Genomic DNA, 112,304 nt, shown 5'->3' with positions numbered 1-112,304 from the left:
GCGCTGATCGCCTGACGAAGGACCTGCTGCCCGCAACCGCTGGCAGCTATGATGCGAGGCTTGTCCGGTTCCGGGCCGCAAACCGGACCCGGTCATCCCTTCTTCGCCCCGACTTCCGATGGTCCTGAATTTCGTCTGGCTCGGTTTCTTCCTGACTGCCTTCCTGGCAGCATGCATTCGGCTTGCCAACGGCGACCTTGCCGTGTTCCCGGCCATGCTGGCCAGCCTGTTCGACAGCGCCCGTACGGCGTTCGAGATTTCGCTGGGACTGGCCGGAGTGATGAGCCTCTGGCTGGGTATCATGCGCATCGGCGAGCGCGCCGGCGTCGTGGATGCCTTTGCCAGGCTGGTCAACCCGCTCCTGCGCCATTTCTTCCCCGGTGTGCCGCAGGGCCACCCCGCCCAAGGCGCGATGATGATGAACGTCTCGGCCAACCTGCTGGGACTGGACAACGCAGCGACGCCGCTGGGGCTCAACGCGATGCGCGAGCTGCAGACGCTGAATCCGCGCCCCGAGGTCGCCACCGACGCCCAGATCATGTTCATCGTGCTGAACACCGCGGGCCTGACCCTGATCCCGACCTCGGTCATCGCCATGCGGCAGGCTGTCGCGATCAAGCAAGGACTGGTCGGGTTCAACGCGGCGGATATCTTCCTGCCGACGCTGCTGGCGACCGGTGGTTCCTTCCTGGCGGGCCTGCTGGCGGTCGCCTGGGTGCAGCGGCTGAACCTGTTCCGACCGGCGGTACTAGTGGCTTTTGCCTTCGCCGCACTGGGCGTGGGCGGGCTCCTGGCCTGGCTGCGTCATGCGCCGCCGGATCAGGTCAGTCAGCTCACGGCCCTGGCGGGCAGCGGCTTCATCCTTTCGCTGATCACTGTTTTCCTGGTGTGCGGGGCAGTACGCCGCGTCAATGTCTATGAGGCCTTCATCGACGGCGCCAAGGAAGGCTTTGGCGTGGCGGTACAGATCATTCCGTACCTTGTGGCGATCCTGGTTGCGATCGGCCTGTTCCGTGCCACCGGCTGCATGGACGTCCTGATGCACGGCCTGACCGCCGGCTTCGCCTGGCTTGGCCTCAATACGGAGTTCGTACCCGCGCTTCCGGTCGGCCTGATGAAGATCCTGTCTGGCGCCGGCGCCCGCGGGCTGATGGTGGATGTGATGACCACCTACGGCGTGAACTCCTTCCAGGGTCGGCTTGCAGCCATTATCCAGGGGTCGACCGAAACCACGTTCTATGTCATGGCCGTCTATTTCGGCAGTGTCAATGTGCGCAATACACGTCATGCATTGGGTTGTGCACTGTTTGCCGACGTCGCCGGACTCTTCTGCGCTGTCGGTGCCGCCTATCTCTTTCGATAGATTTGATAGCAAAAAGTGTCTCATGCGAAACAAATAGATCAAGTCGGACCTCGTTCGTTGTAGATTCACAACAACATTGTGTCAAAAACCAAACATTGCCAAGCGGCGACTTGGTGCGACGCAACAAGACGTGTATAGTGAAGTCTGTCTCCTCCACCACCTCGGTGGATTCCAACCCGCGCAAAACATTGCGCGGGTTTTTTTTGCCCGGATTTCGGCATAAGGCCCTGTCGTCATTGGACTTCTGCCGCAGCAAACGGGGCGCGCACCGGACTGGCTATGATTGCCCCGCGATAGTGCAACAGTGCTCCAGATCGTTGCCAGCACGGCATCGATTCTCGATTTTGTTGCAACGCAGCAAATGCTGTCATAGAGTGACCGAAGCCCTACGCCTCGCCTATGCCCGCCGTCCCATTCCTGCTATTCCTGCTCCGTTACTGGCCCGATGCTGCGCGGATCCGACGTGGCGTGATCTATGCGGGGTCGTTTCTCGCTCTTGCCGGCATGGGATGGCTGACCGGACAGGAGACTTACCTATGGGCCGCGACCGCCTCCATCTGGACCTGCCTCGCTGACCGTGAAGGCACGGCAGCCGAACGCCTTGCCATGCTTGGCGCGGTCGGCATCGGCGGTTGCCTGGCCAGTGCACTGGGCGCCGCCGTGGCCTCCAGTCCTCTTGCGGCGGTGTCCGTGGTGCTGGTCGCGGGCATGGCCGCCGGCCTGGCGGAAACGCGCGGGCCGGCTGCGGCGCTCGCGGCCAAGATGCTGTACGTGGTGCTGATCGCCGCTTGCCTGCAGCCTGCGAACGGCCAGGACATGCTGGCCCATCTGGTGGATTCCGGCCTTGGCTACCTGAAAGGCGGTGTATTTGCATGTGCAATCTGCCTGGCGTTGATCCCCTCGCGCCGCGATACTCGCCCGCGCCCGGAGACCGAGGCCGTCTATGCCGCGCTGCAGCGCTTCGCCACGGTACTCGCTGACGGCAGTGCTGCGGCCGACCTGACCGCCTGCAAGCAGGACATTCGCAACCGCATCGAGGCAGCCCGACGCGCCATCCATGCCCGCCGCAACCTGCGGGAAGCCCATACCCTGTTGCACTACACCTATGTCATCGGCATCGCTGATGCCCTGTTCGGCCTGCTGATTGTGGCGGCGGAGCTGTGCGAGCGCGCAGGCCCCGCGCATCAGCTGCCGCTGCGGCACATCGCCCGCTGCATGGTCGATGCGCACCAGCAGGTCAGCCAGGCCATGGCCCGGCATGCCGCAGACCTGCCATCCCTGAGTGCGGCGCTCCGGCACGAACTCCGGCGGCTGATTTCGCCAATGCCCAACGCCAGCGCGCCGCCGCCATACCAGTCCGCGCTGGCGGCCCTGGCCCGGCACCCGGACTTTGAACGCTGGCGTGCCGGATTCTCCTGGCCGCGGCGCGGTCTGTGGCATGCCGTGGACCGCGTGCGCAGCGCGCTCGGCGAGCACACGGCCCGCGATGCGCAGGCCGGCCGCCACGCCATTCGCCTGGCGCTCGGCGGCTGCCTGAGCCTGCTGCCGGCGCAATGGTGGCACGTGGACCACGGCTACTGGGTGGCGGTCACGGTCATCATGGTGCTGAGCCCGCAACTTCAGACGACGCGCCAGATCTCGCTCAAGCGCTTTTCCGGATCGCTTGCCGGGGCGCTGCTGGCATGCGCGATTGGCCTGTCGCACCCGGCGCCTACGGTGGCGCTGGGCATCAGCGCCGTGTTCCTGGCTGGGGCGTACGCCAACCGGCTTGCGGCCCAGCCTGCCGGCTTTGCGTTCTGCCTGACGCCAGCGGTCATCCTGTTCTCGTGGGTCGGCGCACCGGCCGTCGACAGCAGCCACTTTGCCGCCTTGCGTGGCATCGATACGGCACTGGGCTGCCTGATTGCGCTGGCAAGCTATCACGTGCTGGCGCCGCGCATGGAGCGCTCGCGCATGTTCCGCCACGCCTTCGACGCGCTGGCCGTCAATGCGGTCTACCTGCGCGCCGCCTTTGCGGCCGCTCGCACCGTGGCGCCGGCCATGGCGCGGCTCGAGGCACTGCGGATTTCCGCAGGCCGGGCCTCGACCCGCGCGGAACGTACGCTGGCCGAGCAGGGTCAGGGGCTCACGCCAGCGGCGGCACAGGCCTATGCGCGCCTGCATGCCATCGCGCGCCGCATGGCGGCACTGGCCGGCGTGGTGCGGGCGGGTGCAGAGTCGGGTTCGTTCGACGCATTGCCACGCGCACCGATGCAATCGGCCCTGGCGGCGCTCGAAATCCGGCTTGCCGAGGTCGCGGTACGGCCTGGGCATGGGGCCGCCAGCCGTCCAGGGCAGGAGGCGCCTACGGTCGAGCTTGGGCTGCCACTACCCTTCGAGCGCTTTCTGGCCGAACAGGCGAACTACGCTGATGCCCATATCGCCGCGGCCCACGCGGCCGCGACAGCGTTGCGCGAGCCGGCCCTGGCCGCCGCACCGCCCGGCTTCGCGCATGGCCCATGAGGGCGGCATGCGAAACGTATGTCGACCAAACGTATGCCGACCTTTACCGCGCCAACCGATGTCCTAGAATGTTGTCATTCGTTCGTCGACCGCACGAGGGGTACGCCATGTCCGCTGTCTCGTTTCCTCGCGCCAACCCGACCTATTGCGCGGCCAGCCTGAGGCTGTCCTGCCCTGCAACGGTCAACGGCAGCCCTACCCAGTATTCCGTCACCGCTGAAGCGCTGGAAGCGCACTTCGGCGCGCGCTCCCCGCGCGAAGAAGACCTGCTGGCGGCCTTCACCAGTAACCGCCAGCGCATCGAGCAACTGGCGGAAAGCCTGTTCGAGCTGACCGAGGCCCGCGAGATCGTTCTGCGCAGCGGGCATTTCCGCTTCGCCGGCTGACCCGCATCGCTCAGTCCGCGGCGCCTTCCCCGCGCACCAGCAGCACCGGCGTGGTGGATTGCCGGATCACCGCCTCGGCCACGCTGCCCAGCACCAGCCGGCGCACGCCACGCCGGCCGTGCGTGCCGATCACCAGCAGGTCGGCACCCCACTGGCGGGCAGCCTCATTGATGGACGCGCCGATGTCGCCCGGCACCGCGGCTTCGCTCACCAGTCGGGTCTCGTGTTTCACATTGGCGGCCGCCAGGCGGCTGGCGGCATCCTCGAGCGCCCGCTGGCCGCTCTCGACAAACGCCTTCTGCACCTGGCTCGGATCGTAGAAGCCGGCATCGAAGAGGGGCGTCGCGCTGTCGACAACATAAAGCGCGAGCACCGCCGCACCGCCCGGGCCTGCAACCCGGATCGCTTCATCCAGGGCCAGGCACGACGTACTGCTGCCGTCCACCGCCACCACGATCTTCTTGTACGCCGCACCAGTCATCTTCGTTACCTCCGTAGACAGGAAAAGGGGATGGCGACCGCAGGCCGCCGCCGATCCCCATACTACACGTGCTGCCGGCGGCACGCGGCGCGACCAGCCTCTGCAGGCGCGCAAGCGCGTCGCGCGTGAGGCCGGCCGGCTCGGAAAGGCCCGCCTCGGGCTTCTCGGCAGGTCGGATGCACCGCTATCGCGACGTCAACTGCATCCGCGCCAGCAGCGGCAGGTGATCAGATGCCAGCCGCGCGAGCGGGCTGCGGTGGCTCGCAACCGCGACCAGATGCGCGCGCGGCGAAGTCCAGATGCGATCGAGCGCCAGCAGCGGGCAACGCGACGGAAATGTCGACACATGCGGCGTGCGCTCGAAATACGCGTGCAGCCAGCGCAACGGGCGCCCCCACAGGAACCATTCGTTGACATCGCCCAGCAGGATCGTCGGCTGGGCCGGGACTTCGGCCAGCGCGGTCAGCAGGCGGCGCACCTGCGCGCGGCGCTCGCTGGGGCGCAAGCCCAGGTGCGTTGCGATGACGCGCAGCGCGAATGTGCCGGACTCGATCGCATTGCATTCGAGCTGCGCATCGATGGCGCCGCGCGGCTCACGCCCTTTCACGCTGAGGTCGATGTGCCGCACCGCTATCGGCGGATAACGTGTCAGCAAGGCATTGCCATAGTCCCCGCCGTCGCGCACCAGCGTCGGTCCCGGTATCGCGTGCAGCCCCGTATGTTCGGACAGGAAGCGCAGCATATCGAAGCCGGTGGCGCGGGTTTCGACCTCCTGCAGCGCGACCAGATCGGTGCGCAGTTCGCGCAGCACCTCGCAGATCCGGTTCGGTACGAAATGCCCGTCCGTGCCGACGCCGCCGTGGATGTTGTAGCTTGCCACCACGATGTCGGCATGCCTGGCAACCACGGCCGCGGCCGTCTGGGCCGACGCGTTCACCGCGCCCTCTCGCTCGATGCGGCGCTTGCGCGGCACGAATGCCTGGCGCCTGCGTCGCGAGGCGTGTGCGCGTGCAGTACGCGTCCGCGGCGCTGTCGTCTTCGCCGCAGCAGCAACCACAGGCCCGCAGGCAGCAGCAGAACAAGCGCCAGCCACGCGAATGTCGCTACGCCGGGATTGCGCGCCACGGCGGCAATGCGGTCGACCAATGACGCCGACACGATGATGCCGGGCGACATGCCGATGGCCGTCCCCAGCAGGCAATCGCGCAAGCGGATGCGCGAGGCGCCGACCACGAGATTCACCAGCGTGAACGGCGCCACGGGCACCAGTCTCAGCACCACCATCGCCAGCACGCCGTGCTGCCCGACCCGCTGGCTGAGCCGGTTCAGCCTCCGGCCGCCAAAGCGCTGCACGGCATTGCGTCCGAGCAGGCGCCCCGCCGTGTAGCCGGCTGCCGTACCCAGCACGGTGCCGGCCATTGCCATCGCGCCACCGTACAACGGCCCGAACACCACCACCGTCACCACGATCAGCACGGTCACCGGGAACATCGTCAGCCCGCCGACGACATACGCGCACATCAGTACGAGCGGCGCCAGCGGCATGTCGTCGACGCGCTCCATCAGCGCCAGCAGATGCCGGAAATCGGCCCATTCGCGCAGCGGCGTGTATCGCCATGCAAACGCCACGCCGCCCAGCACCAGCGCGAACGCCACCAGCATCGCCACGCGGCTGGCCGCGCGCGGCCGCGCTTCCTGGCCGATAAACTCGGCCATCACCTGTCCGGTGTCGATCGGCTCCATCGGGTCGAGCAGCGAGGCGTCGGGCAGCGCGGCGTCAACGTCTTCAGGAACGGTTGGCATGAATGGCTCCAGCGTGCGGCCTTCCCGCCGATGCAACGCGCGGAGCGCATCGTTCATCCTGGGATGCGTTGCCATGGCCCGGTCCAGGACCTCGGGCGTGACCGCAAGGTGCTCGCACAGCAAGCGGCCGCGCATCGCACGGACCGCTGCCGCGATGCGAGGGTCGCCGTTCGACTCGATGACAAGGTTGCATTCGGTATCGAGCCCGAAAGACCGGTTGCTGAGGTTCGCGGAACCGATCGTGAGCAAGCGGTCGTCCACGACCATCACCTTGCTGTGGACATTGACGCAGGCATCTCGCAGGCCGGGCACGACCGGACAGTAAAGCTGGAAGCGGCCGTGCGAATCGGCTGCGCCAAGACCTCGGCAGAGCCGTGCGCGCAGCACGCCCATGCTGGCCTCTTCCAGCCAGCCGCTTTCGGTCCGGCGCGAGACCAGTGCGATGTCGGGCCCGTCGGGCTCGCGCAAGCGTGACGCGAACGTGTCGGCAATCAGTCCCGAACTGAAGTACTGGTTTTCGAGATACAGGCTGTGGCGCGCGGCGGCGATGGCATCGGTATAGAGTTCGCGGATCTCGCTGACGGCGGCCGCGTCATCGCGTGCCGGGTATGTACGGCTGATGGCGACCTGCACATCGGCGACGTCCGGTGGTACCTGCCGGGGCCACGGGTCTGCCGTGGGCGTCGCGGGCACGCGCGGATGACGTCCCGTCGCGTGCAGCCATCGCTCGGCCGCCAGGTCGCCCAGCGCCCGCGCGGCCGCGCCGTCCACCATGCACTGCACATCGTGGAACGGCGCGTAGGGCCTGCCGTCCGGATCGGTCCGGCGTGGGTCGTCAGCGCGGTGATCGGGGGTATCCCAGCGGCGGATCGTCAGGTCCAGTCCGCCGACGAACGCGAGGCAGTGATCGATGACCACCACCTTCTGGTGATGCGACGCCCCCGCCGGATGGGTTCCATCAAGACAGAACGACAGGCGCCGATGCGCCTGCCAGTGCTGCCGCGCCGCAGGCAGGAACTCCCGCTCGAACGCGAACACCATCGCGAAATCCCAGCTCAGCACGTAGACGCGCAGGCCACGCCGGCGCTCGCACAGCGCGTTGAGGAAATCGCGAAGCCCGGCCGGCAAGCCATCGTCCGGAGCCCCGGGCATCAGCCGCATGCGGCTGTCGGTGTCCCACCCCAGGATGAAGATGGTTTGCTCGGCACGTGCCAAGGCTTCCCGCAATGCGGTGAAATAGGCATCCGCATCGACCAGCATCGCAAAGCGCGCGCATGGCTCCACGCGCCAGCAATTGTGCCCGGGACGCAGCAGCGAGGCTTGGGCATCGTTAGTCATGGCGAAAGGTATGCTGCGCAAGTTTCGTACCGGTCGTGCAGGCGCGGAAACCGGCGGCTGCGCCAGCCCGTGTCGCGCCGGCCTTACTTGCCTTTGTAAAAGTTGCCGTCACGCGGCTTCCGGCTCGTGCACCGCCAGCACAACCGCGCCATGTGGCCAACGAGGCAGGTCAGGCTGCGCCCCGTTTAATTGACCGACCGGTCGGCTTATATATAATGAGGCCGAACCACAGGTGCAAAGCCGGCCGCCAGAGCCGGGACAGCAGCCGCCAAAGGAGGCTCCTATGTACACGCAGAGTCTGGACGTGCCCGGCAACCCTGCCGTGCTCACGCCGTACGAGCCAGGCCTGGACGACGCCAGCCGCCAGGCGGCGTTCGATGCGCGCATGGCCGCCGACAGCAAGATCGAGCCGCAAGACTGGATGCCGCAGGCCTATCGCAAGACTCTGGTCCGGCAAATCTCCCAGCACGCGCACTCTGAAATCGTCGGCATGCTGCCCGAAGGCAACTGGATCAGCCGCGCGCCGTCGCTCAAGCGCAAGGCCATCCTGCTGGCCAAGGTGCAGGACGAAGGCGGCCATGGCCTTTACCTCTATTCCGCCGCGGAAACGCTGAACACCTCGCGCGATGAAATGATCGACGCGCTGCACACGGGCCGGGCCAAGTATTCGTCGATCTTCAACTACCCGACGCTTACCTGGGCCGATGTGGGCGTGATCGGCTGGCTGGTCGACGGCGCGGCGATCATGAACCAGATCCCACTGTGCCGCTGCTCCTACGGCCCCTATGCGCGCGCCATGATCCGCATCTGCAAGGAAGAGTCCTTCCACCAGCGCCAGGGCTTCGACGCGCTGCTGGCGATGATGCGGGGCACCGATGCCCAGCGCGAGATGGTGCAGGACGCGGTCAACCGCTGGTGGTTCCCGGTGCTGATGATGTTTGGCCCGCCCGACGCCGCGTCCACCAACAGCGCCCAGACCATGGCCTGGGGCATCAAGCGCATCTCGAACGACGACCTGCGCCAGAAATTCGTCGACGCGACTGTCGAACAGGCCAAGGTGCTGGGCGTCACGCTGCCTGACCCGGGCCTGCAATGGAATGCCGAGCGCGGCCACTACGACTACAGCCCGCTGGATTGGGACGAGTTCTGGCGCGTGATCAACGGCGATGGCCCATGCAACCGCGAGCGCCTGGCCACGCGCGTGAAAGCCCACGAGGACGGCGCCTGGGTGCGCGAAGCCGCGCTGGCCCACGCCGCCAAGCTGGCCGCGCGCGTGGCGCAGCGCGAAGCCGCCTGAGGCAAAGGACAAGGAGACCAGCATGACGCAGAAGGAATGGCCGCTATGGGAGGTGTTCGTGCGCAGCAAGCAGGGCCTGGAGCATAAGCATTGCGGCAGCCTGCATGCGGCGGACGCCCAGCAGGCGCTGCACATGGCGCGCGACGTCTATACGCGCCGCCAGGAGGGTGTGTCGATCTGGGTAGTGCCGTCCACCGCCATCACGGCCAGCGCGCCCGACGAAAAGGCCGAACTGTTCGACCCGATGGCCGACAAGATCTACCGGCACCCGACCTTTTACCAGCTGCCCGACGAAGTCAACCACATGTAAGGGCCAGGCACCATGACGACCCCGACGTCCGACATCGCGCTGTCGCACCTGCCGCCCGAGCGCACCGCGGCGCTCCGCTATGTGCTGCGGCTCGCCGACAACGCGCTGATACTGGGCCAGCGCAATGCCGAGTGGTGCGGCCATGGCCCGGTGCTCGAAGAAGACATTGCGCTGGCCAACATCAGCCTGGACCTGATCGGCCAGTCCCGGCTGCTCTATGCGCACGCCGGCGAGCTCGAAGGCGCGCTGACCGGCCGGCCTCGCCATGAGGACGACTACGCGTACTGGCGCGGCGAACGCGAGTTCGGCAACTGGACGCTGGCCGAGCTGCCGCACAGCGGCCCGCTGGCCGGCACCGCGAGCAGCGACCGCGACTACGCCGTCACCATCACGCGCAATTTCCTGTACAGCGCGCTGATGGTCGAGCTGTGGAATGTGCTGCAGGCAAGCACCGATGCGGAGCTGGCTGCCATCGCGGCCAAGTCGGTCAAGGAAGCCCGCTATCACCTGCACCACGCCGCCGGCTGGATGGTGCGCCTTGGCGACGGCACCGAGGCCTCGCACCGGCGCATGCAGCACGCGCTCGACCACCTGATGCCATACATGAACGAGTGCTTCGCCAGCGACGAAGTGGAACAGCTCGCGGCGGCCCAGGGCGTGGCCGTGCCAACCTCCGACCTGCGCGACGCGTGGGAGGCAACGGTCGACGAGACCCTCGAGGCCGCCACGCTCGACAAGCCCGTGCCGAGCGCCTTCCTGTCCACCGGCAAGCACGGCCTGCATTCGGAGCATATGAGCTACCTGCTTGCCGAGATGCAGAGCCTGGCGCGCGCCCACCCCGGCGCACAGTGGTAGCACTGGCCGGCGACAGCCAACGGGGACGGACATGACCACCATGGCCAATTCCAACGCAGAACGCACCGCGCGCGCGTGGGACGCGCTGGAGGCCGTGCCCGACCCGGAAATCCCGGTGGTATCGATCCGCGGTCTCGGCATCCTGCGCGATATCACGGTGGCTGACGGCGCCACGCTGGAAGTCACGATCACACCGACCTATTCGGGCTGCCCGGCCATGTCGCAGATCGCCGAGGACATCGGCCAGGCGCTCGATGCGGCGGGGCTTGGACCATGGCGGATCCGCACGGCCTTGTCGCCGGCGTGGACGACCGACTGGATCAGCGACGCCGCGCGCGAACGCCTGCGCGAGTTCGGCATCGCCCCGCCGCAGCCATGCGGCACAGCGCCCGCCACGCAACCGCTGCACTTCGTGCCGCGCGCGGCACGTGCCGGCGTGCCCGACACGGTGACTTGCCCGCGCTGCGGCGGTCGCCACACACAGGAAATCTCGCGCTTCGCGTCCACGGCCTGCAAGGCGCTCTACCGCTGCCTGGACTGCCGCGAGCCGTTCGACTACTTCAAGCCCTACTAACCCTACTGACCCCGCCGTCCCGAGCGAGCTGCCATGACCCCACAGTTCCATCCGCTGCGCGTGGCGCAGGTGCGCCCCGAGACAGCTGACACGATCTCCATCGCGTTCGAGGTGCCCGAGACCCTGCGCGACGCCTACCGCTTCACGCAGGGCCAGTTCCTGACCCTGCGGGCCCCGGTCGACGGGCAGGACCTGCGCCGCTCGTATTCCATCTGCTGCGGCGTGCAGGACTACATCGAGCGCGGCGAGCTGCGCGTGGCAGTCAAGCTGGTGGAGGACGGCATGTTTTCCGCGCACCTGCACGACACGCTGGCGCCCGGGCAGGTCATCGACGTGATGACGCCGGACGGCCGCTTCTACGTGCCGCTCGACGCTGGCGCGGCACGCCACTATGTCGCCTTTGCCGCGGGCAGCGGCATCACCCCGGTGCTGTCGCTCATCCGCACCACGCTGGCGGCCGAACCGCAAAGCCGCTTCACGCTGGTCTACGGCAACCGCAACGTCGACAGCATCATCTTTTCCGAGGCGCTCGAAGACCTGAAGAACCAGTACCTGGCGCGCTTCACCCTGTACCACGTGCTGTCGCGCCAGCCGCAGGAGGTCGACCTGCTGCACGGGCGGCTCGACCATGCCCGCGTCACGGCCTTCCTGCAGACGCTGATCCCGGTGGAATCCATCGATGCCGCCTTCGTGTGCGGCCCTGCCTCAATGATCGACGACGTAGAAGCGGCGCTGCGCGATGCCGGGCTGGATCCGCACCGCATCCATGCCGAACGTTTCGGCGTGCCGGTGGACCGCCAGAAGCGCGCCCCGGCGCACGCCCATGCCGACCACGCCGGCACGGCCGAGCTGGTGGTGGTGCTGGACGGCAAGCAGCACACCATGCGGCTGCCGATGGAATACGGCAAAGTGCTAGACACCGCGCTCGCGGCCGGGCTGGACCTGCCCTATGCATGCAAGGGCGGCGTTTGTTGCACCTGCCGTGCCAAGGTACTCGAGGGCCAGGTCGAGATGGAGAAGAACTACACGCTGGAGCCGTGGGAGATGGAAAAAGGCTTCGTGCTCACCTGCCAGGCCCGGGCGCTGACGCCCAGGGTGGTGGTCAGCTACGACGAACGGTGAACGATCGCTGAACGTGCGCCGCGCCGCGCGCCGTGGCGGGCGCGCCAGGCTGGCGAAGTCACGCCGTGATTACAATGGGAAGGGAGCGCGTTGCCGGCTCCGGCAGGTGACTGACAACCGTCCTACCCATATACAATCACGGCCATGCAATATATCCACGTCGTCAACGGCGATGTCGCCGGAAATACCCTGCGCCAGGCGCTGGCCCAGGCAGCCCGGCCCGACCCCGTAGTCGTGCTGCGCGACGACCTGGCCGTGGGTCCGCTCGTCGACGTGGACAGCACCGGCCAGCTCCGTTCCGGCTTCTGGCAGCGCGTGGCTCCCCATACCGATATCGACTTCACCGCCGAGATGCGCCAGGCGCTGGACCAGTTGCAGACGTTGCGCCAGAGCGAGATGGAAGTCGCCATCTGGCACGGCCAGAGCGCGGCCGACCAGCTGATGCTGCGCCGCGTGGTGTTCCACCTCTATCAGGCGCCCCAGCGCATCAATGAGGTGGCCATGGACCTGCGCGAGCTGGAACTGCCGCCGCAGGCCGGGCTGGCGGCCATCGGCATGTACTCGCCGGCGCGGCTGGCGCGGCGCTTCTCGACCATTGCGCCGGTCTCGGTGCTGCGCCTGGGCCGGCTGGGCTACGAATGGCAGCAGAACGTACGCGAGAACGCCGACGTGCGGCTGTGGAAGGGCAATACGCTGGTGCCGGCGGCCTACCACAGCATCGACGACATCATCATGGAACGCGCTCCGTCCGAATGGACGCCAGCAGCCGAGGTGGTGGGCAGCGTGATGGGCGCCATCGAAGGCCTGCTGGCCAGCGACTGGTTCGTGTTCTGGCGCTGCCGGGAGCTGATCTCCATGGGACGCATGGTCCTGCGCGGCAACGCGGACTCCCTGGAAACCTGCGAGCTGCGCCGGCACCAGACGTCCGGCGCGGAATAGCCCGCCCCTTCTTCCTCCCCCTCCCCCGGACACTCCCTGCCGGACTGACATGGCGCGAACCAAGGCACCCGATTTCGAAGCACAGCGCGAGCAGATCCTGGAACTGGCGGCCGCTGCCTTTGCCAACAGCAGCTACCCGAGCACCTCGATGGCCGACCTGGCTGCCGCCTGCGGCACCTCCAAGGCGCGCCTGTACCACTACTACGAGAGCAAGGAAGCGATCCTGTTCGACCTGCTGGACCGCTACACGCGCCGGCTGATGCTGATCGTCACCGAGGTCGAGGCCGATTCCGAGCGCCAGGGCCGCACCGACCGCGAAAGCTTCGCCAGCCTGATCCGCGCCTTCCTGGCCGAGTACGAGAACTCGCAGACGCGCCACATCGCGCTGATCAACGACGTCAAGTTCCTGGCCGACGAACAGCGCGACATCATCCTCGGCCGCGAGCGCGACGTGGTCGCGGCGTTCTCGCGCATGCTGCGGCGCGCCTACCCGGAGCGTGTCACGCGCGAGAACCAGACCGCGCTGACCATGACAGTATTCGGCATGATCAACTGGACCTTCACCTGGCTCAAGCCGGGCGGCAAGCTGTCCTACGCAGCGTTCGCCGACATGGTGGTGGACATGCTCGAAGGCGGGCTGCCGGGCAAGGCCGGCACACCTGGGGAAGCACTGGCCCGCCGCTGAAGGCGGACCGGCCCGGCCGTCACGACCATTCGGCCTCTTCCCGCTGGCGCCGCTGCTCGCGATCCTGGCGGAACATCTCTTCCAGCTCGTCGCGCGCCTGGCGCGCCAGCGACACCAGCTTCTTCTGGTCGGTGTAGTGCGGGTAGAAGCGGTCGATGGCCTGGATGTTGTGCCGGCGGAACCGCAGCGCCACGTTGCGGGCCTCGGCCGGATCAAACCCCAGCCCTTCCAGCACCCGCCGGCCCAGCATCAGCGAACCCTCGAACATCTCGCGCTCGAACAGGTGCACGCCGCGGTCCTTGAGCTGGTAAATGTGCGAGACATGGCGCGCCCGGGCGTAGATCTGCAGCGCCGGATAGCGCTCGCGCACGCGGTCGATCAGCTGCAGGCTGTCGTCCATGCCGTCGATGGCCACGACCAGGATGCGCGCCTTGGCAATGCCTGCGGCCTCCAGCAGGTCCAGCCGCGTGGCATCGCCGTAGAAGATCTTGAAGCCGTACTGGCGCAGGAATTCGATCTGGTCGGGATCATGGTCCAGCACGGTCACGCCGATGCCCTGCGCGTACAGCAAACGGCCGATGATCTGGCCGAAACGCCCGAAGCCGGCAATCAGTACGGGATTGTCCTGCGGCGTAATGGCGTCGTCCGCGCGCTGCTTCATCGCCCCGGCGCGGGGCGCCACCAGCCGGTCATAGGCGAGCAGCAACAGGGGCGTAGCCACCATGGACAAGGCCACGATCAGCACCAGCAGCGCCTCGGTCTCGCGCGGCAGCAGGCCCGACGTGCCGGCCACGCCGAACACGACGAAGGCGAATTCGCCGCCCTGCGAGATCAGCAGTGCGAACAGCAACCGCTGGCCGCGCGCGATGGCGAAATACCGTGCCAGCAGCACCAGCACGGCAGTCTTGGCGACCACGAAGGCCACCACCAGCCCGAGCACGGTCCCCGGCGCGCGCGCCAGCACCGCGAAGTCGATCGACATCCCGACTGCCATGAAGAACATGCCGAGCAGCAGGCCCTTGAACGGCTCCAGGTCGGCCTCGAGCGCGTGGCGGTATTCGGAATCGGCCAGCAGCACGCCGGCCACGAAGGTGCCCAGCGCCATCGACAGGCCTACCGCATCCATCATCAGGGCAATGCCCACCACCAGCAGCAGCGCGAACGCGGTGAACATCTCGCGCATGTCGGTCCGGGCGATGAAGCGCAAGGCCGGACGCACCAGGTAGCGGCCGCCAAACACCACGGCGGCAATCACCGCCACGGCCTTGGCCGCCGCCTGCCAGCCGCCCGCGCCGCCGGCGTCGGCCGCGCTTTCTGCAGCCAGCAATGGCAGCAGCGCGATCATCGGGATAGCCGCGATGTCCTGGAACAGCAGGATGCCGAAGCTGGCCCCACCCGCCGGCGTGCCAAACAGGTTGCGCTCGGCCAGCGTGGCAAGCGCGATGGCCGTGGATGACAGCGCCAGTCCCAGCCCCGCAACCAGCGCCACCGGCCAGGGTGCGCCGACGAGCGCCGCAAGGATGCCGATCACCAGCGCGCACGCCGCAAGCTGGAACCCGCCGTAGCCGAAGATGCTCCGCCGCAGCGCCCAGAGCTTGCGCGGCTCCAGTTCCAGGCCGATCACGAACATCATCAGCACCACGCCGAATTCCGAGAAGTGCAGGATCGATTCGACATTGGTCACCATCCGCAGCGCGAACGGCCCGATGGCCGCGCCGGCCAGCAGGTAGCCCAGCACGGCGCCCAGCCCGGTGCGGCGCGCCAGCGGCACCGCCACCACCGCCGCCACCAGGAAGACCACCAGCGCGATCAGGAAGTCATGCTGGTTCATGCGCGCACCTCCGCGCCTGCTGCCTCATGGGCGCCAATGCGCCGGCAGACATGGGCAATATGCCCGGCCAGCGCCGCGGGGTCGGTGTTGTCGGCATCATGCAGCACCACCGGCGGCAGCCAGTCCATGCCGCACAGCCGCGCGGTCTGTTCCAGCGGCAACAGGAATGCTTCGATCGGGTGGCCATGGTTGCCTTCGGGTCCATAGGAATCGAAGGTGCCGCCGGTACTGGCCACCGCCAGCACGGCCTTGCCGCGCAGCGCCGTGCCGCCGGGGCCGTAGGCCCAGCCATATTCGAGCACCTCGTCCAGCCAGAGCTTGAGCAGTGGGGGCACGCTATACCAGTGCACCGGGTACTGCAGGACGACCGTGTCCGCGGCTGCCAGCGCGCGCTGCTCGGCGACGACGTCGATGTCGTAGTCGACATAGCGGCGATAAAGGTCATGGACGGCGACGTTCGGCAGCGACGCAAGCGCCTCGGCCAGCGGGTGGTTGACGCGCGAACGGCTGGGCGCGGGGTGCGCATAGATCACAACAATCGGGGATTCGGTCATCGGCACGGCGGATCAGTCCGGAAGCTCAGGCGTACCCGCTTCGGCGGGCATCGTGTTGCGCAAGGAGATGCGGCGTTGCAGCAAATACACACGCAGGATGCTGCAACACTTCATCACATTTTCTCAAGTTTTTGATTTTGCTCACGATTTTTTCATAAATCTGGTTCGAGCGACGCTGCTGCGTCGCAGGAAGCTTACGCGTAACTGACAGTTCCGCTACAATACTTTTCGTGTCGCATCAAGATAGTGTTTGCCCGAATCTGGCATGTTGTTAGGCAAAAGTGCCTGGCCAAACACCACAGCGATGCTATTTTTATCGCTGATTGAACCGGATTGCACCGGGAAGGAAACATCGTGAATCCGCTCGAACTGAGCAAGGCCGTCGGCGCCGTAACCGACGAAGATCTGCGCAAGGCAGCCGAAGCCGCACAGGCCGCCCAGCGCGCCACCGTTCTGGTGCGCGAGCTGGCCGCCCATCACCGCTCGCGCCTGCTGAAGCATTTCCTCGCCCTGGGCGAGGAGGATCGCCTGCTCCGTTTCGGCCAGTCGGTGGGCGATCACGTGATCGAAGCGTACGTCGACAGCATCGACTTCGACCACGACTCCGTGTTTGGCGTGTACGACGAAAAGCTCGAACTGGTCGGCGTCGGCCACTTCGCCAACCTGCGCGACAACGCACAGGGCCGCGTGGCGGAATTCGGCGTGTCGGTTTCCAAGAGCGCGCGCGGACGCGGCATCGGCAGTGCGCTGTTCGAGCGTGCCGCCATCCACGGCCGCAACACCAGCGTGCGCACGCTGTACATGCACTGCCTGTCGCGCAATGCAGCGATGATGCACATCGCCAAGAAGGCCGGCATGAAGGTGCAGTACGCGTACGGCGAGGCCGACGCCTACCTGGAACTGCCGCCGGCGGACACCATGAGCCGCCTGACCGAGGCGCTGGACGAACAGGTTGCCGACCTCGACTATCTGGTGCGCCGCAACCTGCGCGACGCGCGCCGCTTCGGACTGCGCTTCTGGCGCTCGATGGTGCCGCAGAAGGGTACCGCCTGATACCTTTGCCGCAGTCCGGCCAGACCCGGACCTCTCGCCAGACGGCGCATCGTGACGATGCGCCGTTTTTGTTTTTACGCGCGGCTCAGCCTCCGGCCACGGGCAGCGCCGTGGTGTCCTTGATGCTCTCCAGGGCAAAACTGGACCGGACGTCGATGACGGACGGGTGAGCCAGCAACTGCTCCTGCATGAAGCGCGCGAAGTGCTCCATGTCTTCGACGTAGACCTTGAGCAGCAGGTCCATCTCGCCGGTCATGGCATGGCAGGCCGCAACTTCCGGCCACGTGGCAATGGAAGCGCGGAACAGGTCCAGCGGCGCCTTGCCCTTGGGCGCACCGCCATGCTTTTCCAGCCGGACGTTGATATAGGCCAGCAGGCCAAGGCCGATCTTGCCGGGCTCCAGCAGCGCCGCGTACTGGCGGATCACGCCAATCTCCTCCAGCCGGCGGATGCGCCGCAGGCACGGGCTCGGCGACAGGTTCACGCGCTCGGCCACCTCCAGGTTGGTCAACCGCCCGTTGGTCTGCAGCACCTCAAGGATCTTCCGGTCGATCTTGTCCAACTCCACCTTGCTCACGATTTCGTTGCTCCGCAATATGTTTATTGGCAATTTTTTTGCGCAAATTTAGCAAGTTGTGCACAAGTACGCAATTTTTTGTTGAATCTCGTCCTGTTTGCAGCCGTATCCATCACTCTTGCGGCGAATCATCGACGGGCCGGGATTCCTGTTTGCCGCAGCGGGCTGGCGCATGGCGGGCCTGCGGCAGCAAACCGACCGGTGGAAAGGCAAGGATGGTGCCAAGCCGGTTGCACGGGCAGCGGGCATTCTACGGTCGTTCGGCCGTTTTCCGGCACGATTGCCGGCATTTGGTACATCGCGCGCCCCGAAAAGCAAAAAACGCGCGACCCGTGAAGGTCGCGCGTCCGTATCAGCCTGCGCCCCCGGAACGGGGACTCAGCCGGCTCAGCCGCCGCTGCTGGAAGGCGCCGACGGCGCGGCAGGTCCGCGCGGCATGCGCTGCATGCGCTCCCGATGCATCTTCTGCATGCCGGCCTTGATTTCATCGAGGGTCAGCTTGCCGTCATGGTTGGCGTCGAGCTGGTCGAAACGCTGCGCCAGGCGCGGCATGCCTGCCTTGGCCTCGTCCTTGGTCAGCGCGCCGTCCCCGTTCTTGTCAGCGGCCTTAAATTTCGCCTCGAATTCCTTCTGCATCTCCGCGCGGCGTTGCTCCATCGAGGCCTTGCGGTAGGCCGCCAGCTCGTTCTTGTCGAGCTTGCCGTCATGGTTGGTGTCGATGCGGTTGAAGAGCGCATCGGCTTCGGCCTTGGAAATCGAGCCGTCGCCGTCGGTATCGACCGACTTCATCCACGTGCCACTGCCGTGACCCATGTGGTGGTGCATGGCACCGCGCTGGGCCGGTGCGGGTGCAGGCGCGGTTGAGGCGGCTTGGGCAAAGGCGCCGCCGGCAACGAGGAACGCGGCGGAAGCGGCCAGGAATTGCTTGAGGATCTGCGGCTTGGAATTACCTTGCATGTCGTGCTCCTTTTCATCACGTGGGCATGTACGGATTAGAACGCGGACGATGCAGGGAAGTTGGTGCTTTTAATACGATGTTACGCGCCTCACAGAAAAGGCCGCTGGCCGTAAGCGATCGCAAGCAATCGGGAATATTGGCTGCCCCGGCAGCCAGCGAGCCCAGACTCAGTTCTTGGGCACGAGCGGCTCGGCCATTGGCGCGTGCGGCGCCACGGCTTGCTGGAGCTGGCGCGGGTCGATGTCCTGTGCCTGGGGCTGCGCCGGCGGTTGCGGCTGCATGTTGGCCGGGGGGGCTGGCGGCACGCGCTGGGGAGCCTGCGCAGGCTGGGACGGAGCCTGGCTCACTGCTGGCGCGGTCGGCGTCATCGGCGTGGCAAGCGGAGCGGCCGCTCCTGAAGGCGGCGTCGCGGGCAGCGGCACCGGGCCGGAACGGGGCGTGGCGGCCTGCACCGGCAGCGCAATCTCCTGGCGCACGCCATTGCGCTCGATCACCACCGAACGGCCATGGATCTCGACCAGGCGAATCTGCTGCGATAGCGCGGTGCCGGCCCGGACGGCCTTGGGCGGGCCGCCGTCGAGCGACACGATGGCAGCGCCTGCGCCGCCGGCCACATCCGCCACGACCCCGACAAGCTGCACGTCACGCACGCCGCCCTGGGCGGAGCCGCCGAACAGCGTGGCCACGGCGCCGGTCTCAACCGCTTCGGTCTGCGCCACACGGGCTGCCTGCGGTACCGGGATGGTCCGCATCGCACTGAAGGTCAGCACCCAGCGTGTCGCCAGCGCGCACAACGCGACGAAGAGAACCAGGCTGGCGGCGCGCGGCAGCCACGCCGCGGCATCGGGACGGAAAACGGGCCGGATGGAGAGTTGCACGGAATGGGAGGTACGCTCGACAGGAACGCGTCAAGCGTACCAGAGGCCCATGACCGTGTCTGTGACAGCTTACAGCAGGTCGTCCAGCAGGTCGGGGCCGAACACTTCGCGGTGGATATGCCCGACCGGGACGCCGGCGCTGATCAGCGCATGCCGCTGCGCCTGCATGAAGCCGAGCGGGCCGCACAGGTGGAAGTCGCCATCGATGAACAGGCTGTTCTCGGCTGAGCCGAGCAGCGCGGCGATCGGCATCGTGCCCGCATGGTCGTAGTCGCGGCCGGCCACGTCGGCGGCTTGCGGCTGTTCATAGCTGACATGGGTACGCAGTTGCGGCAGGCGCTCCCGGGCCCAGGCCACGTCGGCGCGGTGCGCGTGGTGGCGGCCATCGCGCGCGGCGTGGGCGAACAGGATTTCGCGCCTGGAGCCCTGCAGGGCCAGCGTGCGCAGCACCGACAGCATCGGCGTGATGCCGATGCCGGCGGACAGCAGCACCAGCGGGCGATGGCCGTCCAGGCGCGGCGCGAAGTCGCCGAACGGCGCGCTCACGGCCAGTTCGGTGCCGGGCTGGGCGTTAGCGTGCAGCCAGTTGGAAACGGCGCCGGCCGGCGTGGCGTGGTCGCCGTCCTCGCGCTTGACCGAGATTCGCCACGTCGGCAGGCCGCGCTCGGCGGACAGCGAATACTGGCGTTGCTGGCGGTTGCCGTCAGCGAGCGCGACTTCGACACTGATGTACTGGCCCGGGCGGAAATCGCGCAGCGGCTGGCCGTCGACGGCCGACAGCGTCAGCGCGACCACGTTGTCGCTCTGCACTTCGCGGCGCTCCACGCGCACCGCGATGCGCTCGCCCGCGGCCAGGCCCGTGCTCTGGTACAGGCGCGCCTCGGCGGCGATCAGTTCGCCGGCCAGCAGCCAGTAGGCTTCGTCCCAGGCAGCGAGCAGGTCAGGCGTGGCGGCTTCGCCCAGCACGGCGGAGATGGCGCCCAGCAGGTGCTTCCCGACGATCGGATAGTGCGCGGGCTTCAGGCCCACGGCTGCATGCTTGTGCACGATGCGCTCGACCACCGGAGCGAGCGCGCCGGCGTTGTCGATGTTGGCGGCGTACGCGAACACAGCAGAAGCGAGCGACTGCTGCTGCGAACCGTTGGCCTGGTTGCCCATGTTGAAGAGCTGGGTCAGTTCGGGCCGGGCCGAGAACATCTCGCGGTAGAAGTGGGTGGTGATGGCGAGACCATGTTCACGCAACACCGGTACGCTGGCATCAATGTAGGGGCGGGAAGCAGCAGACAACATCAGGTAAGGCTCCGTTTTAATTCATGCAAACAAAATGCATGTTTTTACTCACAACAAAGCCGGCGCACGGGCGCCTGAACGGACTGCACAGGAAGTGCCGTTCAGGCCGTACGCCGGCTCATGAAATCGCGATGCAGCCGGATGATCGACTCGGCGGTCTGGCTGCCGGTCACATCCGCCAGGGTGACGGTGTCGAGCGTGCGATAGAACGCCTGCTCCGCCTCGTCCAGCGCCCGGCGCAGCCGGCAGCTGCCGTTCAGCGCACACGGCGGGTTGTCACAGTCAATGACCGGCTTGTGCCCTTCGAGCTCGCGCAGGATCGTGCCGATGGTCAGCTGATGGGCCTGCGGCCCCAGTTCCAACCCGCCGTGGCGACCGCGTGTGGCCGTGATCCAGCCCAGCTTCGACAGGCGCGCCGCCACCTTCACCAGGTGGTGATGCGAAATGTCGAACTGCTGCCCCACCTCGGCAATGGTGATGGGCCGGCTGCCGTCGGCGCGCGCGACGTACATCAGCAGCCGCAGTGCGTAGTCGGAGAAGCGGGTCAGTTGCATCGTGGCAACATCTTAGATAACCAGCATTTCGAATGCAAGTTTTTGTTGCGGTGCCAAATGTCGTGACATGGATCAGACTCCCGGCGTGCGAGAATCCCACGCCACAAAAAAACAGTCATGGGGTGGCGGTTATACTGGCTGCCGAACGCCGGGCGCGCGGCCAGCGGTCCGCCCCGCCATCCAGCAAGAGGCTCAGACACGATGCGCAGATTCACACCCCTTTTTGCCAGTACCCGTTCCATGAGTTCGCACCGCCCTCCCGCCAATCGCGGCAGCCGCGGCTTCACCCTGATCGAGATCATGGTGGTGATCGTCATCCTCGGGGTGCTGGCGGCATTGGTGGTGCCCAAGATCATGAGCCGCCCTGACGAAGCCCGCATCGTGGCGGCGCGCCAGGACATCTCGTCGATCATGCAGGCGCTCAAGCTCTACCGGCTCGACAACAGCCGCTACCCAACCACCGAGCAAGGCCTGGGCGCGCTGGTGGCCAAGCCGACCACCGAGCCCGTGCCCAACAACTGGAAGGGCGGCGGCTACCTGGAAAAGCTGCCCAAGGATCCGTGGGGCCATCCGTACCAGTACCTGAACCCTGGTGTGCGCGGCGAGATCGACGTCTTCAGCTTCGGCGCCGACGGCCAGGCCGGCGGCAGCGGCAATGACGCCGATATCGGCAATTGGGAATAACGCCGCACCAGAAACATGAAACCCGCCCCGCGCCGCCGCGCCGCCTGCCGGCTCCGGGGCTTCACCCTGCTCGAACTGCTGGTGGTCATGGTGATCGCCGGCATTGTCATCTCGCTGGTGGCGGTCAATGCGTCGCCCAACGAACGTGGACGCCTGCTTGACGACGGCCAGCGCATCGCGCGCCTGTTCGAGCTGGCGCAGGAAGAGGCCCAGCTCGGCGCCCGCCCGATCGCCTGGGAAGGCAGCACCGGCGGCTGGCGCTTTCTCGAATCCACACCGAATGGCTGGATCCCCATGAGAACCGACGTCTTCGCGCCGGGCCAGTGGCGCCTGCCACCGGATCAGGTGATCGTTGCCGAAGGCGGCCGCAATTCAGGCACCGGCGGGCAGCCCCGCCTTATCTTCGGGCGTGAACTGATCGACAGCCCGCAACGGGTCATCCTCGTACGCGGGGAGATTCGCGTGGATGTCGCCGGCGACGGCGGCGGCCGCTATTTCGCCAGCACGCCATGACCGCACGCGCACGTCCCCGCCGCCCGGCATGCGGCTTCACGCTGATCGAAGTGCTGGTCGCACTGACCATCCTGGCCGTGGCGCTGACTGCGGCCATGCGCGCCATGGGGAGCATGGTCGACGCCAGCCTGTCGCTGCAGTCGCGCATGCTGGCCGAATTCAGCGCCGAGAACCACCTTGCCACGCTGCGCCTGTCCAAGACCTGGCCCGAGCCAGGCGTCAGCGGCTATGCCTGCCCGCAGGGCGGTATCCCCTTCTATTGCGAGCAGAGCGTCTCCGGCACGCCCAACCCCGCGTTCCGGCGTGTGGAAATCGCGGTCTATCCGTCCGCCGGCGACCGGTCCGTGCGCCTGGCCTGGCTCGTCACCATCATCCCCAATGAAACGCGCAACCTGCTCTGAGCGCCGCCACGCGGCCGCGCGCGGCTTCACGCTGCTCGAGATGCTGGTGGCGATCACGCTGCTGGCGGTCATGGCCGTGATCGGCTGGCGCGCGCTGGACAGCCTGACGCGCAGCCGCGAACGGCTGACCGACCACGACGCCAGGCTCGACGCGCTGAAGGTGCTCTACGGACAGTTCCAGTCCGACTGCGAACATCTGGCCAACGCGGACCAGTTGCAGGCCAGCCCGGTAGAAGTCGGATCCGGCCAGGTGCTGATGGTGCGCGACCGCCGCGAAGAGAACCAGCCGCCGATGTGGCAGGCGCTCAGCTACCGGCTGGAAGGCAACGCGCTGGTGCGCCTCGCGGCCCCGCCCGTCGACAACCGCGCCGCCGTGCAGTCCGCGCTGCTGGGATTGCGCCAGGCCGGCCGGCAGGCCAATGTGCAGGCGCGGCAGGTCCTTTCCGACGTGGACGGGCTTGGCGCGCGGGCGTGGGTCGATCCGCAGGGCTGGCTGTCCGACAACGGCCGCATCCGCAGCGCGCTGTTCAATCCCGCCAGTACTAGTGCCAGTGCCGTGGCAGCGCCGGCACCGACCAGCGCAGTCGTCCGTGCCGTGGAGCTGTCCGTCCAGGCCCGCATGGGCGACGGCGACGCGCCGCGCGACTTCCTCAAGATCTGCATGACGGGCCTGTGACCATGCGCCGACGCCTCCCGTCCTTGCCCCGCCGACGCGCTCGCGGCGCCGCCGTGGTCACGGCGCTGCTGATGGTGACGCTCGCCGTGGTGGTGGTGTCCGGCATGCTATGGCGCCAGCAGGTGCAGATCCGCTCGATCGAGAACCAGCGCCTGCTCGCGCAGGCCACGTGGATCGAGCGCGCGGCTGTGGACTGGGCCCGGCTGATCCTGCGCGACGACCAGCGCCGCACCAGCGTGGACGAGCTCGGCGAGCCGTGGGCCGTGCCGATCGCCGAGACCCGGCTGTCGGACTTCCTCGGCGCGGCGCTGCGCACGGACCAGGCGGGCGAGACCTCTTTCCTGTCCGGCCGCATCCTGGACGCCCAGGCGCGTTTCAACCTGACCAACCTGGTGCTGTGGACGGCCACGCCGACACAGGGCCGGGCCGCCTCGGTCGACCCGGCCGCGCAGGAGGCCTACAGCCGTCTGCTACAAACCGTGGGCCTGAACCCGTCGCTGGCCGAGACCACGGGCCGCTTCATGCTGCGCGCCGCGCAGGGCGGCACCGATGGCCAGCCTGCGCCGCGCCCGCCCGACAGCGCCCAGGGCCTGCTGGCGATTCCCGGCTACACGCCCGAGATGGTCGCCGCCCTGGAGCCGTTCATCACGGTGCTGCCCGAGCGCACGCTGGTCAATGCCAATACGGCCGAGCCGGAAGTACTATCGGCCATCATCAGCAACCTGGCGCTGGACCGTGCGCGCGAGCTCGTACGCGAGCGCGACCGCGCGTACTTCAACAATGTCGGCGACTTGCGAACCAAGCTGAGCGGCATAGCGCCGCAGGCCGATACCAGCAACCTTTCCGCCATGCTCGATGTGCGCTCGCACTATTTCCTGATCTACGGCCTGGTGCGCCATGAGCGGGCCAGCCGGCTGCAGGTGTCGCTGGTATACCGTGGCGAGGTGCTGGGAAACGCCAACACCACGCGCGTGCTGTGGATCCACGACACCGACCGCTTGCCCGACATGCGATGAGCCATCCCCAGGATTTACGCGTGCCTGGGCACGCTGCTCCCGATATTGCCGGCCGGCGTACCGGGCAGAATGCTATTGACGCGGTTTAGTCACACAGGCAAGGTATGCTGCGGCGCTACCGCGACCGTGGCGCCATGCCGAGCGGCGTCCCTGTCCGTCCGCATCCGCCAGCCGGCATCTCCGCGCCCGGGCATTCCCGCTGCCCCGGCAATCCGCATCCAGGCACGGTCTCACTGACGTCAACGCTAGGAAACCTTGAGTACCACCCTGTACGTTCGCCTGCCGCATCGGCCGCACGACCAACCGCAACCGTGGCATTTCGGCGCGCTGCCGTTCGCCCTGGTACGCGAACCGGCCAGGCCGGCCACCCGGCGCACGGACACCGTGCAGGCGCCGGAAGTGTTGCGCGAAGGCCACGCCCAGATTGCGGCCCTGCCTGCCGCCGAGCGCCTGGTGCTCATCCTGGCCGCCAGTGACGTACTACTCACGACGGCTACCGTGCCACCGCTGCCTCCGGCACGCCTGAAGCAGGCGTTGCCCAATCTGGTGGAAGACGCCTTGGCCACCGACCCGCAGCCGTGCCACATCGGCGTGGGCCCGGCGCTGGACGGCGACGCCCCACGGCCCGCGCGCGGCCCGCGGCGGCGCCTGCTGATGGTGGCCGACCGGGCCTGGCTGCGCGCGGTACTCGATGCCTTTGCCGAGCACCGCCATCGCCGCCGCCACATCCTGCCAGCGCAGATGTGCCTGCCGCTGGCAGCGCCCGCCGAAGCCGATGACGGCGATAGCGCCACGGCGCAGCCGGCCACGCTCGTCGTGGAAGCGGCGGCCGCTTCCCTGGCACAGGCCGAAGGCATGGTCGAACCCACTCTGGCGCCGGCGACCGCGCCCGACAGCGGCCAATGGCAACTCACCGTGCGCACGGGCCGCCATGAGGGCTATGGCCTGCTGCTCGGCAATGATGCGCTCGCCGCGTGGCAGGCCCTTGCACCCGAAGGCATCTGGCATGGCGACGCCAGCGCCGTGGCCAGCGCGCCGGTGCCCGCGCTGCGCCAGGCCCGCGCTGCCGACTGGCGCATGTGGATTGCCGGCGCGCAGGGCTGCCTGCAGGAAGCGGGTCTGGACCTCGCGCAGTTCGAGTTTGCCCAGGGGCGCGCGGACCGCTGGAACCTGCTGGCCTGGCGCCTGCCGCTGGCACTGGTCGCCGGCATCGTGCTGGTCCAGCTGCTCGGCATGAACGTGCACTGGCTGATGCTGCGCCACGAGCAGCAGCGGCTCGAAGCCGCGCAGCTGCAGACGCTGCATAACGCCTTCCCGCAGATCCAGACCGTACTGGATGCCCCGCTGCAGATGCGCCGCCAGGTGGAACAGCTGCGGCTGGCCAGCGGACGCAGCACGCCGGACGATTTCCTGCCGCTGGCCGACCGTTTTGCCCAGGCGGCCCGCCAGCTCCCGCCAGATGGCCTGCAGGCACTGGAATACCGCGGCCGCGCGCTGGTCGCCACGCTCAAGCCCGGCACCGATACCGCCGCGCTGCGCGGCGCCGTGCGCCAGGCCGGCCTGCAGATGGAAGAAGACAAGACGGCAGAGGCCACGCGCCCCGCCGGACCGGCTGGCTCGCGCTGGCTCATCAAGCCAGGCCTGTGAACCGAACCATGAGCCCGAGCAAAGACACCCCCCGCCCCCAGACGTCGCAGGCCCCCGCGACGCCGGGGCGCACGCCGGCCCGTGCATGGGTCGCGCGCATGAAACCGCGCCTGCCACAGGCCTGGCGTGACCAGTTCGACGCGTTCTGGTCCGCGCGCAACCCGCGCGAGCAGGCCATCCTCGCGGCCGGTGCCGCGGTACTGGGATTGGTACTGGTCTACACCGTGCTGTGGGAGCCCGCCGCTGATGGCCGTGCGCGACTGTCGCGCAGCCTGCCGGCGATGCGCGCCAACCTCGCGGAAATGGAAAGCCTGGCGCAGGAGGCCCGCGGCCTGAACGCGAGCCCCGCGCCCGCGTTGCGCGGCGATGCCCTCACGCAAGCCTTGCAGGACAGCCTCGGCAAATACGGCCTCAAGGCGACACGGCTGGCGGCCGGCGCCGACAACAGCGTTCAGGTGCAGCTCGACAAGGCGCCGTTTGGCGCAGTGGCCGGCTGGCTGCAGGACGTACACCAGCAGCAGCGCCTGAAGGTCACGGATGCGCGCGTCGTCTACGTCGGCGCCACTGCGCTGGTCAATGTCAGCGCGACCCTGCAGGGTCCGGGCGGCCGCAGCTGATGGTACGCCTGGAGTCGCTGCGGCTGCCCCGGCGCAAGCTGCGCCGCCCGGCTGGCTGGCGCCGCGCCGGCTGGCTGATGCTTGGCCTGGCCACCACCGGCATCACCGTGCTGGCCATGCTGCCGGCCGCCTGGATTGCCGATACCGTAGCGGCCCGCACCCAGCGCCGCGTGCTGCTGGCCGACGCCTCGGGCTCGCTGTGGCACGGCAGCGCCACGCTGGCGCTGTCGGCAGGCGCGGGCAGCCAGACCGCGACGGTGCTGCCGGGCCGGCTGCAATGGTCGCTGGCCTTCTGGCCACTGCTGACCGGCACCGCGCGCATGGTGCTGACGCATACCGAGGCAATGCCGGCGCCGGTCGGACTGACCGTCAACCCGCGCGGCTGGACCGCGCAGGCCGGCGCCATTCGACTGCCGGCTGCGCTGCTGGAAGGCGTGGGCGCGCCGTTCAACACGCTGCGCCCGGATGGCCTGATGCGCGTGGACTGGTCCGCGCTGCAGGGCAAGTTCGCGGGCGGGCTGCTGTACGGGCACATCACGCTGCGCATCGAACAGGTGTCGTCGGCGGTGAGCCGACTGCGTCCGCTGGGCAGCTACCGCGCCGAGATCGACTGGAACGGCGCCGATGGCAAGCTCGCGCTGAGCACCATCGCCGGGCCGCTGCACCTTGATGGCAGCGGCACACTGGGCCGGCAAGCACGCTTCGAAGGCACGGCCCATGCCGAGCCCGATGCCGCCACGCAGCTGGTCAGCCTGCTGAGCCTGCTGGGACGACGAGAGAACAATGTGACAAGGCTGCGCTTCTGATGCCAGGCAGCGCCAGGAGCCGACCGGAACCAAATATGAAAACCGAAGCCACCCGACCCTTCTTCCATACCGCCAGCGCCCGTGCCGTGGTCCTGCTGTGCGGCCTTTCGCTGCTCGCGCCGGCGCCGCTGTGGGCGCAGCAGCCTGCCGGCCCCGGCACGCCGCCGGACATCACGCCGCGCAACCGGGACCAGGTGGTGCTGAACTTCGTCAACGCCGACCTCGATTCCGTCGTCAAGGCCGTGGGTCAGGCCACGGGCAAGAACTTCGTGATCGATCCGCGCGTCAAGGGCACCGTGAACCTTGTCACCGAGCAGCCGGTTTCGCGTGCACAGGCGCTCGAAACGCTCGGTTCGGTGCTGCGCATGCAGGGCTACGCGATGGTGGAAAGCAATGGCTTCACCAAAGTCGTGCCCGAAGCGGACGCCAAGCTCCAAGGGTCGCCGATCGTGGTCGGCGGCGGGGCCGGCCGCGGCGATCAGGTGGTGACGCAGGTGTTCCGGCTGAACTACGAGTCGGCCAACAACCTGGTGCCGGTGCTGCGGCCGATGATCGCGCCCAACAACACGATCACCGCCTATCCGGCCAACAACACGCTGGTGATCACGGACTATGCCGAGAACCTGCGCCGTCTCGGCCGCATCATCGCTGCCATCGATGCGCCGGCCTCGGGCGAAGTCGAATTGGTGCCGCTGAAGAACGCCATCGCCAGCGACACGGCGCAGGTGCTGCAGAAGCTGCTCGACCCCGCATCGGCCACATCCGGCGCGGGCGGCGGCGCGGCCGTCGACAGTACGCTGCGCACGACGGTGGTGGCCGAGCCGCGCAGCAACTCGCTGATGATTCGCGCGTCGAGCCGCGCACGCCTGCAGCAGGCGCGCCAGCTCATCGAAAAGCTCGACCAGCCTTACGCGCGCCCCGGAAATATCTGGGTCGTGCCGCTCAAGAACGCCGACGCGGTCAAGCTGGCCGCGACCCTGCGCGCGATCGTCGCGGCGGACAGCAGCTTTGCCACGAGCACGCAGCCCGGCGCAGCCGGCTCGGCAGCGGCCGGTGGCCTGACCAATATTTCGGCGCCGACCAGCGGCCAGTACACAGGGGGCACCACCAGCCAGGCCGGCATGCGCTCCACCGGCACCAGCGGGTCGGGCTCGGGCGGTGGCGCCTATGGCAATTCCGCATTCGCGGCGTCGTTCAACCCGAACACGCAACCGACCACGGGCGGCATCATTCAGGCCGATCCGTCCACCAACGCGCTGATCATCACGGCCAGCGAACCGGTGTATCGCAACCTGCGCGGCGTGATCGACGATCTCGACGCGCGCCGCGCGCAGGTCTACATCGAGTCGATGATCGTGGAAGTGACCTCCACGCAGGCCAGCCAGCTCGGCATCCAGTGGCAGGGACTGATCAGTTCGAGCAGCGGTAACAACAACGTCTTCGCGGGCACCAACTTCGGCACGGGCGGGCAGAACATCCTGAACCTGTCGCTGGCGGGCGCGCTCTTCGACAGCAACCGCAACGCCGGAATCGTCGCCGCGCAGCAGCTGGTGCCGGACGTGGGCGGCCTGAACCTGGGCGTGGTGAACAAGGCGCTGGGCCTCGGCGCGCTGCTGCGCGCGCTGGGCACCAACGGCAGCGTCAACCTGCTGTCCACGCCGAACCTGATTACGCTGGAAAACGAGGAAGCCAAGATCCTGATCGGCCAGAACATCCCGATCACGACCGGCTCCTATGCCCAGACCGGCGGCGCCGCGTCGGTCACCCCGTTCCAGACCTTCGACCGCAAGGACGTCGGCATCACGCTGCGGGTCAGGCCGCAGATCACCGACGGTGGCCTGGTCAAGATGCAGATCTTCCAGGAATCGTCGTCGGTGGTACAGGCCACGGCCAACCTGATCCAGGGCCCGACCACTAATGTGCGCTCGATCGAAACCAATGTACTGGTCGACGACGGCCAGATCATCGTGCTGGGGGGGCTCATCGAGGATTCCTATGGCGACGGGGTGCAGAAGGTGCCGCTGCTGGGCGACATCCCGCTGATCGGCGGCCTGTTCCGCTACGAGAACAAGAACCGCTCCAAGACCAACCTGCTGGTGTTCCTGCGACCGTATGTGATGCGCACGGCCGGCGCCACCGACCGCCTGACGCAGGACCGCTACGACTACATGCGCGCCCAGCAGACCGGCTTCGTCTCGCCTAACATCATGGTGCGCGACACCAACACGCCGGTGCTGCCGCCCGCCGATGCGCCAACCACGCCGTTTGTCGACCCGCGCAGTACCGGCCCGGTGCAGGGCCCGCTGCCCCTGCCGCAGTCCGTGCCGCAGACGGCACCGGCCCCGCAGCCCGTGCCACAACCGCTGACGCAGCGGGGCGAAGCCGGCACGCTTTCGGGCACGGCATCGCCGGACACCGGCAGCCGCAACTGAGCCACGCCATGGCAAGCGAAGTCCAAGCCGCCTCCGACACCCAGGAGCCGCCGTCGCCGATGGCGGCGCGACTGGTCCCGTACAGCTTTGCGCGCGAAGCGCCGCTGCTGATCGCGCACCAGCGCGCGGATGGCCTCGAGGTCTGGGTCAGCCGCGCCACGTCGCCCGCGGCGCTCGCTGAAGTGGCGCGTGTGCACGGCGCCCTGCGCCTGCGTGTGCTGGAGCCCGATGCGCTGGAACGCGCCATGTCCGATGCCTACAACCGCCAGGACGGCAGCGCCGCGCAGGTGGTGGGCGAAGTGGAAGGCGAAGTCGACCTGTCGCGCCTGATGCAGGACATTCCTGCGGTGGAAGACCTGCTCGAATCGGAAGACGACGCGCCGATCATCCGCATGATCAACGCACTGCTCACGCAGGCTGCGCGCGAAGGCGCTTCGGATATCCACATCGAACCGTTCGAGTCGGCATCGGTGGTGCGCTTTCGCGTGGACGGCACGCTGCGCGACGTGGTGCGGCCGAAGAAGGCGCTGCACGGCGCGCTGATCTCGCGCATCAAGATCATGGCGCAGCTCGACATTGCCGAGAAGCGCCTGCCGCAGGACGGCCGCATCACGCTGCGCGTGGGCGGGCGGCCGGTGGACGTGCGCGTTTCCACGCTGCCCACCGGTCACGGCGAGCGCGCGGTGCTGCGCCTGCTCGACAAGGAAGCGGGCCGCCTCGACCTGGCCAGGCTCGGCATGTCGCCGCGGACGCTGGCCGGCTTCGACGACCTGATCCGCCAGCCGCACGGCATCGTGCTGGTCACCGGCCCGACCGGCTCGGGCAAGACCACCACGCTGTACGCAGCGCTGTCGCGGCTGGACGCGCGCACCACCAACATCATGACGGTGGAAGACCCGATCGAGTACGACCTGGACGGCATCGGCCAGACCCAGGTCAACGCGCGCATCGACATGACGTTTGCCAAGGCCCTGCGCGCGATCCTGCGCCAGGATCCGGACGTGGTGATGATCGGCGAGATCCGCGACCTGGAGACCGCGCAGATCGCGGTGCAGGCGTCGCTCACTGGCCACTTGGTGCTGGCCACGCTGCACACCAATGATTCTGCCTCGGCGATCACGCGGCTGGTGGACATGGGCATCGAACCGTTCCTGCTGTCGTCATCGCTGCTGGGTGTGCTCGCGCAGCGGCTGGTACGCCGGCTGTGCCCGCATTGCAAGCGCGAGGAAGTCATCGAAGTCACTGCCGGCGAGACGGAAACCCTGCATGCGCAAGGCAAGCCGCTGCAGCACGTCTGGCATGCGGCGGGCTGCGACAAGTGCGGGAACTCGGGCTACCAGGGCCGCATGGGCGTGTACGAACTGCTGACCGTGGATGACGAGATCCGCACCATGATCCACCGCCAGCAGCCCGAATCCGAGATCAAGCAAGTTGCGCTGGCGCACGGCATGCAGACCATGCGCGGCGATGCGCAGCGCTGGATCGACGGCGGCGCCACGTCGCTCGAAGAAGTGCTGCGCGTCACGCGCGACTGACGGAACGCCGCCATGCCCGCCTTCCGTTACGAAGCCGCCGACGCCCTGGGCAAGACCGACCGCGGCGTCATCGAGGCCGACAGCCCGCGGCAGGCACGCACGCAACTGCGCGCACGCGGGCTGACACCGCTGACGGTCGACCCGCTCGCCGGAGCCGGGCAGGCGCCGCGCAGCGGCACGCAGCTGTTCACGCGCCGGCTGTCCACGCAGGAACAGGCGCTGTTCACACGCCAGCTCGCCAGCCTGATTGTGTCGGGTCTGCCACTGGACGAAGCGCTGGGCGCACTGGCCGACCAGGCCGAGCGCCCCTATGTGCACGAACTGCTGGCCGGCATCCGCGCCGAGGTGATGGGCGGCAGCGCGCTCTCGGTGGCACTGGCGCAGCATCCGCGCGATTTCCCCGATATCTACCGTGCGCTGGTTTCCGCCGGCGAGCATTCCGGCCACCTTGGGCTGGTGCTGGAACGGCTGGCCGGTTATATCGAGTCGCGCAACGCGCTCTCCTCGAAGATCCGCCTGGCCTTCACCTACCCGGCAATCGTCACGGTGGTGGCGTTCGCGATCGTCATCTTCCTGCTGTCGTACGTCGTGCCGCAGGTGGTCAGCGTATTCGCCAACACCAAGCAGAAGCTGCCGATGCTGACGATCATCATGCTGGCGCTGTCGGATTTCGTGCGGAACTGGTGGTGGGCGGCGCTTGCGGTGATCGCTGTGATCGCCATGATCGTGCGCAGCCTGCTGAAGCAGCCCGCTGTACGGCTGGAGTGGCACCGCTGGCTGCTGACGGCACCGCTGATCGGCAAGCTGACCCGTGGCTACAACACCGCGCGCTTTGCCGGCACACTGGCGATTCTTGTGTCGGCCGGCGTGCCGATCCTGCGCAGCCTGCAGGCGGCGGGTGAGACGCTGACCAATGAGGCGCTGCGGGCCAATGTGGAGGATGCGACCACGCGCGTGCGCGAGGGTGCCTCGCTGGCGCGGGCTCTGGCCGCGCAGAACCAGTTTCCGCCGGTGCTCGTGCATCTGATTCGCTCTGGCGAGGCGACCGGCAATCTTCCGGTGATGCTCGACCGCGCCGCACAGGGTGAAGCGCAGGAACTGGAACGGCGGACGCTGTTCCTCACCAGCCTGCTCGAGCCGTTGCTGATCCTGACGATGGGCGTCGTGGTGCTGCTGATCGTGCTGGCAGTGCTGATGCCGATCATCGAGATCAACCAGCTGGTGAGATAGGGTGAACCGGGCGCCTGCCAGGCACGGCAGCCGCCCGGTTCCCGAAGACCCTTAGCTCTTGGCCTTGCGCCGCGGCTTCCTGGCCGGCTTTTCCGCTTCCACGGCAGCATCCGGCACCGGCGCATCAGCAAACCCTTCAAACGCCTCCTGCACCTGCGCTGTCAGCACCGTATCGCCGGGCGCAGCGAACACAGATTGATCGATCGGCCAGGGCGTTTCGCTAAGCGCGACTTCAGGCCGACGCGGCGCGCGCTTGCGAGCCGGCTTCTTTGGCGCCGGAGCAGGCGCAGGCGGCTCTTCCGCGATGACATCGGCCGCCACCACTTCCGGGGCTTCAACTTCCGGTACAGGCGCAGGTTCAGGTACGGGTTCCGAAGCAACAGGAACCTCGACAGGCTCGCGGGTCGGCACCGGTTCCGGCGCGGGAACCGGCACGGCCACGACTTCAGGCGGCGCCACCGCTCGGCGGCTTTCCGGCTGCGGCACCGGTTGCGCTTGCGGTTTCTCAGGCTGACGCTGCCCGCCAGCATGGCGGCCATCCCCCTCCTGTCCACCCTTGCCCCGCTTCTTCAACCGCACCCAGATGGTCTTGTTGTTGCCGCCGTTGCGCGTCTCGACCTCGAACAGGCCCGTGGCAACCACCAGTTCCGAAAGCTTGCCATAGCCATAGTTGCGCGAATCGAACTCCGGCGCCTGCTTGGCGATGTGGTTGCCCATGCCGCCGAGCGTCGACCAGCCGTCTTCATCTGACACGGCCTGCGACGCGCTCTGCAGCAGCCGTACCAGGCGCGAATCCTGGCGCAGTTCGCCGCTGCTGCGGCGGCGCGGCGGTGTGGCGGCCTCGTCCACCTCGGCCTCGGCGCGCAGCACGTCGGAATAGATGAACTTGTCGCAGGCGGTGACGAAGGGCTTGGGCGTCTTGCGTTCGCCGAAGCCATAGACGATCAACCCCTGTTCGCGGATGCGGGACGCCAGTCGGGTGAAGTCGCTGTCGCTCGACACCAGGCAGAAGCCGTCGAAGCGCTCGGTGTACAGCAGGTCCATCGCGTCGATGATCATCGCGCTGTCGGTGGCGTTCTTGCCGACCGTGTAGCGGAACTGCTGGATCGGCTGGATCGAGTGCGACAGCAGGCACTCCTTCCAGCCCGACAGGTTGGGCTTGGTCCAGTCGCCGTAGATGCGCTTGACGGCGGCGACGCCATACTTGGCGACTTCGGCCAGCAGGCCTTCGATGATGGCGGGCGCCGCGTTGTCGGCGTCGATCAGCACGGCCAGGGTTGCGGTGCCCTGGCGGGGGGAATTGGTCATGTTCGGTCCTGCTCGGAGGAGAGATTCCCGGCCATGTTGCCGGGTGAAGGTTGCACCGGACCGGCGCGCGCCGGTCCGTGGCAGGGGCGCCTTGGGCCACATCGTAGTGCATGCGGGCGGCGCGTTGGATGCATCGCAGTGTACACGCGAAGCCCTGTCCATACGGGAAACTCCGGTCCGGCCGGGTGCGGATTTTGCTGCGCTGCAAGGTGCCGCGGCATTTTCAGCGGTGCTACCATGCCGCGCAGAGACACGACCGCCCAATGCCTTCACAAGAGGCTCAGGACGGTCGCCCCATGAAAGTAGGAGTCGGTGATCCCGACAACACACCCCAAAGAGGAGCACCTATGAATGCCCCCCTGACCACTCCGGTCAGCGACGCCATCCGCCGCGCGCTCGCTAACGTTTCCCTCGACGACAAGTACACGCTGGAGCGTGGGCGCATCTATATCAGCGGCACGCAGGCGCTGGTACGCCTGCCGATGCTGCAGCAGGAGCGTGACCGCGCCGCCGGCCTGAGCACGGCCGGGTTCATTTCCGGCTATCGCGGGTCGCCGCTGGGTGCGCTGGACCTGTCGCTGTGGAAAGCCAAGAAGCATCTCGCCGCGCACAACATCGTGTTCCAGGCCGGCCTGAACGAAGACCTTGCCGCTACGTCGGTATGGGGCTCGCAGCAGGTCAATATGTACCCGGATGCGAAGTTCGATGGCGTGTTCGGCATGTGGTACGGCAAGGGGCCGGGTGTGGACCGCACGGGCGACGTCTTCAAGCACGCCAACTCGGCCGGCTCGTCGCCCCACGGCGGCGTGCTGGTGCTGGCGGGTGACGACCACTCCGCCAAGTCGTCGACGCTTGCGCACCAGTCGGAGCACATCTTCAAGGCCTGCGGGCTGCCGGTGCTGTATCCGTCGAACGTTCAGGAATACCTGGACTACGGCCTGCACGGCTGGGCCATGAGCCGCTACTCCGGGCTATGGGTGGCAATGAAGTGCGTCACCGATGTGGTGGAGTCGTCCGCCTCGGTGGAACTCGATCCGCACCGCGTGCAGATCGTGATTCCCGACGACTTCGCGCTGCCGCCGGGCGGCCTCAATATCCGCTGGCCCGACCCGCCGCTGGAGCAGGAGGCACGGCTGCTGGACTACAAGTGGTACGCGGGCCTGGCCTATGTGCGCGCCAACAAGATCGACCGCATCGAGATTGATTCACCCCATGCGCGCTTCGGCATCATGACCGGCGGCAAGGCCTACCTCGATACGCGCCAGGCGCTGTCCGACCTCGGACTGGACAATGCTATGTGCGCGCAGATCGGCATCCGCCTGTACAAGGTGGGTTGCGTGTGGCCGCTCGAAGCGCATGGCGCGCGGGCATTCGCCGAAGGCCTGCAGGAAATCCTGGTGGTCGAAGAGAAGCGCCAGATCATGGAGTACGCGCTCAAGGAAGAGTTGTACAACTGGCGCGACGACGTGCGCCCCAAGGTCTACGGCAAGTTCGACGAGAAGGACAACGCCGGCGGCGAATGGTCGATCCCGCAGAACAACTGGCTGCTGCCGGCGCACTACGAGCTGTCGCCGGCGATCATCGCCAAGGCCATCGCCACGCGGCTCGATAAGTTCGACCTGCCCGTGGATGTGCGCGCACGCATCGCCGCGCGGCTGGCGATCATCGAGGCCAAGGAAAAGGCGCTGGCCACGCCGCGCGTGACGGCCGAGCGCAAGCCGTGGTTCTGCTCGGGCTGCCCGCACAATACCTCGACCAACGTGCCGGATGGCTCGCGCGCGCTGGCCGGCATCGGCTGCCACTACATGACGGTGTGGATGGACCGCAATACCAGCACCTTCAGCCAGATGGGCGGTGAAGGGGTGGCGTGGATCGGCCAGGCACCGTTCGCGGGCGACAAGCACGTGTTCGCCAACCTCGGTGACGGCACCTACTTCCACTCCGGGCTGCTGGCGATCCGCGCGTCGATCTCCGCGGGCGTCAACATCACCTACAAGATCCTCTACAACGACGCGGTGGCCATGACCGGCGGCCAGCCGGTGGACGGCCAGCTGTCGGTGCAGGACATCGCGTGGCAGGTCCATGCCGAAGGTGCGAAGAAGATCGTCATCGTCACGGATCAGCCGGAGAAGTACAACGCGGCGATCAAGCTGCCGGAAGGCATCACCGTCCACCATCGCGACCAGCTCGACACCATCCAGCGGGAGCTGCGCGAGGTGCCTGGCTGCACGATCCTGATCTATGACCAGACCTGCGCCACCGAGAAGCGCCGCCGCCGCAAGCGCGGCACGATGGAGGACCCGCAACGCCGCGCCTTTATCAACGACGCGGTGTGCGAAGGCTGCGGCGATTGCTCGGTCAAGTCCAACTGCCTGTCGGTGGAACCGCTGGAAACCGAGTTCGGCACCAAGCGCCAGATCAACCAGTCGTCGTGCAACAAGGACTTCTCGTGCGTGAACGGCTTCTGCCCGAGCTTTGTCACGGCTGAAGGCGCGCAGGTGCGCAAGCCCGAGCAGCATGGCGTGGCGATGGACAGCCTGCCCGCGCTGCCTGAGCCTGCGCTGCCCGAGATCCGCCGCGCCTACGGCATTCTGGTGACCGGCGTGGGCGGCACGGGCGTGGTGACCATCGGCGGCCTGCTCGGCATGGCCGCACACCTGGAGAACAAGGGCGTCACCGTGCTCGACATGGCGGGCCTGGCGCAGAAAGGCGGCGCGGTGCTGTCGCACGTGCAGCTCGCGACGCGGCCGGAGGACCTGCACGCGACGCGCATCGCCATGGGCGAGGCGGACCTGATCATCGGCTGCGATGCGATCGTATCGGCCAATGACGAAGTCATCTCGAAGACGCAGTCTGGCCGCACACGCGCGGTCGTCAACACGTCCCAGACGCCGACCGCCGAGTTCATCAAGAACCCGAAATGGCAGTTCCCGGGGCTGTCGGCAGAGCAGGACATCCGCAACGCCGTAGGCCAGCAGTGCGACTTCATCAACGCGAGCGGCCTGGCCGTGGCGCTGCTTGGCGATGCCATCTACACCAACCCGCTGGTGCTCGGCTACGCGTGGCAGAAGGGCTGGATTCCGCTGACGCTGCAGGCGCTGGAACGCGCGATCGAACTGAACGGCGTGGCGGTGGAAAAGAACAAGGCCGCGTTCGACTGGGGCCGCCACATGGCGCATGACCCGGAGCACGTGCTGTCGCTGACGGGCGGCAAGCTGAAGACATCGGCCGAAGGCGCGGAAGTGGTGAAGCTGCCGACGTCCTCGGGCGCGCTGCTGGAGAAGCTGATCGCCCGCCGCGTCGAGCACCTGACTGCCTACCAGGATGCGGCCTACGCGCGTACCTACCGCGAAGCCGTCGACCGCGTACGCGCGGTCGAAAGCGCGCTGGCCGGCAGCGGCAATCCGCTGCCGCTCACCGAAGCCGCCGCACGCAACCTGGCGAAGCTGATGGCGTACAAGGATGAGTACGAAGTGGCACGCCTGTACACCGACCCGGCGTTCCTCGACAAGCTGCGCGCGCAGTTCGAAGGCGAGCCCGGCAAGGACTACCAGCTCAACTTCTGGCTGGCGCCGCCGATGACCGCCAAGCGCGACGACAAGGGCCACCTCGTCAAGCGCAAGTTCGGCCCGTCGACGATGACGCTGTTCCGCGTGCTGGCGAAGATGAAGGGACTGCGTGGCGGCATGTTCGATGTTTTCGGCCGCACCGAGGAGCGCCGCACGGAACGCGCGCTGATCGGGGAATACCGCAAGCTGCTTGACGAACTGACAGCGGGGCTGAATGCGGCCAATCATGACACTGCCGTGGCGCTGGCCAACCTGCCGGATGACATCCGCGGTTTTGGCCACGTGAAGGAAAACAACCTGAAGGCAGTGCGTGCGCGCTGGGCGAAGCTGCTGGAGCAATTCCGCCATCCGGAGACAGCGCAGCGCGCAGCCTGACGCGCGTTGTTTCTCCCCTCTCCCGCGCGCGGGAGAGGGGCCCGGGGGAGAGGGCCAGCGTATCTTGATGCGTGGTGCCTTGCCAGACCACCCCTCTCCCTACCCTCTCCCGCTGAGGGGAGAGGGAACACAATCGGTCGTCTTGCGGCCTCGCCTTACGCCTTCGCCAGCTCTTTCTCGCCGGGCTTCACATACATCGAGTTGCGCGGCTGTGCCAGCACGCGCCGCACCATCGGCTCGAAGAACGACAGTGGCAACGTGTCGTAGTCCGTCATGAACGCGGCCGCATCATATTTCTGGCAAAACTCCGCGGTACGTTCGAACAGTTCCGGCTGGTCGCGGAATTGCTCGCGCAGGTTGCGGTCCAGCCCCAGGTGGTGGAAGAAGTAATAGCCCTGGAAGACACCGTGCTTCTCGACCATCCACAGGTTTTCCGCGCTGACGAACGGCTTGAGGATGGCGGCGGCGATATCGGGATGGTTGTAGCTGCCCAGCGTGTCGCCGATGTCATGTAGCAGCGCGCACACCACGTATTCCTCGTCGCGGCCATCGCGGTGCGCGAGCGTGGCGGTCTGCAGCGAGTGCACGAGGCGATCCACGGGAAAGCCGCCGCAATCGCCTTCGAGCAGGCGCAGGTGTGCGAGCACCCGGTCCGGCAAGGCCTTAGCGAACGGCATGAATTCTGCGGAGATGGCTGCCCAGTCTTCACGGGTGCCTTGCTCCATGTGGCTGAAGGTGGCGCGCACGTGCGCGTGGGTGTCACTCATGCTGGTCTCCTTGGCGGCGGGGTCGCCTGTCGTTGTGGATGATGTGCGGGCATTGTGGCACCGGCCGCGCGGCTACACTGTCAAAAACTGAACAATGCGCCGATTGATGCGGCGCACCATCGCTGCATGCGGAACCGACAACAAGGAGACGACATGTCATTTACCGGAAGCTGTCATTGCGGTGCCATCGCCTTCGAAGTAGAGGCCGACAACATTCCCAGCGTGATCCGCTGCAACTGCTCGATCTGCCGTCGGCGCGGGCACCTGCTGTGGTTCGTGCCGCGCGCGCAGTTCAAGCTGGCGACACCGGAAGAGAACGCGTCGACATACCGCTTCAACACCATGAAGATCGCGCACCGCTTCTGCCCGGTATGCGGTTGCGGGCCGTATGCGGATGGCCAGGACAAGGACGGACGGCCCATGGCGGCGGTCAATGTGCGCTGCCTCGACAACGTCGACCTGGACGCGCTGAAGATCATCGACTACGACGGCCTGCACCACTGAGCACCGGACCGGGAGCCTGACATGTTCCGCATCCTTGGCATTGACCACCTTGTGCTGCGCACCGCCGACGTGGACCGGCTGCGGCGCTTCTACGTGGATGTCCTCGGCTGCAGCGTGGAGCGCGAGCAGCCCGCGTTCGGCCTGACGCAACTGCGCGCGGGCAGCGGACTGATCGACCTGGTCTCGCTCGACGGGCCGCTTGGCCGCGCCGGCGGCGCGGGCCCTGGCGCGGAGGGCCGCAATCTCGACCACTTCTGCCTGCGCATCGATCCGTTCGATGCCGACGCCGTGCGTGCCGGCCTGGCGCGCCACGGTGTGGAGGCCAGCGTGGTCGAGCAACGCTTTGGCGCCGAAGGCAAGGGGCCGTCGCTGTACGTGAAGGATCCCGATGGCAACGTGGTCGAGCTCAAGGGACCGGCCGAAAGTGCCTGAACGTCACCACGACCACCTCATGCTCGCTACAATTTCCGCTTAGCCCGCTGCGCTGCCCCCTTGCGCCGGGCGCGCCATGACCCGAACCGACGCCACGCCCGACGCGGAATCCGCCACGCCCTCCGTTCCTGCAGACACCGGCAACCCGGCCCCGCCGCCACGCCGGCTGGTCTGGATCCTTGGCCTGACCGAGACCATCTCATGGGGGACGCTGTTCTTCGCCTTCACGGTCTTCATCGAGCCAATGAGCCGCGCGCTGGGCTATTCCAAGCCCTTCCTGGCCGGCGGCTATTCGCTCGGACTGCTGGTGTGGGCGCTGTGCTCGTTCGCCGTGGGCCGGTTGCTGGACCGCGTGCCGGCGCGCCGCGTGATGGGCGCCGGTTCGCTGCTGGGCGGAGCCGGGCTGTTGCTATGGGCGTGGTCGCCCTCCCCGGCCGTGTTCCTGCTGATGTGGGTGCCGCTGGGCCTGGCCATGGCCACCACGCTCTATGAACCCGCCTTCGTGGTGCTGCGCCAGGTCTATGGAGACGGCTACCAGAAGCCGATCGTCACGGTCACGCTGATGGCCGGCTTTGCGAGCACGATCTTCGTGCCGCTGGCGCAATGGCTGGTGCTGCATATCGGCTGGCAGCCGGCGCTGCTGTGCTTTGCCGCCCTGAACCTGCTGGTCTGCGCGCCGCTGCATGCACGCATGCGCTATACGCTGCACGCGAGCTACGCGGCCGTGCAGCCGGCCTCGCCGCTGCCTTCGGGCGATGCCGCCAACCAGGGCATCGCCCGCGCCACGCTGCGCCAGCCGGTGTTCTGGGCCGTCGTGCTGGCCTTCACCGCGACGGCCGTGGTTGCTTCGCTGCTCGGCGCGCACCTGATCCCGATGCTGACCGAAAAGGGCCTGCCGCTGGGCCAGCAACTCGTGGTCGCCGCGCTGATCGGCCCGGCGCAGGTGGCAGGCCGCATGCTGATGATGCGCGCCGCGGTACGGCACCCGGTGCGGCTGTCCGTGCCGGTCTACGCGCTGATGAGCACGGGCCTGCTGTGCATGGCGCTCGGGCACGGCGCGTGGCTGATGGTCGCGGCGCTGCTCTACGGCTGCGCCAATGGCGTCAATACCATGCTGCGCGCCATGGCGATGCCCGAACTGATCTCGCGCCACCACTACGCCACGCTCAACGGCCTGATGATGACGCCGGTGCTGCTCATGCAGGCCGCCGCGCCATGGCTGGGCGCCCTGCTGTGGCGTGCCGCCGGCGGCTACTGGCTGATGCTCTGGACCATGACCGCGCTCGCGCTGGCGGCCTTGCTGTCGTTCGCGTTCGCGCTGCACCAGCGCGGCCTGCTGCGCGCCACGGGCTGACGCCGGTCCCCGTCCCGCTTCATACGGCCATCACGGCAATGCGGGACAATGCCACCTTTGCCACAAGCCGCGCCTCCCCGCTCGCGGCATGCAGTTCCCATCATGTCCGAGTCGAGTCCCGGCGTATCGTCGCCGCCCACCGTTTCCAATGCATCTCCCGGCCGCGTGGCCCGAGCCACCCGGGGCACCATGGCGCTGTTCTTCGTCAATGGCGCCACGTTCGCGACGTGGGGCGTGCATATTCCGACCATCAAGGCGCGCTTCGGCCTGTCCGACGCGATGCTGTCCTTCGCCATGCTGGCCGTGGCCGGCGGCGCCATCGCCGCGATGGGTCCCGTCGGGCGCTGGGTCGCGCGCGTGGGCAGCGCGCGGGCGTCGATGGCCAGCGGCCTTGCCTACGCGCTGGCAACGGTGACGATCCTGGCCATGCCCGACTTCCGCCTGCTGCTGCCGGCCCTGCTGGCCTTCGGCATGGCCAACGCCGCGTTCGACGTAGGCATGAATGCACAGGCCGCAACCGTGGAAGCCAGCCGTACCCGGCCCGTGATGTCCGCACTGCATGGCATGTTCAGCCTCGGCGGCATGACCGGCGCGGCGTTCGGCGGGCTGATGCTGTCGCTGGGCGTGCCGCCGCTGGTCCATGCGGCGATGATGGCAGGCCTGACCGCGGCAGTTGCCCTGGGCACGGCCCCGGGGCTATTGGCCGACCACCCGGTGCTGCCTTCGGCCGGCCACCATCGCGACCATGCAGTGCGCGCGCTGTGGCTGCTCGGGCTGCTGGCATTCCTGGGACTCATCGGCGAGGGCGCGATGTACGACTGGTCCAGCGTCTATATGCGCGATGTCGCCGTGGCGCCGGCAGGCTGGATCAGCTTCGGCTACGCGGCATTCTCGGGCGGGATGGCCTGCGGGCGCTTCGGCGGCGACCGCCTGCGCGCGCGCTGGGGCGAGGCGGGCACACTGACCGCGAGCGCGTGGCTGGGCTTTGCCGGCATCGTGTTGGCGCTGGCCATGCCGGTGCCCGTGGCCGCGCTGGTCGGATTCAGCATGATGGGGCTCGGCGCCGCCAACATGGTGCCGATCTTCTTCGTGGTGGCCTCCCGCCTGCCAGGCGTGGCCCCGGCCGAAGCCATTGCGCGCGTGGCGCGCTTTGCGTACTTGGGGCTGCTATTGGGACCGGTGCTGATCGGCGGCGTGGCGCACCTGGCCAGCCTGCGTGCAGGGCTGGCCGTGGTGGCGCTGACCATGGGCTGGATCGCGCTGGCAGGTGCCCGCTCGGCGCGGCGCTATCTGCCCGCGCGCAAGGGATAGACGTCAGGCCGCGGCGCGCACGGGCGGCCGCGCGCCGGCACCGAGGCCGTTGAACACGAAGGTGTCCATGGCCAGCACGCCGTAGGTGACTTCGTCGGCAATGCGCGCCACATCGGCCGGTACCTGCCCGCCCTCGGCCTCGCGCGGACCAAGCGCCGCACCCAGCGCCACATAGAACGGCAGCAGGTGCTCGTCGGTCGGATGCGCGCGGCGCGCGTGCGGCGCCTGGGCACGGTAGTCGGCGATGCGGCTGGTATCGCCCGTCGCCAGCGCCTCGTCGAGCGCGTCGAGCATCCAGTTGCGGAAGGCATCGACATACGGCTCGGTGGCCGCGCCGTGCTGTGCGCGCCGGCCTCCGCCGAATACTTCCTGCAAGTTGTGCGTGAAGCTGCCCGATGCGAGCACCAGCACGCCTTCCGCGCGCAGCGGCGCCAGCGCGCGGCCGATGTCGATCTGCGTGGCGGGCGACAGGTAGGGATTCAGCGCGAGCTGCACCACGGGGATATCAGCGTCCGGGAAGAAGTGCCGCATCGGCATCCAGGCACCGTGGTCCAGCGGGCGCTCTTCGTCGAGCCCGACAAATCCCGCGCCCGGAATGTGCACGGCCTCGACCAGCGTCTTGACGCGCGCGGCCAGCTCGGGCGAGCCCGGCGCATCGTAGCGCAGCGCGTAGAGTTCACGCGGAAAGCCGCCGAAGTCGTGCCAGGCTTCCTGCCGTTCGCGCGTGCCGACCGCCAGCGTGCTGTAGATCCAGTGCGCCGACACCACCAGCACCGCACGCGGCCGCTGCGCGCGCAGGCTGGCGCCGAGCGCGTCAAAAATGGCCCCGGTCGGGCCCGGGTCGATGGCCAGCATCGGCGAACCGTGCGAGATGTAGATCGAGGGAAGCATGGCAACTCACCTTCAAAGCTTTTCGTGTCCTGAAGGAAGTTTGGCAAAGAAGCGGCTCCGTTGCCGACCGGTTTTACGGACAGTTCGTGCAAAAAACTTGAACGGCCGGTCGGCGGCCATCGTGGGGTGGCCCACACAGCGCCTGGGCCGCCTGCGTACGCGCACCACAGGAATGGCATACGATGCCTACGGGGAGCCTGTTCCGGCTCGCCGCGGTGCCGCGACGAGCACCACGCGCCACCCAAAAAGCATGCCTCGCCAGCAAGCGCACGGCGGGAGGGAGAGTTTCGTGGTACAGCGCATCCCGCGCCGCCACAGGCGGCCAACACCGATCCCCGGACACTGGTGGCAACCCGGCGCGTACGCCAGCGCGCCGGCCGTCGCGCTGTGGATCATCGCGCGGTTGCCGGCCGCTGTGCTGGCCGGCATCTTCGGTACGCCGGGCGCCTCTTACTGGCTCAACCATGCCGGGGATACGGTCTTCGTGGCCGGCTGGCTGGCCAGCGCCGCGCTGTTGTGGCTCTCGCGCAGGCGCGCCGCACGGCCACCGCAGGCCGAGCCGGACACGGCACCGAACCCGCCTCGCCACCATCACGCGGGATAGCTGCGCCATCCTCGTGTGCAAGTCTTGCGACGGGTGATCTGAAAAGATTCGTGCGTGCGCCCGAAGCCCCTCCGGGCTGCGGCATCCGTCGCTAGAATGCTCCTCGGGTGCGGCGCGCGCAGCATGGCGCCGGCTTCGGAACCCTACCCGGCAACTCGAATGTCCGCATTCCAGCTACTTCGCAGGGCAGCGGCTGCCCTGCCGGCCTGCCTGGCCATCTCGGGTCCGCTCTGGCTGCTGCCGGGGCAGGCACGGGCACAGGCACAAGGCTCGCCGGGGTTCCAGGTCATCGGCACCAATGTGCAGAAGCACGCCAACGGCGTACTCACACTGATGTCGTACTCGGTCGTGCCGGACCTCGCTTCCAGTTCGTTGTCCATCAACAATGCCGCCACCGACAACCCCGGCGTCTTCATGTGGCAATTGGGTGGCGGTTTCACCTGGAGCAAGTCGTTCCCGCTCTACCTGGAAGGGGCGATCGCCTACAGCCGCTACGACCCGACCTTCGTTGCCACCAATGGCGCCGAGTCCCGCAGCCTGCCCGTCAGGTGGAACACGTTTTCCGGCACCATCGGCGTCGGCTGGGACTTCCCGCTGACCGAGAACAAGGAACTCGTGTTCCGGCCCATCTTCAACGCCTCGCTCGGCAATGTCTCCAGCGACCTGAGGGTAGGCGAACTCGTGATCGAGCAGAGGACTGACCGCAGCATCGACTTCCTTGAGCACGGATCGCTGAATGCCTACGGCCTGGGCGGCTCGGTCATGCTCGACTGGGAGCACTATCGCGACAAGTACGAGATCGACCTGGAACTGCGCTACACCAATATCCACTTGCAGAGCTTTGGCGGCTCGTCCGACGGGGTCACGGGCACGGCTACCGCGCAGACCGCCAACCTGTATGCCCGCTGGCGCGCGCCAACGGGCATGCACGCGCTGGACCGTCCCGTGCGCTATGTGCTGGAACTGTCCCATTCGCACTACCTGGGCAGCCAGGCCGGCGTGCTCGGCTTCAACTACCTGACCACACTCGGCACCGGGCTGGAGCTGGACACAAGTGCCCATGAGGTCTTCGTCACGCGGATCCGCGCGGTGGTGCGGTACGTGTTCGGCAATAACGTGTCCGGGGTTTCGCTGGGACTCGCGGCAAGTTTCTGAACCATGCCCGCAAGCCAGTGGGGCATCCGCATGTCCGATTCCGGCCTTCCCCAACAGGCTTGTCCGGTGCATGATCACCGGCGGGCGCCGGTGCCGCGCAAGCGCGCCGCCGGCCATGACAAACTCCGGGCCATGGAAAGGCACGCATGACAAGCAAACAGGAAGCCGCCGCGGAACGCGTGCGCTGCGGCTGGTGCGGCACGCTGGAAGACTATTGCCATTACCACGACAACGAATGGGGCTATCCCGTCGGCGACGACCGGCGACTGTTTGAAAAGCTCTGCCTTGAAGGCTTCCAGGCCGGCCTGAGCTGGCTGACCATCCTGCGCAAGCGCGAGGCCTTCCGCAAGGCGTTTGCCAATTTCAATATCGAGAAGGTGGCCCGCTTCGGCGAGCGCGACATCCAGCGCCTGCTGGGCGATGCCGGCATCGTGCGCCACCGGGGCAAGATTGAAGCCGCCATCAACAATGCGCAGCGTGCAGCGGAGCTGCTGGAAACGGAATCGTCGCTGGCGGCCTACTTCTGGCGCTACGAGCCCGACCCGGCCAGCCGGCCCAAGGTTCTGACACCCGAAGTGCTGCGCACCATGGCGACTTCGCCGGAATCGGCAGCGCTGTCGAAGGACCTGAAGCGGCGCGGCTGGCGCTTCGTCGGGCCGACCACGATGTACGCGCTGATGCAGGCGATGGGGCTGGTCAACGACCATCAGGACGGGTGCTGGGCCAGGGCCGAAGCGCTGCGCGCGCGCAAGGCGTTCAAGGTGCCGCGTTAAGGCAGGTTAAGGCAGCGAGCCGGAGGTATACGGGCACGGAGGTGCAGGCTCGCGCCGGTATACGTTCCCGAGAAATGATCCAACCACTTTCTTTAATACTGTTTACGTATACATAAATAGTAGTAGTAGGTAAACGGCCTTGGCAGCCGTGGATAACCGGCTTTTTCCCTTTGTGATCAGCGGGTTGCAGGAAAGACAACCCTATGGGCTGGTGTCGGTTGTACCCGGATATCCCGGCGCGACGGTATACGTGCCCGGCCGACGCCGAAAAGTTGTGCGTATACGGCCCACAGCACGCCCCCAGACCAACCACAGCTTTCCCCTCCGGTTATCCCCAGAAGGGGTTGCGGATATCCACAGGCGGCTCAACGACTGGCTGCCGCTGCAGAGACTTCCTTGGAGACGTATACGGGGTCGACGTGCGTCATCACGCTCAGCACGTTGTGGCTGGCCATGGTGCGGCGGTGCGCTTCGGCAGCGATGGCGTGGCCCTCGGCCACGGTCAGGTTCGCATCGATTTCGAGATGCACGTCTACCAGCACCTGGTCGCCCATCTTGCGTGTGCGCAGGTCATGCACGCCCTGCACGCCGGGCGTGTCGAGCATCGTATGCCGGATGGCCTCAACGGTTTCGGCATCGGCGGCACGGTCCATCAGGTCGTGGAGCGCATCCCACCCGAACTTCCAGCCCATGCGCGCCACCATCAAGCCCACCACGAGCGCCGCCACCGGGTCCAGCACGTGGTAGCCAAGCAGGTTGCCGCCGATGCCCAGCGCCACCACCAGCGACGACGCGGCGTCCGAGCGCGCGTGCCAGGCATTGGCCACCAGCATGCCCGATCGCACCCGCTTGGCCACGGCCAGCATGTAGCGGAACAGCAGTTCCTTGGACAGCAGCGCCACCACGGCCACCCATAGTGCGATCGGCTTGACCGCCTGGGCACCCTGTGGATGCTGTATCTTGCCGACCGCCGACCACAGCATGCCCAGCCCGACCGCAAGCAGCAGGCAGCCCAGCACCAGCGAGGCGGCGGTTTCGTAGCGGTAGTGGCCGTACGGGTGGTCGGTGTCCGGGTCCTTGCGGCCATGGTGTCCGGCCAGCAGGACGACGAAGTCGGACACCAGGTCGGACAGCGAGTGCAGCGCGTCGGCGAGCAGCGCCTGCGAGCCCGCCCACAGGCCGGCCGCTGCCTGGGCCAGGCTCAGGCCGATATTGACGGCAACGCTGACCAGCGTGCTGCGCCGGCCGGCGAGGTAGTCAGCGTGTGCGTCCGCGGACGGGCCGGCGGGAGGATTCTGGATGGGCATGGCAGTTCAGCGCTCCACCGCGTCCGCCAGGTTGGCACGCATGCGCTGCAGCAGGGCAATCAGCTGGTCGTGCTCCTGCGGCGTAAAGCCACGCAGGGCTTCCGCGGCGATCTCGTCGCCCACCCGACGCGCCTGGTCGAGCGCCTTGCGGGCCTTGGCGGTCATCTGCACCAGGCGCTCGCGGCGATCGTCCGGGTTGGGCCGGCGCAAGATCCAGCCGCCCTCTTCCATGCGGTCCAGCAGGCGGCCCGCCGAGATCGGCGCCACGTCCAGGATGTCGGCCAGGCTGGCCTGGTTGATCTCGCCATGATGGGCCAGGTAGGCGAGCGCGCGGCACTGCGCGCGCGTGAGGTCCAGCGTGGACTTCGCCAGGTCATCGAAGCGCTTGCCGCACAAGCGGCCCACGTCGGTCACCAGGAAGCCAAGGCGTTTTTCGGATTCCGATTCCATCGCGCGACTATAGCCCAAGAACCATGGCAGTGAACGGGCCGACACATGAGCCAGGGAGCCCACCGCGTACTGGCCAGCCATATAATAAGCACGCTTATCAATCAAACAGCCCCCCCCACGCTTCCATGTCCTCCCTTGCCCGGCAGGCCGGCTCAGACAGGCCGCTGAACCGGCCGATGATCACGGTCTCGATCATGCTGGCAACGCTGATCCAGACCCTCGACAGCACGATTGCCAACGTTGCGCTGCCGCATATGCAGGGCACGCTGTCGGCCTCGCAGGACGAGATCACGTGGGTGCTGACCTCGTACATCGTGGCGGCGGCCATCGCCACGCCGCTGACCGGGTGGTTGTCCGACCGCCTTGGCGTGAAAAAGCTGCTGCTGATCGCCATCGGCGGCTTCACCGTGGCCTCGGCCTTCTGCGGCCTGGCCGAGACGCTGCCGCAGATGGTTGCCGCACGCCTGCTGCAAGGCATCTTCGGCGCCTCGCTGGTGCCGCTGTCGCAGTCCATCCTGCTCGACATCAACCCGCCATCGCGCCAGGGGCAGGCCATGGCTGTGTGGGGCATGGGCGTGATGGTCGGCCCGATCCTCGGCCCCACGCTGGGCGGCTGGCTGACCGACAGCTACAACTGGCGCTGGGTGTTTTTCATCAACGTGCCGATCGGCGCCTTCGCGATGTTCGGGGTCATGTCCTTCCTGCCCGGCAAGGCGCCGCGCCGCGAGGTCAGGTTCGACGCGTTCGGCTTTGCCACGCTGAGCCTGGCCATCGGCGCGCTGCAGGCCATGCTGGACCGCGGCGAGCAGCTCGACTGGTTCAGCTCGCTGGAAATCCGCATCGAGGCGTTGCTGGCAGTGGTCAGCTTTGCCTACTTCGTTGTGCACACGGCCACGGCGGGTTCGAAATCGTTCTTCCGCTTTGAACTGCTGAAAGACCGCAACTTCGCCACCGGCACTTGCTTCATCTTTGTCATCGGCGCGGTCATGTACGCCACGCGGGCGCTGCTGCCGCCGATGCTGCAGGGCCTGATGCAGTATCCCGTGGCCACCACCGGCCTTGTCACCGCGCCCAGCGGCGCCGGCACCATGGTGGCGATGCTGCTGGCGGGCCGCCTGCTGCGCCGCATCGACGCACGGCTGCTGCTCTTGTCGGGATTCCTGATTTCCGCGTTCGCGTTGTGGCAGATGATGCACTACACGATCGTCCTGTCGATGTCCGACATCGTCTGGCCCGGCGTGATCCAGGGCTTCGGGCTGGGGCTGGTGTTCGTGCCGCTCAGCGCGCTGACCTTTTCCACGCTGCGGCCGGACCTGCGTGCCGACGGCACCGCGACCTACAGCCTCGTGCGCAATATCGGCAGCAGCATCGGCATCTCGGTCATCCAGGCGCTGATGACGCGCAACACGCAGGTCGCGCACGCCGACCTGGCCGCGCATGTCAGCGTCTACAACCCGAACCTGCAGTCGATGGTGGCAAACGGCTCGCGCGTCGACCTGGCGGCATTAAACCATGCCATCACCCAGCAGGCGTCGATGATTGCCTACCTCAACGATTTCAAGGCGATGTTCATCGCCACGCTGCTGGTCGTGCCATTGATCCTGCTGGTGCGCCCCGCCCGGGAGGCCCCGGCCGACGTGGCCCATGCCGCGATGGACTGACCAGTCCGCGGCCGTAGCATGCGCGAGACGACGCAGGTGTATGGAGACGTAACAGCACTGGCGATCCCCTTGTGACGTACTACCGTACAAACTGGGTGCTATCGGTAGCGCCCGAGGAGTTCGCATGGCTATCCGGTCGCTTGCCTCGCACAGCACTTCCCAGTTGCGCCGCCTGATCGGCCAGATGCAGGCGGAAGTCGATGCGCTCGAAAACCTGTCCGCGCCCGATCCCGATGCACAGAGCCGCCTCGGCTATGCCACGGCTCGGCTGCGCGACGGCATTGAGGCAGTGGAAGACGCGCTGCAGTCATTGCGGGCGCTGCAACAGGTACGGCCTTCGGCGATGAAGGCGCGGCGTGGGCCGCGGGTGGCATGACGCCCTCACCAGACTTGCCGGACAGCCTGCGCCGATCGCAACGAACCGCTGTAATATGTCACGACGTGATATATAACGCCGCCACCATGGATGGCGCCACCATGGGTAGGCAATGTGGCACCCCGCCGCCTAGACCGAGCAAGCCCCTTCTTGTAAAAGGATCCAGTCAATGCTGACCCAGAAGACAAAGGACATCGTAAAGGCCACCGCACCGGTCCTGGCTGAACATGGCTACGACATCATCAAGTGTTTTTATAAGCGCATGTTCGAAGCCCATCCTGAACTGAAGAACGTGTTCAACATGGCGCATCAGGAACAGGGGCAGCAGCAACAGGCGCTGGCACGTGCGGTCTACGCGTATGCAGAGAACATCGAGGACCCAGGCAGCCTGATGGCCGTGCTGAAGAACATTGCCAACAAGCATGCGAGTCTCGGTGTCAAACCCGAGCAATACCCCATCGTCGGGGAAAACCTGCTGGCTGCCATCAAGGAAGTCCTGGGCAGCGCGGCAACGGACGAGATCATTTCCGCATGGGCGCAAGCCTACGGGAATCTGGCCGACGTGCTGATGGGCATGGAAAGCGAATTGTACGAGCGGTCTGCCGCACAGCTGGGCGGCTGGACCGGCTGGCGCAGCTTTATCGTGCGCGAGAAACGGCCTGAGAGCAATGTGATCACATCATTCATCCTCGAGCCTGCGGACGGCGGGCCGGTGATGAACTTCGAACCCGGCCAGTACATCAGCGTCGCCGTTGATGTGCCGACACTGGGCTTGCAGCAGATTCGCCAGTACAGCCTGTCGGATATGCCCAACGGACGCAGCTATCGCATTTCAGTGAAGCGCGAGGGCGGCGGAACGCAGCCACCGGGCTATGTCTCCAACCTGCTGCACGATCACGTCAATGTCGGGGATGAGGTGAAGCTTGCCGCGCCGTATGGCAGCTTCCATATCGATGTCAACGCCAAGACGCCTATTGTCCTGATCAGCGGTGGCGTGGGACTGACCCCGATGGTCAGCATGCTGAAGCGAGCCATCCAGGACCCGCAGCGGCACGTGGTGTTCGTACACGGCGCACGCAACAGCGGAGTCCACGCCATGCGTGACCGGCTGCGCGAGGCCGCCAAGACCTACTCCAATTTCGATTTGGTCGTGTTCTATGACGACCCGCTGTCACAGGATGTCGTTGGCCGCGACTACGACTTCGCGGGGCTTGTGGATGTCAAGAAGATCAAGGATTCGGTCCTGCTGCCCGATGCCGACTACTACATCTGTGGACCGATCCCGTTCATGCGGATGCAGCATGACGCGCTGAAGGACCTGGGCATCCATGAGGCACGGATCCACTACGAAGTATTCGGGCCGGATCTGTTTGCCGAATAAATAGGAAAGACGCCTGCGGTGCCGGGCGCGGCCTGTGGGCGGCAGCATGCGCTTCCACCTGTCTGGTGTGGGACGTGCTTTAAGGGCAGCTACTCGCTTCCCGCGAGTGGGTGCGCGCGCAGCGCCACGGTAGGGTTCACCAATGCCGCTTACCCGAATCCCCCGGCGAATGCGCGCCATTCGCCAGTCAATGCAGTACGGGGCTGAACCGAAGCACAGGCAGTCGTTGAACTCTACGTTAGGCCAACTCAGGATCCGTCATCATGGCGGAGCGCAGCAACCGCTTCACGCTCGATTTGCTGCTATGCCTCGTCGTCCGCGCAGGCGTCGATCCCCGGATCGGGCTGGCCAATCCCCGCGCGGTGGTACCGGTATGCGCGCGGGCCAAAGCGTAAGCCCGGTGGTGCCGCTATTCCATCGGCATTCGCGATGAGTTGTCATGGCAGCTTGGCGCGCAGGCGGTCTAGCCAAGTGGGCGGCAGGCTTACCGAGCCTTTCCCATCAGTGGCAGCAGTGTCGTAAATGACTTCGTCTCGCGTCCAGATCAGGCGCGGTTCCGGATCCTCATACATGCGTTCAACCAGGAGCGCGCCGGTCGTTCTTGAGTACAGGCGCAGGAGCACCGATCCCCGGGCCGGGAGGAGGCACATCTCCGCCATGTACGGCCCGGACTCTTGAGGAGATGCCTCACGCTGGCAGTTGCCCGCACGGAGCCGCTGACGCACGTCGAGGCCATAGCTGACGATAACGACAACCCCAATAGCCACGGCGATGCGCTTGGCCCAGATCCGCAGCATTTCCCTTGCACGCCCTCGCCTGCCGTCCGGCAGCGATAACACATATCGAACGGTGCGATACATGGCATAGGCTGCGATGGGGAACAGAATCAGGCCGGCGAGCACGCCCAGTTGCGCAACTGCTAGTACGGTTAGACTTCCATCGTTCATAGCGCAAACGTGACTGAAATTGGGTTGTTGAGCCGAACAAACTTGATATCAGAGTAAAGCAGCAAATCACCGCCTCGTTTGTGCTTCATCTGCCAATCCCTGAAATCCTTGTTCCGGACCGGGTAATAGACGCTGTTTGTGGTAATGGGGCCAGGCTCCGTCACCGGATACATTACCCAGTCCCCAGTTGTAGCTTGGCTGAGTGGTACCGCAGCGGGTACCACAATTATGCCGGCGCGGTTCCAATGTCCCAGGTACTGCGAACCGGAGCCGGGCCGGTCGAGAAACGTGAACATGTCGCGCATGTAGATGGCCACTTGCGTTACCGTTGCCTGCGCCACCGTTCCGAACAAGCGCATGAACTCGGCCCGGTCAATAGCAGCATAAAAGGAGAATGTACCCAGCGAGCCGTACAAGTCATCGGGAAAGGTTCGTGGAGAAAGAAGGGAGCGCCCCCCGAGAATCGCCCTGTCGAGGAGCGTGCTATCCACAGAGTTGCGCTGAAACTGATAGTCGCGATGAATAACTTGCACATCTCTGCCGCTCTTTTCCCACGCGTCCAGCGTATAAGTGACGCCCGGCAGTACCCCGGAAGGGACGTAGTTGCGCAGGGACGGGCGGGAGAGGATTGCAGCCAGCGCCTTGCGCGCATTCGGTGTATAGAGCGATTTCTGCCGCAGCTCCTCATATCTCGCGTTGGCTCTGGGAAATCCGAGAATCCACGACATGGGGAACATGGTCGTATCAACCATGCTGGCTGGAAATGGCTCACCTTTCTGGTTAATGGCTCGAGTCTCCCCTTCCGGCGTTGCATAGTTCAACTCGCCAGCAAACCATCTGCGCATTAGCTTGGCAGAGCGTTTCCAGCCCATTGTTTCCATGGCCCGGGGAATGTCTTGTATGTCAAAGGGCGCTACCTTGGGACGCGTCAATTGCTCACGCTTTGGCGGCTTGGGCTTCGGGGGTTCGTTCATCCAGGCGCGGAGATCCGCCAGCCCTTCAATGAGCGATTTCGGAGGGGGCGGTGGCGTCTTTGGGGCGGTCGGCTTCAGTGGCGGGCCTTGCAGGCCCGGCGCCGGCTTGTTGCTGCACAGCCGGTATTCGTCAGCGTCAACTATCGTGTAGCCCTTGGCACCTTGTCTGATGTTCCAGTCGATGTTCAGGAAATCAGGTTTGCAGTACAGTAATCGCTCATCGCTATCCGACACGGGCATTCCTCTTGGTGCGAAAAATGTCCATTTGTGCGGCAAACGCTACGGAATTCAATGGAACGGTTCCGAATCTGATTGAACTCTTTTGCTATCTGTACTGCATGTTTCCTAACTCCCTCGGCATTTGATCCAGGGCAAATCAGGCTCGGTGCTGCTTTCTTCTGAATCTTTCGCTCCCCTTGCTGGGGAGGCACATCAACAACAATCCAAAGGAGAAAACATGTGCAAGATCCTCGCTGTCGTCGCCATCGGCCTACTCGTTGCAAGCCAGGCGGTCGGCGCCCGTAACACCCCATGCTCGGGTAAGAAGGGGGGCGTCGCCCATTGCAGCGGTGTCAAGTTCGTATGTAAGGACGGCTCTATCAGCCAGTCAAAGCAATCCTGCTCGTGACACCTGCCGCAGCGCAGCCTACCCATGGGAAAGCGTCGCGCTCCAATCGGCGGATTACCTTGTCTCCGTGGCCAGTTGTCCAGCCTGGGGATTGCTTTGCATACCACTCGCGGGCTACTGCCTCAAAGCTGTTGGCTGAGCGCTCCACGGTAGTGGCCCGGCGAACCTTGCACTCCATGCTCGGATCTACCCCGGCCGCCAGAAGCTTGCGAGCGTCGTCCCGCCTTTCTCGTGCCGCCTTCTGGCCGACCTCCGGATACACCCCCAGCGACAGGCGCTTTTCCTTTCCGGCGAAACGGTACTTCAGCCGCCACCACTTGCCCCACTGAGGGCAACTTCGAGGTAAAGGCCAGCCGCGTCAGCGAGCTAGTATGGCTTGTCAGTTGCCCGCCCATCCGGCGTCATACCAGGCTTGGCGTTGTGGATTGCAATCTCAGAAAGGCCCATGGGGGCAACTCCTACGGCAGTTGGGGCAGTTGCCCCCAAAGTTGCCCCCGGTTGGGGGCAGTAATACCCGGTAGAAGATTGTAGACGATGGCAACAAAAAACCCCGGAAGCCTTGTGGCGCCGGGGTTAGCGGTGAATCTTGGTGGTACTTTGAAAGGTGTCTGGTGGACCGAAGGAGGATCGAACTCCCGACCTCTGCATTGCGAACGCAGCGCTCTCCCAGCTGAGCTATCGGCCCATAGCGAAAGATTGTAGCCTACTTCCGCCGAGCGCTTCAATCCATACCCGCACGGTGATGATCCCGCGCAACATCAGGCCGCCATGCCCGGGTTGCGCTCCATGCCGACCACGCGGGGCAGGTTCAGCGGGCGCGCGCTGACTTCCTTGTTCGCGCGCAGCCACTGGGCCATGACATCCCAGATCGGCGCGCCGCCGGCCTGGCGCGCTTCTTCGGCCACCGGCGCCCAGCCGGCCACCTTGTAGGTCTTGCCGGCTTCCAGCGGCTGGCCGTTCAGGCGCATGTCGCGGATGCGCTTGCCCATGCCGGCGTTCGGATCGATGGTGTACTGCAGGCCGCCCACGCGCACCATGTCGCCGCCCTGCTGGTAGTACGGGTCCGGGTTGAAGAGGTTGTCGGCCACGTCTTCCAGGATGGTCTTGATGGTCTCGCCGCTCATGTCCGTCACCGTGGTGTACGGGTAGGTGATAGCGGTCTGGTCCATCAGGTGCTCCATGGTGATGGCCTGGCCCGGCAGCAGCGTGGTGCCCCAGCGGAAGCCGGGCGAGAACGCGATCTGTGCGCCCTGCACTGCCATCAGGCCGTCGAGGATGAGCTGGTCGAAGGTGCCGTTGAAGTTGCCGCGCCGATACAGCAGGCCGCGGTTGACGGCCAGCACTTCGCCGAGCTTCTGTTCGTATGGCGCGCGGACCCTGGTGATCAGCGCGTCCATGGCCGGATCCGCCGGCAGGTAGTTGGCGAACACCGGCAGCAGGCGGTAGCGGAAATCCGTCACCTTGCCGTTCTTCACGTCGAAGTCCAGCACGCCGAGGAACTTGCCGTTGGAGCCCGCGTTGGTGACCAGCGTGGTGCCGCCCGCGTTCTTCACCGGCACCGGCGCCGGCATGCCGTCATGGGTATGGCCGCCCAGGATCGCGTCCAGCCCGCGCACGCGCGAGGCCAGCTTTAAGTCGACATCCATGCCGTTGTGCGACAGCAGCACGACCACCTGGGCGCCCTTGCCGCGCGCATCGTCAATGACCTGCTGCAGGTTCTCTTCCTGGATGCCGAAGGTCCAGTCCGGCACGAAGTAGCGCGGGTTGGCGATCGGCGTGTATGGGAAAGCCTGGCCGATAATGGCCACTGCCACGCCATTGATGTCGCGGATCACGTACGGGTCGAAGACCGGGTCGCCGAAGTCGTTGGTCTTGATGTTCTGCGCCAGGAACGAGACCTTATCCTTGAAATCCTTCTCGACGATCTCCTTGACGCGGTCCGCGCCGAGCGTCATTTCCCAGTGCGGCGTCATGACGTTGACGCCCAGCGCCAGCGCCGCGTCGACCATGTCCTGGCCCTTTGTCCACAGCGCGGTGGCGGAGCCCTGCCAGGTGTCGCCGCCGTCGAGCAGCAGCGCGCCGGGCCGGCTGGCCTTCATCCTGCTGACCAGCGTGGCCAGGTGGGCAAACCCGCCGACCTTGCCGTAGCGCTGCGCGGCCTCGGTGAAGTCCAGATAGGTGAACGCATGCGCCTGCGGCGTGCCGGGGCGGATGCCGTAGTGGTGCAGCAGCGCGTCGCCCACCAGGTGAGGCGGCTTGCCTGCATACGCACCGATGCCTAGGTTGACGTTGGGCTCGCGGAAATACACGGGCCGAAGCTGCGCGTGGCAGTCCGTGAAGTGCAGCAGGTGGACATTGCCGAAGCGCGGCAGGTCGTACATGGCCTCGGCGGACTTCGCCGCCTGGGCCGCGCTGGCGGGGAAGCTCATGCCGCTGGCGCCGGCAATGGCCAGCACCTGCAGGAACTCGCGTCGGTTCATGTCGTCGTCTCTTCCTGTGGAATCGGCGTGCCGGTTGGCACCATGCAAGACTTGCAAGGCGCTTCCGGCATCGGTTTCATGTTGGCCGTGCGCGGATGGGCGCGCGGCAGGGCAATGGTTCAGGGCCGCGCGTAACGATCGAGCGCAGCGACCTCATCTTCGAGCATCTCGCCCACTTCCTTCTGCACCACGCGTCCGCGCGCGTCGATCACATACAGCTCGGGCAGGCCTTTGCGCGGGCTGAATGTGCTGCGCAGCGCCGGGGAATCCATGGTGGCCGGGAAGGTGTAGCCGCGCTTGCGCAGGTACTCGGTGGCCTCGCGCGGGTCCTTGTCGATGCTGATGGTCAGCACCTGCAGCGGCGTGCCGCGCGTGCGTTCGTACAGTTTCTGCAGGCGCGGGTTCTGCATGGCGCAGAACGGGCACCAGGAGGCCCACACCTCGACGATCAGCGGCTTGCCGGACAGCGACGCGGCTGTCACGGTGCGGCCATCCAGCGTCTGCACGTCGGGCAGGCGCACGGTGTCGCCGACCTCCAGCGCGCCGGCGCTGCCGGCTCCGGCCATCAGGCCGAAGGCCAGCAGCCACGCGATGAAGGCCGTCCGCGCGCGCAGCATGCCCTTGCCCTTACTGGTTGACCGGCGAGGCCGGGTCCAGCAGCAGTGCCATCACATCGCGGATCTGCGTTTCGGTCAGGATGCCCTTGTGGCCGAAGCGCGGCATGTTGGAGCAGGCCGCATAGGCGCTGGAATCCCAGATCTTGCCCCAGGTGTACTTGACCACGTCCTCGGAGTTGCCGCGCAGCTTGCCGTACTGGTACAGCGACGGGCCGATATTGCCGAACGAGATCTCCGTCTTGGTCATCTGGTGGCACGCGTAGCAGTTGCCGCCGTTGGTGCCGCCCACCTTGTCGGAGAACTGCATGCCGCGGCCGTTCTGCGCGACCTTTTCGCCTTCCTTCCAGTCGCCCAGCCACTGGCCGTCGGCGGGGTACTTCACCTGCTTGAGCTCGCCCGCTTCGATCTTCTTTGCCGTGGCCGCCGGCACCTTGGAGCGGTCGGGGTACTGGCTGCAGGCCTGCTGCATGGCGTCCTGGTTGAGTACGCCTTCAACGGTAGCCGGGCCCTTCGACGAGAACGAGCCTTCGATCAGGTGCTTCATGTCGGCGGCGCTGACGGCAGCGGCCTTGGCCTTTGCTGCCGGCTTTGCCTTGGCATTGTCCTGCGCGATGGCGCCGGTGCTGGCAACCAGCGCCAGGGCGGCAGCCGTCCACACGGCGTATTGCTTGGTGAATCCTTGCATGTCTGTCTCCCGTGCTCGTCAGCGCTTCATGGCGGGGCCATCGTAGGTGCCGCCGTTCGCGTTCCTGGCCAGGAACATGGTGAGGGCGGTAATCACGTCCGAACCGTAGGCCGGCTCGGGAAAGCGCTGCTGGCGCAGGCAGTCGTACAGGCGGTGCTGCATGGTGCGTACCTCGCCCTGCGAGACGCGGTAGGCGGGCCACGTCGTATAGGCTGCCTGCGCGCCCTTCTCGCTCAGCAGATTGGGCAGGTCCTGCAGGCGGATGCGCTGGCCGTCCACCGCGTGGCAGGTGGCGCAGGCAAAGTCATAGGCGCCGCCGCGGTAGAAGAACATCTTCTGGCCGAGCGCGTAAGTGCGCTGTTCTTCCGGGTGGCTGAGCTGCACGTTCATCTTCACGCCGCGCGATTCCGCGGTCAGGTACGAGACCAGGCGCTCGATGTCGGACGGCTTGCCCGACGACGAGAACGGGTTGGCCATCGCCTCTTCCTTCGTCAGGCCTTGCAGCGTCATGCGGCAGTAGGCCAGGCGCTGCTCCAGGTCCATGACCTTGCCGGTATCCTTGAAGTAGCGCGGCAGTTCGGCGTAGGCGCCCTTGGTCACGCCCGGGCCCTTGCCCAGGTCGCACTGTTCGAGCGAGACGTTCTTCGGGCCGGCGGGCTTTTTCCACAGCTCTTCGCCGGCGGCTTCCCACAGCTCGGCCGGGTTGCCTTCGGCCAGCATCTGGCGGTACTTGGCGATTTCGTCGGCGGTGCTGCCCTGCGCGTGCACGGCGGCCGCCAGGGTCAGCGCGGTGGCGCCGGCTGCGGCCAGCGCTGCGCCCGTGGCAAGGCGTCGGATCTTGGTCATTGGGGGCTTCTCCTCCCGGCCGCTCGCGCGCCGGGTCATTCTTCTGTATCCGGGCCTTCCCTTGCCCGGGCCGTCCTCAAGGCTTGATATAGGCGTAGCCTTCGTCAAACTGCAGGCGGGCGATCTCCACCACGCCGGCCGGTACGATCTTCGCTTCCATCAGCAGGCTCGATTCGGAGATCTTGCGTGCCGTCAGCGTATTGCGGCACACGCGGAACTCCACACCGGCCGAAGCCAGCGCGCCCACGGCGCCATCAAAGGTGTTGCCGCGCGCATCCTTGGCGCCTTCCACCAGGAAATCCACGCCGTAGCCGAACGCGACCACGACGATCTTCGTGCCCGGCGCGCCGTTCAGGTGGTTGCGCAGGTTGCCCATCGCGCGCACCGCCTGGTCGATGCCTTCCGACAGCTGGTACACCACCTTGACGCGCCCGCCCTTGCTTGCCGACGCGGCCGGTGCAGCCTGCGCCGCCGCCTTTGCCGACAGTCCGATGGCGGCCAGTGCCGCCGATGCCCGAATGAATGCTCGCCGCATGATTGTTCCCGAGGTCAGTTTCCGACCAGAACCATAGCAGACGACGGCCAGGCGCGCCGCGCGGGTATCAGCCGATGGTCGCTTCGTCGGTGCGCTTGTCGCCGCGGTTGTCGACCCAGGTCACGCTGACCTTGTCGCCTTTGGCACCGCCCTTGAACTTGAAGTTCAGGAACGGATCCTTGGATACCGCCGGGCCGAACTGGGCGCGGAACACTTCCTTGCCCTTGCACTGGGCGCTCACGGTCTGGATATGCCACGCCGGAATGATCTTGCCGGAACCGTCCTTGCGCTGACCGGTTTCCATGTCGTGCTTCATCAGAATCTTGACGTCTGTCACGCCGCCGTTCTCGGTGGCGCGTACGCGCATCGGGTCTGCCATTGCTCTCTCCTGTTGCAGATGATCGTGGATTGGCGGGGCGCGGGGCTCAGCCGCCGCAGCCGCCCAAGGTGACCTTGATTTCCTTGGATGCCACGTACCACTTGCCGCCGGCCTTGACCGCGGCGTGCACCACGGAGGTCTGGCCCATCTTCACGCGGGTGGAGACGAACGGTTCGGTGCCCGCCGGGATCACGAAATCCGCGGCCAGCGTGTTGGGGTTCTTTTCGACCAGGATGGCGATCTGCTCGGTATCCGGGATGTTGCTGGTCACGGCCACCGGCACCACGGCGCCGTTCTCGGCGATGTCCGGGGCGTTGAAGGTGATGGCGGTGCTCTTTTCGGTGCCGCTGCCGCCCAGGGCCTTGATCACGTCGGCCACGCTCTTGCCGTCAAAAGCGGTCTTGTTCCACTCGGCTGCCTGCGCTTCGCTGATCAGGCCCGTTGCGGCCATCAGCGACAGGACAGCGGTGACCCGCAGTACTTCTCGTCGTTTGGAATTCATGGTGCTTTGCTCTCCGGCTACTCCGTTCCCGGTCGTGGTTGACCGCCTGGGGCGGTGCTTCCTGCATGCGGCCGGTGCTTGGCCGGCCGCTGTGCTCTGTATCCAGGCCCGCGCGGCGGATGCCGGCTAGCCTGCTGCATCGGTGCGTTTGCCCTTGCGGGCAGCGCTTACTTGGCCGGCGCGCCGGCCAGGACCCACTCCACCACCGTCTTGAGGTCGGCGTCACTCAGGCCGGCGTTGGCGGGCATCGGCACAGGACCCCAAACGCCCGAACCACCGCCCTTGACCTTCTTGGTCAGGGTCGCCAGGGCGTTCTTGTCGCCCTTGTACTTGGCGGCCACGTCCTTGTAGGCCGGGCCGACCAGCTTTTTGTCGACCTGGTGGCAACCCATGCAGGCGTTCTTGTTGGCAATCTCCTGTGCCTTGGCGGCATCGACCGCGTGGGCCGATGCGGCGGCGCCCAGCATCAGCGCTGCGATGACAAACTGCTTCATTGATATAGCTCCAAGCTTTGTAAAGCCGTGGGGACGGCAAAGGCCTCGCCACAACCGGACTGCGCTGCGGCGCGACACACTCTGGCCGCCGCCTGGGGGCACTCCAGCGGCCAGCCCGCTATTTTGCCTCAAGAATCCACCCCACCATGGCATGGATGTCCGAATCGGGGATCTGCGGCTGGGGCGGCATCGGCACGCTGCCCCAGGCGCCCTGCCCGCCCGCCTTGACCTTGCGCTCCAGCGCGGCGTGCGCGTCACCCTGGCCGCGGTACTTGCTGGCGATATCCGAAAATGACGGCCCCACTACTTTCCGGTCGAGTGCGTGGCACGTCATGCATTGGTACTGGCCGGTCAGTTTTGCGCCGGGCGCCACCGGCGCCGAAGCGACCGTTGCGACCTGCGCGGAAGCCAGCGCCGCCACGCCGCGCGTGGGCCCGAAACCGCGCTGCTGCTGCGACAGGTCGCCATGCGAATCGCGCGCGTATTCCGGCATGGCCGAGACCACCTTCACGGTTGCCTCGCAGTCCTTCATGCACGCCGTGTTGTGCGTATCGGGCCGGCCCCGGCCCGGCCACATCCCGTGTTCCGTGGTCATGCCGTTGCGGTTCGGCATCTTGCGCTGCACCTCGGCGATATTGGCGTCCGACAGCGTGAAGTCGGCCGGGACGATCTCGCCCAGATTCAGCAGGTAGGCCGTGACGGCATAGACGTCGTCGGCGCTCAGGCTGCGCGGCGCATTCCACGGCATGGCGCGGTGGATGTAGTCCCACAGCGTGCTGACCGTGCTGACCTTCATCAGCGTGGTGCGGTACGGCTGGTTGCCGGTCATCGCCGCAACGCGGCCTGTCCGGACGTCGTCGGCCGTGGTGCCGCCCACGATGGGCGAGAAGACTTCGTTCGATTCGCCGAAGTCGCCGTGGCAGGACGCGCACTTGCCATCCCAGATCTTCTGGCCCTGCGCCACCGTGCCGCGGCCCTTGGGCAGGCCCTGGAAATCCGGGCGTACGTCGATGTCCCAGGCGGCCACCTCGGCCGCGGTCGCGGCGCGGCCAAGGGCCGCACGCGCCGTGGCGGTGTCGCCCGTGCCGGCCCAGGCCGCCGAGGCCACGCAGCCGGCTGCCAGCGCCAGGGCGCGCGCCGCGTTAGCCCACGTGGACATTGGACACCTCCCCGCCCTGGGCCACCTGCCAGCTCTGGATGGCGTTGTTGTGGTAGATCGAGCGCGTGCCGCGCACCGCGCGCAGTTGCGCCATCTTCGGCTGCACGTAGCCGGTCTCGTCGATCGCGCGGCTTTGCAGGATGGCCGGGCCGCCGTCCCAGACCCAGTCGAGGTTGAAGCGCGTCAGGCATTTGGACAACACCGGCGTTTCCAGCCGTGCCGTGCGCCAGTTGCGCCCGCCGTCGGTCGAGACGTCCACGCGGCGGATGCGCCCGCGGCCCGACCAGGCCAGCCCGCTGATATTGTAGAAGCCCTTGCCGACCATCTGCTGGCCGCCCGACGGCGAGGTGATGACGGACTTGCACTCCTGGATCGAGGTGTACTGGCGCAGCTTGCCGTCCGGCATCATGTCCACGTAGTGGATGGTCTCGTCCTTGGCGTTCCAGGGCTGGTCACCGAGTTCCAGCCGGCGCAGCCACTTGACCCACGACACGCCCTGCACGCCGGGCACCACCAGCCGCAGCGGGTAGCCGTTCTCCGGGCGCAGCATCTCGCCGTTCATGCCCCAGGCGACGATGATCTCGTCGGCCAGCTCCATCGGGATGGTGCGCGTCATGCCGGAGCCGTCGCCGCCCTCGGCCAGCAGGTACTTGCCGCGGCGCAGGTCCGCGCCGGCGTCGTCCAGCAGCACCTTGAGCGGCACGCCGGTGAATTCGCAGCAAGACAGCATGCCGTGGGTGTACTGCACCGTCGGCACTGCCACGTTGCCCCACTCCATGCCGGTGTTGGCGCCGCATTCGATGAAATGCATGCGCGACACCGACGGCAGGCGCATCAGGTCATCCATCGTATAGACGCGCGGCGCCTTGACGAGCCCGTTGATCATCAGGCGGTGGCGGGCGGGGTCTATGTCCTGCCAGCCCTGGTGGTGCCGCTCGAAATGCAGGCCGCTGGGCGTGATGATGCCGAACAGGCCCTGCAGCGGCGCGAACGCGACCGAAGCCGCCGATACCCGCGTCAGACCGGGCGACTCGCGTCGCACCAGGTTTTTCTCATGGACCGAAGGCTGTCCGTAGGGCCGCGCCGCCACCGGCTGGCCCAGCGACGTGGCCCACGGCTGCGGCTCCAGGATGGCGGGATCGCCGTCGACGGCCAGCGCGCGGCGGCCCAGTCCGGCCGCGACGATGCCGGCGGCCGCGCCTAGGAAGCTCTTGCGCAGGAAGTCACGGCGCGGGCTGTCCAGGCCATGCCGGGCGATGTCCTGCTGCAGCGCTGAGCTGACGAAGTGCTCGGGCGCGGGCACGATGCGCCCGCGCGGATTCCGTTCCTGCAATGCCGTCTCCTCCGGCACGCTCGCCAAGGCGGCGCGCCTGTTCTGATGCGGTCTGCAGGAAGAGCCAGCTACTGCGCGGCCTTGCGCCGCCGGGCGGGTGGCGGTGCGGGCTGGACCATGAAGCGGTCGACCGCGCCGGAGGGCAAGGCATTGTCCTCCAGCCGGCTCGCCACCTGCACGCAGACCGTGCGGCACAGCTCCACCACGCTTTCGTCCGCAATGGCGTAGAACACGAGGTTCGCCTCCTTGCGGCGCGACAGCACGCCCGAGCGGTACATCGCGTTGAGATGCCGCGACACATTGGTCTGGGACGAACCCACCGTCTCCACCACCGTGTTCACTGGCTTCTCGCCATCGCACAGGGCGTGCAGGATCTTCAGCCGCGTAGGCTCCGCCAGCAGGCTGAAATACCCCGACACCTTCTCGAACACGCGATCCAGCTCTTCCATGCCGTCCAATATATTCGTATATGCGTGATTGCGCATATAGTGTTTACCCATTGATGCAGAACAGCATGATTGTGCCGCCAGTCGCCCGGCGGCACCAGAATGGTCGTGCGAATCAGCGTCGCGCGAAGCGCCGGCCCAGCCACAGGCGGCCGCCGAAGACATTGAGCAGCAGGCCCGCCATGACCACGGCGGCGCCGAGCCACTGGGCCGGAGACAGGTCCTCTCCCAGGAGCACGTGTGCGGCCACCAGGCCGACCACCGGCACCAGCAGCGTAAGCGGCGCCACCTGACTGGCCGGGTAGCGGGTCAGTAGCCGGCCCCACATGGTGTAGCCGAACACGGTCGCGGCGAAAGCCAGGTACAGCACCGCGAACACCGCCATGCCCGAGACGTTCGTGAGGCTCGCCGCGATGCGCGCCGGCCCTTCGAACCACAGCGACAGCAGCGCGAACGGCACGATCGGGATCAGCGCCGCCCAGACCACCAGGCCCAGCAGGTCGACGGGACCGATCTTCTTGCTGACGATATTGCCGCTCGCCCAGCAGGCCGCTCCGCACAGCGTCAGGAGGAAGCCGGCGACGCTCATGCCGCCGGGAGCCGTACCCGTTGCAGCGCCCGTGCCGATGAGCGCCAGCCCGCAGGCGGCCACCAGCATGCCGGCCAGGTTATGCCAGCGCAACGGCTCGCCGAGCCACAGCGCGGCGATGCCCACCGTGAAGAAGACCTGCGACTGCAGCACGAGCGACGCCAGCCCGGCCGGCATGCCTACGGCCATTGCATAGAACAGGAAGGCGAACTGCCCGAGGCTGATGGTCGCGCCGTAGGCCAGCAGCATGCGCAGCGGCACGCGCGGGCGCGGGACGAAGAAGATGGCCGGGAACACCACCAGGCAGAAGCGCAGCGCGCCAAGCAGCATCGGCGGAACGCCCGCCAGGCCGACCTTGATGACGACGAAGTTGACGCCCCAGACGCAGACGATGGCTAGGGCTAGAAGGCGGTCTTTGGGTTGCATGGGGGACGGCGCGCGGCAGGGGCAGATTCGGAAAGCCCCAGCGTAGCAGCGCCCCGCGCCGGGGCATTGCACGTTCTTGCGGTTTTTGCGGAGCCGGCTAGCCCAGCATGTCGGCCCAGATGCCCTTGGCCCAGGCCAGGGCGAAATCGCCCTCGGGCACGTTCGGCGCCGTCGACAGCCCGCCCGATCCCGGCACGGTCACCATGGTCTTCTGCGCGGCATCATAGCGATGCACACTTGCCACATGCACCGCCTCGCGATCGGACGTAAAGCTGTAGCACGTGTTGTTGTAGAGCGGCTCGGAGTCGGGCGCGCCGCCCGAGAGCAGCGCAACGATGGCCGCCGCCGCGACCTTGCCATGCTGGTTGGCCATATGCCCGGACTTGGGCATCAGCGGCGCGATCTGGATGGCGTCGCCGAGCACATGGATGTTCGGCACGGCCAGCGATTCGAACGTCAGGAAATCCACCTCGCACCACCGGCCATTGGCAGTGGCCAGCCCGGCCGACACGGCAATCGCACCAGCCCGCTGCGGCGGCAGCACATTGAGCACATCGGCCCGCTCGTCATCCTGCACGTCGAACTTGAGCGTCCGCGTGGCGGGATCGACATCGACCGCGCCGTACTGCGGCCGGTACTCCACCATCCCCTTGTACTGCGTGGCCCAGACCTGCCGGAACAGCGCTGCCTTCGAGGTGATGTCCGGGTTGGCATCGAGGATCAGCACCTTGCTGCGCGGCTTGTGCCGGCTGAAATAGTGCGCCGCCTGGCAGGCCCGCTCGTACGGGCCCGGCGGGCAGCGGTAGGGCGCGAGCGGGATGCTGATCGCAAAGGTGCCGCCGTCCGGCATGGCTTCGAGCTGGCGGCGCAGCGCCAGCGTTTGCGGGCCGGCCTTCCAGGCATGCAGGATCTGGTCGCCGCCGGGCTGCTGCAGCCCGGGCAGCGCGTCGTTCATCATGCCGACACCGGGCGACAGCACCAGGCGATCGTAAGGCAGCGTCGCGCCGCCGGCCAGGCGCACCGTGCGCTTGCCTGCATCGATGGCCACGGCCCTGTCGCGCACGAGCTTCACGCCATGGCGGCGCACCAGCGCGTCGTACGACACGGTGATGTCCTCCATGCGCCGGCTGCCGCCGATCACCAGGTTGGACAGCGGGCATGAAACAAAGGCGGCATTGGGTTCCACCAGCGTGACGTCGATGGCGTGGCTGCTCCATTCACGCAGATAGCGCGCTGCCGTGGCGCCACCATAGCCGCCGCCAACTACCACCACCTTTGCCGGGGCGGCCGCGCGGGCGCCCAGCGTACCCAGTGCAGCGGCGCCGGCCGCCGCCCTCAGAAAGCTGCGTCGTTGCATGGCCCTCTCCTACCTGACGGCGGCGAACCACGCCGCAATCGCCGTGATTTGGTCGTCGCTGTAACCCTTGGCAATCTGGTGCATGACGGTGGCCTGGCGCGTGCCGGCCTTGAATGCCTGCATCTGGGAAACGAGTTCGGACTGGGGACGACCGGCCAGTGCGGGAATGGGGCTGCCGGCAGGGGGGCGGCCTTCGGGGCCATGGCAGTTGGTGCAGGCCGCGGCATGGTTGCGCGCACGCAGTGCCGCAGGGTCTGGGCCCGCCGCGGAAGCGGCGCCGCACGCTATCGGCAAGGCCAGCGCGGCCAGGGCCGCGGGTATGAGGATCCTTGTCATGGTCTCGCTCCGTGGTCCGCCCGGCGGGCGGCGCGTGGCTACCGTATCACATCACGCGCGGGCGGGTGGAACGAAATCCGCATGACGTCAGGCAGCGGTTGCTGCCCGACGGAGGAGCCGGGGTTCGGCTCAGGGCAGGTTGCGGCCCGGCGGCAGTGCCACCGGGGAGGATACCGGCGAAGTCACCGGGGTCGCGACAGCGCCATTGGCAGCGGACGAGTCGGCTGGCGCATTGACCGGACCACCCACGCCCGGCACCGACTGCACGGGTGCCGGCGTACCAACGGTGCCATCCGGCTGCGGGTTCTGCGAGGTGGACGCCTGGTCCAGGCGCGCGCGCTCGGCCTCGCTCACGTAGTCGAAGGCCTTGACGACCTTGGTGACCCCGCCGGTGTTGCGGGCCACCTCCGTGGCGCGGTCGCCTTCGGGAGTGGTGACAATGCCCAGCAGGTAGACCACGCCCTTGTCCGTGGTGACCTTGATGGAATTGGACGGCACGCCCTCGGCGGTCATCAGCTGGGTTTTGACCTTGCTGGTCAGGTAGGTGTCCTCGCTCTGCGTCATGAATGACGGCGACGACGCGATCTCGAGTTCGTTGATCACCACGCGCGCGTTGGGCAGGCCACGCACGTACTGGTCGACCTGCTGCTTCACGTTATCGTTCGCGGCCTCGCCGGTCAGGAGAACCTTGCGGTTGAATACGGTCACGCTCACGCGCGCCTGGCCGTTGTAGCGCGAGCTCAGGGTGCTGTCGGCCTCCATCTGCAGGCCGCGGTCCACGGTCTGCGTGGCGGTCGGGCGACGGTCGGTGGCAACCGCCACGCCGCTGGCCACGGCGCCGGCCATGACCGGGAAGCAGCCGGCGAGCTGGGTGGTGCCGACGGCGAGCACGGCTGCGGTGAGCGCGATGCGGGTCAGGCGGGAGGCTTGGAAAGGCAGATTCGTCATGCTGTCCTTGCTGTAGCTTGGGGTAAGTGGATCAGGCTTCGCCGAGCAATGCCTCGTCGATGCCATCGCACAGGCAATGCAGGGTGAGCAGGTGGACTTCCTGGACGCGCGCCGTACGCTCGCTCGGCACGCACAGGTGGATATCGAACTCGTCGAGCATGGCGCCGATCTTGCCGCCGCCCTTGCCGGTCAGCGCGACCACGCTCATGTCGCGCTGGCGCGCGGCCTGGATCGCGGCAATCACGTTGCCGGAATTGCCCGACGTGGACAGCGCCAGCAGGATGTCGCCGGGCTGGCCCAGCGCCTCGACCTGCTTGGAGAACACCATGCTGAAGTCATAGTCATTGCCGATGGCGGTCAGGATCGAGCTGTCCGTGGTCAGCGCGATCGCCGCCAGCCCGGGCCGCTCGCGCTCGAAGCGCCCGACCAGTTCGGCGGCGAAATGCTGGGCGTCGGCGGCGGATCCGCCGTTGCCGCAGACCAGGATCTTGTTGCCGCTGGTCAGCGCGCCGACCATGCGTTCCACCGCGGCGTCGATATACGGCGCCATCACGGTCGCGGCCTGGCGCTTGGTTTCGGCGCTGTCCAGGAATTGCTGCTGAATACTTTCGATGCTCATCGCTCGATAGGGGCCTTGTTGTTGCTGTGGCGGCACGGGCCGCGCAATATCGCGCATTATGAACCAGCGCGGCCGGTCAGCCAGGGTCGCCGGCGGTATCCAGGTCGAAGGCATGCTGCAGCCATTCGAGCCGGCCCGGCGCCATGGCCACCACGTCGAACCGGCACGGCGGCTGCTGCGGCAGCGTAGCCAGGTAGTGCAGCGCCGCCAGCACCACACGCCGCTGCTTGGCCGGCGTCACACTGGCCGCCGCGCCGCCAAACGCGGCCGCACTGCGCTGGCGCACCTCGACAAACACCAGGGTGTCGTCCGGCGCGCGCATGACCAGGTCGATCTCGCCGCCTTTGCAGCGATAATTGCGCACCACGGGCTGCAGGCCGTGCCGCAGCAGGTGGGCGAGCGCCCGGTCTTCGGCCAGCGCACCGCGCGCCTGCGTCGTGCTTTTGAATGATCGAATCAACGGAAGTTCTCATGAGTGACTGGATTTCGCTGGCGGCCGGCCAGTCGTACCCGGCCGGCACGCTGTACGTCGTGGCGACCCCGATCGGCAATGTGGCGGACCTGTCGCTGCGCGCGCTGCATGTGCTGGGCCTGGCCGATGCCATTGCCTGCGAAGACACGCGCAATACGGGCCAGTTGCTGTCGCGCGTGGGCTTGCAGCGCCCGCTGGTGGCCGTGCACGAGCACAACGAACGCGAGGCTGCGGGTCGCATCGTGCAGCGCCTGGCCGCGGGCGAGCGCATTGCCTACGTGTCGGACGCCGGCACGCCGGGCATATCCGATCCCGGCGCGCGGCTGGTCGAGGCGGTGCGCGCCGCGGGCCTGCCGGTGGTGCCGCTGCCCGGCCCCAGCGCCGCCGTGGCTGCGCTGTCGGTCGCCGGCGAGATGCTCGACACCGGCGCGGGCCGGTTCACCTTTGTCGGCTTCCTGCCGAGCAAAGCCAAGGCGCGCGCCGAGGCCATCGCCGCGCTGGCCGCGCTGGACCACGCCTGGGTCCTGTACGAGGCGCCGCACCGCATCGCCGAGACGCTGGCAGCGCTGGCCGCCGGCCTGCCGCCCGCGCGCCGGCTGCTGGTCGGGCGCGAACTGACCAAGCTGTTCGAGGAGACCCCGGTGATGACCGTGGCCGAGACACCGGCATGGCTGGCGGCGGAGGCCACGCGCGCCAAGGGCGAATTCGTGCTCGTGGTGGAAGGTGCCGCAGCCGGTGCGGCCGATGACGGCTCGCCCGACGCCGAAGCGCAGCGCGTGCTGTCGTTGCTGCTGGCGGAGCTGCCGGCCAAGCGCGCGGCCAAGCTGGCCGCCGCGATCACCGGCGCGGGCACTGATGCGCTTTACAAGCTGGCGCTGGCGCAGCGCGCAGAAGGCTGAAGGAAAGCGGGGAAAGTCAGACGGGAGGACCGAGGCGCGCGGCGGCATGCGTCGGCAAGCTCCGCATCAGCGGCGCTTGCGCTTGGCCGTGGATTTGGCCTTGGCGGACGCCTTGCCGGATTTGCCGGGCGCCAGCGAGTTGGCCAGTTCGGGCACGGCGACATCGTCATCGCCAGCGCCGTCACCGGCTTCATTGCCACCGGCATCGAACTGCGGACCCAGCGCGGCCACTTCGGTGCGCGACAGGCGGCGGATTTCCACCTGGGTGGCGCCGTGGTCGACAAAACCCAGCCGGCGCGCGGCGCCATAGGACACGTCGAGCACGCGGTTGCCGTGGTACGGGCCGCGGTCATTGATGCGCAGCACGGCCACCTTGTTGTTGCGCAGGTTGCGCACCAGCACCCAGCTGTCGAGTGGCAGCGACGGATGGGCCGCGGTCATCGCGCGCATGTCGAAACGCTCGCCGTTGGCCGTCTTGCGGCCATGGAAGCCCTTGCCATACCAGGACGCCATGCCGCGCTGCTCGAACGTACCCATATCGGCGCGCAGGCCGTCCAGCGAACGGCCGCTCAGGTTGCTGTCGTCCTGGTCGAGACCAAACAGGTTCCAGCTGCCGGTGTCGGGCTTCTCGGCCCTGGCAGTTTTCGGCGTGCGAGCAGACTTGGTCGGCACCGCGCCGGAGGTTCCGGCATCCGCAGAGCCGCCGCCTTCGGGCGGCGTGGCACAGGCGGCCAGCACCAGGGCGCATGCGGTGCATGTGCCCAGTCTTGCCAGCCGCTGCCAGCCGGAGAAGATCGGCAGAATCCAGTTCATCGCGCGAGTCTAACACTGTACTGTTGCGGCTATAGCATTGATTTTGTTACGAATTATGTGCGATCTCGCACGATTGCCCCGTCAAGTCCCCGGAATCCACCGCCTGGTGCGGGTTTCCGGCCGATGGGTCATGCCCTGATGCAGGCGCCTTAAGATGCACTCGAAATGCCTTCGCCGGGCCTCGGAGCCTGCCGGCGCTACAATGCCGGCACACCCTGCCGCATGCGACCGAGCCTGTCGCGGCCCATGACAAGACACCCATGAAAGTCCTTCTGATCCCCGTCACGCCCTTCCAGCAAAACTGTTCGCTGCTGATCGACGAACACACCGGCAAGGCCGCCGTCTGCGATCCCGGCGGCGACTTGGACCGCATCCTGGACGCGGTCAAGGAACAGGGCGTGGAGCTGGAAAAAATCTTCCTGACGCATGGCCACGTGGACCACTGCGCAGGCGCCGCGGCGCTGTCACGCCAGCTCGGCATCCCGATCGAAGGCCCGCACGAGGACGAACGCTTCTGGATCGAGCAGTTGCCGGAACAGACCCGCCGCTTCGGCTTCGGCCAGGCCGAGGTGTTCGAGCCCGATCGCTGGCTGCAGGATGGCGATACCGTGCAGTTCGGCGGCGAAACGCTCGAGGTCTATCACTGCCCCGGCCACACGCCCGGCCACGTGGTGTTCTTTTCGCGCGCCAACCGGCTTGCGGTTGTGGGCGACGTACTGTTCGCCGGCTCGATCGGCCGCACGGATTTCCCACGCGGCAACCATGCGGACCTGGTGCGCTCGATCCGCACGCGGTTGTGGCCACTCGGCGAGGACGTGACCTTCATTCCCGGCCACGGCCCGGTGTCAACGTTTGGCGAGGAACGCCGCAACAACCCGTTCGTCGCCGATCACCTTATCGACGCGGCCTGATCCACAGGCCATCCCCGCAAGCCATGGCCAAGCGACAAGCCCCCGATACCCGTCCGGAAATCTACGTCAGCACAGACATCGAGGCCGACGGGCCGATTCCCGGGCCGCATTCGATGCTGTCGTTCGCCTCGGCCGCCATGCTGGCCGACAAGACCGTGGTGGGCACGTTCTCTGCCAACCTGGAAACCCTGCCTGGCGCCGTGGGCCACCCGGTCCAGATGCAATGGTGGGAAACCCAGCCCGAAGCCTGGACCGCCTGCCGCCGCGACCTGCAGCGTCCCGAGGAAGCGATGCTGCGCTATGTCGAATGGGTCGAGAACCTGCCCGGCAAACCTGTCTTCGTGGCATTTCCGGCCGGCTTCGATTTCACGTGGATGTTCTGGTACATGATGCGTTTCGTCGGCCGCTCGCCATTCGGCTGGGCCGCACTGGACGTCAAGACGCTGGGCTTTGCGCTGACCGGGCTGCCATACCGCAAGACGGTCAAGCCGGTCTTCCCGGAGGCGTGGAAAGACCCGTTGCCCCACACCCACGTGGCCCTGGACGACGCGCTGGAACAAGGCGCCTTGTTCTGCAATATGCTCGCTGAAATGCGCGCACGAGAAGCAAGACTGGCTTCCGGAGGAGATTCTGCCGTAAGCGAGCCCTCACCTCAGGCTCCTGCGACGTGAGCCGCGTGCGGCAGCGTATGCGCGCGGGCTCGCATCTGTGGCCAGCCCGGCTATAGTAAAGATGCAGGTGGCGGCACCGGGTGAAACCTGACGACTTGCGATTCGCGGACCATGCGCAATCACGCCATCTGCTTGTGCCATCACGTTGCCCGGCTTGCGCGGCTCCCGCCGAGGAGGTGTTGATCATGCGTATTCCTACCGACCTGCACTTCAGGGAACTGGCCGGCCGGATCCATTGGCCGCATCCCGCGCGCAATGACACGCAAATCACTCACCGCCACACCTCGGACGAGGATGCCGAAGTCGCCAAGGCAACCCTGTACGTGAGCACGGTCACGCTGGTCGTGCTGCTCGTGGTGCTGGCGGCCATCGCTTTCGGTCAGGAGGCCATGCACTGGCTGGGTGTTCATTAGACGACTCGCCTGAAGCTATCCAGCTTGACTGACCGGGCCGGCCCCCACTTTGCTGGGGGCCGGTTTTATCTGGGGACAGCGGATCAGGCCAGCAACGGGGCGACCTTCTCCGGCGGCCGGCCGATGATCGCGCGGCGGTTACGTACGACCACCGGGCGCTGCAGCAGGATGGGGTTGTCGGCCACGGCAGCCAGCAGTTCGGCATCGGTCAGGCCGGGATCGGCCAGGTCCAGCTCCTGGTACGGCGCCTCGTTGTCGCGCATCATCTCCCGCGCGGACACGCCGAGCATGGTCTGCAGCTGGCGCAGCGTGGCCAGCGACGGCGGCGACTTCAGGTATTCCACGATCTCCACCGGTTCGCCGAGGCGTTCGGCGGCGGCCTCGACCAGGGCCAGCGTTTCGCGCGATTTCGAGCAGCGAGGGTTGTGGTAGATGGTGATCATGGCAGGTGTCCTTCCTATCGAATAATCACGCACTATATACGTGCACCAGCGCAGTGCAAGCCTGTTGGCCAGCTGTGGGCATGCATTGTGCTGAATCCCTCGCTCACATCGACTGCCGCCGATGGCGGCATAGCCCTCCCCATGACGATCTCCCCGAACCTGGCCAGTGCCAGTCCGCAGCGAAGGCCCTTCACCATCCGCAAAGCCGGACCCGCCGACGTGCCGGCGATCCAGGCCATCTACGCCCATCATGTCCTGCACGGCCGCGCCTCATTCGAGGAAACGCCGCCGAACGTGGATGACATGCAACTGCGCATGGCCGAAGTCCTGCGCAAGGGCCTGCCCTACCTGGTCGCGGAGCGCGGCGGCGAGGTGCTCGGCTACGCCTACGCGTCGTCCTACCGCGCGCGCAGCGCCTACCGCTTCGCGATCGAAGACTCGATCTACATCGACCATCGCTATGTCGGCGAAGGCCTGGGGCAGGCGCTGCTGGAAGCGCTGATCGCGCGCTGCGAGACCGGGCCGTGGCGGCAGATGGTTGCGGTCATCGCCTGCACGGCCAGCGGCGAAGGCGCGGGATCGCTGGCTGTGCACGAGCGGCTGGGTTTCCGGACGGTTGGACGGCTGGAAGCCGTCGGCTTGAAGCACGGACAGTGGATCGATACTGTGCTGATGCAACGGCCTCTTGGTGCAGGAAACGAAAGCCTGCCTGACCAGGCCGCAGCGTCACGCTGACACGGCCACAAGGATCGGCACATTCCGTTCAGTTCAGGTCAAGTCGGTATTGAAGCGCAGCGCGGACGCCAGCAGCCCATTGCGGTAGTAGAAGCGATGCCCCAGCACATTGGTGAGCGGCGTATCGAGCACCAGCTTGGTGCAGCCGAGCGCCCGTGCCTCATCTTTGAGCCGGTCCATCAGCCGGGCGCCGTACCCACCGCTGCGCGCCGACTCGTCGGTGACGAGGTCATCCACATAGAAATGGACGCCGTGGACCAGGTTGTCCTGCAAGCGGAAGCCGGCCAGGGCGACCGGACGGCCGCCTTCCCACAACGCCATCAGCCGGTATCCGGCTGCCTGTTGGCGGCGCCAGCGTGCGATGAACTCCGCTGTGTCTGCCAGGCGCGGACGAAGCTGGCGCATCAGGCTGAAGCACGCCGCCACTTCGGTATCATCATCGACATAACGAATATCTATGGTGATTTCATCGATCAATGTATTCATCACGCGACTCCAGCGTCCGCTGGCGGCGGCGTGAAGCGGTAGCCCACGGCGATCCGGTTCCAGAAGTTGATGCTGGCGACCGACGTGCTCAGGAATGCCAGTTCCTGCTCCGAAAAGTGCTCGCGAACCTGCGCATAGACAACATCGCCGGCGCCATGGCCTGACAGGTTCGTCAGCGCCTCGGCCCAGCCCAGCGCGGCCTGCTCGCGGTCGCTGAACACGCCGGCTTCGCGCCATGCGGCCAGCAGGTCGAGCTTGCGCGGATCCACATCGAGCTTGCGGATGATGTTCAGGTGGAACTGCAGGCAGAACGCACAGCCGTTGATCTGTGAGACCCGCAGCTTGACCAGCTCCACCAGAGACTTGTCCAAACCGGAGTCGGTCACCGCCTTGCTGAGCGCAGCCAGCGCGGCATAAACGGCGGGAGCGGTCTGGGTGAACTGCTGGTATTCCATGCGTGCCGGGGTATTCGCCATTGGGTCCTCCGTTGGACAGTGATAATATCAGAGCACGAACATAATATAAGAGCACTGACATCATGCGCAAGACCAGGGTCAAGACCGTGCCGGCCGCGGGGGCTTCGGGCCTTTCTGGCCACACAAATGACGGCGCACAAGGCGTACCCATTCCAGCGCCCGGCGAAGGCAAGCGCGGGGAAAGCGGCCATCTGGGCTACCTGCTGCGCCAGGCCGGCGCCGCCAACCGGCTGCGCATGGAGCGCGCGCTCGCGGACCTTGGCGTGACGCCGCCGCAGTTCGTGGTGATGACGATGATCGGGGCGTACCCGGGCGCGTCGAATGCCGACCTCGCGCGGCTGGCGGTGCTGACACCGCAGACGGTCAGCGTGATCGTCGGCAACCTCGACAAGGCCGGCGTCATCGAGCGCCAGCCGCATCCGGTGCATGGGCGCATCCAGAACATCGTGCTGACGGAGGTCGGCAAGACGCTGCTGGCGCAATGCCGCGAGCGCGTGCAGGAGAACGAAGCGCGCCTGCGCGCGGGACTGACCGAGGCTGACGAGCAGGTGATCCGGCAGTGGCTGGTGGCCTTGGCTGTCGAGGGCGAGTGACCTCTCCAAAAGAAAGGGCCCGCAACGCTGCGAGCCCCCGACTTCGCGGTGAGACGCCGAAGCCTTACTTCATCAGGTCCGACAGCGCCAGCGCCACCACCTTGGTCGCGCGGTTCAGGTCATTGAGACGCAGGTTCTCGTCCGAGTTGTGGCCGCGCGCTTCCATCAACGTGCGCGGGCCGGCGCCGTACAGCACGGTCGGGATGCCGCGCTTGGTGTAGTGGCGCGCGTCGGTGTACAGCGGCACGCCTTGCACCGGGATATCCACACCAAACACGGACTCCGCACGGCTCTTCAGCGCGCCGATCAGCTTTTCCACGCCCGGCAGTTCCGACAGCGGCTCGGCCAGGATGATGCGCTCGACTTTCACTTCGATGCCCGGACGGTCCTTGGCGGCCTTTTCCACCACTGCGCGGATCTCGCCTTCGGCGTCGAAGCCGATTTCCTCGGGGATCATGCGGCGGTCGACACGGAAGGTCACAAGATCCGGCACCACGTTGGTGTTGATGCCGCCCTTGATCAGGCCGACGTTCAGCGTGGCGGTGTCGATGCCAGGCACCTTCGACTTGCGGGTGGCCAGTTCGGCGCGCAGGCCGTAGATAGCCTGCAGGATGTGCGTGGCGGCCTCGATCGCGTCGACGCCGGTGTGCGGCATGGCGGCATGGCCCTGCTTGCCCTTCACTGTTACTTCGACGTGCAGGCAGCCGTTGTGCGACGACGTGATGCCGTACGAGAAGCCCGCCGAGATGGCGTAGTCGGCCTTGCTCAGGTTGTTGTCGAGCAGGAACTTGGGACCGATGTCGCCGCCGGTTTCCTCGTCATAGGTGAACTGCAGCTCGACCGCGCCGTTGATCTTCGCGCCCTGCTTCTCGGCCTCCATCAGCGCCAGCACGGCGTAGGTGTAGGTGGCGAAGTCCGACTTGGACACGGCGACGCCGCGGCCGTACATGACCGGGCCGTGCTCGCTGTCCGCGATCTCGCCGCCGTACGGGTCCTTGGTCCAGCCCAGGCCCGGCGGCACCACGTCGCCGTGGGCGTTCATGGCGATGACCGGGCCGCCCGTGCCGAACTGCTTGCGCACGATCAGGTTGGTGGCGCTGATCATCCCGGCGGCCTTCACCTGCTCGTCAGGCACCTTGTGCGCTTCCACGGTGAAACCCAGGCCTTCGAGCAGTTCCTTGGCGCGCTTGCCATGGGCGTCGCAGTCGCCCGGCGGGTTGTCGGAGGGCACCTTGACCAGCTCGGCCAGGAAGGCTTCCTGCTGCGGGCGGTGCCGGTCGATGAACGTCGTCAGCGTGGTCTCGATGGGGTTCATATTGTCTCGTGCGGTCATGTCTTGTTCTCAGGGATTGGGCTGTCGTTTCAGGAAGCGTTCCAGGCGGGTTATCGCGCTTACTGCTGCCGCTGGAAGTGCTCGACGAAATCGGTGAATACGCGTGCGGACAATTCGGCGTCCGCGGCGGTCATGATCTCGGTGGGGTGGTGGCTGATGCCGCCGTTGCCACAGCGCACGAACAGCATCGCGACATCGGCAATCGCGGCAATGGCCATGGAGTCATGGCCGGCGCCGGAGGGAAGGTGGCGTACCGGCACGCCCTGGCGGGCGATGGCGGCGGCCCATTGCTCCTGCAGCCACGGGGCGCAGGGAACACTTTTGGCTTCGTGCGTCTTGCGCACCTGCGCACGCACGTTGCGGCGTGTGCACACGCGTTCGATCTCGGCCAGCACGTCATTGACGGCGGCCTCGCGCTCGGCGTCGTCGCCGCAGCGGATGTCGATGGAGAACACCGCGCGGCCCGGAACCACGTTGGTGGCGCCGTTGGGTACGTTGAACTGGCCGACGGTGCCAACCAGGCCCGGCTTGCCGCCGCAGCGCTTCTCGATGTACAGGCCGATCTCGGCACCCGCCATGGCCGCGTCGCGGCGCATGTCCATCGGCACCGTGCCGGCGTGGCCGGCCAGGCCTTCAAGTTCGATGATGAAGCGGCTCGCACCCGAAATGGCGGTCACCACGCCGACCGGCAGGCCTTCGTTGAGCAGCACCGGACCCTGTTCGATATGCACTTCGATGAAGGCCAGCACCTTCTTGGGGTCATGCGCAGCAGCAGGCAGGCCGGCCGGGTCGAAGCCGGCTGCGGCCATCACTTCACGCATGGTCTTGCCGCTGTCGTCGACGTTGCCCAGTACGTTGTTGTCGAAGGTGCCGGCAATCGCGCGGCTGCCCAGCAGCGTGGCCTTGAAGCGCACACCCTCTTCTTCCGCGAACCCGACCACCTCGATGGCGAACGGAAAGCGCCTGCCCTGGCGGTTCCATTCGGCTACACAGGCGATCGGCAGGATCACGCCGAGGTTGCCGTCAAAGCGGCCTCCGTCGCGCACGGTGTCGAAATGCGAACCCGTCAGCAGCGCCGGGGCGCCGGGCTCCGTCCCTTCGTAGCGGCCGATCACGTTGCCGGCGGCATCTCGGCGCACCGTCATGCCCGCGGCCTGCATCCACTCGGTCAGCTGTGCGGCGGCGCCGTGGTGGGCCTCGGTCAGGTAGGTGCGGGTGAGCATGCCAGGCTGCTCGGTGTGAACGGCCAAGGCGTGGGCCCAGGCCATGATGCGCGTGCCGATGTCTGCGGCCGGCGACAGGTTTGCTGCCATGCGTTGTCTCCTGCTGGAAGGACTTGAAGCGGCGGCACGCGGGCTGGCGGGGGCGCCAGTCGGGGCGCTGCGTGATGAAAGGCGCCCAGGGCCGAAGCTCTATTCTGTGCGATTCATGGTAGCACAGTGAATTCAAAAATTGCATACAAAAATGATATGCACTATATTCGGTTCCACGTTCAGACAATCCGCTGCGGACAATCCGGTCCGGACAACGGATTGCGTGGATTCCGCCTCAACAGGGGGGCATTCCGCGAAGGTGACGCGTCCGCGACGGCGCGCCCCTGAATGGCAGGCCGGCAGCCCAGGTGGTGAATGCAGTACCGGGCGGCAGGCATTCCTGGAATCAGATGACGGGCGGGCCGGCGAACAGCGCCAGGCAACGACCCGGTACGGAGACAACCATGCAGCACGCAGTCCAGTCGCGCCCCGCCCCTGGTGGCCGCCTCCACACCCGCTTTACCCGCTCGCTGTTCGGCCAGGTGCTGATCGCCCTTGTGATCGGCACGGTGCTCGGCATGCTGTTCCCCGAGTTCGCCGCCAAGCTCAAGCCGCTTGGCGATGCCTTCATCAAGCTGGTCAAGATGCTGATCGGGCCCATCGTGTTCTGCGTGGTCGTGGCCGGCATCTGCGGCGCGGGGGAGCTCAAGAAGGTCGGCCGCGTGGGCATCAAGGCAGTGCTCTATTTCGAGATCGTCACCACCATTGCGCTGGCGCTTGGCATCCTGCTGGCCTATGTTTTCCATCCAGGCACCGGCATGAATGTGGATCCGCGCTCACTCGATGCTTCGGCCATTGCCGGTTACATCGAGAACGCCACCAAGGTGAAGAGCGAAGGCACGGCCGACTTCCTGCTCAAGCTGATCCCGAACACGATCATGGGCGCCTTCTCCAGCGGCGACGTGCTGCAGGTGCTGCTGGTTTCGGTGCTGTTCGGCTGTGCGCTGTCGCTGGTCGGAGAAAAGGCCAAGCCGCTGGTTAGCCTGATCGACACCTTTTCGCACACGCTGTTCAAGATGATGGGCTTCATCATCAAGCTCGCGCCGCTGGGCGTGCTGGGCGCGGTGGCGTTCACGGTGGGCAAGTACGGCGTGGGTTCGCTCAAGCAGTTGGGCTTCCTGGTAGTGCTGTTCTATGGCGCCGTCACCGTCTTCGTGCTGGTGGTGCTGGGCACGATCATGCGCCTGTGCGGCTTCTCCGTGATCAAGCTGATCCGCTACCTGCGCGCCGAGCTGCTGGTGGTGCTGGGCACTGCTTCGTCCGACAGCGTGCTGCCGCAAGTGATGAAGAAGCTCGAATTCATGGGCATCAAGAAGTCCGTGGTGGGCCTGGTGATCCCGACCGGCTACTCGTTCAACCTGGATGCATTCTCGATCTACCTGACGCTGGCGGCCGTGTTCATTGCGCAGGCCACCAACACGCCGCTGGCCATGGGCGACCTGCTCGGCATCCTGGCGGTGGCGCTGATCACCTCCAAGGGCGCGCACGGTATCCCGGGTTCGGCCATCGTGATCCTGGCGGCGACGCTGTCGGCGCACCCGGCGATCCCGGCCATCGGCCTGGTGCTGGTGCTCTCCGTGGACTGGTTCATCGGCATTGCCCGTGCGCTGGGCAACCTGATCGGCAATTGTGTCGCCACGGTGGTGGTTGCCGCCTGGGAGAAGGACATCGACCGCGGCCGCGCGCAGGACGTGCTCAACGGCGTAATGCCGGCCACCGAGCTGGACGAAGGCCTGCCGATGGCCGATGCCGCCGATGCAACCGGCGCCACAACCGCGCCTGTGCCGTCACCCGCGGCGGGGCGCTAGAATCTCGGCATTTCCTCCAACGCGCAGGCCCTGCGCCCATGCAAGCCATGCCCGAGCATATCGATCCCGACATGACCGCCGAAGCGATCGCCGAAGACATCGTCGCGGCGATCGTCTCGCACCGGCTGCCCCCGGGCACCAAGCTGCGGGAGGAAGCCCTGGCAAGCGTCTACCGCGTGAGCCGCACCAAGGTGCGCGCGGCGCTGCTGATGCTGTCCAAGGACAAGGTCATCCAGATCGTGCCGGACAAGGGCGCCTTCGTCGCCAAGCCGAGCGCCGAAGAGGCGCGTGAGGTCTTCGCGGTGCGCCGCATCCTGGAGGCGGCGCTCGCGCGCGAGTTTGTCGCCAAGGCGCGCCCGGCCGACTACAAGCGCATCGACAAGCACCTGGCAGCCGAGCGCAAGTCGATCGAAGGCATCGACGCGCAGACGCGCACCCGGCTGCTCGGCGATTTCCACATCGTGCTGGCCGAAGTAGTCGGCAACGGCGTGCTGACCGAGATGATGCACGAGCTGTCGGCGCGCAGCGCGGTGATCACCATGCTTTACCAGTCGCGGCGCGATGCGGCGTGTTCGTCCGACGAGCACCGCGAGTTCATCGAGGCCGCCCGCGCGGGCGATGTCGAGCGCGCGGTGGCGCTGATGGTTGACCACCTCAACCACGTCGAGGCCGCGCTGCACTTCGAGGAAAGCGCACCTGCGGCGCGCGGCAAGGACCTGGTTGCGGCGCTGCTTGCCTGACTGGTTGACGCCGATCAAAGCGCTTCCGCATACGGCGATGCAATATTGACCCCGCTCGTGAAGACGCGGGGGCGCACTTCACGGGCACTGCGCCTTCCTGATCCATCCGGCAGGCCGCCCGCATACCGCAACGGTGTGCGGGCTTTTTCTTTTTGGAAGCCTGTCTTCGCTGGTTGCCGCACCGCCGTGCGGCACCACATAATTTCCGCTGCTGCGGCGCGGCATTGCGCATGGCGTGCATGAATGGAATCCGTCTTCGGGTTAGCATGTCGCAGGCCCGAGCCAGCCATAACTAAAGACAGGAGACACCCATGCACGTTTGCGCCTACGCCGACCCCTGCCGCAACACCTGGCCGACAACGCGCGCGTCGCGCTGAACCTGGCCCTGCTTCCCCTGCTCCCTTTACGTGAACCGCCGGTACGCTGCGCGCACCGGTGCCTTGCTTCGCTCACCCATTCAACAGAGGGAATCCCATGTCCAGTGCATTCCGTCCTGACGCGCTCGCCGGCAAGACCGTCTTCGTGGCCGGCGGCTCGTCCGGCATCAACCTTGGTATTGCACAGAGCTTTGCCCGCGCCGGCGCCAGGCTCGCGCTGATCAGCCGCGATCCCGAGCGCATCGCGGCAGCCGCCGCCACCATCACCGATGCCGGCGGCACCGCCATCGGCATCGCTGCCGACGTGCGCGACTACGCCGCCGTGGAGGCGGCGCTGAAGCAGGCGCGCGACACGCTCGGCCCGATCGACGTCGTCATCTCCGGCGCGGCCGGCAACTTCCTGGCGCCGGTGGTCGGCATGTCGGCCAACGGCTTCAAGACCGTGGTGGACATCGACCTGATCGGCACCTTCAACGTGTTCCGCGCATCATTCGACTACCTGAACAAGCCCGGCGCCTCGCTGATCGCCATCACCGCGCCGCAGGGCGTGAACGCGATGATGTTCCAGGCCCACGCCTGCGCGGCCAAAGCCGGCATCAACATGCTGGTGAAATGCCTGGCGATGGAATGGGGCCCGGCCGGCGTGCGCGTGAACGGCATCTCTCCCGGCCCGATCGCGGACACCGAAGGCATGGCCCGCCTCGCGCCCACGCCCGAGATGGAGGCCCGCTACAAGGGCCGCCTGCCGCTGCGCGACTACGGCAGCAAGCAGGACATCGCCGATGCCGCGCTGTACCTGAGCTGCGACAACGCGCGCTACGTGACCGGCACCATCCTCGACTGCGACGGCGGCAGCAAGCTGGGCGACGCCTCCGCCGATGCCCTGAAGACCAAGTGACCACCAACGAATTCCTGAAGGAAACCTGACGATGATGTCTCTCGTGCTCTATCACGCCAGCGAAGGCGTGGCCACCATCACCCTGAACCGCCCCGAAGTCCTGAATGCGCTCAACGCCGACCTGATGCGCGAACTGGGCGCGGCCGTGGACCGCGCTGCTGCCGATGCGTCGGTGCGCGCCGTCGTGCTGACCGGCGCGGGCCGCGGCTTTTCGTCGGGCGCAGACCTGTCCGCCCGTCAGAATGCCGGTGGCGAGATGACCGATTCCGGCGCGCTGCTGCGCGAACGCTATCACCCGATCATCACAGCGCTGCGCGAGATGCCCAAGCCCGTGATCAGCGCCGTGAACGGCGTTGCGGCTGGCGCCGGCATGAGCATCGCACTGGCCGCCGACGTGGTGCTGGCGGCGAAGTCGGCCTCGTTCCTGCAGGCGTTCTCGAAGATCGGCCTGGTGCCCGATGCCGGCAGCACCTACTTCGTGCCGCGCTACGCCGGCGAGATGCGCGCGCGTGCACTGGCCATCCTGGCCGAGAAGATCGATGCGGAGGAAGCCCAGCGTATCGGCCTGGTGTGGAAGGTCCACGCCGACGACGCGCTGCAGGCCGAGGCCAGCAAGATGGCCCACCACCTCGCCAACATGCCGACCCTCGCCTATGGCCTGATCAAGCAAGCGCTCAACGCCAGCATGGGCAACAACCTGGCGGCGCAGCTCGAACTCGAGGCGTCGCAACAGTCGGTGGCTTGCCGAAGTGAAGACTTCCGCGAAGGCGTGGCCGCGTTCGTGGCCAAGCGGCCGCCGCAGTTCAAGGGCCGCTGACCCTCCGTCGCCGTTTGCAGCACCCCCGGGATGGCCGTCCCGGGGCATCACGAGAACAACACAAGGAGACGCATCATGCTGGGCCTCATGCAAGACCGTCCGTTGTTGATTTCATCGCTGATCGAATACGCTGCGGCGTACCACCCGCAACAGGAGATCATCTCGCGCACAGTGGAAGGCGGCACGGTACGCAGCAACTACGACCAGGTGCACCGCCGTGCCAAACGGCTGGCCAACGCGCTCGCGAAACTGGGCCTGAGCGAAGGCGACCGCATCGGCACGCTCGCGTGGAACACGCACCGCCACCTCGAGATGTACTTCGGCGTGTCGGGTTCCGGCGCCGTGCTGCATACGGTCAACCCGCGGCTCTTCCCCGAGCAGATCGAATACATCGTCAACCATGCCGAAGACAGCGTGCTGTGCTTCGACAGCTGCTTCGCGCCGCTGGTGGCCAGGCTGGCACCGCAGCTGAAAACGGTCAGGCACTACGTGGCCATGACCGACCCCGAACACATGGCGGCGCTGGCCGATGCAGGCATCCCCAACCTGCTCTGTTATGAAGACCTGCTCGCCGGCTGCAGCGAGGACTACGAGTGGCCGCAGTTCGACGAGCGCACCGCGTCGTCGCTGTGCTACACGTCCGGCACCACGGGCAACCCCAAGGGCGTGCTGTACACGCACCGCTCCACGGTGCTGCACAGCCTCAAGGCGAGCGGCTCCGACACCTTTGGCGTGAGCCCGGCCAGCAGCATCCTGATGATCGTGCCGCTGTTCCACGCCAACGCCTGGGGCCTGCCCTACGCGTGCGCGATGAATGGCGCGAAGATGGTGCTGCCGGCCCAGCATCTCGACGGCGAAAGCGTGTACCGCCTGCTGCGCGACGAGCGCGTGAACTACTCCACCGCCGTGCCAACGGTCTGGCTGATGCTGTTCCAGTACCTGGACGCGCACCCCGAGATCAATCCGCGCGACCTGGCGCTGCACGTGGCCGGCGTAGGCGGGTCGGCTGCACCGGCGGCAATGATCGAGCGCTTCGAGAAGCAATTCGGCGCGACGCTGATGCAGGGCTGGGGCATGACCGAGACCAGCCCCATCGGCGTGATCAACACGCTGCTGCCGCAGCATGCCGCGCTCAGCGAAGCCGAGCAGCTCAAGGTCAAGCTCAAGCAGGGCCGCGCGCTGTGGGGCGTGGCGCTGCGCATCGAGGACGACGAAGGCCGGGCGCTGCCGCATGACGGCAAGGCATTCGGCCGACTCAAGGTGCGCGGACCGTGGATTGCGTCGGGATACTTCAAGGCCGAGCATGACGCGCTCGACAACGATGGCTGGTTCGATACCGGCGACGTGGCGAATATCGATCCCGAAGGTTATGTACAGCTCGTGGACCGCGCCAAGGACGTGATCAAGTCCGGCGGCGAGTGGATCTCGTCGATCGATCTCGAAAACGCGACGATGAGCCACCCGGCTGTGGCTGAGGCTGCTGTCATTGGCGTGCCGCATCCCAAGTGGCAGGAACGGCCGCTGCTGATCGTGGTGAAACGGCCCGGACAAGACGTCACGTCCGCCGAGCTGCTCGCCTTCCTGGCCGGCAAGGTGGTGGGCTGGTGGGTACCCGATGACGTGGTGTTCGTCGATGCGCTGCCGCATACGGCCACCGGCAAGCTGCTCAAGCTGAAGCTGCGCGAGGAATATCGAAACTACGTCCTGCCGACCACGCGAGACGAGCGCACGGCGTAAGACCCGCTGCCCGTGCCGTCGCGGCGCGGGCAGCCACCCCCCAACACTGAACGAAAAAAGAAGGAGCCGCGCATGAGCGCCAGCAGCACCGACCGCATCATCGTGACCATCGAGGACGGCGTCGCCGACGTCCGGCTCAACCGCGCCGACAAGATGAACGCGCTCGACCCCGCCATGTTCGACGCGCTGATCGCCACCGGCGAGCAATTGAAGCAGACCCCGGACCTGCGTGCGGTGGTGCTCTCGGGCGAAGGCCGCGCGTTCTGTGCCGGCCTGGACATGGAGAGCATGGCCGGCATGCTCGGCAATGGCGCCGGCGGCGACCCAGGCATCCGGCCGGGCCGTCTTGCCGCGCGCACGCATGGCATCTCGAACCGTCCGCAATATGCGTGCATGGTGTGGCGCGAACTGCCGGTGCCGGTGTTCGCCGCCGTGCACGGCGTGGCCTTTGGCGGCGGCCTGCAGGTGGCGCTAGGTGCGGACGTGCGCTTCGTCACGGCCGACACGAAGCTCTCGATCATGGAGATCAAGTGGGGCCTGGTGCCTGATATGGCGGGCATGGTGCTGACGCGTGGGCTGATCCGCGCGGACCTGCTGCGCGAGCTGGTCTACACGGGCCGCGTTGTTACCGGCACCGAAGCGTGCGAGCTGGGCCTGGCCACGCGCGTTGTGGATGACCCGCGCGCCGCCGCGCTGGATGCGGCGCGGCAGGTCGCGCAGAAGAACCCGGATGCCATCCGCGCTGCCAAGCGGCTGATGGAGGTGGTCGAGGGCGGCGACAACGCCGCGATCCTGATGGCCGAGTCGGTCGAACAGGACAAGCTGGTGGGATCACCGAACCAACGCGAGGCAGTGCGCGCGAATCTGGAAAAGCGGGCACCGCAGTTTGAAGCGGCACGCAGCTAAGCGACTTCCAACTCACCTGGGGTGCTCCCCTCTCCCACTGCGCGGGAGAGGGGAGAAAACAGAGAGCTCATCCCGACATGAACGCTAAGACCGCCGCCACCAGATCGCGTAGATCACCACGTTGACCACCACCACAAACACCCCCAGCCAGATCTGAATCTCCGTCGTTAGCCCAACCGGATAAATCACCGGCAACAAATACCGCTCGACAAACCCACCCCCATACCCGGCCTCCCCCGCCGCGCGACGCAGCGCATTCTCCAGCGGCGTCAGCGGACAAACCCGCCCCGACCACTCCACGAACACCCCCCACGCCGCCGCCGGCAGGTGCACCCACGCCACACGCGGCCAGCGGAACAGCAGTAGCGCGCCGCCGACCACGAAGGCGATGAACAGGAAATGGACCACGACCACCAGGTCCGCCAGCCACTCCGCCATCGCCACCCTCCTCGCGCCCAGGTCAGCCGCGCCCCGTCCAGTAGCCGGGCTGCGCGAACTGCGCCTTCAGGTGCTCGATGAAGAAGCGGATCTTGGCCGGCACCGGGCGCTGCTGCGGGTACACGGCGAGGATGTCGTAGTCCGGCAATGCGTACTCGTCGAGCACGGTGACCAGTTCGCCGCTCTCGAGCTGCGGCAGGATCTCCCAAGTGGAGCGCCAGCCCAGGCCCAGGTGCTCGCCGGTCCAGCGGTGCAGCAGCTCGCCGTCGTTGCAGTCGAGGTTGCCGTTGACGCGCACCGTCACGGTCTTGCCATTCTGCTGAAAGTACCAGCCGCGCTGCTGGCCGCCCTGCAGGTTGAAGGCCAGGCAGTTGTGGTGCTGCAGGTCGTCGAGCGTGAGCGGCACGCCGTGTTTCGCAAAGTAGGCGGGCGTGCCGCATACCACGCGCTTGTTCGTGGCGAGCTTGATCGCCACGAAGTTCGGGTCGATGGCGCCGCCGATGCGGATGCCCACGTCATACCCTTCGCGCACCAGGTCCACCACGCGGTCGGTCAGGTTGAAGGAAATCTGCACTTCAGGGTTGGCCGCCAGGAAGGCCGGCGCATGCGGCGCCACGTGCTTGCGCCCGAACGCGGCCGGGGCCGACACGATCAGGTGGCCGGTGGCCTTGTGCTTGCCTTCGGCAATCAGCATCTCGGCGCGGTCCAGGTCGGCCAGCGCCTTCTTGCACTGCTCCATGAACACGGCGCCCTGCTCGGTCACCACGATGCGCCGCGTCGAGCGGTGCAGCAGCTTGACGCCAATGCGGGCTTCGAGCGCGTTGATGCGGCGCCCGATCATCACGGGCGTGACGTCCTGGGTAAGCGCGGCGGCGGCCATGCTGCCGTGCTCGACCACCGCGATGAAAGCTTCGATCTGTTTGAGTTTGTCCATAGGGTGTTGCGTCTCCTGCCCGTCATTGTGCGGCATCGGCGCCGGCCTGACACCTTGCCGGCACTTATGAAGCGGATCGGGACTTGCGCATGGTGGCCAGTGGTTCGTCCATCAGACGGGCACAATGACGCACCTCGCGTACAAATTCCGCGCAGACGTGGGTCATCAGGTCCACCGAGCGGTAGACCAGGAACACGCGGAAATCGGGCAGCTCGTCCTGGATCGGCAGCGGCGTCAGCGCGTCGCGTACCAGTTGCAGCGGGCCGCCGGTGCCAAAGAAGACGAAATCCGACCACATGCTGACCAGGTCGGTCTTGGTCGCCAGTTGCAGGCCAAGCAGGTTCGATGCGCTCTGCACCACGCGTTTCGGCATATCGAGCCGGTGCAGGCGCATCAGGCTGGCGAGCGGGCTGCCGGCGTCATCGACCGGGTCGAGCACGAGCCAGTCGGCATCGAGCAGCGGCCGCAGGCGCCGCGCACGCCGCAGCGGGTGGCCGGTGCGCACCGCCAGCTTCATGCCGACCGAGAACAGCGGTTCCCACTGGAACGAGGCCGAGCCAGGACCGCTGTTGGTGGAGATCAGCCCCAGGTCCAGCCGCCCTTCGCGCAGCCCTTCCTGGATCTGCTGCGGACGCAGCTCGAAGCCGCGCAGCGCCACATTCGGGAAGCGCTGGCGGAACGCCGCCATCGCATCCGGCAACGGCCCGCTGGAAGCCACCGCCGTGAAGCCGATATTGAGTTCAGCCTCGGCATGGCCGCGGATCGATTCGATGTCTTCCAGCGCGTGCCGCAACTCCTGCTCCACCACGCTGGCCCGCTTGACCAGCGCCAGGCCATAGGCCGTCAGGCTCACGCCGCGCACCGAGCGCGACATCAGCGTGACGCCCAGTTCGCGTTCGAGCTCCGCGATGGCCTTGGACAGCGCAGGCTGCGAGATATGCAGCGCGCGCGACGCCTCATGGATGCTGCCGTGCTCGGCCACGGCCAGCAGGATGCGCAGTTGTTGCAGCTTCATTGATTCCCTTGTTCTTGTGCGGCATGCCCGCGTGCAGTGCAACGCGCCCGGATTGCGGGCGGGCGTGCGTTATGCGCGCCAGGCGCTACTTTCCCGCCTTCCCGCATCGGCACTGGGTTCCGGCGCCAGGATTGGTACTTGTCCGGATACCAGTCGACACCCGGTTATGACGGTGATTCGATTTGGTTATCAATATGAAAATATATGATTTTTTGTCTTGCCGCGTTTGCCTGAATACTTCACCGCAACCTTGGCCACCCCCACGGGCAGCGCGGATTCCGACAAGCCGGCAAGAACCAGACCGGCACTGCGCGCGCCTCCCACCCACCAGTTCGTGGAGACCGCATGAACGACGCCACCCTCGCCGCTACCGGCACGCTAGCCAAGCCGGCGCGCACCCAGAGCCAGTTCCGCCTGATCGCCGCCTGTTCCCTTGGCAATGCCCTGGAGATGTTCGACTTCACCGTCTACAGCTTCTTCTCGCTGCTGATCGGCAAGCTGTTCTTCCCATCCGACAACCCGTATGGCTCGCTGCTGCTGGCCGTGGCCACCTTCGGCATCGGCTTCGTGATGCGCCCGCTCGGTGGCGTGGTGATCGGCAGCTATGCCGACCGTCGCGGCCGCAAGGCGGCCATGACGCTGACCATCGGCCTGATGGTGGCGGGCACGCTGTGCATCGCACTGGCGCCGCCGTATGCGTCGGCCGGCGTGTTCGGCTCGCTGACGATCCTGGCCGGGCGCCTGCTGCAGGGCTTCTCGCTTGGCGGCGAGATCGGCGCCTCCACCGCCATGCTGATGGAAGCCGGCGGCGTGCGCGGCCGCGGCTGGCGCGTGAGCTGGCAGCTCGGCAGCCAGGGCATCTCGGCCCTGCTGGGCGCGCTGACCGGTGCAGGGCTGTATGCGTTGCTGCCGACGGAATCGCTTGAAAGCTGGGGCTGGCGCCTGCCGTTTCTGGTCGGCCTGCTGATCGCCCCGGTGGGCCTTTACATCCGCGCCAATCTCGATGAAACGCACCAGGCCGACGCCCACGCGCCGAGCCCGCTGGGCGAGCTGTTCCGTCACCACTGGGCCACCGTGGTGAAGGGCATCCTGGCCACCACGGCCGGCACCGCGACGATGTACCTGGTGGTGTTCTTCATGCCCACGTACATGATCCGTGTGCTCAAGATGCCGCCGTCGCTGTCGTTCCTGTCGGGCTGCGTGACCGGGATTACGCTGACGGTGGTATCGCTGATCGCGGGGCGCCTGGCCGACCGTCTGACGAACCGCAAGCCGCTGGTGGTGGCGTCGCTGGTGTTCAGCATGCTCGCCGTCTATCCCGCCTTCTGGCTGATCAACGCCCATCCGAGCGTGCCGCTGGTGCTGTGCCTGTCGGCGCTGCTGACCGCCGGCATCAACCTGGGCACCACGCCGATGTTCCTGATGATGCTTGAAATGCTGCCCGCCAGCGTGCGTGCCAGCGGCCTGTCGGTGATCTACAGCGTGGGCGTGACCGTATTCGGCGGCTCGTCGCAGTTCATCGTCACGTGGCTGCTTTCGCGCACCGGCAACCCGCTGTCGCCGGCCTGGTACATGCTGGTCTGCAGTGTCATCACGCTGATCGCCGTGCTGAGCATCCGCGAACGCCGCGCGCACTGATTCCCCCTTATTCTTCCGGAGACCCGATCCATGACCCGCGCACCCACGCTCAAGCCCTTCCAGTACCTGCCGCACCTGCTGCCGAATATCGATATCGACGCCGAGACCTTCGTCGGCATCCGCCGCCAGATCCATGCGCAACCCGAACTCGGCTTCGAGGTCGGCGCGACCAGCAAGCTCGTGGCCACGCTGCTCACCGAATGGGGCTACGAGGTTCACACCGGCATCGGCAAGAGCGGCGTGGTCGGGCAGTTGAAGCGCGGCACAGGCAAGCGTCGCCTCGGCATCCGCGCCGACATGGATGCGCTGCCGATCATCGAAGCCACCGGGCTGCCCTATGCGAGCCAGCTGCACGGCAAGATGCACGCGTGCGGCCATGACGGCCATACTGCGATCCTGCTCGCTGCTGCGAAGGCGATTGCCGACCATCCCGATTTCGACGGCACGCTGAACCTGATCTTCCAGCCCGACGAGGAAAACCTGTGCGGCGCGCGCGCGATGATCGAGGACGGACTCTTCGAGCGCTTCCCGTGCGACGCGGTGTTCGCGCTGCACAACATGCCGGGCGTGCCGGCTGGTACTTTCCGCGTGCTGCCGGGGCCGGTCAGCCTGTCGTCCGATGTGGCCGATGTCACCATCAAGGGCATAGGCGGCCACGGCGCGATGCCGCACCGTGCGCGCGATCCGATTGCTGCGTCGGCGGCCATCGTCACTGCGTTGCAGACGGTGGTGGCACGCAATGTCGCGCCCGATGACACCGCGGTGGTATCAGTCGGCTTCATCCGTGGTGGCGCCACGCACAACGTGATTCCCGAGTCCGTGACGATCGGCCTGAACGTGCGCGCCGCACGACCTGAAACACGTGCGCTGGTGGAACAGCGCATCCGCGAGATCGTGTCGCTGACGGCTCAGGCGCATGGCGTGGACGCGCAGATCGACTACCGACAGCTCACGCCGCCGATGGTCAATGCCGAAGCCGAGACACAGCTTGCGCAGCGTGTGTGTTCAGAGCTTGTCGGCGCGGAAAACGTGGTCACGCAGGCGCCGAAGGGGCTGAACGGCAGCGAGGATTTTGCGTGGATGCTGAATGCGGTGCCGGGGTGCTATCTGATCCTCGGCAACGGCGAGGGCGAGTTCGGCGGGTGCATGGTGCACAACCCCGGGTATGACTTCAATGACGCTGTGCTGCCACTCGGTGCGGCGGCCTGGGTGAGGTTGGCGCAGACGTTCCTGGTGGCAGACTGAAACTACCCCCTCTTACTGCGCGGGCGCCGGCTCGGTCGATGGAGCCGGCCCGGTGCGCCGCGCACCCAGCCGCGCATTGATCTCCGCCGCTTCCCCCAGCACATGCAACAGCCGCCGCAACGGCCGGCTGCATTGCACATGCACGTACAGGTAGAACGCGGCACCCACGACCACCATCACGGCGTAGAGCCACAGCAGGGATCCCTTCATCTCAGCCTGAAGCGGCAGCGGATGTAGTCCGCTCACGAGCACCAGCGCCGCGGGCGCCAGCGCAAGCAGCAGGCCGACTGTGCGCGCCATCCCTTCCCATAACCGAAGTTGCAAAGCCACCCGCCGTTGCCGCGCCTGCAATTGCAGCGGATGAATGCGCCCCAGCCGTCGCAGCAGTGAGTTCTCGATCGCGCTGTCCAGGTCCATCTGGCTGGCCTGCCAGCGCAGCGGGTTGCGCACGATTGCCAGCACGCCCGGCAGGCGCATCAGCCCGGCGCCGGCGTAGCACGCGGCGGACAGCACCAGCAGCGCCTCGGCCAGCCGGATGGACCACGGCGGCAGCGGATGCTTCAGCACCAGCCGCCAGATTGCCAGCCCGGCGGCGGCCAGCAGCGTTGCTGCCAGCGTGATGACGAATCCCAGCCACAAGCCGCGCCCCGACCGCTGTGCCCATGAGGTGGCGCTATCCCGGCTGACAGACGCCGGCACGGGCGCGGGCGCTGGTGCGGCGGCAAGGGCTTCGAGCAATTCGTAGGTGGACGGTAGCCGGGAGTACATGGAGCGAGACAGGAGCGGGTCTGGGCGGGCAAGGCCAATCCCGCCATTGTCGCCGTTGCCGCACGTCGCGGGTAGCATCCCGGCGTATCCGGAACGTCACACCTCATCTGGAATCCGTGCGAGCACGGAACGGCCGGCGACCGTCCATCGCGCCTTCCAAGGCCATATTCAAAACTCCAGGTATCGAATCAACTGATCTCCCTTCCCTTTATCCCACACCCGCTGCGGGAATAGGATCGACTCCAACGGAAAACCCACCCCAACTGGAGACAAGATCATGGCAAAGATGAGAGCGATCGACGCGGCCATCGCGGTGCTGGAGAAGGAAGGCGTGACCACGGCGTTCGGCGTGCCGGGCGCGGCGATCAACCCGTTCTACTCGGCAATGCGCAAGTCGGGCAACATCCACCACGTGCTGGCCCGCCACGTCGAGGGTGCCTCGCACATGGCCGAGGGCTACACCCGCGCCGAGCCGGGCAATATCGGCATCTGCGTCGGTACCTCGGGCCCCGCCGGCACCGACATGATCACCGGCCTGTACTCGGCCTGGGCGGATTCGATCCCCATCCTCTGCATTACCGGCCAGGCCCCGCGCGCGCGCCTGTACAAGGAAGACTTCCAGGCCGTCGATATCGAGTCGATCGCCAAGCCCGTGACCAAGTGGGCCGTGACCGTGCGCGAGCCGGCGCTGGTGCCGCAGGTGTTCCAGCAAGCCTTCCACATCATGCGCTCCGGCCGTCCGGGCCCGGTGCTGATCGACCTGCCGTTCGACGTGCAGGTCGCCGAGATTGAATTCGATCCCGAGACCTACCAGTCGCTGCAACCGTACAAGCCGGCCGCCTCGCGCGCCCAGATCGAGAAGGCCATCGCCATGCTCAACGCGGCCGAGCGCCCGCTGATCGTCTGCGGCGGCGGCGTGATCAATGCTGACGCCTCCGACCTGCTGGTCGAGTTCGCCGAGCTGGTCAACGTGCCGGTGGTGCCGACGCTGATGGGCTGGGGCGTGCTGGCCGACGACCACCCGCTGCAAGCCGGCATGGTCGGCCTGCAGACCTCGCACCGCTACGGCAACGCCACGCTGCTGGCCTCGGACTTCGTGATGGGCATCGGCAACCGCTGGGCCAACCGCCACACCGGCAGCGTCGATGTCTACACCAAGGGCCGCAAGTTCGTGCACGTCGATATCGAGCCCACGCAGATCGGCCGCGTGTTCGGTCCGGACCTGGGCATTGTGTCGGACGCCAAGGCTGCGCTGGAGCTGTTCGTCGAAGTCGCCCGCGAAATGAAGATGGCCGGCCGACTGCCGTGCCGCAAGTCGTGGGTGGCCGACGTGCAGAAGCGCCGCCGCACCATGCAGCGCAAGAGCGACTTCGACAACGTGCCGGTCAAGCCGCAGCGCGTGTACCGCGAGATGAACCAGTACTTCCCGCGCGATGTGCGCTATGTCAGCACGATCGGCCTGTCGCAGATCGCCGCGGCGCAGTTCCTGTCGGTCAACGAGCCGCGCCACTGGATCAACTGCGGCCAGGCCGGCCCGCTGGGCTGGACCATCCCGGCCGCGATCGGCGTGAAGACCGCATCGCCGAACTCGGACGTGGTGGCCATCTCGGGCGACTACGACTTCCAGTTCATGATCGAAGAACTGGCCGTGGCTGCGCAGTTCAAGGTGCCGTATATCCACGTGGTGGTGAACAACTCCTACCTCGGCCTGATCCGCCAGGCGCAGCGCAACTTCGAAATGGACTACTGCGTGCAGCTCGCGTTCGACAACGTCAACGCGCCCGAGCTGAACGGCTATGGCGTGGACCACGTCAAGGTCGTTGAAGGCCTGGGCTGCAAGGCGATCCGCGTGTTCAAGCCGGAAGACATCGCCCCGGCCTTTGCCGAAGCGCGCGACCTGATGGCCGAGTTCTCCGTGCCGGTGGTCGTGGAAGTGATCCTGGAACGCGTGACCAATATCGCGATGGGCACCGAGATCGACAACATCAACGAGTTCGAGCCGATCGAGGATATCGAGGAAGGCGACGAAGCCATCCTGAACGAAGAAGTGGAAACGGCGTAAGACCCTTCCCGCCCCCTTGCAGTACCAGCACGTCATCCCCGCGCACGCGGGGATCCAGCGTCTTTCTTTCAAGCCACTGGGTTCCCGCCCACGTGCCCTTTGGGTATGCGCGGGAACGACAAGAACATCAAGTCACCGGAGATGACCAAATGACCAAACTTGCGGCAAACCTCACCATGCTGTTCAACGAAGTCGGTTTTCTTGACCGCTTCGAAGCCGCCGCACGCGCGGGCTTCCGCGGCGTGGAGTTCCTGTTTCCCTATGCGTTCCACGCGGACCAGATCGCGGACCGCCTGAACCGCTTCCAGCTCGACCTGGTGCTGCACAACCTGCCCGCCGGCAATTGGGATGCGGGCGAGCGCGGCATTGCCTGCCACCCGGACCGTGTCAGTGAATTCCAGGACGGCGTGGGAGAGGCCATCAAGTACGCCAAGGTGCTGGGCGTGCGCCAGCTCAACTGCCTGGTCGGCATCCAGCCGCAGAACGTGAAGCGCGAGCAGGCGCAGGAAACGCTCGTCGAAAACCTGCGCTTCGCCGCGAACGCGCTCGCCGCCGAGCATATCGACCTGCTGATCGAACCGATCAACACCTTCGATATTCCGGGCTTCTTCCTGTCGCGCACGCAGCAGGCCGTTGACCTGATCAACCAGGTCAACGCGCCCAACCTGTACGTGCAGTACGACATCTATCACATGCAGCGCATGGAAGGCGAGATCGCCAACACCATCAAGGCGAACCTGCCGAAGATCAGGCATGTACAGCTGGCCGACAACCCGGGCCGCAACGAGCCGGGCACGGGCGAGCTGAACTACCACTTCCTGTTCAAGTACCTGGACGAGATCGGCTACACCGGCTGGATCGGCTGCGAGTACAAGCCGAAGACCACCACCGAAGCCGGCCTAGGCTGGCGCGCCGCCCACGGTGTGCAGTAACAGCATGCAGTAACGGGTTACCGCACACGCAATCCATCACAGACTTAACATCCAATCGGAGACATCAACATGGCAAACCAACGCAATATCGGCTTCATCGGTCTGGGCATCATGGGCGCACCGATGGCAGGGCACCTGCGCGCAGCCGGCCACACGCTGTTCGTGCATGACGTCAACCCGGCCCCGCAGTTCCTGGTGGACGCCGGCGTGACGGTCTGCACCAGCGCCGAGGAAGTCGCCAAGCGCGCCGACATCATCATCATCATGGTGCCGGACACCCCGCACGTCGAAGCGGTGCTGTTCAGCGAAAAGGGCGTTGCCGCCGCGTTCAAGGCAGCCGGCAAGGAAGCCAGCTACAGCAAGATCGTGGTCGACATGAGCTCGATCTCGCCGATCGCCACCAAGGACTTCGCCGCGCGCATCAACAAGCTGGGCGCTTCGTACCTGGACGCGCCGGTGTCGGGTGGCGAAGTCGGCGCCAAGGCCGCCTCGCTGACGATCATGGTCGGCGGTCCGCAGGAAGCCTTTGACCAGGTCAAACCGCTGTTCGAGCTGATGGGCAAGAACATCACGCTGGTGGGCGGCAATGGTGACGGACAGACCACCAAGGTGGCCAACCAGATCATCGTCGCGCTGAACATCCAGGCCGTGTCCGAAGCGCTGCTGTTCGCGTCGAAGGCTGGTGCCGATCCGGCACGCGTGCGCCAGGCGCTGATGGGCGGCTTCGCCGCGTCGCGCATCCTGGAAGTGCATGGTGAACGCATGGTCAAGCGCACCTTCGACCCGGGCTTCCGCATCGAACTGCACCAGAAGGACCTGAACCTGGCCCTGCAAGGCGCGAAGGCGCTGGGCGTGGCGTTGCCGAATACCGCAACCGCGCAGGAACTGTTCAACACCTGTGCTGCGAACGGCTTCGGCAAGGCCGACCACTCGGCGCTGTGCCGTGCGATCGAGATCATGTCGAACCACGAGATCGCGAAGGCCAAGTAAGTACCGCCCAGCAAATCGTCGTACTCCGTCATTCCCGCGAAGGCGGGAATCCAGCGTCTTTGATGTCCCCCGGAGGGGGACAAAGCCACTGGGTCCCCGCCTTCGCGGGGACGACGGGCAAGTTCCCAGGATTCCCCATGCTCGACACCGAAACCAGCGCCGCCCTGCTGACCCCACAGCGCCCCAGCCTCCAGCCGCGTGCCTTGCTGCGCGAACTGTTCGATACCGCCGTGGCATCGGTCAGCGCCAGCCACTGCCTGCCCCCGCACCTGCCGCAGCCGCCGAAGGGTCGCACGGTCGTGATCGGCGCCGGCAAGGCCGCTGCCGCGATGGCGCAGGCTGTCGAAGCCCACTGGCAAGGCGAGTTGAGCGGGCTGGTGGTGACGCGCTATGGCCACGGTGCCGACTGCAAGCGCATCGAAGTGGTAGAGGCCGCGCATCCGGTGCCTGACGAAGCCGGCGCGCGCGCCGCGCAGCGCATGGTCGAACTTGTGCAGGGCCTGACCGCCGACGACCTCGTGCTGTGCCTGATTTCCGGTGGCGGCTCCGCGCTGCTGGCCGCACCCGCGCCCGGCATTTCGCTGGCCGACAAGCAGGCCGTCAACAAGGCGCTGCTGCGCAGCGGCGCGAGCATCGGCGAGATGAACTGCGTGCGCAAGCACCTGTCCGCGCTCAAGGGCGGGCGCCTGGCGTTGCACTGTGCACCGGCCCGTGTCGAGACCCTGCTGATTTCCGATATTCCCGGCGATGACCCGACGCTGATCGCGAGCGGCCCGACGTTGCCCGATGCCACCACCTGCGCCGATGCGCTCGCCGTGATCGCAAAGTACGGCATCGATGTGCCGGCCAATGTGCGTGCCCATCTCGAGAGCGGCGCCGGCGAAACGCCGAAGCCCGGCGATGCCCGCTTTGAAGGCCACCGCAGTGCGACGCTGGCGACTGCGCAGCAATCGCTCGAAGCCGCCGCCGCACGTGCACGCGAACTCGGCTTCGAGGCGCACATCCTGTCCGATTGCATCGAAGGCGAGGCTCGCGACGTTGCACTCGTGCATGCCGCCATCGCACGCCAGATCGCGCAGCACGGCCAGCCGTTCAGCAAGCCTTGCGTGCTGCTGTCGGGCGGCGAGACCACCGTCACCGTACGCGGCAAGGGCCGCGGCGGCCGCAATGCGGAGTTCCTGCTGTCGCTGGCGGTGGCCCTCGACGCCCTGCCCGGCGTGCATGCGATTGCCTGCGACACCGACGGCATCGACGGCTCCGAAGACAACGCCGGCGCGTTGCTCACGCCCGACACGCTGACCCGTGCCGCGGCACGCGGCCTGTCCGCGCGCGCGCATCTGGAAAACAACGATGGTTATGGCTTCTTTGCCGGTGTGGACGACCTGATCGTCACCGAGCCGACCCGTACCAACGTGAACGACTTCCGCGCGATCCTCATCGTCTGAGCATCGCGGCCGTACCGAATCGCCGAATCGAATTGCATTACCGGCGCGCCGTATCCGGTGCGCCGTTCCGAGAATGGAAGAGGAGACATCATGAGACGCCAGCGCAAAGCCAAGATCGTTGCCACGCTCGGTCCCGCGAGCACCGATATCGCGGTGATCCGGCAGCTGTTCGAAGCCGGGGCCGACGTGTTCCGCCTGAACTTCAGCCATGGCACGCACGAAGATCACCGCGCGCGCTATGACGCCGTGCGCCAGATCGAGGCTGAGACCGGCCGCCCGATCGCGATACTGGCCGACCTGCAGGGTCCGAAGCTGCGCATCGGCGTGTTCGCCGCGGGCAAGGTCGCGGTGCGCGCCGGTGACACCTTCGTGCTCGACAGCGATCCTACGCCCGGCGATGGCACCCGCGTGCACCTGCCGCACCCGGAGCTGTTCCGCGCAGCGCAGCCGGGGCAGTCGCTGCTGATCGATGACGGCAAGGTGCGGCTCGCGATCGAAGCCGTGGCCAGCGGCAGCATCACCACGCGCGTGGTGAACAACGGCACGCTGTCCGACCGCAAGGGCGTGAACGTGCCCGACGCGGTGATCCCCATTCCCGCGCTGACCGAGAAGGACCGGAAGGACCTGGACTTCGCGCTGTCGCTCGGTGCTGACTGGATCGGCCTGTCGTTCGTGCAGCGCCCGTCGGACATCGTCGAAGCGCGCGAGATCGTCGGCACGCGTGCCGGCATCCTGTCGAAGATCGAGAAGCCGGCCGCGCTGCAACAGCTTGAAGAGATCGTGCGCGTGTCCGATTCGGTGATGGTCGCGCGCGGCGACCTCGGCGTTGAGCTGCCGCCCGAGCGTGTGCCCGGCGTGCAGAAGCGCATCCTGCGTGTGTGCCGGCAGCTTGGCAAGCCCGTGGTCATCGCCACCCAGATGCTCGAGTCGATGATCGATTCGCCGGTGCCGACACGTGCCGAAGCTTCGGACGTCGCCAGCGCGATCTACGAGGGTGCTGATGCCGTGATGCTGTCGGCCGAGTCGGCCAACGGCCGCTACCCCGTTCCCGCAGTGTCGATGATGAACCGCATCGTCACCGAGGTGGAACGCGACCCGCTGTACCGCAACCTGCTCGACGCCCAGCACGAAACGCCGCTGAACACGCGCCAGGACGCCATCTGCGCGGCGCTGCGCGAAGTCACGCAGATCATCGGCGCGGCGGCGACCGTGACCTACACGTCTTCCGGCGCCACGGCGCTGCGCGCTGCCCGCGAGCGGCCGTGCGCGCCGATCGTCAGTATCACGCCGAACCTGGAGATCGCGCGCCGGCTGGCCATTGCGTGGGGCATTCACTCGACCGTGAGCCCGGATGTGCAGAGCGTCGACGAGATGGTCGACGCGGCCACGCGGGCCGCGCTCATTGAGGGCTATGCCGCGCCCGGCGACCAGATCACGATTGCTGCCGGCATGCCATTCGGCCAGGGCGGCACGACCAACCTGCTGCGCGTGGCGGAAGTGGGCGGGAATGCGGTGGCTGGTACTGACGCCGTTCGGGAGGCTGCCACGGTCTGACCCGGTTTCGTTGTCGGGGCACTGGCCGTGCCCCAGTGGTGCCAATTGCCGCCCGCCACCCGCGAGGGCCTTCTCCAAGGCTGTGCGGGTGGCGTTTTTTTTGGGATCTTGGGCTGTCGGATATGGGATGGGGTGCGGTGCCTGGCGCCCCATCAAACACGATACCCCGCTCCAAACACTCCTTAGCCTCATTGCTATACTTGATTCCCACCCTTAGCCCCCTCCCCCGGAGCCCCCATGCGTCTTGATGACGAAGCCGAAAGCCAGAACGTTGAAGACCGCCGCGGCGGCTTTGGCGGTGGCGGGTTCGGTGGTCCGAAGACCATCGGCATCGGCACGGTCATCATCGCCCTTGCCGCGTCGTATTTCTTCGGCATCGACCCGACGGTCATCATGCAGGGCGCATCGGTGCTGCAGGGCCAGCAGGCGCCGCAGCAGCACCAGGTCAACCGGCCGCCGGCCAATGACCAGCTGACGGTGTTCACGCGCAAGGTGCTGGGCAATACCGAGCGGACATGGGAGCACATCTTCGAGACGGAGCTCAGCCGGCGCTACGAGCCACCCAAGCTCGTGCTGTTCTCGGGCGCCACGCCGACCGCGTGCGGTACGGGACAGTCAGCCATGGGGCCGTTCTACTGCCCGGGCGACCATAAGGTCTATATCGACCTGGCTTTCTATGACGAGCTGCGCCGGCGCTTCGGCGCCGGAGGCGATTTTGCGCAGGCTTATGTGATCGCGCACGAGATCGGCCACCATGTGCAGAACCTGCTGGGCGTCTCCGACAAGGTGGATGCCGCACGCAGGCGCATGGGCCAGGCGCAGGCCAACCAGCTGTCGGTACGCATGGAGTTGCAGGCGGACTGCCTGGCGGGTGTCTGGGCCGCCACCGCACAGCGCGCCAACCAGCGGCTGCTGGAGCCGGGTGATATCGAGGAAGGCCTGAAGGCTGCCGCCGCCATTGGCGACGACCGCTTGCAGCGGCAGGCGCAGGGCTATGTGGTGCCCGAGGCCTTCACCCACGGCACCAGCGAACAACGCGTACGCTGGCTGCGCCAGGGGCTGACCACCGGCGACATCCGCAAGTGCGACACCTTCGCCGCACGCCAGCCTTGATGCATCAGGCGCGTTGCCCGGCGAGACGGCGCGAACGTACGGCACACACAGCCCCAGCGGCTGGCGTCAAATCGTAGTCATCGGGGAAAAATCGCCTGCCCGGCGCAGAGAGAAGGAGGAGGAGGTCTGCCGGGCAGGCGGGAGAGAAAACTTGCGGCCACCCTTGGTGGCCGCTGCAGGTCCTGGGGGAACCCTGAGGAAGCGCGTCAGACGCGGTATCCGTAGAGCGAGCCGTCGCCAGTGCGCGAGTTGTCGGTCGAGCTCGCGGAGATCTCGCCACTAAATGCGGCTGCCCCGTCGGTATATGGATTGAAGCGGTCCTTGCGCGCCCCATCCGTATAAGGGTCATACCGGTCCTTGCGCGCGCCGTCGCTGAAGACGTCGTACTTGCCTTGCTTGGTGCCGTCCACGTACGGATCGAACTTCCCGGCGCGCAGTGCATCGGCATATACATCGAACTTGCCAGCCTTGCTGGTCGCGGCAGGGGCAGCTATCGCCGCGGCCGATGCGGCCAGGGCCGCCACCACGAACGCGCCGCCAAGAATGCGTTTGGCGATCATTTCGGACTCCTTCGACTGATTTCGTCTTTCTTTATGTGACCGGCTAACTCTTTGCCGCTGGGCAATCTGTGTTGCCATGCGAGCACGGACTGAAGCTTAGTCACTGGTCTCGTCATCGGAAATGACGCTGCGACGAATGGTGAGTTGTCAGTCGTGAAACGACGAACTTGCTGACGAACGGCGCGTGTGGATTGCTATCTGCAGGTTGGCTGGTTCATGCCTTGCGGGCCCGCACGCGCATACCGTGCGGTGCCCGTTTCACACGATCAGAGCGTGTACTGGCCGCTGGCTTCGGGCTGGAAGGCGATCTCGGTGACCGTTACGTGCTGTTCGCGGCCATCGGGCAGGCGGTAACTCACGGTCTGGCCGGCACGGGCGCCCAGCAGCGCCTGGCCTACCGGCGACAGCACCGACAGGCGGCCGGCATCGAAGTCGGCTTCATCCGGGTAGACCAGTGTCCATTGGCGCGGTGCCGGGTCGCCTTGCAGCGCGCAGACCAGGCGCGAGTTCATGGTGACCACGTCGGTCGGGATGTCCTGCGGCGTGACGATTGCCGCGCGCGCGAGCAGCGCGTCGAGCATATCGGCCATAGGGCCGGCGCCCGGGCGGCTGGCAAGGCGCTCCAGGCGTGTGACGTCGAGTTCGGTCAGGTAGAGGGTCGTTGCGGTCGGGTTGGTGGCCGTCATGGCTAATCCTCCGTCAGGTGTCGGTAGCGGTCAGGTTGGGTCCGGCACGGCGACCGGACGGCATTGCCGACGGCCCATGCGGGAACATCAGGAAACAGCAAAACAGCGAATCAAGGCCGGCGTTGCCGGGTCACACGGCGCTTGCAAGGCGCATCGGTGTCACGACGCAGGCGTGAGGCTGGAGCCCGGTTCGGCCCGGGTCCTTGGTGGGGACAGTCAGGCTGGGAACCGGGCGGGATCAGGCGGAGCGCTGACCCGGCGGCGGGGCGTCATGCGCGTGGCCAGGGCCGCAGCGCCGGCGCGCGCGCGTACCTGCCGCGCGGGGCGGGCAGGTACGGCGGGCAGCAAATGGCGAACTGGCATGGCGGTCACGCGGATAACAGGAAGCAGGATCTGGAAAGGAAAACCGGAACGGATCGCGCGGCAGGCAATCGCAAGACGTCGATCAGCTTATCCGGCAATTCTGGCTTCGCGTCCGCACCGGTCTGGTGCAGGGACGCGAACAGCCATCGTAGCACAGGCGGGCGGCATGCGCGGCGGGGGTGACCTTCACCCGGCGTGGCCGGTGGTGTGCGCGTGGCATTCGCACGGCGCGCCGGCCGCGGCCTGCTGCAGGTTCTGCAGGATGCCGCATTCGCTGGCGGCCTGGTGCTGGTGGTGGCAGGTCTCGCGCAAGGCGCGCAACTGGCTCTCCAGCGTTTCCAGCGCCACGCGCTGTGCGTGGATCTGCTCGATCTGGCGGTCCAGCAGCGCGTTGACATCGTCACAGTCCTGCGACGGATTGCGCTCGAAGTCGCGCAGCCGGCGCACGTCCGACAAGCTCATGCCCAGTGAACGGCAGTGCCGCACGAAGTTGAGCTGCATGAGATGGGTGTCGCCGTAGCGGCGATAGCCGTTGTCCTCGCGCTGGGGAGCATCGAGCACGCCTTCGCGTTCGTAGTAGCGGATGGTTTCGACATCGCAACCGCTGTGCCGGGAGAGTTCGCCGATTCGCATGGGACAGAAATCTCTGTAGTGACTACGGGGTTGAGTGTAAGTCTAGCGCAGAAGCGAATGACTTGCCGGAGCGGCGTCAGCGGCACCTGTTCACGCCGCGCGCCTCATCGCGCAGCGTCATCGCGCGCGGCGCCAGTGCCTCGCGGATATGCTGCGCCGCCAGTTCGGGCCTGGCCGAGCCGCACATGAAGATATCCACAGCCGCAAAGCCATACTCTGGCCAGGTATGGATGCTGATATGCGATTCCTTGAGCAGGATCACGCCCGTCACGCCAAGCCCCGGACCGAAGTGCTGGAAGCGCGCATCCACCGGCGTCGCGCCGGCCGCCTGCGTCGACGCGTACAGCACGCGCTCGACCAGTGCCGCGTCGGTGAGCAACGCGGGCGCGACGCCCTGCAGGTCGAGCAGCAGATGGCGGCCGAGCACGGCCGGGCAAGGCAGTTGCGGCGCGTTCACGGTGCCCGCCTCACTTGTGCCCGCCGCCCGAGGACCAGTTGCCGCCGCTGCTGCCGCCCCATATGCGGCCGGAACCGCCCGAGCTGCCGGACTTGTAGTCGCCGGAACCGAGGTTGTAGAAGGTTGCCCCGAACAGCACGATCAGGCCGTAGATCAGGTAGAGAAGTCGCACGTCATCAGTCCTTGGCTGACCAGCGGCCCACCAGCCACAGCGGTGCCCACAGCAGCAGCAGCCCGAAGGCCAGCGTGATCCAGCCGCTGTCCTTCATCAATGCCACCGGTACATTGAGGATGGCCAGCACAATGGCGTACCACTTCGCGGCCTTGCGGCAGAAGGCCAGGTCGGAGTCCTCGGGCGGCTTGCGCACAGCCGCGCCCGGCTGTGCGGCGGCCGTGGCCAGCGCCTTGTTGTGCGGGAACCATTGCGCCACCTGCGCGCGCGTGACCCGGGTCGAGCGCGTCCAGACAACCTCCGTGTCAGACGTTTCGCGCGTGAGGCGCAGCGCGGGTTCGCCGAATTCCGTGAGCTGCGTGCTGTCGCCGACCCGCACGCGCCAGTTGAAGGTGCCCGCTGCATAGAGCACTTCGCTGCGGTAGTCGAAGCCCTTGCGGAAATGCTTGCCCTGCCACGTTGCCACGTCCGCCGAGGCCATGCGCGGCCAGGTGTCGAGCACTTCGACCTTGTCCCAGCCGCCGTCCTGCTCCACGAGCCAGAACATGCCCCGCTCCTCGTTGAAGAGCAGGTATTCGACCCACGTGGAGGCTTCATCCTCGTCGTTGTCCGTGCATTGCATCAGCCCCAGCACGGCATAGGGCTTGCCGCCGATGGTGCCGATATCGCCGGGCGCCAGGCTGGTCCTGAGCGCCTCCAGCTCCTTGTGCTTTTCCAGCACGATGGCGGTAGACGTGGTGCAGTCCACCTCGCTGTGGCAGCTGCCGCAGACGACGAAGCTGGCCATGCCGGCGCGATAGGCAATCGGGCTGCCGCAGTTCGGGCAGGCGAGCGATATGGCCTTGCCGCGATAGCGGTCCGCGGTGCGGCCGATTTCATCTGCGGGACGCAGCAGTTGCGCCTTGAGCTGGTCCAGCGTGACAAGCTGCCCTGTGTAGACCGTCGGAGGATAGCCGTCGGCGTAGTCGAGCGTCAGGAAACGCCCCTCGTCGCGGAAGTCGGCCACCTGCGCGATCCAGCCCGCGCCGACCACGAACGGCAGCTCACCTTCACCGCCGGTACAGCGCGCGGTGCGCACGTCGCCGGCAAGCCAGCGGCGTTTGTCGAAAAACAGGCTGTCGCCGGGACGCAGCGACTCGAACTGCGGCGCCTGGTCGAACTGCGCAGCCGCCGCCTGTTCCGGCGACACGCGGCGCGTCAGCATGGTCTGGCCCGAGGCATCCGCGAGCCAGCCGTCGCTGCCGTCGTCGAACAGCAGGTACCACTCGTTCCACAGCCCGGCCTCGTAGCGCAGCTGGATGCGCCCCACCAGCGTGAAGCCCTGCCCTTGCCACCGTCCCGATGCATGGAGCTGCAGCGGTGTGTAGTCTTCCAGCACGGCCGACATCTTGCCGATGTCCTTGACGGCATCGGCATCCTTGACCAGCGTGCTGTGGCAATACTCGCATACGGCCATGACGGCGGCGGAGGAACGGAACGCGACCTCCGCGCCGCAACCAGGACAGTTGACCTGTTGCATGCAGCCCCGTCAGCCGACCAGCTTTTTCAGGATCTCGGCCTTGGCGCTGTCGAACTCGGCCGGCGTGATCAGGCTCTTGTCGAGCAACTCTTTCAGCTTCTGCAGCCGTACGGCCGGGTCGTCCGCAGCGGCAGCCGAGTTGGCGGGCGGCACCGCAGGTGCGGGTACGCCGGGTGCGCCCGCTGCACCTGCCGCGCCGGCAAGCCCGCCGGCCATCGCCTGCCCCATTACCGCGCCCGCGGCCAGGCTCGCGCCCAAGCCCGCCACGCCGCCCTCGTTCTGCGCGGCCAGCGGGATCGAGCTGGCGACCTGGTACTGCGTGTACTTCGCCATATCCCCCATCATCCCCATCGAGATGCGGGTGTCGATGGCCTTCTGTAGCTCCTCCGGCAGCGACACATTGGTGACCGCGAAGTTGTCCAGCGCCACGCCATAGCGCTCGAACTCCGACGCCAGCCGCTCGCGGATGGTCTGCGACATCAGCGCCTGGTTGGCCGCCATGTCGAGGAACGGCAGCGACGACGCGCCAAGCGCGTTCGTCATGGTGGCGATCAGCAGGTTGCGCAGCTGCTCTTCCACTTCATCGCGCGTGTATTCGGCGCGCGTGCCGCTGATCTCGCTGTAGAACTTGGCAGGATCGGCGACCTTGTACGAGTACAGGCCGAACGCGCGCAGCCGAACCATGCCGAAGTCCGCATCGCGGATGGTGATGGCTTGCGGCGTGCCCCACTTGCGGCCGATCTGCAGGCGCGTGCTGAAGAAGTAGACGTCGGACTTGAAGGGCGACTCGAACAGCTTGTCCCAGTTCTTCAGGTAGGTCAGCACCGGCAGCGTCTGCGTGGTGAGCTTGTACATGCCGGGCCCGAACACGTCGGCGATCTTGCCTTCGTTGACGAACACCGCCATCTGCGACTCGCGCACGGTCAGGCTGCCGCCGTACTGGATTTCCATGTCCTCCATCGGATAGCGCCAGGCCAGCACGCCGTCGGTGTCCTCTGTCCACTGGAGGATGTCGATGAACTGCTTCTTGATGAAAGAACCGATGCTCATGTCAGGTCTCCTCTGGCGTGGATGCGAGTGAAGCGTGTTTCAGGACAGGCAGGCCGCGTTGAGCGCGCCCACGGTAACCGAGATGGTGCCCATCAGGGCGCCCATGCCGATATTGTCGGATTCGATGGCGGCGTCCATGTCGGGCAGCGCCCGGGTCAGGCCCGCGTAGACCAGCGCCTGGACCACCATGGCGCCGACCGCCCACAGCAGGAACGTCGGAAAGGTGTCGTTGTGCTGGATCGACGACGACAGCGTGAAGCAGAATCCCAGGATCGCGCCGCCAAGCGACAGCGCCGCCGCGATGTTGCCCTGGCGGATCAGCCTGAACTCGTGGAACGGCGTGATCCTGGTGTAGACTCCGACGAACACGGCAAGCAGTACAAGGCTTGCCAGCAGGTGCATGGCGTAGGCGTAGATCGGTTGCATGCTGTTTCCGTGGCGGTTGTGGACAGCGCCGGAGTCCGCGCCGTTACTCGATGACACAGGACATTTGACTACGATTGCGCCGGCAGCGCGCGAATGCGCGCAAGTATATCCGCAGTCTCATCTGCCAGCTCCCCCCGGAACTCGTAAATCCCGCCAGACAGCCGCCTGATGCGCGACCGTGCCCTTGTCATTTCGGTGTTGATCGTGGCCTCCTGCGGGCTTGGCTACGAACTGATCGCCGGCGCCCTGTCCAGCTACCTGCTGGGCGACTCCATCCTCCAGTTCTCGTCGATCATCGGCTGCTACCTGTTCGCCATGGGCGTGGGCTCGTGGCTGTCGCGCTATGTGAAGGACGAGGACGTGCTGGCGCGCTTCATCGACATCGAGGTGCTGGTGGGCCTGCTCGGCGGCATCTCGGCAGCACTGCTGTTCGTGGTGTTCGCGTGGCTGTCGGCGCCGTTCCGCACGGCGCTCTACGCGCTGGTGTTCCTGACCGGCGTGCTGGTGGGCATGGAGATCCCGCTGGTCATGCGCATCCTCAATGCGCGTCGCGCCGCCTTCAGCGACCTGGTGAGCCGCGTGCTGACGTTCGACTACCTGGGCGCGCTCGCGGTGTCGCTGGTGTTTCCGCTGGTGCTGGCGCCGCGGCTGGGACTGTCGCGCACGGGTTTCCTGTTCGGCATGCTCAACGCGGCAGTGGCGCTCTACACCACGCGCCTGTTTCGCGACGAGCTGCCGCAGGTACCGCTGCGCACGATGCGCGCGCTGGTGGTGATCGCGCTGCTTGGCGCTGGCTTTGCCGGTTCCGACCGGCTCACGCACTGGGCCGAACGCGGTCTGTTCGGCGACGAGATCATCCACAGCGAATCCACACCGTACCAGCGCCTCGTGATCACGCGCTGGAAGGACGACCTGCGCCTGTACATCAACGGGAACCTGCAGTTCTCGTCGCGCGACGAGCACCGCTACCATGAAGCGCTCGTGCACCCGGTGCTGCAGGCGCTGCCGTGGGCGCGCCGCGTGCTGGTAATCGGCGGCGGCGACGGGCTGGCGCTGCGCGAGATCCTGCGCCACCGCCATATCGAGCACGTGACGCTGGTCGACCTGGACCCGGCCATGACCACGCTGTTCTCGCAAAGCGCGCCGCTGCGCGCGCTCAACCAGGACTCGCTGCGCGATGAGCGCGTGACGGTGGTCAACGCCGATGCCGCGCAATGGATGGAGCAGCATGCCGACGTGTTCGATGCCATCATCGTCGACCTGCCCGACCCGTCCAACTTCGGGCTGGGCAAGCTGTATTCGGTGCCGATGTATCGGCTGCTGTCGCGGCACCTTGCGGAGAAAGGCTATGCCGTGGTGCAGTCCACGTCGCCGTACTACGCGCCGCGTTCGTTCTGGGGCATCAATGCCACGCTCAACGAAGCGGGCCTGCACACCTGGCCCTACCACGCCTATGTGCCGTCGTTCGGCGAATGGGGCTTCATCCTGGCCGGCAAGCGCGGCGACTACAGCCCGCCCACGCGCTACGACGTGCCGATGAAGTTCCTGGACGCCGACAGCACCGCGCTGATGTTCCGCTTCCCGCCCGACATGGCACCGCGCGCGGGCCACGCGAACCGGCTCAACGAGCAGTCGCTGGTGCATGACTTCGAGCAGGACTGGGGCAATGTCATCCGCTGACACGTCGACGAGCACGTAGTGATGGACCGCCGCACGTTCCTGATCGGCGCCTCTGCCGCGCTGGCCGGCTGCGACCGGCTTGGCGATGCCTCGCGCCGCTTCCTGTCCGGCGTCGGACTGTATGAGGCCGCGCCGGTCGTGCTGCGCCCCGGGATGGCGCAGGGCCATGCCTTGCGTGACGCCGCGCAATGGCCGCAGCCCGACGGGGAACTGCACACGGACGTTGCCATCCTTGGCAGCGGTGCCGCGGGCCTGTCGGCCGCCTGGCTGCTCGCGCGTGCCGGCATGCGCGACTTCATCGTCATCGACGGTCCCGAGTTCGGCGGCAACACGGCGGCCGGCCGGTTCGGCGACCTGGGCTTCCCGCGCGGCGCGCACTACCTCCCGCTGCCGTCGGTGGAATCGACCCATATGCGCGAGATGCTCGCCGACGTCGGCGTGATCGAGCAGGATCCATTCAGCGTCCGCCCGCGCTTCGACGAGCGCATCATCGTCCATGCGCCCGAGGAGAGGCATTTCCGCAACGGCCGATGGCATGACGGCCTGCTGCCGACCGACGGGCTCGATGACGGCGAACGCGAGCAGCATGCGCGCTTCTTCGCCCGCATCAGCGAGCTTCGGGACGCGCGCGGCAACGACGGGCGCAAGGCCTTTACCATCCCGATCGCGCTGGCTTCGCGCGACCCGAAATGGATGGCGCTCGATACGCGCACCTTCCGCCAATGGCTGCTGGACGAGGGCTTCAGCTCGCCCACGTTGCATGCCTATGCCGACTACTGTTGCCGCGACGACTACGGCGCTGGCCATGATGTCGTGTCGGCATGGGCCGGACTGCACTACTTTGCGAGCCGCGGCGGCCATGCGCAGAACGCCGCCGACGGCGCCGTGCTGACGTGGCCGGACGGGCTGCACGGGCTGGTGTCGAAGCTGATCGCACGCGTCGACAGGCTGACGGGCCGGTCGGACTGGCATCGCCCGGGCATGGCGCTCAGGCTCGACGAATCGCGTGAAGGCGTGGACGTGCTCTGCACCGGCGTGGCGGATGCCCACGGCATGCCGCGCACCATGCGCCTGCGCGCGCGTCGCGTGATCTGCGCCATGCCGCTGCACGTGGCCGCGCGCCTGACGCCGCTTGCCCGCTTCGGTTTCGATCCGGCCCGCCACTTGCCGCCGCATGCGGCCTGGCTGGTGTCGAGCTTTGACCTGCGCGGTTTCCCGGCTGAGGCGCCGGGCGTGCCGCTGGCCTGGGACAACGTCGTCCACGGTTCGCGCGCACTCGGCTATGTGGTGGCGACGCACCAGCTGATCCGGCAGGCGCCGCCGGCGCGCACGGTATTCACGGCCTACTGCCCGGTCGATGGCGCGGCACTGGGCCAGGCCGCCGCCCCGGCCACGATACGGCGCTGGCTGGCTGAGGCGAGCCCTGCCGAACTGATGGACCACGCCGTGACCGACCTGCGCGAAGTCTATGGCCGCGGGTTCTGGCGCCACACGGACAAAGTAGAGATCACGGCACGCGGCCATGCCATGGCGTCACCGTTGCCAGGTTTCCTCGCCAACGCCGGCGCAGTCGCGCTGCGCGGCGTGGACGGACCCATCCAGTTCGCCCATGCCGACCTGTCAGGCCTGTCGGTGTTCGAAGAGGCCGCCTGGTGGGGCACTCGGGCAGCCGCGCGCATCGTTGGATAGCGCTCATTACGGCACCGCGAACGCCAGCACCATCCTGTAGAATTCGGGGCATCCCCATTTGATTCTTCGCTGTCGCGTGCGCTCCATCCGGCTCCTCCTGCTGGTCCTGATGCTGGCCTTCCTGCCGTTCCAGGCGTGGGCCGGTACCGGCGCGCCCGCCACGGATGCCGCGGCCAGCCCGGCGCAGCAGACGGACAGCCACCCGGCCGGACTGTGCACGGCGGCGGAAGTTCTCGCACCCGACACCATTTCGCCGGCCGACCTGGCCGAAGCCCCCGAGCCGCTACCGGCCGGCATCGACCTCACTGAACAGCTCCTGCCCGGATCCCAGTTCCGCCTTGCTGCCGGCCCCACCCAGTCCGGGCCGCCGCGCTACGCGGGTACTGCCCTGCCCGACCCCGACCTTCCTCTCCTGCCGCGCCCACCGCGCGGCTGATCCCCACCTGCGCGGCATTCGCCGCGCATGGCCGTTCCTGCGCGCTGTGCCGTTGAGGCGCCGCACGCGCCTGCGGCTCGTCCGCGCCTATCCCGCTGTCCTGTTCCACTCTCATGAAACGCGTCCTGCTTTTCCTGGCGACCAACCTCGCCGTCATGCTCGTCCTCAGTATCACCGCCAGCGTCCTTGGCGTGAACCGCTTCCTGACCGCCAACGGTCTCAACCTTGGCATGCTGCTCGCCTTTGCCGCGCTGATGGGCTTCGGCGGCGCCTTCATCTCGCTGCTGATGTCCAAGGCCATCGCCAAGTGGTCCACCGGCGCGCAGGTCATCACGCACCCCAGCACCAGTACCGAACTGTGGTTGGTGCAGACCGTGCAGAAGCTGTCTCAGAAGGCCGGGCTGCCGATGCCCGAAGTGGCGATCTACGAGGGCGAGCCCAACGCGTTTGCGACCGGCGCGACGAAGAACAGCTCGCTGGTGGCCGTTTCCACCGGCCTGCTGCAGTCGATGTCGCATGACGAGGTGGAAGCCGTGCTCGCGCATGAGGTGGCGCACGTGGCCAATGGCGACATGGTCACGCTCACGCTGATCCAGGGCGTGGTCAACACGTTCGTGATCTTCCTTGCGCGCGTGGTCGGCTACTTCGTCGATTCGATGCTGCGCAAGAACGATGAGGAGTCGAGCGGGCCCGGCATCGGCTACATGGTCACCGTGATCGTCTGCGAGATCGTCTTCGGCGTTCTGGCCAGCATCATCGTCGCCGCCTTTTCGCGCCGCCGCGAATTCTGCGCCGACGCGGGCGCGGCCGGCCTGATGGGCACGCCGACGCCGATGGTCGCCGCGCTGCGCAGGCTGGGCGGGCTTGAGCCGGAGGGCCTGCCGCAGAACATGCAGGCCATGGGCATAGCGGGAGGGAAATCGTGGATGGCGCTGTTCTCGAGCCATCCGCCGATCGAGCAGCGCATTGCGGCGCTGCGATCGGCACGCTGAAACTCAATTGATCGCTGCGAACCGTCCGAAAGCCCTGGTGGCTGGGGCGGATACCGCAGGCATCCTGTCGGGGAGCAAGAGATGCGAGCGAATCTGTTGGACATCACCAGTAACGCCTGGCGCACCGCCCTGGAGCGCTGCAGCCATGATTGCCATCACACGCCGGCCTGGATGAAGGCTGCCGAGCGCAGCGAACGGGGCCGTGCGTTAGCCGTGCATGTGACGGACGGCGCCCACGAGCTGCTTGTTCCCTTCGTCCGTCGCGATCTCACCGGGGGCCTGTGGGATGCCACATCGGCCTACGGATACGGCGGACCGCTCGTGAGCACGGGCGCGCCCGCGGATTTCGCGGATGCCGCGTTCCGTGCCGCGGTGGACATGCTGCGCGAAGCCGGCTGCGTGTCCTGCTTCCTGCGCCTGCACCCGCTGCTCAACACGCACTGGAAGAGTTCGGTCGGGCTGGTGCTCGAACAGGGAATGACGGTGTCGATCGACCTGCGCAAGCCGCCCGAGAAACACTGGCAGGAAACGCAGTCGCGCCACAAGCTGGGGATCAACCGGGCCCGGCGCGCGGGCGTGACGGTGCGGGTGGACCGGGAGTTCGAAACGCTGTCGCGCTTCATCGACATCTACAACCAGACCATGACGCGCCGCTGCGCGACGGACTACTACTTCTTTGACAAGCAGTATTACCGTTCGCTCGTCAATGGACTTGGCGACAACCTGTTGTTGCTCGTTGCCGAGGAAGCGGGCCATGTCATCGGCGGAGCGCTGTTCACGCTCGCACAGCAGTCCGGCATCATGCAGTACCACCTGTCCGGATCGGATTGGGACTACCGTCATCGCCAGCCGACCAAGATCATCATCCACACTGCCAGGGAATGGGGCCGCATGCATGGCTTCTCGCGGCTGCACCTTGGCGGCGGACTCGGCTCGGCGGTGGACTCGCTGCATGAGTTCAAGCGCGGATTCTCGCCGGACACGCACATGTTCAGCACGCAGCGCGTGGTCGTCAGCCGCGAGGCATACCATGCGCTCTCGGCGGGCCGCGCTGCTTCGGACGGCGATCTCCGTGGCTATTTTCCGGCCTACCGGCGGCCTGTCGTCGCCAAGGTGCCGGCCGGCAGCAGGCTGGCCGCGCTCACTCCGTAACGCGGCCGCGCAGCGCCTTGACCTGGCTGCGCTGGCTCTTGCTTTCAAGGCGCCGCTTGCGCGAAGCCAGCGTGGGCCGTGTGGGCCGGCGCGCGCGCGGCGGCGTTGCCACGCTGGCGACCAGCTCGTGCAGGCGCCGTATGGCATCGTCTCGGTTCAGCTCGAGGCTGCGGTGCTGCTGGGCCTTGATGACCACCACGCCATCGCGCGTGATGCGGTGGTCATGCAATTGCAGCAGGCGTTCCTTGTGGTCCGGTGCGAGCGAAGACGCGCGCACGTCATAGCGCAGGTGCACCGCGTTGGACACCTTGTTGATGTTCTGCCCACCGGCGCCCTGCGCACGGATCGCCGTGATGTCGTATTCGTGGTGGGGAATCAGGAAATCGTCGGGCATGCGCACATCATAGCAAGGCGCATGCCCGGGATTTCCTTCTATGCGGAAGGCGCAATATTCTGGTTCACCCGGAACAGGTTGTCCGGATCGTACTTCTGCTTGATGCGGGCCAGCCGTTCGTAGTTGGGGCCATAGGCCGCGCCAACGCGCGCCGCTTCGTCCTCGGTCAGGAAGTTCACGTAGACGCCGCCCGTCGCATACGGTTCGGTGGCGCTGAAGAAGTCGCGTGCCCAGGCCACGCAGGCGGCGTCCTCGCCAGGGCTTTCCCACCGGGTGTGCACGTTCATGACAAAGCGCGCATCGCGGTGGTGGTAGGCGGTGGCATCGGCCGCAACGCTGCCAGCCCGGCCGCCGACAAAGCCGATGAAGATCTCCGAGTGCGGTGAAGGCAGCCGGCTGGAGAAGTCCATCATCGCGTCGATCGCCTCGTCCGGCAGTTGCGTGAAGTTGTGCGATTTCCAGTAGTTGCGCGCGCCCGGCGTCAACAGCGGGTCGAACGCCTGCTGCCATGCGACATAGGGCATGGGACCCGCATGCTCGCCGAGCAAGGTGCCAAAGCCGCGCAACGGCGCGAGCAGCGGCTGGCCCTGCGCAGGATCGCCTGCGTAGAACACGGCCAGCACCACCACGTCGGTACCGTGCACCGCCTGCGGCAGGAACGGCAGTGGCGGCGCCTGGCGCAGCACCACCCAGACATTGAGGTCTTCCGGCATGGTTTCGGTGAACAGGCGGTACTGGCTGAGCACCGCGCGCCCTTCGGCGCCCGGGAACACCAGCAATCCGGCCAGGATCTGCGGGCCCACGGCGTGCAGCTTGAACTCGAACAGCGTCACCACGCCGAAATTGCCGCCGCCGCCGCGCAGGGCCCAGAACAGGTCGGCATGTTCCTGTTCGCTGGCACGCAGACGCTGGCCATCGGCGGTCACGACCTGCGCCGAGAGCAGGTTGTCCACAGTCATGCCGTACTTGCGCGTCAGCCAGCCGAAGCCGCCGCCAAGCGTCAGCCCGGCCACACCCGTGGTCGAGTTGATGCCCAGCGGCGTCGCCAGCCCACAAGCCTGGGCCTCGTGGTCGAAGTCGGCCAGCCGCGCCCCGGGCTCCACCCAGGCGCGCTGCGAACCAGTGTCGATATGGACGGCGCGCATGGGCGACAGGTCGATGACGAGGCCGTCATCGCACAACGCCTTGCCGGCAATGTTGTGGCCGCCGCCACGCACCGCGAGCAGTAGGCCGTTGTCACGCGCAAATGCCACCGCTGCCGCTATGTCGGCAGCCCCCGTGCACTGCACCACCAGTGCGGGGCGCTTGTCCACCATGGCATTCCAGATGGCGCGCGACTCGTCGTAGCCGGGATCACCGGGTAGCAGCACCTTGCCGCGCACGGCCGTGCGCAGTGACGCAAGCAGGTCATTCGAAATCGCGGGCATGGCAAACCTCCGCATCGACATCCCGGGCCGCCATGCACAGGTGGACAGGGGCCATGGCGGCCTGCCCAGGGTTTCAGTGACGCAAATTGCGCGCCATGTGCGGCAACGCACCGACTGGACGCACCTTGCGATGCGTGGGCGCATGGTTCGTCCCCCGAATCGGGCAGAAGTGTTTCAACCATGATGCATCGCACATTTCCCGGTGCCCGCGGCGCGGCGCCAAAAGGACGCGGATTGTGACGAAGAATTGCCGCGGCGCTGACGGACA

At 66.8% G+C, this 112,304-nt stretch carries 115 protein-coding genes and 1 tRNA gene (1 of these 116 running past the window's edge); 60 read left to right on the top strand and 56 right to left on the bottom strand.

Going from position 1 to position 112,304, the window contains the following annotated elements; translation table 11 throughout:
- From LDO29_RS13735 to LDO29_RS13720, 4 genes are all read left to right on the top strand, one after another.
- Positions 1-15 carry the 3' portion of a DUF488 domain-containing protein gene (locus LDO29_RS13735; RefSeq protein ID WP_224080332.1) on the top strand. The gene continues 372 nt to the left of window position 1, outside the view, so the window shows 15 of its 387 coding nt (coding positions 373-387); its start codon lies beyond the left edge, outside the window; it ends in the stop codon at positions 13-15.
- A 103-nt stretch (positions 16-118) separates the two neighbouring features.
- A complete protein-coding gene (locus LDO29_RS13730) occupies positions 119-1,363 on the top strand; it encodes a nucleoside recognition domain-containing protein (RefSeq protein ID WP_224080331.1) in 1,245 nt (414 codons plus the stop codon).
- 399 nt (positions 1,364-1,762) lie between these two features.
- Positions 1,763-3,865, top strand: a complete 2,103-nt coding sequence (locus LDO29_RS13725) for an FUSC family protein (RefSeq protein WP_224080330.1) — start codon at positions 1,763-1,765, stop codon at positions 3,863-3,865.
- Between the two features lie 107 nt (positions 3,866-3,972).
- Positions 3,973-4,251, top strand: a complete 279-nt coding sequence (locus LDO29_RS13720) for a DUF1488 family protein (RefSeq protein WP_011299329.1) — start codon at positions 3,973-3,975, stop codon at positions 4,249-4,251.
- 10 nt (positions 4,252-4,261) lie between these two features.
- Here LDO29_RS13720 and LDO29_RS13715 read toward each other — a convergent pair whose 3' ends face one another.
- From LDO29_RS13715 to LDO29_RS13705, 3 genes are all read right to left on the bottom strand, one after another.
- Complete coding sequence (locus LDO29_RS13715) at positions 4,262-4,732, bottom strand: universal stress protein (RefSeq protein WP_224080329.1); 471 nt, start codon at positions 4,730-4,732, stop codon at positions 4,262-4,264.
- Between the two features lie 184 nt (positions 4,733-4,916).
- A complete protein-coding gene (locus LDO29_RS13710) occupies positions 4,917-5,705 on the bottom strand; it encodes an endonuclease/exonuclease/phosphatase family protein (protein WP_224080328.1) in 789 nt (262 codons plus the stop codon).
- Entirely contained in the window at positions 5,666-7,873 is a 2,208-nt protein-coding gene (locus LDO29_RS13705) for a VTT domain-containing protein (RefSeq protein WP_224080327.1), read from the bottom strand. Before LDO29_RS13705 ends, LDO29_RS13710 begins: the two co-directional genes overlap by 40 nt.
- 283 nt (positions 7,874-8,156) lie before the next feature.
- Here LDO29_RS13705 and paaA point away from each other — a divergent pair, with 283 nt between their 5' ends.
- The 7 genes from paaA (at position 8,157) to LDO29_RS13670 (ending at position 13,655) form a co-directional block, all read left to right on the top strand.
- Positions 8,157-9,170 (top strand): 1,2-phenylacetyl-CoA epoxidase subunit PaaA, encoded by a 1,014-nt coding sequence (paaA, locus tag LDO29_RS13700; RefSeq protein ID WP_224080326.1) that lies wholly within the window; start codon positions 8,157-8,159, stop codon positions 9,168-9,170.
- A gap of 22 nt (positions 9,171-9,192) precedes the next feature.
- The gene (paaB, locus tag LDO29_RS13695; RefSeq protein WP_224080325.1) at positions 9,193-9,480 is read left to right on the top strand and encodes a 1,2-phenylacetyl-CoA epoxidase subunit PaaB; all 288 of its coding nucleotides are present in this window, start codon (positions 9,193-9,195) and stop codon (positions 9,478-9,480) included.
- Positions 9,481-9,492: 12 nt separating this feature from the next.
- A complete protein-coding gene (gene paaC / locus LDO29_RS13690; protein ID WP_224080324.1) occupies positions 9,493-10,335 on the top strand; it encodes a 1,2-phenylacetyl-CoA epoxidase subunit PaaC in 843 nt (280 codons plus the stop codon).
- A 31-nt stretch (positions 10,336-10,366) separates the two neighbouring features.
- Positions 10,367-10,909 carry a 1,2-phenylacetyl-CoA epoxidase subunit PaaD gene (gene paaD / locus LDO29_RS13685; RefSeq protein WP_224080323.1) on the top strand — a complete coding sequence of 181 codons (543 nt, stop codon included), beginning with the start codon at positions 10,367-10,369 and terminating at the stop codon, positions 10,907-10,909.
- Positions 10,910-10,942: 33 nt separating this feature from the next.
- Positions 10,943-12,031 (top strand): 1,2-phenylacetyl-CoA epoxidase subunit PaaE, encoded by a 1,089-nt coding sequence (gene paaE, locus LDO29_RS13680; protein WP_224080322.1) that lies wholly within the window; start codon positions 10,943-10,945, stop codon positions 12,029-12,031.
- 144 nt (positions 12,032-12,175) lie between these two features.
- Positions 12,176-12,970 carry a DUF1835 domain-containing protein gene (locus LDO29_RS13675; RefSeq protein ID WP_224080321.1) on the top strand — a complete coding sequence of 265 codons (795 nt, stop codon included), beginning with the start codon at positions 12,176-12,178 and terminating at the stop codon, positions 12,968-12,970.
- A gap of 49 nt (positions 12,971-13,019) precedes the next feature.
- A complete protein-coding gene (locus LDO29_RS13670) occupies positions 13,020-13,655 on the top strand; it encodes a TetR/AcrR family transcriptional regulator (protein WP_224080320.1) in 636 nt (211 codons plus the stop codon).
- Between the two features lie 19 nt (positions 13,656-13,674).
- On the opposite strand, the gene kefC is transcribed toward LDO29_RS13670, so the two are convergent.
- Positions 13,675-15,486: a glutathione-regulated potassium-efflux system protein KefC gene (gene kefC, locus LDO29_RS13665; RefSeq protein ID WP_224080319.1), complete on the bottom strand. Its 1,812-nt coding sequence runs from the start codon at positions 15,484-15,486 to the stop codon at positions 13,675-13,677.
- A complete protein-coding gene (kefF, locus tag LDO29_RS13660) occupies positions 15,483-16,040 on the bottom strand; it encodes a glutathione-regulated potassium-efflux system oxidoreductase KefF (RefSeq protein ID WP_224080318.1) in 558 nt (185 codons plus the stop codon). Before kefF ends, kefC begins: the two co-directional genes overlap by 4 nt.
- Positions 16,041-16,394: 354 nt before the next feature.
- On the opposite strand from kefF, the gene LDO29_RS13655 reads away from it, so the two are divergent.
- Positions 16,395-17,093, top strand: coding sequence for a GNAT family N-acetyltransferase (locus LDO29_RS13655; RefSeq protein WP_224080317.1), 699 nt, complete (start codon positions 16,395-16,397; stop codon positions 17,091-17,093).
- Positions 17,094-17,178: 85 nt separating this feature from the next.
- On the opposite strand, the gene LDO29_RS13650 is transcribed toward LDO29_RS13655, so the two are convergent.
- From LDO29_RS13650 to LDO29_RS13630, 5 genes are all read right to left on the bottom strand, one after another.
- Entirely contained in the window at positions 17,179-17,670 is a 492-nt protein-coding gene (locus LDO29_RS13650) for an Lrp/AsnC family transcriptional regulator (protein ID WP_224080316.1), read from the bottom strand.
- A gap of 387 nt (positions 17,671-18,057) precedes the next feature.
- Positions 18,058-18,627, bottom strand: coding sequence for an EF-hand domain-containing protein (locus LDO29_RS13645; RefSeq protein WP_224080315.1), 570 nt, complete (start codon positions 18,625-18,627; stop codon positions 18,058-18,060).
- Positions 18,628-18,795: 168 nt separating this feature from the next.
- Complete coding sequence (locus LDO29_RS13640) at positions 18,796-19,506, bottom strand: type II secretion system protein N (RefSeq protein WP_224080314.1); 711 nt, start codon at positions 19,504-19,506, stop codon at positions 18,796-18,798.
- Between the two features lie 69 nt (positions 19,507-19,575).
- Entirely contained in the window at positions 19,576-20,796 is a 1,221-nt protein-coding gene (locus tag LDO29_RS13635; protein ID WP_224080313.1) for a globin domain-containing protein, read from the bottom strand.
- Between the two features lie 101 nt (positions 20,797-20,897).
- A complete protein-coding gene (locus tag LDO29_RS13630; protein WP_224080312.1) occupies positions 20,898-21,350 on the bottom strand; it encodes an RrF2 family transcriptional regulator in 453 nt (150 codons plus the stop codon).
- 240 nt (positions 21,351-21,590) lie between these two features.
- Between LDO29_RS13630 and gspG the strand changes: the two genes are divergently transcribed.
- The 11 genes from gspG (at position 21,591) to gspF (ending at position 32,907) form a co-directional block, all read left to right on the top strand.
- Positions 21,591-22,034, top strand: coding sequence for a type II secretion system major pseudopilin GspG (gene gspG / locus LDO29_RS13625; protein ID WP_224080311.1), 444 nt, complete (start codon positions 21,591-21,593; stop codon positions 22,032-22,034).
- 15 nt (positions 22,035-22,049) lie between these two features.
- On the top strand, positions 22,050-22,547 hold the full coding sequence (locus LDO29_RS13620; RefSeq protein WP_224080310.1) for a GspH/FimT family pseudopilin: 498 nt from the start codon (positions 22,050-22,052) through the stop codon (positions 22,545-22,547).
- The gene (gene gspI, locus LDO29_RS13615; protein WP_224080309.1) at positions 22,544-22,948 is read left to right on the top strand and encodes a type II secretion system minor pseudopilin GspI; all 405 of its coding nucleotides are present in this window, start codon (positions 22,544-22,546) and stop codon (positions 22,946-22,948) included. The genes LDO29_RS13620 and gspI overlap by 4 nt, the downstream gene beginning before the upstream one ends.
- The gene (locus tag LDO29_RS13610; protein ID WP_224080308.1) at positions 22,926-23,624 is read left to right on the top strand and encodes a PulJ/GspJ family protein; all 699 of its coding nucleotides are present in this window, start codon (positions 22,926-22,928) and stop codon (positions 23,622-23,624) included. The genes gspI and LDO29_RS13610 overlap by 23 nt, the downstream gene beginning before the upstream one ends.
- 2 nt (positions 23,625-23,626) lie before the next feature.
- Positions 23,627-24,640, top strand: coding sequence for a type II secretion system minor pseudopilin GspK (gene gspK, locus LDO29_RS13605; protein ID WP_224080307.1), 1,014 nt, complete (start codon positions 23,627-23,629; stop codon positions 24,638-24,640).
- 255 nt (positions 24,641-24,895) lie between these two features.
- Complete coding sequence (gspL, locus tag LDO29_RS13600; RefSeq protein ID WP_224080306.1) at positions 24,896-26,287, top strand: type II secretion system protein GspL; 1,392 nt, start codon at positions 24,896-24,898, stop codon at positions 26,285-26,287.
- Positions 26,288-26,295: 8 nt separating this feature from the next.
- A complete protein-coding gene (locus tag LDO29_RS13595) occupies positions 26,296-26,904 on the top strand; it encodes a type II secretion system protein M (RefSeq protein WP_224080305.1) in 609 nt (202 codons plus the stop codon).
- Positions 26,904-27,710 carry a type II secretion system protein N gene (locus tag LDO29_RS13590; protein WP_224080304.1) on the top strand — a complete coding sequence of 269 codons (807 nt, stop codon included), beginning with the start codon at positions 26,904-26,906 and terminating at the stop codon, positions 27,708-27,710. Before LDO29_RS13595 ends, LDO29_RS13590 begins: the two co-directional genes overlap by 1 nt.
- A 35-nt stretch (positions 27,711-27,745) precedes the next feature.
- Positions 27,746-30,142, top strand: coding sequence for a type II secretion system secretin GspD (gene gspD / locus LDO29_RS13585; protein ID WP_224080303.1), 2,397 nt, complete (start codon positions 27,746-27,748; stop codon positions 30,140-30,142).
- 8 nt (positions 30,143-30,150) lie between these two features.
- Positions 30,151-31,677, top strand: coding sequence for a type II secretion system ATPase GspE (gene gspE / locus LDO29_RS13580; RefSeq protein ID WP_253074122.1), 1,527 nt, complete (start codon positions 30,151-30,153; stop codon positions 31,675-31,677).
- A 12-nt stretch (positions 31,678-31,689) separates the two neighbouring features.
- Entirely contained in the window at positions 31,690-32,907 is a 1,218-nt protein-coding gene (gspF, locus tag LDO29_RS13575) for a type II secretion system inner membrane protein GspF (protein WP_224080302.1), read from the top strand.
- Between the two features lie 51 nt (positions 32,908-32,958).
- Here the strand turns inward: gspF and LDO29_RS13570 are convergent, their stop codons facing one another.
- Complete coding sequence (locus LDO29_RS13570; RefSeq protein ID WP_224080301.1) at positions 32,959-34,215, bottom strand: NYN domain-containing protein; 1,257 nt, start codon at positions 34,213-34,215, stop codon at positions 32,959-32,961.
- A gap of 347 nt (positions 34,216-34,562) precedes the next feature.
- Between LDO29_RS13570 and LDO29_RS13565 the strand changes: the two genes are divergently transcribed.
- Positions 34,563-38,159, top strand: a complete 3,597-nt coding sequence (locus LDO29_RS13565) for an indolepyruvate ferredoxin oxidoreductase family protein (RefSeq protein ID WP_224080300.1) — start codon at positions 34,563-34,565, stop codon at positions 38,157-38,159.
- Positions 38,160-38,314: 155 nt separating this feature from the next.
- Here LDO29_RS13565 and LDO29_RS13560 read toward each other — a convergent pair whose 3' ends face one another.
- Positions 38,315-38,926 (bottom strand): HD domain-containing protein, encoded by a 612-nt coding sequence (locus LDO29_RS13560; RefSeq protein WP_224080299.1) that lies wholly within the window; start codon positions 38,924-38,926, stop codon positions 38,315-38,317.
- A gap of 153 nt (positions 38,927-39,079) precedes the next feature.
- Between LDO29_RS13560 and LDO29_RS13555 the strand changes: the two genes are divergently transcribed.
- The 4 genes from LDO29_RS13555 (at position 39,080) to LDO29_RS13540 (ending at position 42,527) form a co-directional block, all read left to right on the top strand.
- Positions 39,080-39,430 carry a GFA family protein gene (locus tag LDO29_RS13555; protein WP_224080298.1) on the top strand — a complete coding sequence of 117 codons (351 nt, stop codon included), beginning with the start codon at positions 39,080-39,082 and terminating at the stop codon, positions 39,428-39,430.
- A gap of 21 nt (positions 39,431-39,451) precedes the next feature.
- Complete coding sequence (locus tag LDO29_RS13550) at positions 39,452-39,862, top strand: VOC family protein (RefSeq protein ID WP_224080297.1); 411 nt, start codon at positions 39,452-39,454, stop codon at positions 39,860-39,862.
- A 76-nt stretch (positions 39,863-39,938) separates the two neighbouring features.
- The gene (locus LDO29_RS13545; protein ID WP_224080296.1) at positions 39,939-41,216 is read left to right on the top strand and encodes an MFS transporter; all 1,278 of its coding nucleotides are present in this window, start codon (positions 39,939-39,941) and stop codon (positions 41,214-41,216) included.
- Positions 41,217-41,318: 102 nt separating this feature from the next.
- Positions 41,319-42,527: an MFS transporter gene (locus tag LDO29_RS13540; RefSeq protein WP_396022662.1), complete on the top strand. Its 1,209-nt coding sequence runs from the start codon at positions 41,319-41,321 to the stop codon at positions 42,525-42,527.
- 3 nt (positions 42,528-42,530) lie between these two features.
- On the opposite strand, the gene LDO29_RS13535 is transcribed toward LDO29_RS13540, so the two are convergent.
- Positions 42,531-43,418 carry a DODA-type extradiol aromatic ring-opening family dioxygenase gene (locus LDO29_RS13535; protein ID WP_224080295.1) on the bottom strand — a complete coding sequence of 296 codons (888 nt, stop codon included), beginning with the start codon at positions 43,416-43,418 and terminating at the stop codon, positions 42,531-42,533.
- A gap of 289 nt (positions 43,419-43,707) precedes the next feature.
- On the opposite strand from LDO29_RS13535, the gene LDO29_RS13530 reads away from it, so the two are divergent.
- The 3 genes from LDO29_RS13530 (at position 43,708) to LDO29_RS13520 (ending at position 45,950) form a co-directional block, all read left to right on the top strand.
- The gene (locus LDO29_RS13530) at positions 43,708-44,022 is read left to right on the top strand and encodes a hypothetical protein (RefSeq protein ID WP_224080294.1); all 315 of its coding nucleotides are present in this window, start codon (positions 43,708-43,710) and stop codon (positions 44,020-44,022) included.
- A gap of 159 nt (positions 44,023-44,181) precedes the next feature.
- Positions 44,182-45,177, top strand: a complete 996-nt coding sequence (locus LDO29_RS13525) for a hypothetical protein (protein WP_224080293.1) — start codon at positions 44,182-44,184, stop codon at positions 45,175-45,177.
- A 146-nt stretch (positions 45,178-45,323) separates the two neighbouring features.
- Complete coding sequence (locus LDO29_RS13520; RefSeq protein ID WP_224080292.1) at positions 45,324-45,950, top strand: DNA-3-methyladenine glycosylase I; 627 nt, start codon at positions 45,324-45,326, stop codon at positions 45,948-45,950.
- Positions 45,951-46,315: 365 nt separating this feature from the next.
- On the opposite strand, the gene LDO29_RS13515 is transcribed toward LDO29_RS13520, so the two are convergent.
- Together LDO29_RS13515 and LDO29_RS13510 are read right to left on the bottom strand one after the other, a co-directional pair.
- The gene (locus LDO29_RS13515; protein ID WP_224080291.1) at positions 46,316-47,257 is read right to left on the bottom strand and encodes a cation diffusion facilitator family transporter; all 942 of its coding nucleotides are present in this window, start codon (positions 47,255-47,257) and stop codon (positions 46,316-46,318) included.
- Between the two features lie 6 nt (positions 47,258-47,263).
- On the bottom strand, positions 47,264-47,707 hold the full coding sequence (locus LDO29_RS13510; RefSeq protein WP_224080290.1) for a MarR family winged helix-turn-helix transcriptional regulator: 444 nt from the start codon (positions 47,705-47,707) through the stop codon (positions 47,264-47,266).
- 125 nt (positions 47,708-47,832) lie between these two features.
- Here LDO29_RS13510 and LDO29_RS13505 point away from each other — a divergent pair, with 125 nt between their 5' ends.
- The 4 genes from LDO29_RS13505 (at position 47,833) to LDO29_RS28210 (ending at position 51,520) form a co-directional block, all read left to right on the top strand.
- Entirely contained in the window at positions 47,833-49,368 is a 1,536-nt protein-coding gene (locus LDO29_RS13505; protein WP_224080289.1) for a DHA2 family efflux MFS transporter permease subunit, read from the top strand.
- Positions 49,369-49,492: 124 nt separating this feature from the next.
- Positions 49,493-49,744, top strand: coding sequence for a hypothetical protein (locus tag LDO29_RS13500; protein ID WP_224080288.1), 252 nt, complete (start codon positions 49,493-49,495; stop codon positions 49,742-49,744).
- 169 nt (positions 49,745-49,913) lie between these two features.
- Positions 49,914-51,125, top strand: a complete 1,212-nt coding sequence (gene hmpA, locus LDO29_RS13495) for an NO-inducible flavohemoprotein (protein WP_224080287.1) — start codon at positions 49,914-49,916, stop codon at positions 51,123-51,125.
- A gap of 263 nt (positions 51,126-51,388) precedes the next feature.
- Positions 51,389-51,520, top strand: a complete 132-nt coding sequence (locus LDO29_RS28210) for a hypothetical protein (protein WP_290369568.1) — start codon at positions 51,389-51,391, stop codon at positions 51,518-51,520.
- Between the two features lie 42 nt (positions 51,521-51,562).
- Here the strand turns inward: LDO29_RS28210 and LDO29_RS13490 are convergent, their stop codons facing one another.
- From LDO29_RS13490 to LDO29_RS13390, 21 genes are all read right to left on the bottom strand, one after another.
- Positions 51,563-52,072, bottom strand: a complete 510-nt coding sequence (locus LDO29_RS13490; RefSeq protein WP_224080286.1) for a hypothetical protein — start codon at positions 52,070-52,072, stop codon at positions 51,563-51,565.
- Positions 52,069-53,280, bottom strand: a complete 1,212-nt coding sequence (locus tag LDO29_RS13485; protein WP_224080285.1) for a DUF6402 family protein — start codon at positions 53,278-53,280, stop codon at positions 52,069-52,071. The genes LDO29_RS13490 and LDO29_RS13485 overlap by 4 nt, the downstream gene beginning before the upstream one ends.
- A gap of 365 nt (positions 53,281-53,645) precedes the next feature.
- Positions 53,646-53,936 carry a phage integrase central domain-containing protein gene (locus LDO29_RS28285; protein ID WP_318035503.1) on the bottom strand — a complete coding sequence of 97 codons (291 nt, stop codon included), beginning with the start codon at positions 53,934-53,936 and terminating at the stop codon, positions 53,646-53,648.
- A 347-nt stretch (positions 53,937-54,283) separates the two neighbouring features.
- Positions 54,284-54,359: transfer RNA gene (locus tag LDO29_RS13475), tRNA-Ala, on the bottom strand.
- Between the two features lie 73 nt (positions 54,360-54,432).
- Entirely contained in the window at positions 54,433-56,154 is a 1,722-nt protein-coding gene (gene soxB / locus LDO29_RS13470) for a thiosulfohydrolase SoxB (protein ID WP_224080284.1), read from the bottom strand.
- 119 nt (positions 56,155-56,273) lie between these two features.
- Positions 56,274-56,771 (bottom strand): TlpA family protein disulfide reductase, encoded by a 498-nt coding sequence (locus LDO29_RS13465; protein WP_396022661.1) that lies wholly within the window; start codon positions 56,769-56,771, stop codon positions 56,274-56,276.
- Positions 56,772-56,781: 10 nt separating this feature from the next.
- Positions 56,782-57,456: a sulfur oxidation c-type cytochrome SoxX gene (gene soxX, locus LDO29_RS13460; protein ID WP_224080283.1), complete on the bottom strand. Its 675-nt coding sequence runs from the start codon at positions 57,454-57,456 to the stop codon at positions 56,782-56,784.
- An 18-nt stretch (positions 57,457-57,474) separates the two neighbouring features.
- Positions 57,475-58,302 (bottom strand): sulfur oxidation c-type cytochrome SoxA, encoded by an 828-nt coding sequence (soxA, locus tag LDO29_RS13455; protein WP_224080282.1) that lies wholly within the window; start codon positions 58,300-58,302, stop codon positions 57,475-57,477.
- A 76-nt stretch (positions 58,303-58,378) separates the two neighbouring features.
- Complete coding sequence (locus LDO29_RS13450; protein WP_224080281.1) at positions 58,379-58,837, bottom strand: DsrE family protein; 459 nt, start codon at positions 58,835-58,837, stop codon at positions 58,379-58,381.
- A gap of 67 nt (positions 58,838-58,904) precedes the next feature.
- Complete coding sequence (gene soxZ / locus LDO29_RS13445) at positions 58,905-59,216, bottom strand: thiosulfate oxidation carrier complex protein SoxZ (RefSeq protein ID WP_224080280.1); 312 nt, start codon at positions 59,214-59,216, stop codon at positions 58,905-58,907.
- 46 nt (positions 59,217-59,262) lie between these two features.
- The gene (soxY, locus tag LDO29_RS13440) at positions 59,263-59,718 is read right to left on the bottom strand and encodes a thiosulfate oxidation carrier protein SoxY (RefSeq protein ID WP_224080279.1); all 456 of its coding nucleotides are present in this window, start codon (positions 59,716-59,718) and stop codon (positions 59,263-59,265) included.
- A gap of 167 nt (positions 59,719-59,885) precedes the next feature.
- On the bottom strand, positions 59,886-60,212 hold the full coding sequence (locus LDO29_RS13435) for a c-type cytochrome (RefSeq protein ID WP_224080278.1): 327 nt from the start codon (positions 60,210-60,212) through the stop codon (positions 59,886-59,888).
- Between the two features lie 118 nt (positions 60,213-60,330).
- Positions 60,331-61,371, bottom strand: a complete 1,041-nt coding sequence (locus tag LDO29_RS13430; RefSeq protein ID WP_224080277.1) for a c-type cytochrome — start codon at positions 61,369-61,371, stop codon at positions 60,331-60,333.
- Positions 61,355-62,704 carry a sulfite dehydrogenase gene (gene soxC, locus LDO29_RS13425; protein WP_224080276.1) on the bottom strand — a complete coding sequence of 450 codons (1,350 nt, stop codon included), beginning with the start codon at positions 62,702-62,704 and terminating at the stop codon, positions 61,355-61,357. The genes LDO29_RS13430 and soxC overlap by 17 nt, the downstream gene beginning before the upstream one ends.
- A gap of 68 nt (positions 62,705-62,772) precedes the next feature.
- Positions 62,773-63,189, bottom strand: coding sequence for an ArsR/SmtB family transcription factor (locus LDO29_RS13420; RefSeq protein WP_224080275.1), 417 nt, complete (start codon positions 63,187-63,189; stop codon positions 62,773-62,775).
- Between the two features lie 76 nt (positions 63,190-63,265).
- Positions 63,266-64,165 carry an EamA family transporter gene (locus LDO29_RS13415; protein WP_224080274.1) on the bottom strand — a complete coding sequence of 300 codons (900 nt, stop codon included), beginning with the start codon at positions 64,163-64,165 and terminating at the stop codon, positions 63,266-63,268.
- A 97-nt stretch (positions 64,166-64,262) separates the two neighbouring features.
- On the bottom strand, positions 64,263-65,522 hold the full coding sequence (locus LDO29_RS13410) for an NAD(P)/FAD-dependent oxidoreductase (protein WP_224080273.1): 1,260 nt from the start codon (positions 65,520-65,522) through the stop codon (positions 64,263-64,265).
- A gap of 9 nt (positions 65,523-65,531) precedes the next feature.
- Positions 65,532-65,858, bottom strand: coding sequence for a c-type cytochrome (locus LDO29_RS13405; protein ID WP_224080272.1), 327 nt, complete (start codon positions 65,856-65,858; stop codon positions 65,532-65,534).
- 129 nt (positions 65,859-65,987) lie between these two features.
- The gene (locus LDO29_RS13400; protein WP_224080271.1) at positions 65,988-66,806 is read right to left on the bottom strand and encodes a BON domain-containing protein; all 819 of its coding nucleotides are present in this window, start codon (positions 66,804-66,806) and stop codon (positions 65,988-65,990) included.
- A gap of 31 nt (positions 66,807-66,837) precedes the next feature.
- Positions 66,838-67,425, bottom strand: coding sequence for a phosphoheptose isomerase (locus LDO29_RS13395; protein ID WP_224080270.1), 588 nt, complete (start codon positions 67,423-67,425; stop codon positions 66,838-66,840).
- 76 nt (positions 67,426-67,501) lie between these two features.
- Positions 67,502-67,885, bottom strand: coding sequence for a YraN family protein (locus LDO29_RS13390; protein WP_224080269.1), 384 nt, complete (start codon positions 67,883-67,885; stop codon positions 67,502-67,504).
- Between the two features lie 11 nt (positions 67,886-67,896).
- Here LDO29_RS13390 and rsmI point away from each other — a divergent pair, with 11 nt between their 5' ends.
- On the top strand, positions 67,897-68,796 hold the full coding sequence (rsmI, locus tag LDO29_RS13385; protein WP_224080268.1) for a 16S rRNA (cytidine(1402)-2'-O)-methyltransferase: 900 nt from the start codon (positions 67,897-67,899) through the stop codon (positions 68,794-68,796).
- Between the two features lie 66 nt (positions 68,797-68,862).
- Here the strand turns inward: rsmI and LDO29_RS13380 are convergent, their stop codons facing one another.
- Complete coding sequence (locus LDO29_RS13380) at positions 68,863-69,609, bottom strand: septal ring lytic transglycosylase RlpA family protein (RefSeq protein WP_224080267.1); 747 nt, start codon at positions 69,607-69,609, stop codon at positions 68,863-68,865.
- 260 nt (positions 69,610-69,869) lie between these two features.
- Between LDO29_RS13380 and LDO29_RS13375 the strand changes: the two genes are divergently transcribed.
- From LDO29_RS13375 to LDO29_RS13365, 3 genes are all read left to right on the top strand, one after another.
- Positions 69,870-70,520: an MBL fold metallo-hydrolase gene (locus LDO29_RS13375; protein WP_224080266.1), complete on the top strand. Its 651-nt coding sequence runs from the start codon at positions 69,870-69,872 to the stop codon at positions 70,518-70,520.
- 23 nt (positions 70,521-70,543) lie between these two features.
- Positions 70,544-71,191 (top strand): 3'-5' exonuclease family protein, encoded by a 648-nt coding sequence (locus LDO29_RS13370; RefSeq protein ID WP_224080265.1) that lies wholly within the window; start codon positions 70,544-70,546, stop codon positions 71,189-71,191.
- 185 nt (positions 71,192-71,376) lie between these two features.
- Positions 71,377-71,604 carry a hypothetical protein gene (locus LDO29_RS13365; RefSeq protein ID WP_224080264.1) on the top strand — a complete coding sequence of 76 codons (228 nt, stop codon included), beginning with the start codon at positions 71,377-71,379 and terminating at the stop codon, positions 71,602-71,604.
- A gap of 83 nt (positions 71,605-71,687) precedes the next feature.
- Here the strand turns inward: LDO29_RS13365 and arsC are convergent, their stop codons facing one another.
- On the bottom strand, positions 71,688-72,047 hold the full coding sequence (gene arsC / locus LDO29_RS13360; protein WP_224080263.1) for an arsenate reductase (glutaredoxin): 360 nt from the start codon (positions 72,045-72,047) through the stop codon (positions 71,688-71,690).
- Positions 72,048-72,188: 141 nt separating this feature from the next.
- Between arsC and LDO29_RS13355 the strand changes: the two genes are divergently transcribed.
- Complete coding sequence (locus LDO29_RS13355; protein WP_224080262.1) at positions 72,189-72,782, top strand: GNAT family N-acetyltransferase; 594 nt, start codon at positions 72,189-72,191, stop codon at positions 72,780-72,782.
- Between the two features lie 33 nt (positions 72,783-72,815).
- On the opposite strand, the gene LDO29_RS13350 is transcribed toward LDO29_RS13355, so the two are convergent.
- Together LDO29_RS13350 and LDO29_RS13345 are read right to left on the bottom strand one after the other, a co-directional pair.
- Positions 72,816-73,268, bottom strand: a complete 453-nt coding sequence (locus LDO29_RS13350; protein WP_224080261.1) for a GNAT family N-acetyltransferase — start codon at positions 73,266-73,268, stop codon at positions 72,816-72,818.
- Complete coding sequence (locus tag LDO29_RS13345; protein WP_224080260.1) at positions 73,268-73,744, bottom strand: carboxymuconolactone decarboxylase family protein; 477 nt, start codon at positions 73,742-73,744, stop codon at positions 73,268-73,270. The genes LDO29_RS13350 and LDO29_RS13345 overlap by 1 nt, the downstream gene beginning before the upstream one ends.
- A 62-nt stretch (positions 73,745-73,806) precedes the next feature.
- On the opposite strand from LDO29_RS13345, the gene LDO29_RS13340 reads away from it, so the two are divergent.
- Positions 73,807-74,337 carry a MarR family winged helix-turn-helix transcriptional regulator gene (locus LDO29_RS13340; protein ID WP_224080259.1) on the top strand — a complete coding sequence of 177 codons (531 nt, stop codon included), beginning with the start codon at positions 73,807-73,809 and terminating at the stop codon, positions 74,335-74,337.
- Between the two features lie 64 nt (positions 74,338-74,401).
- Here LDO29_RS13340 and LDO29_RS13335 read toward each other — a convergent pair whose 3' ends face one another.
- Positions 74,402-75,670, bottom strand: a complete 1,269-nt coding sequence (locus LDO29_RS13335; protein ID WP_224080258.1) for a M20/M25/M40 family metallo-hydrolase — start codon at positions 75,668-75,670, stop codon at positions 74,402-74,404.
- Positions 75,671-75,729: 59 nt separating this feature from the next.
- Positions 75,730-76,983 carry an allantoate amidohydrolase gene (locus LDO29_RS13330; RefSeq protein ID WP_224080257.1) on the bottom strand — a complete coding sequence of 418 codons (1,254 nt, stop codon included), beginning with the start codon at positions 76,981-76,983 and terminating at the stop codon, positions 75,730-75,732.
- 404 nt (positions 76,984-77,387) lie between these two features.
- On the opposite strand from LDO29_RS13330, the gene LDO29_RS13325 reads away from it, so the two are divergent.
- From LDO29_RS13325 to LDO29_RS13300, 6 genes are all read left to right on the top strand, one after another.
- Positions 77,388-78,791: a C4-dicarboxylate transporter DctA gene (locus tag LDO29_RS13325; RefSeq protein ID WP_224080256.1), complete on the top strand. Its 1,404-nt coding sequence runs from the start codon at positions 77,388-77,390 to the stop codon at positions 78,789-78,791.
- A gap of 47 nt (positions 78,792-78,838) precedes the next feature.
- Positions 78,839-79,531 carry a GntR family transcriptional regulator gene (locus LDO29_RS13320; RefSeq protein WP_224080340.1) on the top strand — a complete coding sequence of 231 codons (693 nt, stop codon included), beginning with the start codon at positions 78,839-78,841 and terminating at the stop codon, positions 79,529-79,531.
- Positions 79,532-80,005: 474 nt separating this feature from the next.
- Positions 80,006-80,806 (top strand): SDR family oxidoreductase, encoded by an 801-nt coding sequence (locus tag LDO29_RS13315; RefSeq protein WP_224080255.1) that lies wholly within the window; start codon positions 80,006-80,008, stop codon positions 80,804-80,806.
- Between the two features lie 31 nt (positions 80,807-80,837).
- Entirely contained in the window at positions 80,838-81,623 is a 786-nt protein-coding gene (locus LDO29_RS13310) for an enoyl-CoA hydratase-related protein (RefSeq protein ID WP_224080254.1), read from the top strand.
- A 75-nt stretch (positions 81,624-81,698) separates the two neighbouring features.
- Positions 81,699-83,360, top strand: a complete 1,662-nt coding sequence (locus LDO29_RS13305; protein WP_224080253.1) for a long-chain-fatty-acid--CoA ligase — start codon at positions 81,699-81,701, stop codon at positions 83,358-83,360.
- Between the two features lie 72 nt (positions 83,361-83,432).
- Positions 83,433-84,266 (top strand): crotonase/enoyl-CoA hydratase family protein, encoded by an 834-nt coding sequence (locus tag LDO29_RS13300; protein WP_224080252.1) that lies wholly within the window; start codon positions 83,433-83,435, stop codon positions 84,264-84,266.
- Positions 84,267-84,350: 84 nt separating this feature from the next.
- Here the strand turns inward: LDO29_RS13300 and LDO29_RS13295 are convergent, their stop codons facing one another.
- From LDO29_RS13295 to LDO29_RS13285, 3 genes are all read right to left on the bottom strand, one after another.
- Positions 84,351-84,704 (bottom strand): DUF2784 domain-containing protein, encoded by a 354-nt coding sequence (locus LDO29_RS13295; RefSeq protein ID WP_224080251.1) that lies wholly within the window; start codon positions 84,702-84,704, stop codon positions 84,351-84,353.
- 22 nt (positions 84,705-84,726) lie between these two features.
- The gene (locus LDO29_RS13290; protein ID WP_224080250.1) at positions 84,727-85,638 is read right to left on the bottom strand and encodes a LysR family transcriptional regulator; all 912 of its coding nucleotides are present in this window, start codon (positions 85,636-85,638) and stop codon (positions 84,727-84,729) included.
- Positions 85,639-85,702: 64 nt separating this feature from the next.
- Positions 85,703-86,653 carry a LysR family transcriptional regulator gene (locus LDO29_RS13285; RefSeq protein WP_224080249.1) on the bottom strand — a complete coding sequence of 317 codons (951 nt, stop codon included), beginning with the start codon at positions 86,651-86,653 and terminating at the stop codon, positions 85,703-85,705.
- 345 nt (positions 86,654-86,998) lie between these two features.
- Here LDO29_RS13285 and LDO29_RS13280 point away from each other — a divergent pair, with 345 nt between their 5' ends.
- The gene (locus LDO29_RS13280) at positions 86,999-88,291 is read left to right on the top strand and encodes an MFS transporter (RefSeq protein WP_224080248.1); all 1,293 of its coding nucleotides are present in this window, start codon (positions 86,999-87,001) and stop codon (positions 88,289-88,291) included.
- Positions 88,292-88,321: 30 nt separating this feature from the next.
- A complete protein-coding gene (locus LDO29_RS13275) occupies positions 88,322-89,536 on the top strand; it encodes a M20 aminoacylase family protein (RefSeq protein ID WP_224080247.1) in 1,215 nt (404 codons plus the stop codon).
- A gap of 12 nt (positions 89,537-89,548) precedes the next feature.
- Here the strand turns inward: LDO29_RS13275 and LDO29_RS13270 are convergent, their stop codons facing one another.
- Complete coding sequence (locus tag LDO29_RS13270; RefSeq protein WP_224080246.1) at positions 89,549-90,175, bottom strand: hypothetical protein; 627 nt, start codon at positions 90,173-90,175, stop codon at positions 89,549-89,551.
- Between the two features lie 406 nt (positions 90,176-90,581).
- Between LDO29_RS13270 and gcl the strand changes: the two genes are divergently transcribed.
- The 6 genes from gcl (at position 90,582) to ypfJ (ending at position 98,400) form a co-directional block, all read left to right on the top strand.
- The gene (gcl, locus tag LDO29_RS13265; protein WP_224080245.1) at positions 90,582-92,366 is read left to right on the top strand and encodes a glyoxylate carboligase; all 1,785 of its coding nucleotides are present in this window, start codon (positions 90,582-90,584) and stop codon (positions 92,364-92,366) included.
- Positions 92,367-92,515: 149 nt separating this feature from the next.
- The gene (gene hyi / locus LDO29_RS13260) at positions 92,516-93,298 is read left to right on the top strand and encodes a hydroxypyruvate isomerase (RefSeq protein WP_224080244.1); all 783 of its coding nucleotides are present in this window, start codon (positions 92,516-92,518) and stop codon (positions 93,296-93,298) included.
- 69 nt (positions 93,299-93,367) lie between these two features.
- Positions 93,368-94,288 carry a 2-hydroxy-3-oxopropionate reductase gene (glxR, locus tag LDO29_RS13255; RefSeq protein WP_224080243.1) on the top strand — a complete coding sequence of 307 codons (921 nt, stop codon included), beginning with the start codon at positions 93,368-93,370 and terminating at the stop codon, positions 94,286-94,288.
- A 137-nt stretch (positions 94,289-94,425) separates the two neighbouring features.
- Positions 94,426-95,733, top strand: coding sequence for a glycerate kinase type-2 family protein (locus LDO29_RS13250; protein ID WP_224080242.1), 1,308 nt, complete (start codon positions 94,426-94,428; stop codon positions 95,731-95,733).
- Between the two features lie 90 nt (positions 95,734-95,823).
- Complete coding sequence (pyk, locus tag LDO29_RS13245) at positions 95,824-97,287, top strand: pyruvate kinase (RefSeq protein WP_224080241.1); 1,464 nt, start codon at positions 95,824-95,826, stop codon at positions 97,285-97,287.
- A gap of 237 nt (positions 97,288-97,524) precedes the next feature.
- A complete protein-coding gene (gene ypfJ, locus LDO29_RS13240) occupies positions 97,525-98,400 on the top strand; it encodes a KPN_02809 family neutral zinc metallopeptidase (RefSeq protein ID WP_224080240.1) in 876 nt (291 codons plus the stop codon).
- A 206-nt stretch (positions 98,401-98,606) separates the two neighbouring features.
- On the opposite strand, the gene LDO29_RS13235 is transcribed toward ypfJ, so the two are convergent.
- The 8 genes from LDO29_RS13235 to LDO29_RS13200 form a co-directional block, all read right to left on the bottom strand.
- Positions 98,607-98,960: a hypothetical protein gene (locus LDO29_RS13235; protein WP_224080239.1), complete on the bottom strand. Its 354-nt coding sequence runs from the start codon at positions 98,958-98,960 to the stop codon at positions 98,607-98,609.
- A gap of 266 nt (positions 98,961-99,226) precedes the next feature.
- Complete coding sequence (rnk, locus tag LDO29_RS13230) at positions 99,227-99,646, bottom strand: nucleoside diphosphate kinase regulator (protein WP_224080238.1); 420 nt, start codon at positions 99,644-99,646, stop codon at positions 99,227-99,229.
- Positions 99,647-100,195: 549 nt separating this feature from the next.
- Positions 100,196-100,642 carry a Cd(II)/Pb(II)-responsive transcriptional regulator gene (locus LDO29_RS13225; protein WP_224080237.1) on the bottom strand — a complete coding sequence of 149 codons (447 nt, stop codon included), beginning with the start codon at positions 100,640-100,642 and terminating at the stop codon, positions 100,196-100,198.
- 76 nt (positions 100,643-100,718) lie between these two features.
- The gene (gene speD, locus LDO29_RS13220; RefSeq protein WP_224080236.1) at positions 100,719-101,099 is read right to left on the bottom strand and encodes an adenosylmethionine decarboxylase; all 381 of its coding nucleotides are present in this window, start codon (positions 101,097-101,099) and stop codon (positions 100,719-100,721) included.
- Positions 101,100-101,109: 10 nt separating this feature from the next.
- Positions 101,110-101,271 carry a hypothetical protein gene (locus LDO29_RS13215; protein ID WP_224080235.1) on the bottom strand — a complete coding sequence of 54 codons (162 nt, stop codon included), beginning with the start codon at positions 101,269-101,271 and terminating at the stop codon, positions 101,110-101,112.
- 4 nt (positions 101,272-101,275) lie between these two features.
- Positions 101,276-102,790, bottom strand: a complete 1,515-nt coding sequence (locus tag LDO29_RS13210; RefSeq protein ID WP_224080234.1) for a DUF4178 domain-containing protein — start codon at positions 102,788-102,790, stop codon at positions 101,276-101,278.
- Positions 102,791-102,799: 9 nt separating this feature from the next.
- Positions 102,800-103,840 (bottom strand): SPFH domain-containing protein, encoded by a 1,041-nt coding sequence (locus LDO29_RS13205; RefSeq protein WP_224080233.1) that lies wholly within the window; start codon positions 103,838-103,840, stop codon positions 102,800-102,802.
- A 39-nt stretch (positions 103,841-103,879) separates the two neighbouring features.
- Complete coding sequence (locus LDO29_RS13200) at positions 103,880-104,266, bottom strand: DUF350 domain-containing protein (protein ID WP_224080232.1); 387 nt, start codon at positions 104,264-104,266, stop codon at positions 103,880-103,882.
- Between the two features lie 168 nt (positions 104,267-104,434).
- On the opposite strand from LDO29_RS13200, the gene LDO29_RS13195 reads away from it, so the two are divergent.
- The 5 genes from LDO29_RS13195 to LDO29_RS13175 all read left to right on the top strand — a co-directional run bounded on the left by LDO29_RS13195 (position 104,435) and on the right by LDO29_RS13175 (position 110,215).
- The gene (locus LDO29_RS13195; protein ID WP_224080231.1) at positions 104,435-105,946 is read left to right on the top strand and encodes a polyamine aminopropyltransferase; all 1,512 of its coding nucleotides are present in this window, start codon (positions 104,435-104,437) and stop codon (positions 105,944-105,946) included.
- Positions 105,947-105,967: 21 nt separating this feature from the next.
- A complete protein-coding gene (locus tag LDO29_RS13190) occupies positions 105,968-107,635 on the top strand; it encodes an FAD-dependent oxidoreductase (RefSeq protein WP_224080230.1) in 1,668 nt (555 codons plus the stop codon).
- A 58-nt stretch (positions 107,636-107,693) separates the two neighbouring features.
- Positions 107,694-108,071: a hypothetical protein gene (locus tag LDO29_RS13185; RefSeq protein ID WP_224080229.1), complete on the top strand. Its 378-nt coding sequence runs from the start codon at positions 107,694-107,696 to the stop codon at positions 108,069-108,071.
- A 113-nt stretch (positions 108,072-108,184) separates the two neighbouring features.
- Entirely contained in the window at positions 108,185-109,063 is an 879-nt protein-coding gene (gene htpX, locus LDO29_RS13180; RefSeq protein WP_224080228.1) for a protease HtpX, read from the top strand.
- Positions 109,064-109,144: 81 nt separating this feature from the next.
- Positions 109,145-110,215, top strand: a complete 1,071-nt coding sequence (locus tag LDO29_RS13175) for a GNAT family N-acetyltransferase (protein WP_224080227.1) — start codon at positions 109,145-109,147, stop codon at positions 110,213-110,215.
- Here the strand turns inward: LDO29_RS13175 and arfB are convergent.
- Together arfB and LDO29_RS13165 are read right to left on the bottom strand one after the other, a co-directional pair.
- Complete coding sequence (gene arfB, locus LDO29_RS13170) at positions 110,205-110,609, bottom strand: alternative ribosome rescue aminoacyl-tRNA hydrolase ArfB (RefSeq protein WP_224080226.1); 405 nt, start codon at positions 110,607-110,609, stop codon at positions 110,205-110,207. The genes LDO29_RS13175 and arfB overlap by 11 nt on opposite strands.
- 38 nt (positions 110,610-110,647) lie before the next feature.
- On the bottom strand, positions 110,648-112,036 hold the full coding sequence (locus tag LDO29_RS13165) for an FAD-binding oxidoreductase (RefSeq protein WP_224080225.1): 1,389 nt from the start codon (positions 112,034-112,036) through the stop codon (positions 110,648-110,650).
- Between the last annotated feature and the right edge of the window lie 268 nt (positions 112,037-112,304).

The organism is Cupriavidus laharis, assembly GCF_914271435.1.
GTDB lineage: Bacteria > Pseudomonadota > Gammaproteobacteria > Burkholderiales > Burkholderiaceae > Cupriavidus > Cupriavidus laharis.
Note: the sequence above shows the minus strand (reverse complement) of the source record. Positions and strands in the feature narration are given on the sequence as shown.

Coding starts and splice junctions, on each gene's coding strand:
- LDO29_RS13730 (WP_224080331.1), top strand. CDS start 119: ATGGTCCTGAATTTCGTCTGGCTCGGTTTCTTCCTGACTGCCTTCCTG.
- LDO29_RS13725 (WP_224080330.1), top strand. CDS start 1,763: ATGCCCGCCGTCCCATTCCTGCTATTCCTGCTCCGTTACTGGCCCGAT.
- LDO29_RS13720 (WP_011299329.1), top strand. CDS start 3,973: ATGTCCGCTGTCTCGTTTCCTCGCGCCAACCCGACCTATTGCGCGGCC.
- LDO29_RS13715 (WP_224080329.1), bottom strand. CDS start 4,732: ATGACTGGTGCGGCGTACAAGAAGATCGTGGTGGCGGTGGACGGCAGC.
- LDO29_RS13705 (WP_224080327.1), bottom strand. CDS start 7,873: ATGACTAACGATGCCCAAGCCTCGCTGCTGCGTCCCGGGCACAATTGC.
- paaA (WP_224080326.1), top strand. CDS start 8,157: ATGTACACGCAGAGTCTGGACGTGCCCGGCAACCCTGCCGTGCTCACG.
- paaB (WP_224080325.1), top strand. CDS start 9,193: ATGACGCAGAAGGAATGGCCGCTATGGGAGGTGTTCGTGCGCAGCAAG.
- paaC (WP_224080324.1), top strand. CDS start 9,493: ATGACGACCCCGACGTCCGACATCGCGCTGTCGCACCTGCCGCCCGAG.
- paaD (WP_224080323.1), top strand. CDS start 10,367: ATGACCACCATGGCCAATTCCAACGCAGAACGCACCGCGCGCGCGTGG.
- paaE (WP_224080322.1), top strand. CDS start 10,943: ATGACCCCACAGTTCCATCCGCTGCGCGTGGCGCAGGTGCGCCCCGAG.
- LDO29_RS13675 (WP_224080321.1), top strand. CDS start 12,176: ATGCAATATATCCACGTCGTCAACGGCGATGTCGCCGGAAATACCCTG.
- LDO29_RS13670 (WP_224080320.1), top strand. CDS start 13,020: ATGGCGCGAACCAAGGCACCCGATTTCGAAGCACAGCGCGAGCAGATC.
- kefC (WP_224080319.1), bottom strand. CDS start 15,486: ATGAACCAGCATGACTTCCTGATCGCGCTGGTGGTCTTCCTGGTGGCG.
- kefF (WP_224080318.1), bottom strand. CDS start 16,040: ATGACCGAATCCCCGATTGTTGTGATCTATGCGCACCCCGCGCCCAGC.
- LDO29_RS13645 (WP_224080315.1), bottom strand. CDS start 18,627: ATGCAAGGTAATTCCAAGCCGCAGATCCTCAAGCAATTCCTGGCCGCT.
- LDO29_RS13635 (WP_224080313.1), bottom strand. CDS start 20,796: ATGTTGTCTGCTGCTTCCCGCCCCTACATTGATGCCAGCGTACCGGTG.
- LDO29_RS13630 (WP_224080312.1), bottom strand. CDS start 21,350: ATGCAACTGACCCGCTTCTCCGACTACGCACTGCGGCTGCTGATGTAC.
- gspG (WP_224080311.1), top strand. CDS start 21,591: ATGAGTTCGCACCGCCCTCCCGCCAATCGCGGCAGCCGCGGCTTCACC.
- LDO29_RS13620 (WP_224080310.1), top strand. CDS start 22,050: ATGAAACCCGCCCCGCGCCGCCGCGCCGCCTGCCGGCTCCGGGGCTTC.
- gspI (WP_224080309.1), top strand. CDS start 22,544: ATGACCGCACGCGCACGTCCCCGCCGCCCGGCATGCGGCTTCACGCTG.
- LDO29_RS13610 (WP_224080308.1), top strand. CDS start 22,926: ATGAAACGCGCAACCTGCTCTGAGCGCCGCCACGCGGCCGCGCGCGGC.
- gspK (WP_224080307.1), top strand. CDS start 23,627: ATGCGCCGACGCCTCCCGTCCTTGCCCCGCCGACGCGCTCGCGGCGCC.
- LDO29_RS13595 (WP_224080305.1), top strand. CDS start 26,296: ATGAGCCCGAGCAAAGACACCCCCCGCCCCCAGACGTCGCAGGCCCCC.
- LDO29_RS13590 (WP_224080304.1), top strand. CDS start 26,904: ATGGTACGCCTGGAGTCGCTGCGGCTGCCCCGGCGCAAGCTGCGCCGC.
- gspD (WP_224080303.1), top strand. CDS start 27,746: ATGAAAACCGAAGCCACCCGACCCTTCTTCCATACCGCCAGCGCCCGT.
- gspE (WP_253074122.1), top strand. CDS start 30,151: ATGGCAAGCGAAGTCCAAGCCGCCTCCGACACCCAGGAGCCGCCGTCG.
- gspF (WP_224080302.1), top strand. CDS start 31,690: ATGCCCGCCTTCCGTTACGAAGCCGCCGACGCCCTGGGCAAGACCGAC.
- LDO29_RS13570 (WP_224080301.1), bottom strand. CDS start 34,215: ATGACCAATTCCCCCCGCCAGGGCACCGCAACCCTGGCCGTGCTGATC.
- LDO29_RS13565 (WP_224080300.1), top strand. CDS start 34,563: ATGAATGCCCCCCTGACCACTCCGGTCAGCGACGCCATCCGCCGCGCG.
- LDO29_RS13560 (WP_224080299.1), bottom strand. CDS start 38,926: ATGAGTGACACCCACGCGCACGTGCGCGCCACCTTCAGCCACATGGAG.
- LDO29_RS13555 (WP_224080298.1), top strand. CDS start 39,080: ATGTCATTTACCGGAAGCTGTCATTGCGGTGCCATCGCCTTCGAAGTA.
- LDO29_RS13550 (WP_224080297.1), top strand. CDS start 39,452: ATGTTCCGCATCCTTGGCATTGACCACCTTGTGCTGCGCACCGCCGAC.
- LDO29_RS13545 (WP_224080296.1), top strand. CDS start 39,939: ATGACCCGAACCGACGCCACGCCCGACGCGGAATCCGCCACGCCCTCC.
- LDO29_RS13540 (WP_396022662.1), top strand. CDS start 41,319: ATGTCCGAGTCGAGTCCCGGCGTATCGTCGCCGCCCACCGTTTCCAAT.
- LDO29_RS13535 (WP_224080295.1), bottom strand. CDS start 43,418: ATGCTTCCCTCGATCTACATCTCGCACGGTTCGCCGATGCTGGCCATC.
- LDO29_RS13525 (WP_224080293.1), top strand. CDS start 44,182: ATGTCCGCATTCCAGCTACTTCGCAGGGCAGCGGCTGCCCTGCCGGCC.
- LDO29_RS13520 (WP_224080292.1), top strand. CDS start 45,324: ATGACAAGCAAACAGGAAGCCGCCGCGGAACGCGTGCGCTGCGGCTGG.
- LDO29_RS13515 (WP_224080291.1), bottom strand. CDS start 47,257: ATGCCCATCCAGAATCCTCCCGCCGGCCCGTCCGCGGACGCACACGCT.
- LDO29_RS13510 (WP_224080290.1), bottom strand. CDS start 47,707: ATGGAATCGGAATCCGAAAAACGCCTTGGCTTCCTGGTGACCGACGTG.
- LDO29_RS13505 (WP_224080289.1), top strand. CDS start 47,833: ATGTCCTCCCTTGCCCGGCAGGCCGGCTCAGACAGGCCGCTGAACCGG.
- LDO29_RS13500 (WP_224080288.1), top strand. CDS start 49,493: ATGGCTATCCGGTCGCTTGCCTCGCACAGCACTTCCCAGTTGCGCCGC.
- hmpA (WP_224080287.1), top strand. CDS start 49,914: ATGCTGACCCAGAAGACAAAGGACATCGTAAAGGCCACCGCACCGGTC.
- LDO29_RS28210 (WP_290369568.1), top strand. CDS start 51,389: ATGGCGGAGCGCAGCAACCGCTTCACGCTCGATTTGCTGCTATGCCTC.
- LDO29_RS13490 (WP_224080286.1), bottom strand. CDS start 52,072: ATGAACGATGGAAGTCTAACCGTACTAGCAGTTGCGCAACTGGGCGTG.
- soxB (WP_224080284.1), bottom strand. CDS start 56,154: ATGAACCGACGCGAGTTCCTGCAGGTGCTGGCCATTGCCGGCGCCAGC.
- LDO29_RS13465 (WP_396022661.1), bottom strand. CDS start 56,771: ATGCTGCGCGCGCGGACGGCCTTCATCGCGTGGCTGCTGGCCTTCGGC.
- soxX (WP_224080283.1), bottom strand. CDS start 57,456: ATGCAAGGATTCACCAAGCAATACGCCGTGTGGACGGCTGCCGCCCTG.
- soxA (WP_224080282.1), bottom strand. CDS start 58,302: ATGACCAAGATCCGACGCCTTGCCACGGGCGCAGCGCTGGCCGCAGCC.
- LDO29_RS13450 (WP_224080281.1), bottom strand. CDS start 58,837: ATGCGGCGAGCATTCATTCGGGCATCGGCGGCACTGGCCGCCATCGGA.
- soxZ (WP_224080280.1), bottom strand. CDS start 59,216: ATGGCAGACCCGATGCGCGTACGCGCCACCGAGAACGGCGGCGTGACA.
- soxY (WP_224080279.1), bottom strand. CDS start 59,718: ATGAATTCCAAACGACGAGAAGTACTGCGGGTCACCGCTGTCCTGTCG.
- LDO29_RS13435 (WP_224080278.1), bottom strand. CDS start 60,212: ATGAAGCAGTTTGTCATCGCAGCGCTGATGCTGGGCGCCGCCGCATCG.
- LDO29_RS13430 (WP_224080277.1), bottom strand. CDS start 61,371: ATGTCCACGTGGGCTAACGCGGCGCGCGCCCTGGCGCTGGCAGCCGGC.
- LDO29_RS13420 (WP_224080275.1), bottom strand. CDS start 63,189: ATGCGCAATCACGCATATACGAATATATTGGACGGCATGGAAGAGCTG.
- LDO29_RS13415 (WP_224080274.1), bottom strand. CDS start 64,165: ATGCAACCCAAAGACCGCCTTCTAGCCCTAGCCATCGTCTGCGTCTGG.
- LDO29_RS13410 (WP_224080273.1), bottom strand. CDS start 65,522: ATGCAACGACGCAGCTTTCTGAGGGCGGCGGCCGGCGCCGCTGCACTG.
- LDO29_RS13405 (WP_224080272.1), bottom strand. CDS start 65,858: ATGACAAGGATCCTCATACCCGCGGCCCTGGCCGCGCTGGCCTTGCCG.
- LDO29_RS13400 (WP_224080271.1), bottom strand. CDS start 66,806: ATGACGAATCTGCCTTTCCAAGCCTCCCGCCTGACCCGCATCGCGCTC.
- LDO29_RS13395 (WP_224080270.1), bottom strand. CDS start 67,425: ATGAGCATCGAAAGTATTCAGCAGCAATTCCTGGACAGCGCCGAAACC.
- rsmI (WP_224080268.1), top strand. CDS start 67,897: ATGAGTGACTGGATTTCGCTGGCGGCCGGCCAGTCGTACCCGGCCGGC.
- LDO29_RS13380 (WP_224080267.1), bottom strand. CDS start 69,609: ATGAACTGGATTCTGCCGATCTTCTCCGGCTGGCAGCGGCTGGCAAGA.
- LDO29_RS13375 (WP_224080266.1), top strand. CDS start 69,870: ATGAAAGTCCTTCTGATCCCCGTCACGCCCTTCCAGCAAAACTGTTCG.
- LDO29_RS13370 (WP_224080265.1), top strand. CDS start 70,544: ATGGCCAAGCGACAAGCCCCCGATACCCGTCCGGAAATCTACGTCAGC.
- LDO29_RS13365 (WP_224080264.1), top strand. CDS start 71,377: ATGCGTATTCCTACCGACCTGCACTTCAGGGAACTGGCCGGCCGGATC.
- arsC (WP_224080263.1), bottom strand. CDS start 72,047: ATGATCACCATCTACCACAACCCTCGCTGCTCGAAATCGCGCGAAACG.
- LDO29_RS13355 (WP_224080262.1), top strand. CDS start 72,189: ATGACGATCTCCCCGAACCTGGCCAGTGCCAGTCCGCAGCGAAGGCCC.
- LDO29_RS13350 (WP_224080261.1), bottom strand. CDS start 73,268: ATGAATACATTGATCGATGAAATCACCATAGATATTCGTTATGTCGAT.
- LDO29_RS13345 (WP_224080260.1), bottom strand. CDS start 73,744: ATGGCGAATACCCCGGCACGCATGGAATACCAGCAGTTCACCCAGACC.
- LDO29_RS13340 (WP_224080259.1), top strand. CDS start 73,807: ATGCGCAAGACCAGGGTCAAGACCGTGCCGGCCGCGGGGGCTTCGGGC.
- LDO29_RS13335 (WP_224080258.1), bottom strand. CDS start 75,670: ATGACCGCACGAGACAATATGAACCCCATCGAGACCACGCTGACGACG.
- LDO29_RS13330 (WP_224080257.1), bottom strand. CDS start 76,983: ATGGCAGCAAACCTGTCGCCGGCCGCAGACATCGGCACGCGCATCATG.
- LDO29_RS13325 (WP_224080256.1), top strand. CDS start 77,388: ATGCAGCACGCAGTCCAGTCGCGCCCCGCCCCTGGTGGCCGCCTCCAC.
- LDO29_RS13320 (WP_224080340.1), top strand. CDS start 78,839: ATGCCCGAGCATATCGATCCCGACATGACCGCCGAAGCGATCGCCGAA.
- LDO29_RS13315 (WP_224080255.1), top strand. CDS start 80,006: ATGTCCAGTGCATTCCGTCCTGACGCGCTCGCCGGCAAGACCGTCTTC.
- LDO29_RS13310 (WP_224080254.1), top strand. CDS start 80,838: ATGATGTCTCTCGTGCTCTATCACGCCAGCGAAGGCGTGGCCACCATC.
- LDO29_RS13305 (WP_224080253.1), top strand. CDS start 81,699: ATGCTGGGCCTCATGCAAGACCGTCCGTTGTTGATTTCATCGCTGATC.
- LDO29_RS13300 (WP_224080252.1), top strand. CDS start 83,433: ATGAGCGCCAGCAGCACCGACCGCATCATCGTGACCATCGAGGACGGC.
- LDO29_RS13295 (WP_224080251.1), bottom strand. CDS start 84,704: ATGGCGGAGTGGCTGGCGGACCTGGTGGTCGTGGTCCATTTCCTGTTC.
- LDO29_RS13290 (WP_224080250.1), bottom strand. CDS start 85,638: ATGGACAAACTCAAACAGATCGAAGCTTTCATCGCGGTGGTCGAGCAC.
- LDO29_RS13285 (WP_224080249.1), bottom strand. CDS start 86,653: ATGAAGCTGCAACAACTGCGCATCCTGCTGGCCGTGGCCGAGCACGGC.
- LDO29_RS13280 (WP_224080248.1), top strand. CDS start 86,999: ATGAACGACGCCACCCTCGCCGCTACCGGCACGCTAGCCAAGCCGGCG.
- LDO29_RS13275 (WP_224080247.1), top strand. CDS start 88,322: ATGACCCGCGCACCCACGCTCAAGCCCTTCCAGTACCTGCCGCACCTG.
- gcl (WP_224080245.1), top strand. CDS start 90,582: ATGGCAAAGATGAGAGCGATCGACGCGGCCATCGCGGTGCTGGAGAAG.
- hyi (WP_224080244.1), top strand. CDS start 92,516: ATGACCAAACTTGCGGCAAACCTCACCATGCTGTTCAACGAAGTCGGT.
- glxR (WP_224080243.1), top strand. CDS start 93,368: ATGGCAAACCAACGCAATATCGGCTTCATCGGTCTGGGCATCATGGGC.
- LDO29_RS13250 (WP_224080242.1), top strand. CDS start 94,426: ATGCTCGACACCGAAACCAGCGCCGCCCTGCTGACCCCACAGCGCCCC.
- pyk (WP_224080241.1), top strand. CDS start 95,824: ATGAGACGCCAGCGCAAAGCCAAGATCGTTGCCACGCTCGGTCCCGCG.
- ypfJ (WP_224080240.1), top strand. CDS start 97,525: ATGCGTCTTGATGACGAAGCCGAAAGCCAGAACGTTGAAGACCGCCGC.
- LDO29_RS13235 (WP_224080239.1), bottom strand. CDS start 98,960: ATGATCGCCAAACGCATTCTTGGCGGCGCGTTCGTGGTGGCGGCCCTG.
- rnk (WP_224080238.1), bottom strand. CDS start 99,646: ATGACGGCCACCAACCCGACCGCAACGACCCTCTACCTGACCGAACTC.
- LDO29_RS13225 (WP_224080237.1), bottom strand. CDS start 100,642: ATGCGAATCGGCGAACTCTCCCGGCACAGCGGTTGCGATGTCGAAACC.
- LDO29_RS13210 (WP_224080234.1), bottom strand. CDS start 102,790: ATGCAACAGGTCAACTGTCCTGGTTGCGGCGCGGAGGTCGCGTTCCGT.
- LDO29_RS13205 (WP_224080233.1), bottom strand. CDS start 103,840: ATGAGCATCGGTTCTTTCATCAAGAAGCAGTTCATCGACATCCTCCAG.
- LDO29_RS13200 (WP_224080232.1), bottom strand. CDS start 104,266: ATGCAACCGATCTACGCCTACGCCATGCACCTGCTGGCAAGCCTTGTA.
- LDO29_RS13195 (WP_224080231.1), top strand. CDS start 104,435: ATGCGCGACCGTGCCCTTGTCATTTCGGTGTTGATCGTGGCCTCCTGC.
- LDO29_RS13190 (WP_224080230.1), top strand. CDS start 105,968: ATGGACCGCCGCACGTTCCTGATCGGCGCCTCTGCCGCGCTGGCCGGC.
- htpX (WP_224080228.1), top strand. CDS start 108,185: ATGAAACGCGTCCTGCTTTTCCTGGCGACCAACCTCGCCGTCATGCTC.
- LDO29_RS13175 (WP_224080227.1), top strand. CDS start 109,145: ATGCGAGCGAATCTGTTGGACATCACCAGTAACGCCTGGCGCACCGCC.
- arfB (WP_224080226.1), bottom strand. CDS start 110,609: ATGCCCGACGATTTCCTGATTCCCCACCACGAATACGACATCACGGCG.
- LDO29_RS13165 (WP_224080225.1), bottom strand. CDS start 112,036: ATGCCCGCGATTTCGAATGACCTGCTTGCGTCACTGCGCACGGCCGTG.